Source organism: Pedobacter sp. GQ55, from assembly GCF_059758925.1.
Map to the genome: position 1 here is coordinate 1 of NZ_JCAXEI010000005.1, position 115,343 is coordinate 115,343.

91 protein-coding genes (1 of these 91 running past the window's edge) are annotated in these 115,343 nt (G+C 39.1%); 76 read left to right on the forward strand and 15 right to left on the reverse strand.

The features are described from left to right. Positions 1-699, reverse strand: a 699-nt coding sequence (locus AC6CH7_RS14560) for an RNA polymerase sigma factor (protein ID WP_498263445.1), incomplete at its 3' end; no start/stop codon positions are given. Positions 700-1,157: 458 nt separating this feature from the next. Between AC6CH7_RS14560 and AC6CH7_RS14565 the strand changes: the two genes are divergently transcribed. The 14 genes from AC6CH7_RS14565 to AC6CH7_RS14630 all read left to right on the forward strand — a co-directional run bounded on the left by AC6CH7_RS14565 (position 1,158) and on the right by AC6CH7_RS14630 (position 16,190). Further along, positions 1,158-1,526 carry a helix-turn-helix domain-containing protein gene (locus tag AC6CH7_RS14565; protein WP_498263446.1) on the forward strand — a complete coding sequence of 123 codons (369 nt, stop codon included), beginning with the start codon at positions 1,158-1,160 and terminating at the stop codon, positions 1,524-1,526. 324 nt (positions 1,527-1,850) lie between these two features. Then, positions 1,851-2,678, forward strand: coding sequence for an ABC transporter ATP-binding protein (locus tag AC6CH7_RS14570; RefSeq protein WP_498263447.1), 828 nt, complete (start codon positions 1,851-1,853; stop codon positions 2,676-2,678). Positions 2,679-2,684: 6 nt separating this feature from the next. Further along, positions 2,685-3,533, forward strand: coding sequence for a hypothetical protein (locus tag AC6CH7_RS14575; protein ID WP_498263448.1), 849 nt, complete (start codon positions 2,685-2,687; stop codon positions 3,531-3,533). 16 nt (positions 3,534-3,549) lie between these two features. Then, positions 3,550-3,927, forward strand: a complete 378-nt coding sequence (locus AC6CH7_RS14580) for a GntR family transcriptional regulator (RefSeq protein WP_498263449.1) — start codon at positions 3,550-3,552, stop codon at positions 3,925-3,927. Between the two features lie 18 nt (positions 3,928-3,945). After that, complete coding sequence (locus tag AC6CH7_RS14585; protein WP_498263450.1) at positions 3,946-4,797, forward strand: hypothetical protein; 852 nt, start codon at positions 3,946-3,948, stop codon at positions 4,795-4,797. Positions 4,798-4,972: 175 nt separating this feature from the next. Further along, on the forward strand, positions 4,973-7,351 hold the full coding sequence (locus AC6CH7_RS14590; RefSeq protein ID WP_498263451.1) for a PDZ domain-containing protein: 2,379 nt from the start codon (positions 4,973-4,975) through the stop codon (positions 7,349-7,351). A 2-nt stretch (positions 7,352-7,353) separates the two neighbouring features. After that, on the forward strand, positions 7,354-9,492 hold the full coding sequence (locus tag AC6CH7_RS14595) for an alpha-L-fucosidase (RefSeq protein ID WP_498263452.1): 2,139 nt from the start codon (positions 7,354-7,356) through the stop codon (positions 9,490-9,492). 156 nt (positions 9,493-9,648) lie between these two features. Beyond that, positions 9,649-10,899 (forward strand): L-fucose:H+ symporter permease, encoded by a 1,251-nt coding sequence (fucP, locus tag AC6CH7_RS14600; RefSeq protein WP_498263453.1) that lies wholly within the window; start codon positions 9,649-9,651, stop codon positions 10,897-10,899. A 26-nt stretch (positions 10,900-10,925) separates the two neighbouring features. Beyond that, positions 10,926-11,261, forward strand: a complete 336-nt coding sequence (locus tag AC6CH7_RS14605; RefSeq protein ID WP_498263454.1) for an L-rhamnose mutarotase — start codon at positions 10,926-10,928, stop codon at positions 11,259-11,261. Further along, positions 11,261-12,919 carry a UxaA family hydrolase gene (locus AC6CH7_RS14610; protein ID WP_498263455.1) on the forward strand — a complete coding sequence of 553 codons (1,659 nt, stop codon included), beginning with the start codon at positions 11,261-11,263 and terminating at the stop codon, positions 12,917-12,919. Before AC6CH7_RS14605 ends, AC6CH7_RS14610 begins: the two co-directional genes overlap by 1 nt. A gap of 10 nt (positions 12,920-12,929) precedes the next feature. Continuing rightward, positions 12,930-13,694 carry an SDR family NAD(P)-dependent oxidoreductase gene (locus AC6CH7_RS14615; protein ID WP_498263456.1) on the forward strand — a complete coding sequence of 255 codons (765 nt, stop codon included), beginning with the start codon at positions 12,930-12,932 and terminating at the stop codon, positions 13,692-13,694. Positions 13,695-13,722: 28 nt separating this feature from the next. After that, positions 13,723-14,580: a fumarylacetoacetate hydrolase family protein gene (locus tag AC6CH7_RS14620; protein ID WP_498263457.1), complete on the forward strand. Its 858-nt coding sequence runs from the start codon at positions 13,723-13,725 to the stop codon at positions 14,578-14,580. Further along, a complete protein-coding gene (locus tag AC6CH7_RS14625; RefSeq protein ID WP_498263458.1) occupies positions 14,567-15,400 on the forward strand; it encodes an amidohydrolase family protein in 834 nt (277 codons plus the stop codon). The genes AC6CH7_RS14620 and AC6CH7_RS14625 overlap by 14 nt, the downstream gene beginning before the upstream one ends. 7 nt (positions 15,401-15,407) lie before the next feature. After that, positions 15,408-16,190 (forward strand): SDR family oxidoreductase, encoded by a 783-nt coding sequence (locus AC6CH7_RS14630; RefSeq protein WP_498263459.1) that lies wholly within the window; start codon positions 15,408-15,410, stop codon positions 16,188-16,190. An 88-nt stretch (positions 16,191-16,278) separates the two neighbouring features. On the opposite strand, the gene AC6CH7_RS14635 is transcribed toward AC6CH7_RS14630, so the two are convergent. Together AC6CH7_RS14635 and AC6CH7_RS14640 are read right to left on the reverse strand one after the other, a co-directional pair. Continuing rightward, positions 16,279-18,054 (reverse strand): aminopeptidase P family N-terminal domain-containing protein, encoded by a 1,776-nt coding sequence (locus AC6CH7_RS14635; RefSeq protein WP_498263460.1) that lies wholly within the window; start codon positions 18,052-18,054, stop codon positions 16,279-16,281. 37 nt (positions 18,055-18,091) lie between these two features. Then, on the reverse strand, positions 18,092-19,039 hold the full coding sequence (locus tag AC6CH7_RS14640) for a helix-turn-helix transcriptional regulator (RefSeq protein ID WP_498263461.1): 948 nt from the start codon (positions 19,037-19,039) through the stop codon (positions 18,092-18,094). A gap of 194 nt (positions 19,040-19,233) precedes the next feature. On the opposite strand from AC6CH7_RS14640, the gene AC6CH7_RS14645 reads away from it, so the two are divergent. From AC6CH7_RS14645 to AC6CH7_RS14745, 21 genes are all read left to right on the forward strand, one after another. Next, the gene (locus tag AC6CH7_RS14645; protein ID WP_498263462.1) at positions 19,234-21,501 is read left to right on the forward strand and encodes an ATP-binding cassette domain-containing protein; all 2,268 of its coding nucleotides are present in this window, start codon (positions 19,234-19,236) and stop codon (positions 21,499-21,501) included. A 12-nt stretch (positions 21,502-21,513) separates the two neighbouring features. Continuing rightward, positions 21,514-22,860: a TolC family protein gene (locus AC6CH7_RS14650; RefSeq protein WP_498263463.1), complete on the forward strand. Its 1,347-nt coding sequence runs from the start codon at positions 21,514-21,516 to the stop codon at positions 22,858-22,860. 17 nt (positions 22,861-22,877) lie between these two features. After that, on the forward strand, positions 22,878-23,978 hold the full coding sequence (locus AC6CH7_RS14655; RefSeq protein ID WP_498263464.1) for an efflux RND transporter periplasmic adaptor subunit: 1,101 nt from the start codon (positions 22,878-22,880) through the stop codon (positions 23,976-23,978). 29 nt (positions 23,979-24,007) lie between these two features. Beyond that, positions 24,008-27,382 carry an efflux RND transporter permease subunit gene (locus AC6CH7_RS14660; RefSeq protein WP_498263465.1) on the forward strand — a complete coding sequence of 1,125 codons (3,375 nt, stop codon included), beginning with the start codon at positions 24,008-24,010 and terminating at the stop codon, positions 27,380-27,382. A 583-nt stretch (positions 27,383-27,965) separates the two neighbouring features. Then, entirely contained in the window at positions 27,966-28,586 is a 621-nt protein-coding gene (locus AC6CH7_RS14665) for a hypothetical protein (RefSeq protein ID WP_498263466.1), read from the forward strand. 164 nt (positions 28,587-28,750) lie between these two features. Then, on the forward strand, positions 28,751-29,404 hold the full coding sequence (locus AC6CH7_RS14670; RefSeq protein WP_498263467.1) for a hypothetical protein: 654 nt from the start codon (positions 28,751-28,753) through the stop codon (positions 29,402-29,404). A gap of 55 nt (positions 29,405-29,459) precedes the next feature. Further along, a complete protein-coding gene (gmd, locus tag AC6CH7_RS14675; protein ID WP_498263468.1) occupies positions 29,460-30,596 on the forward strand; it encodes a GDP-mannose 4,6-dehydratase in 1,137 nt (378 codons plus the stop codon). Between the two features lie 26 nt (positions 30,597-30,622). After that, positions 30,623-33,100 carry an SLBB domain-containing protein gene (locus AC6CH7_RS14680; RefSeq protein WP_498263469.1) on the forward strand — a complete coding sequence of 826 codons (2,478 nt, stop codon included), beginning with the start codon at positions 30,623-30,625 and terminating at the stop codon, positions 33,098-33,100. 15 nt (positions 33,101-33,115) lie between these two features. Further along, positions 33,116-34,159 carry a Wzz/FepE/Etk N-terminal domain-containing protein gene (locus AC6CH7_RS14685; protein ID WP_498263470.1) on the forward strand — a complete coding sequence of 348 codons (1,044 nt, stop codon included), beginning with the start codon at positions 33,116-33,118 and terminating at the stop codon, positions 34,157-34,159. A gap of 15 nt (positions 34,160-34,174) precedes the next feature. Further along, positions 34,175-35,686 carry a lipid II flippase MurJ gene (locus tag AC6CH7_RS14690; protein WP_498263471.1) on the forward strand — a complete coding sequence of 504 codons (1,512 nt, stop codon included), beginning with the start codon at positions 34,175-34,177 and terminating at the stop codon, positions 35,684-35,686. After that, positions 35,683-36,786: a glycosyltransferase family 4 protein gene (locus tag AC6CH7_RS14695; protein ID WP_498263472.1), complete on the forward strand. Its 1,104-nt coding sequence runs from the start codon at positions 35,683-35,685 to the stop codon at positions 36,784-36,786. Before AC6CH7_RS14690 ends, AC6CH7_RS14695 begins: the two co-directional genes overlap by 4 nt. Positions 36,787-36,792: 6 nt before the next feature. Continuing rightward, the gene (locus AC6CH7_RS14700) at positions 36,793-37,689 is read left to right on the forward strand and encodes a glycosyltransferase family 2 protein (protein ID WP_498263473.1); all 897 of its coding nucleotides are present in this window, start codon (positions 36,793-36,795) and stop codon (positions 37,687-37,689) included. Next, on the forward strand, positions 37,686-38,807 hold the full coding sequence (gene wecB / locus AC6CH7_RS14705) for a non-hydrolyzing UDP-N-acetylglucosamine 2-epimerase (protein WP_498263474.1): 1,122 nt from the start codon (positions 37,686-37,688) through the stop codon (positions 38,805-38,807). Before AC6CH7_RS14700 ends, wecB begins: the two co-directional genes overlap by 4 nt. Further along, positions 38,797-39,813 carry a glycosyltransferase family protein gene (locus AC6CH7_RS14710; RefSeq protein WP_498263475.1) on the forward strand — a complete coding sequence of 339 codons (1,017 nt, stop codon included), beginning with the start codon at positions 38,797-38,799 and terminating at the stop codon, positions 39,811-39,813. Before wecB ends, AC6CH7_RS14710 begins: the two co-directional genes overlap by 11 nt. After that, positions 39,807-40,868 carry an EpsG family protein gene (locus AC6CH7_RS14715; RefSeq protein ID WP_498263476.1) on the forward strand — a complete coding sequence of 354 codons (1,062 nt, stop codon included), beginning with the start codon at positions 39,807-39,809 and terminating at the stop codon, positions 40,866-40,868. Before AC6CH7_RS14710 ends, AC6CH7_RS14715 begins: the two co-directional genes overlap by 7 nt. 2 nt (positions 40,869-40,870) lie before the next feature. Next, on the forward strand, positions 40,871-41,911 hold the full coding sequence (locus tag AC6CH7_RS14720) for a glycosyltransferase family 4 protein (protein WP_498263477.1): 1,041 nt from the start codon (positions 40,871-40,873) through the stop codon (positions 41,909-41,911). Positions 41,912-41,914: 3 nt separating this feature from the next. Continuing rightward, complete coding sequence (locus tag AC6CH7_RS14725; RefSeq protein ID WP_498263478.1) at positions 41,915-42,745, forward strand: glycosyltransferase; 831 nt, start codon at positions 41,915-41,917, stop codon at positions 42,743-42,745. A gap of 71 nt (positions 42,746-42,816) precedes the next feature. Further along, complete coding sequence (locus AC6CH7_RS14730; protein WP_498263479.1) at positions 42,817-43,947, forward strand: MraY family glycosyltransferase; 1,131 nt, start codon at positions 42,817-42,819, stop codon at positions 43,945-43,947. Positions 43,948-43,955: 8 nt separating this feature from the next. Further along, on the forward strand, positions 43,956-45,566 hold the full coding sequence (locus tag AC6CH7_RS14735; protein ID WP_498263480.1) for a gliding motility protein RemB: 1,611 nt from the start codon (positions 43,956-43,958) through the stop codon (positions 45,564-45,566). A gap of 30 nt (positions 45,567-45,596) precedes the next feature. Then, positions 45,597-47,240 (forward strand): capsule assembly Wzi family protein, encoded by a 1,644-nt coding sequence (locus AC6CH7_RS14740; RefSeq protein WP_498263481.1) that lies wholly within the window; start codon positions 45,597-45,599, stop codon positions 47,238-47,240. Between the two features lie 12 nt (positions 47,241-47,252). Beyond that, positions 47,253-48,866 (forward strand): capsule assembly Wzi family protein, encoded by a 1,614-nt coding sequence (locus AC6CH7_RS14745; protein ID WP_498263482.1) that lies wholly within the window; start codon positions 47,253-47,255, stop codon positions 48,864-48,866. Here the strand turns inward: AC6CH7_RS14745 and AC6CH7_RS14750 are convergent, their stop codons facing one another. After that, positions 48,867-49,592 (reverse strand): tyrosine-protein phosphatase, encoded by a 726-nt coding sequence (locus AC6CH7_RS14750; RefSeq protein ID WP_498263483.1) that lies wholly within the window; start codon positions 49,590-49,592, stop codon positions 48,867-48,869. Between the two features lie 172 nt (positions 49,593-49,764). Here AC6CH7_RS14750 and AC6CH7_RS14755 point away from each other — a divergent pair, with 172 nt between their 5' ends. The 16 genes from AC6CH7_RS14755 (at position 49,765) to AC6CH7_RS14830 (ending at position 68,845) form a co-directional block, all read left to right on the forward strand. Further along, positions 49,765-50,577, forward strand: a complete 813-nt coding sequence (locus AC6CH7_RS14755; protein ID WP_498263484.1) for a polysaccharide biosynthesis/export family protein — start codon at positions 49,765-49,767, stop codon at positions 50,575-50,577. An 11-nt stretch (positions 50,578-50,588) separates the two neighbouring features. Then, positions 50,589-52,991 (forward strand): GumC family protein, encoded by a 2,403-nt coding sequence (locus tag AC6CH7_RS14760; RefSeq protein ID WP_498263485.1) that lies wholly within the window; start codon positions 50,589-50,591, stop codon positions 52,989-52,991. Positions 52,992-53,010: 19 nt separating this feature from the next. Beyond that, entirely contained in the window at positions 53,011-53,991 is a 981-nt protein-coding gene (locus AC6CH7_RS14765; protein WP_498263486.1) for an SDR family oxidoreductase, read from the forward strand. 71 nt (positions 53,992-54,062) lie between these two features. Then, the gene (locus AC6CH7_RS14770; RefSeq protein WP_498263487.1) at positions 54,063-55,355 is read left to right on the forward strand and encodes a nucleotide sugar dehydrogenase; all 1,293 of its coding nucleotides are present in this window, start codon (positions 54,063-54,065) and stop codon (positions 55,353-55,355) included. A 47-nt stretch (positions 55,356-55,402) separates the two neighbouring features. Then, the gene (locus AC6CH7_RS14775; RefSeq protein WP_498263488.1) at positions 55,403-56,818 is read left to right on the forward strand and encodes a lipopolysaccharide biosynthesis protein; all 1,416 of its coding nucleotides are present in this window, start codon (positions 55,403-55,405) and stop codon (positions 56,816-56,818) included. Beyond that, complete coding sequence (locus AC6CH7_RS14780) at positions 56,808-57,800, forward strand: polysaccharide pyruvyl transferase family protein (RefSeq protein ID WP_498263489.1); 993 nt, start codon at positions 56,808-56,810, stop codon at positions 57,798-57,800. The genes AC6CH7_RS14775 and AC6CH7_RS14780 overlap by 11 nt, the downstream gene beginning before the upstream one ends. After that, positions 57,800-58,927, forward strand: coding sequence for a glycosyltransferase (locus AC6CH7_RS14785; RefSeq protein WP_498263490.1), 1,128 nt, complete (start codon positions 57,800-57,802; stop codon positions 58,925-58,927). The genes AC6CH7_RS14780 and AC6CH7_RS14785 overlap by 1 nt, the downstream gene beginning before the upstream one ends. 262 nt (positions 58,928-59,189) lie before the next feature. After that, positions 59,190-60,344, forward strand: coding sequence for a glycosyltransferase family protein (locus tag AC6CH7_RS14790; protein WP_498263491.1), 1,155 nt, complete (start codon positions 59,190-59,192; stop codon positions 60,342-60,344). A 6-nt stretch (positions 60,345-60,350) separates the two neighbouring features. Beyond that, complete coding sequence (locus AC6CH7_RS14795; protein ID WP_498263492.1) at positions 60,351-61,532, forward strand: right-handed parallel beta-helix repeat-containing protein; 1,182 nt, start codon at positions 60,351-60,353, stop codon at positions 61,530-61,532. Further along, the gene (locus tag AC6CH7_RS14800; RefSeq protein ID WP_498263493.1) at positions 61,532-62,710 is read left to right on the forward strand and encodes a glycosyltransferase; all 1,179 of its coding nucleotides are present in this window, start codon (positions 61,532-61,534) and stop codon (positions 62,708-62,710) included. The genes AC6CH7_RS14795 and AC6CH7_RS14800 overlap by 1 nt, the downstream gene beginning before the upstream one ends. Then, positions 62,707-63,273: an acyltransferase gene (locus AC6CH7_RS14805; protein ID WP_498263494.1), complete on the forward strand. Its 567-nt coding sequence runs from the start codon at positions 62,707-62,709 to the stop codon at positions 63,271-63,273. The genes AC6CH7_RS14800 and AC6CH7_RS14805 overlap by 4 nt, the downstream gene beginning before the upstream one ends. After that, positions 63,270-64,415, forward strand: coding sequence for a glycosyltransferase family 4 protein (locus AC6CH7_RS14810; RefSeq protein ID WP_498263495.1), 1,146 nt, complete (start codon positions 63,270-63,272; stop codon positions 64,413-64,415). Before AC6CH7_RS14805 ends, AC6CH7_RS14810 begins: the two co-directional genes overlap by 4 nt. Continuing rightward, positions 64,408-65,313: an NAD-dependent epimerase/dehydratase family protein gene (locus tag AC6CH7_RS14815; protein ID WP_498263496.1), complete on the forward strand. Its 906-nt coding sequence runs from the start codon at positions 64,408-64,410 to the stop codon at positions 65,311-65,313. Before AC6CH7_RS14810 ends, AC6CH7_RS14815 begins: the two co-directional genes overlap by 8 nt. Before the next feature lie 4 nt (positions 65,314-65,317). After that, entirely contained in the window at positions 65,318-66,265 is a 948-nt protein-coding gene (locus AC6CH7_RS14820) for an MraY family glycosyltransferase (RefSeq protein ID WP_498263497.1), read from the forward strand. Then, a complete protein-coding gene (locus AC6CH7_RS14825) occupies positions 66,262-66,804 on the forward strand; it encodes a PglD-related sugar-binding protein (protein ID WP_498263498.1) in 543 nt (180 codons plus the stop codon). The genes AC6CH7_RS14820 and AC6CH7_RS14825 overlap by 4 nt, the downstream gene beginning before the upstream one ends. Before the next feature lie 109 nt (positions 66,805-66,913). Continuing rightward, positions 66,914-68,845 carry a polysaccharide biosynthesis protein gene (locus tag AC6CH7_RS14830; protein ID WP_498263499.1) on the forward strand — a complete coding sequence of 644 codons (1,932 nt, stop codon included), beginning with the start codon at positions 66,914-66,916 and terminating at the stop codon, positions 68,843-68,845. A 139-nt stretch (positions 68,846-68,984) separates the two neighbouring features. Here AC6CH7_RS14830 and AC6CH7_RS14835 read toward each other — a convergent pair whose 3' ends face one another. The 5 genes from AC6CH7_RS14835 to AC6CH7_RS14855 all read right to left on the reverse strand — a co-directional run bounded on the left by AC6CH7_RS14835 (position 68,985) and on the right by AC6CH7_RS14855 (position 74,403). Beyond that, positions 68,985-70,256: a Kelch repeat-containing protein gene (locus tag AC6CH7_RS14835; RefSeq protein ID WP_498263500.1), complete on the reverse strand. Its 1,272-nt coding sequence runs from the start codon at positions 70,254-70,256 to the stop codon at positions 68,985-68,987. A 325-nt stretch (positions 70,257-70,581) separates the two neighbouring features. Beyond that, entirely contained in the window at positions 70,582-72,408 is a 1,827-nt protein-coding gene (locus AC6CH7_RS14840) for an acyltransferase family protein (protein ID WP_498263501.1), read from the reverse strand. Between the two features lie 181 nt (positions 72,409-72,589). Next, on the reverse strand, positions 72,590-73,153 hold the full coding sequence (locus tag AC6CH7_RS14845) for a hypothetical protein (RefSeq protein ID WP_498263502.1): 564 nt from the start codon (positions 73,151-73,153) through the stop codon (positions 72,590-72,592). 7 nt (positions 73,154-73,160) lie between these two features. Beyond that, positions 73,161-73,493, reverse strand: coding sequence for a hypothetical protein (locus tag AC6CH7_RS14850; protein WP_498263503.1), 333 nt, complete (start codon positions 73,491-73,493; stop codon positions 73,161-73,163). Positions 73,494-73,761: 268 nt separating this feature from the next. Further along, a complete protein-coding gene (locus AC6CH7_RS14855; RefSeq protein WP_498263504.1) occupies positions 73,762-74,403 on the reverse strand; it encodes an acyltransferase in 642 nt (213 codons plus the stop codon). Between the two features lie 299 nt (positions 74,404-74,702). Here AC6CH7_RS14855 and AC6CH7_RS14860 point away from each other — a divergent pair, with 299 nt between their 5' ends. From AC6CH7_RS14860 to AC6CH7_RS14920, 13 genes are all read left to right on the forward strand, one after another. Then, positions 74,703-74,888 (forward strand): hypothetical protein, encoded by a 186-nt coding sequence (locus tag AC6CH7_RS14860; RefSeq protein WP_498263505.1) that lies wholly within the window; start codon positions 74,703-74,705, stop codon positions 74,886-74,888. A 385-nt stretch (positions 74,889-75,273) separates the two neighbouring features. Next, positions 75,274-77,112, forward strand: a complete 1,839-nt coding sequence (gene glmS / locus AC6CH7_RS14865) for a glutamine--fructose-6-phosphate transaminase (isomerizing) (protein ID WP_498263506.1) — start codon at positions 75,274-75,276, stop codon at positions 77,110-77,112. Between the two features lie 433 nt (positions 77,113-77,545). Then, positions 77,546-78,349, forward strand: coding sequence for a polysaccharide biosynthesis/export family protein (locus tag AC6CH7_RS14870; protein WP_498263507.1), 804 nt, complete (start codon positions 77,546-77,548; stop codon positions 78,347-78,349). A 27-nt stretch (positions 78,350-78,376) separates the two neighbouring features. Next, entirely contained in the window at positions 78,377-80,728 is a 2,352-nt protein-coding gene (locus AC6CH7_RS14875) for a GumC family protein (RefSeq protein ID WP_498263508.1), read from the forward strand. Between the two features lies 1 nt (position 80,729). Continuing rightward, complete coding sequence (locus tag AC6CH7_RS14880; protein ID WP_498263509.1) at positions 80,730-82,283, forward strand: lipopolysaccharide biosynthesis protein; 1,554 nt, start codon at positions 80,730-80,732, stop codon at positions 82,281-82,283. A gap of 23 nt (positions 82,284-82,306) precedes the next feature. Further along, positions 82,307-83,290: a nitroreductase family protein gene (locus AC6CH7_RS14885; protein WP_498263510.1), complete on the forward strand. Its 984-nt coding sequence runs from the start codon at positions 82,307-82,309 to the stop codon at positions 83,288-83,290. Between the two features lie 4 nt (positions 83,291-83,294). Beyond that, positions 83,295-84,410 carry a polysaccharide pyruvyl transferase family protein gene (locus AC6CH7_RS14890; protein WP_498263511.1) on the forward strand — a complete coding sequence of 372 codons (1,116 nt, stop codon included), beginning with the start codon at positions 83,295-83,297 and terminating at the stop codon, positions 84,408-84,410. A gap of 10 nt (positions 84,411-84,420) precedes the next feature. Further along, positions 84,421-85,671 (forward strand): hypothetical protein, encoded by a 1,251-nt coding sequence (locus AC6CH7_RS14895; protein ID WP_498263512.1) that lies wholly within the window; start codon positions 84,421-84,423, stop codon positions 85,669-85,671. A 30-nt stretch (positions 85,672-85,701) separates the two neighbouring features. Then, the gene (locus AC6CH7_RS14900) at positions 85,702-86,817 is read left to right on the forward strand and encodes a glycosyltransferase family 4 protein (RefSeq protein WP_498263513.1); all 1,116 of its coding nucleotides are present in this window, start codon (positions 85,702-85,704) and stop codon (positions 86,815-86,817) included. A gap of 2 nt (positions 86,818-86,819) precedes the next feature. After that, a complete protein-coding gene (locus AC6CH7_RS14905; protein ID WP_498263514.1) occupies positions 86,820-87,956 on the forward strand; it encodes a polysaccharide pyruvyl transferase family protein in 1,137 nt (378 codons plus the stop codon). A gap of 57 nt (positions 87,957-88,013) precedes the next feature. Further along, positions 88,014-89,996, forward strand: a complete 1,983-nt coding sequence (locus AC6CH7_RS14910; protein WP_498263515.1) for a right-handed parallel beta-helix repeat-containing protein — start codon at positions 88,014-88,016, stop codon at positions 89,994-89,996. 43 nt (positions 89,997-90,039) lie between these two features. Then, positions 90,040-90,948 carry a glycosyltransferase family protein gene (locus tag AC6CH7_RS14915; protein WP_498263516.1) on the forward strand — a complete coding sequence of 303 codons (909 nt, stop codon included), beginning with the start codon at positions 90,040-90,042 and terminating at the stop codon, positions 90,946-90,948. Next, positions 90,945-91,487: a CatB-related O-acetyltransferase gene (locus AC6CH7_RS14920; protein WP_498263517.1), complete on the forward strand. Its 543-nt coding sequence runs from the start codon at positions 90,945-90,947 to the stop codon at positions 91,485-91,487. The genes AC6CH7_RS14915 and AC6CH7_RS14920 overlap by 4 nt, the downstream gene beginning before the upstream one ends. A gap of 272 nt (positions 91,488-91,759) precedes the next feature. On the opposite strand, the gene AC6CH7_RS14925 is transcribed toward AC6CH7_RS14920, so the two are convergent. Genes AC6CH7_RS14925 through gmd (AC6CH7_RS14935) form a run of 3 tightly spaced genes read right to left on the reverse strand, consistent with a single transcriptional unit; the run spans position 91,760 to position 94,562 of the window. Beyond that, positions 91,760-92,692 carry a GDP-L-fucose synthase family protein gene (locus tag AC6CH7_RS14925; protein WP_498263518.1) on the reverse strand — a complete coding sequence of 311 codons (933 nt, stop codon included), beginning with the start codon at positions 92,690-92,692 and terminating at the stop codon, positions 91,760-91,762. Continuing rightward, positions 92,689-93,438: a WecB/TagA/CpsF family glycosyltransferase gene (locus tag AC6CH7_RS14930; RefSeq protein ID WP_498263519.1), complete on the reverse strand. Its 750-nt coding sequence runs from the start codon at positions 93,436-93,438 to the stop codon at positions 92,689-92,691. Before AC6CH7_RS14930 ends, AC6CH7_RS14925 begins: the two co-directional genes overlap by 4 nt. A gap of 11 nt (positions 93,439-93,449) precedes the next feature. Further along, the gene (gmd, locus tag AC6CH7_RS14935; RefSeq protein ID WP_498263520.1) at positions 93,450-94,562 is read right to left on the reverse strand and encodes a GDP-mannose 4,6-dehydratase; all 1,113 of its coding nucleotides are present in this window, start codon (positions 94,560-94,562) and stop codon (positions 93,450-93,452) included. A gap of 423 nt (positions 94,563-94,985) precedes the next feature. Between gmd (AC6CH7_RS14935) and AC6CH7_RS14940 the strand changes: the two genes are divergently transcribed. Together AC6CH7_RS14940 and AC6CH7_RS14945 are read left to right on the forward strand one after the other, a co-directional pair. Then, positions 94,986-96,407, forward strand: a complete 1,422-nt coding sequence (locus AC6CH7_RS14940) for a UDP-glucose 6-dehydrogenase (protein WP_498263521.1) — start codon at positions 94,986-94,988, stop codon at positions 96,405-96,407. 40 nt (positions 96,408-96,447) lie between these two features. Next, positions 96,448-97,389 carry a nucleotidyltransferase family protein gene (locus tag AC6CH7_RS14945; protein WP_498263522.1) on the forward strand — a complete coding sequence of 314 codons (942 nt, stop codon included), beginning with the start codon at positions 96,448-96,450 and terminating at the stop codon, positions 97,387-97,389. Here AC6CH7_RS14945 and AC6CH7_RS14950 read toward each other — a convergent pair. Further along, a complete protein-coding gene (locus AC6CH7_RS14950; RefSeq protein ID WP_498263523.1) occupies positions 97,386-98,894 on the reverse strand; it encodes a capsule assembly Wzi family protein in 1,509 nt (502 codons plus the stop codon). The two genes, AC6CH7_RS14945 and AC6CH7_RS14950, sit on opposite strands and share 4 nt — an antisense overlap. 538 nt (positions 98,895-99,432) lie before the next feature. Here AC6CH7_RS14950 and AC6CH7_RS14955 point away from each other — a divergent pair. The 6 genes from AC6CH7_RS14955 (at position 99,433) to AC6CH7_RS14980 (ending at position 109,685) form a co-directional block, all read left to right on the forward strand. Beyond that, the gene (locus AC6CH7_RS14955) at positions 99,433-100,824 is read left to right on the forward strand and encodes an undecaprenyl-phosphate glucose phosphotransferase (RefSeq protein WP_498263524.1); all 1,392 of its coding nucleotides are present in this window, start codon (positions 99,433-99,435) and stop codon (positions 100,822-100,824) included. A gap of 19 nt (positions 100,825-100,843) precedes the next feature. After that, positions 100,844-101,920: a mannose-1-phosphate guanylyltransferase gene (locus AC6CH7_RS14960; RefSeq protein ID WP_498263525.1), complete on the forward strand. Its 1,077-nt coding sequence runs from the start codon at positions 100,844-100,846 to the stop codon at positions 101,918-101,920. 217 nt (positions 101,921-102,137) lie between these two features. Further along, complete coding sequence (locus tag AC6CH7_RS14965) at positions 102,138-105,371, forward strand: SusC/RagA family TonB-linked outer membrane protein (protein ID WP_498263526.1); 3,234 nt, start codon at positions 102,138-102,140, stop codon at positions 105,369-105,371. A gap of 18 nt (positions 105,372-105,389) precedes the next feature. Then, positions 105,390-107,102, forward strand: a complete 1,713-nt coding sequence (locus AC6CH7_RS14970; protein WP_498263527.1) for a RagB/SusD family nutrient uptake outer membrane protein — start codon at positions 105,390-105,392, stop codon at positions 107,100-107,102. A 202-nt stretch (positions 107,103-107,304) separates the two neighbouring features. Continuing rightward, positions 107,305-108,723, forward strand: coding sequence for an MBOAT family O-acyltransferase (locus tag AC6CH7_RS14975; RefSeq protein ID WP_498263528.1), 1,419 nt, complete (start codon positions 107,305-107,307; stop codon positions 108,721-108,723). A 2-nt stretch (positions 108,724-108,725) separates the two neighbouring features. Then, positions 108,726-109,685 carry a hypothetical protein gene (locus AC6CH7_RS14980; RefSeq protein ID WP_498263529.1) on the forward strand — a complete coding sequence of 320 codons (960 nt, stop codon included), beginning with the start codon at positions 108,726-108,728 and terminating at the stop codon, positions 109,683-109,685. Here AC6CH7_RS14980 and AC6CH7_RS14985 read toward each other — a convergent pair. Then, positions 109,682-110,398, reverse strand: coding sequence for a GntR family transcriptional regulator (locus tag AC6CH7_RS14985; RefSeq protein WP_498263530.1), 717 nt, complete (start codon positions 110,396-110,398; stop codon positions 109,682-109,684). The two genes, AC6CH7_RS14980 and AC6CH7_RS14985, sit on opposite strands and share 4 nt — an antisense overlap. Before the next feature lie 83 nt (positions 110,399-110,481). Here AC6CH7_RS14985 and AC6CH7_RS14990 point away from each other — a divergent pair, with 83 nt between their 5' ends. Genes AC6CH7_RS14990 through AC6CH7_RS15005 form a run of 4 tightly spaced genes read left to right on the forward strand, consistent with a single transcriptional unit; the run spans position 110,482 to position 114,058 of the window. Beyond that, complete coding sequence (locus tag AC6CH7_RS14990) at positions 110,482-111,321, forward strand: class I fructose-bisphosphate aldolase (RefSeq protein WP_498263531.1); 840 nt, start codon at positions 110,482-110,484, stop codon at positions 111,319-111,321. Positions 111,322-111,326: 5 nt separating this feature from the next. Continuing rightward, entirely contained in the window at positions 111,327-112,475 is a 1,149-nt protein-coding gene (locus tag AC6CH7_RS14995; RefSeq protein ID WP_498263532.1) for a Gfo/Idh/MocA family protein, read from the forward strand. Beyond that, entirely contained in the window at positions 112,472-113,044 is a 573-nt protein-coding gene (locus AC6CH7_RS15000) for a D-lyxose/D-mannose family sugar isomerase (RefSeq protein WP_498263533.1), read from the forward strand. The genes AC6CH7_RS14995 and AC6CH7_RS15000 overlap by 4 nt, the downstream gene beginning before the upstream one ends. A 3-nt stretch (positions 113,045-113,047) precedes the next feature. Then, entirely contained in the window at positions 113,048-114,058 is a 1,011-nt protein-coding gene (locus tag AC6CH7_RS15005) for a carbohydrate kinase family protein (RefSeq protein WP_498263534.1), read from the forward strand. Between the two features lie 122 nt (positions 114,059-114,180). Here AC6CH7_RS15005 and AC6CH7_RS15010 read toward each other — a convergent pair whose 3' ends face one another. Further along, positions 114,181-115,343, reverse strand: partial view of an AAA family ATPase gene (locus tag AC6CH7_RS15010; protein WP_498263535.1) — the 3' portion only. 280 nt of this gene lie beyond the right edge of the window; the window shows 1,163 of its 1,443 coding nt (coding positions 281-1,443); its start codon lies beyond the right edge, outside the window — the gene reads right to left on this strand; the stop codon is at positions 114,181-114,183.

The window sequence follows — 115,343 nt, forward strand, 5'->3', positions numbered from 1 at the left end:
TCGCATGTGCAGGATCTTGGATTGTTCTTCGCATAAGTCGCCTTCGAATTTGAATTTGTTGGTTTTTCCTGTTGCCTCTAGTTTTTGTGAGCTGGTCAGAATGGACTTTAAGGTTTCCAGTGTTTTTTCAACCGTGCTGGCGACCTGATAGTCGGAGATGCCACCAATGTGCCAGGCGATGCGCTCATAGTTGAAAGCGTATTTCAGGCAGAGCTTGATAAACAGTTGCTGATTTTCGGTAAGATTGGGAATGACTGCCTCAACTTGCTGCCACTGCAGTTTTAAACGTTCATCAAGTTCTTCCTGATAGAAGATGTCATCGGGATCCAATTCCTCCTCAGGATCATAGCCTCCCATGAATTCCTGGTAGTTTTCGATTTCATCTAGCCGGAGCATATTCCGCTGGAAATTGTGACTTGAAGTTTTGTAATAGGATTTGCAGGCCTCGATCGTGGTGTCACTCAGGAAGGTTTCAATCTGATTGGGGTCGGTGATACTATTCCTGATTAGCCAGAGACGTAGAAATGCCTCGCTCACAATACAGGCCGCATTGGTGTCATCTTTAATGTACCGCATTCTTTTATAAAATAGTGATGGGTAGAGGCGGTTGTAAAAGTATTCAAGGCCTTTTTCATCACCCTGGCTGAATTTGAGGAAATTACGGTGTTTGTCGTCAATCTTGCAACTGGTAAAGTTCATATTAATAAAAGTTAGTTAGCAATTAATATGAGTCATAAAATGGAGTTAACGCAAAATGACGTGAAGCTCAATTCATCGAACTGGAGGTACTGGTATACCTGGGAACGACAAAAAGAGCCCACGCCATTTAGCGTGAGCATCTTCACTGTCACCTTGTTCCCTTTAAATTACCAGTTTTCCAGTTCAAGACTCTAGTGTAATGCTTCAAATTTTTTAAGAAGAATTACAAAAATAACATTACATAATAATTATAGTTAAATAATGATATTAAAACCTTCTATTATTTGTCACAAGGTCTTTAGTAATTAGTTCAATCCAATTAGAGGATTGTATTTTTTTATCACTGTTTTTACTATAATTATAATTTGGTGTTTCACTTAAGCTAAGATAATACAATTATTTCAAATCCACAAGTGGAGTTGATGTGTATTTTTAAATTATGTCAATTGCCACTGCAAATGGCAGAGAAAACCGAAGAAATTTTATACGTCGAGATATCCGAAATGGACTACCTCTTGATATGCAATGTAAAAGATCTTAGAAAAGAAATTGGTTTGACTCAATTGCAACTTTCTCAGAAGATGAAATTAGCAGATGGCTTTGTGTCAAAAGTTGAAACCTTTACCGAGAGGGCAAAATACAACATAAGGCATTTGCCATTGCTAGCTAAAGCGCTCGATTGTGAGATTAACGATTTGTTTCCAAAGCAAATCCCTAAAAATGACCAGGTGAAACTGACGCTACTTAGAACTAATAGAATCAACCACGACGGTTCTGTTTCTACTAAGAAAGAAACCGAGGTGATTAAAATCGATCCTATTCGTTAGACTGAATCCATTTTGAGTGGAAATACTCCTAACACACGCAAGAAATCCACTTTATGGGCTTGTTAATTTCAACTAGTTTGTTCCTATTTTTGTAATGGTACCGGAAGTTAATGGATGGGGAGATTGTCGATCTTTGATTGTTTATCAATTAACGTCCAAGAACATATCTTCTAATTGTTAAGAAGCGAGTAAGCGAAAACAAAGTGATCTACTTTGCTAGGTTAACACACCTTGAAATTTTATTTCTGAGTTTATTTTCCTAATTATTAGGATATTATAAAATTACATTATACATTAGTGTATTATTTAACTAATACAGTAGTAATGATAACAATTAACAATCTTAATTTTGGTTACAGTAAGCATAATTTGCTTTTTAAAGACATGAGTATGCAGCTTAGTGCTGGTCACATCTATGGCTTACTGGGAAAAAATGGTGCGGGTAAATCCAGTCTGTTGAAAAATATAGCTGGCTTGGTATATGCGCAAAGCGGCTCTCTAAATGTAATGGGATTTAATCCTGCAAAAAGAGAACCTGATCTATTGGCCGATATTTGTTTTATTCCGGAGGAGTTTCACCTTCCGTCAATCAAAATCGATGCTTATATAAAAGCAAATGCGCCATTCTATAAAAAATTTGACCATGCTTATTTGAATGTGTTGCTGGAGGAATTTAATATTCCCATTAGCAATAAGCTGGTTAATATGTCTTACGGACAAAAGAAGAAATTTATTATTGCCTTTGGTTTGGCTACTCAGGCCAGGTTAGTTGTGATGGATGAGCCAACTAATGGCTTAGATATCCCTTCTAAGGCTCAATTTCGTAAAGTCATGGCCTCTGCTTTAACTGACGATCGCTGCATTGTAATATCAACCCATCAGGTGCGTGATCTTGATAATTTGATTGATACTGTTATCCTGTTAGACGAAAGCACAATCGCTTTAAAGGCATCAATTGAAGAAATCACTCAAAAATTAACCTTTAAAAAGATGAAGGAATTAGATGAAACTGTGATCTATGCTGAGTCGGCACTATCGGGATATAACGCAGTAGTTCCAAACTTTCATCAAGAAGACAGCAAGATGGATATTGAGCTTTTATTCAATGCTGTGATTGCAGAAAAGGAAAAACTAAAACCGATTTTTAATTAACGCGCTATGAATAATACATTTAATCTCAACCGTTTCGGGTTATTGGTAAAAAGGCAATGGCTCGAATTTGGCAAAATATATCTGATTAGCTTGCTGGTGGTAACTGGTGCAATCATTGCATTTTATTTTTATGGTCTGCCAGAGCCGGATACAAGCACAAGCGATCCAATGTCAATTTATCCCATCAACAGTGACGGGCATGTAAATCTGAGGTTTAGAGTCCCTTTATTCCTTGTTCTAGGTTTCATCTTTATCAGTATCATCGCGAGTGGTTATTTTTCACTGTTAGGACAAAAGCCTAAGGCAATAATTGAATTGATGACCCCGGCCTCAACATTCGAGAAGTGGCTTTGTGGAGTAGTATATACAGGTATCCTTAGTATCCTTAGCTTTTTATTGGTTTTTTATCTAACCGATATGTTTTTTGTCGGCTACCTGAACAATATTGTCGGCAATATCAGTTACACGGTATCATCAGGGGTTGACCAAATCCCTATAACTACTGTGCTCAGTGTACAACCTTTTTATGCGGAGTTTTTTGAGCACGATGAAATAAAGGCATTAGCGCTATTCCCATTTGTGATCACCAGTGTTTTTCTATTGGGCTCAGTTTATTTTAACCGGTTTCACTATATAAAGACAACAGTTGCCATCATGCTTTTTTGCACTGTTGTTATATGCCTGATGATAAAAATAGCCGATTGGATGACCAGAGGCAAAGTGCAGGACTCAATTGGTTTTGGTTTTAGTGCCACTCACATGGAATTTCTAATCTATTCCCTAATAGGGATGGCAACTATAACAGTATTTCTCTGGATCATCACCTTTTTCAGGATAAAGGAGAAAGAGGTTTAATTTTAATTACACAAACATGGAATTTAGAGAGAATAAGGCAATTTACCTTCAAATAGGAGATTACGTTTGTGAACATATTTTGCTGGGGAAATGGAAAAGCGACGATAAGGTGCCTTCTGTTAGGGAACTTGCGGTGTCACTAGAGGTCAATCCGAATACGGTAATGAGAACTTATGAGCTTCTACAGAATAAAAATATCCTAAGCAATAAGCGGGGAATTGGTTTTTTTATTGAAGATGATGCCATTAAGCAGATAAAACTTTACCGTAAGGTCCAGTTCATGGAGGAGGAGCTTCCTGTGTTCTTCAGAAACCTTTACCTCCTTGATATTGGTTTCGAAGATCTGGAAACGCGCTACCAAAAATTTGTAAAAGAAACATTTACTAACCCTTAAAAACCAAAATTTATTCAGATGAAAACAAGTAATAAATTACTAATCATATTTGCGTTGTTAATGTTTATCATACCATTAACGATCATGGCGTACACCATAAATAGGGACTATAAAGATGCAAGTGATATCAAAGTCCAGGAAAATGCCAATTTACATTTTAATTTACCCTCTGCTGGTTTTACAAGCATAGGATTAAAGAAAAGTTTTAAATCTATAAATATTACCGGTGGGAAAGAGAAATCTTGGCACCTAAATCTTGTCAACAATGCTGTCTATGGGGTGAAAGTCGCTGAGGTATATAAAGATTTTGTTTCGATTAGTGTAGATGAAAATGAGCAGCTTCACGTGACCATTAAGGATGATCAGAAAAAAGTAACGTATCCTATCGCAATTTATATTTATGCACCCAAGATAGAGGAATTAAATCTATCGAATTTAGATGTTATTTCAGTGAAATTTAAAAACAGTAAAGCACCACTACGGTTAAATGCCAAGAACGTATTTTTACTAAATTTAGAGAAAGATTTTAATGTCAGTCACTTAGATCTTTTTGAAGAAAAAGTTAATGATTTAGTGTTGGGTGGAGAAGGAGTAAAAACCCTGAACCTGGATTTAAAATCCTCACGTTTTAAATCTGAAAGGAAATCTTTCAATTCCCTAAATGTATCGGCATCAGATGGATCAGCATTGAGCATCTTCGGCGATGAGCAAGGTAAAAATCAGTTTGGTATAAAACAATTGACGCTGAATACCACTGGTAAAGTAGATGTGGATTTAACGGACATCAAATTAAATGCGGTTTCTGGAACCTTATCAGATGAGACCATGATAAATGTACCTGTTGTCTACTTGAAACAAATGATTAAATAGGCGCGTTCTTTAAACTTGTATTTTAACTATTATTTAAGCCAGCCTGTAATAGGGCTGGCTTTATCATTATTACTTCATTTTGGCGTATAATTATCATGTTATGCCAAAATCGCTTAATGTTTAGACAATTTTAGAAAACTTTGTAGATTGTAATTCGCTTTCTTTGAGAAACCAAATGAACCTAATAAGAAAGCTGATGAAGTCTTTGTCCACATTCCTGTTTGCCTTATTGCTGATTGCTGGTCATGCCTTCGGCAAGGATATTTATGTATCTCCAAAAGGCAGCGATAAGAATTCAGGATCCATAGACAAGCCTTTTGCCAGTATTAAAAAAGCTCAGCTAACTGCACGAAATACACCCGGAAAAGTTATCATCTACCTTAGAAGCGGAACATACTACTTATCTGAGACCGTTGTATTCAGCCCTGAAGATTCAAGAAAAGCAAATGCCGGTCTAACCATAAAGCCATATGCAAATGAGAAAGTAACCATTAGTGGCGGCATCTTCTTAACCTTAAAATGGGAGCCTTATAAAGGAAACATAATGAAAGCCAAAGTCAGTGGAGATCATGTTTTCGACCAGCTTTTCATTGACAGCCATCAGCAGCGCATGGCAAGATACCCGAACTATAACCCAGCGGTAAGGTTTTATGGTGGATCTTCGGCGGATGCCTTAAGTCCTCAGCGTATTGCAAGCTGGAAAAATCCAACAGGAGGATTTATTCATGCTTTGCACAAAGCAGAGTGGGGTGGGTATCAATACCAAATCACTGGAAAAGACGCCGACGGCAAATTAAAAATTGAGGGCGGTTACCAGAATAATAGACAAATGGGTATGCACGATAAGTACCGCTTTGTAGAAAACATATTTGAGGAACTGGATACAGTAGGAGAATGGTACTACAACAAGGGTGAAAAGCTGCTTTATTATTATCCCGAAAAATCAGATGTCAACCTTACCACGGCTAAAGTAGAAATCCCACGACTAAAACATCTTTTTGAATTCAAAGGCTCAGAAGAAAGTCCGGTTACCAATATAAGCATCGAAGGTCTTGAGCTTACGCATACGCTTAGAACGTTTATGGAAACCAAAGAACCTTTATTGCGCAGCGACTGGACCATATACAGGGGCGGGGCAGTTTTAATGGAAGGTGCGGAGTCTTGCCAGATCAGATCTTGCTTCTTTAACCATGTTGGTGGCAATGCCGTATTTTTAAGCAACTACAATAGAAATAATAAAATCTCCGGTTGCCACATAGCCTTCGCAGGCGCAAGTGGGGTTTGTTTTGTAGGCGATCCAAAAGCAGTCCGGTCCCCAAGTTTTGAGTATGCCCAGTTTGTTCCGGTAAATGAAATTGATACCATTCGCGGGCCAAAAACAAACAACTACCCCGCAAATTGCACGGTCGAAAATACATTGATGTACGGATTGGGGCAAATTGAAAAACAGGTTGCCGGAGTACAAATTTCCATGTCTATGAGTATTACTGCTACGCACAATACCATTTACGACGTTCCAAGAGCAGGCATAAACATCAGCGAAGGAACATGGGGTGGCCACGAAATTTCCTTTAACGATGTGTTTAATACTGTTTTGGAATCTGGCGATCATGGTGCATTTAATTCATGGGGCAGAGATCGGTATTGGAATGCTAATGTCCCGGTAATGAATAAGATCGCTAAAGACAATCCTGCATTAATTACTGCGGATGTCATTAAAACCATTACATTACATGACAACAGGTTTCATTGTGAGCATGGATGGGATATTGATTTAGACGATGGATCGAGCAATTACCATATATACAATAATGTTTGCTTAAATGGAGGTTTAAAACTTCGCGAAGGCTTTTATAGAACGGTAGAAAATAACATCGTTTTAAACAATTCTTTCCACCCGCATGTATGGTTTGAAAACAGTGGCGATGTATTTAAGCATAACATCATCACCAGAAACTATTACCCAATCGGAATTAATTTTTGGGGTAAGGAAATCGACTATAATTTCTTTGCAGATAAAGCCTCATTAGAGAAATCGCAAAAGGCGGGTACCGACCAGCATTCAACCTTTGGTAATCCTGAATTCTTAAACCCGGCTATTGGTGATTATAGCGTTAAAAGCACTTCTAAAGCGCTTGCTGTGGGTTTTAAAAGCTTCCCTACAGATCAATTTGGGGTAACCTCTCCTGCTTTACGTAAGCTAGCGAAAAAAGCCCCAATTCCAGTACTTAAAGGAATTGAGGGGGTAAATACGAGTGAATCAACTGAATGGTTCGGTTTACAGATTAAAAATCTCGAAACATTAGGAGAGCGCTCCGCAACAGGAATGCCCGAAGAAGTAGGGATTCTGGTGCTTAGCGTTCATGCCAATAGCCCTTTTGCGGGAGTGTTAAAAGCCAATGATGTTATTCTTTCCTTTAAGCAGAAAACCACAAATAAAGTTGCAGATCTGATTGCCCTGCAGCAGCAAAATAAGTCAGATAAAACTGTCGAAATAACTATTTTTAGAAATCAGAATACACAAAAGATCACCCTGGATAAACCACTTAAATAAACATGAAACACACAACAACCATTTTATTTGCATTATTACTTTTCTGTAAAACCCTTGCTTTTGGACAGCACGATCCTAAAGCATTAAGGGAATGGCAGGATCAAAAATATTCCATGTTCATTCACTATGGAATCTACTCTGTATTGGGTGGCGTTTGGGAAGGTAAGCCGGTAACCAAAGGATTAAGTGAACAGATTCAGGCGCATGCAGGTATTTATAGTGATACGTACGCAGATGTTGCTAAAAGGTTTAATCCCCAAAACTGGAATGCCGATTCTATTGTTGCTCTGGCAAAAAAAGCCGGTATGCGCTCTCTGGTAATCACTTCAAAGCATCATGATGGGTTTTGTATGTTTAAAACAAATACAACAGATTTTAATGTGGTTGATGCCACACCATTCAAAGGGGATATTGTAAAGGAACTTTCCGATGCCTGTAAACGTGGTGGGTTAAGGTTTGGTTTATACTTCTCGTTAATCGACTGGCACTTCCCTCAGGCATCTCCAATCTCGAGCAGCAATTCAGATTATATTACTCCTGAGCATGTGGAATACAATAAAAAACAGATTACAGAATTGCTAAGTAATTATGGCCCTGTTTCTGAACTATGGTTTGATATGGGTTCCCAAAATGCTAATGAAAGCAAAGACCTTAGAGACTTGGTTCATAAACTTCAGCCAAATTGTATGATCGGCAGCAGAATCGGGAATGATATGGGCGACTTTAACGTAATGGGCGACAACCAGGAACCTGATTATGCCATCGGAGTGCCTTGGCAATCACCTGCATCTTTCTTCGACGAAACATGGAGCTATCGTTCATGGCAGGTGAGAGGAAGCGAAGAAGAAAAAATGCGCGAGAAACTAACCAGTTTAATCAGGGTGGCAAGCCGTGGCGGAAACTTCCTTTTAAACATCGGCCCAAAGGGAGATGGTTCAGTAGTTGATTTCGAAAAGGATGTTTTATTAAGCATCGGTAAGTGGCTCGATAAAAATAAAGAAGCCATTTATGGAACAGATCCAGATCCTTTTCACATCTCATTCAAATGGGGAAGCTTAACCAGCAGACGGGATAAAATCTATCTGCACCTGCTTTCAGCTCCTGAAAACGGGGTGATCATACTTCCCGGCCTTAGGGGAAAAATTAAAGATGCATTTGTTCTTGGAGAGGATAAAAAAGCGAAATTTTCCCAAAATGCCTTAGGTGTAAAAATTAATGTACCAGAAGGTTTGGATATCAGCAAAGAGTTTAAAGTAATTGCAATAGAATTTGTCAATGGTTATTCGCTACCTCCTGCAAATGTCATCGCTTTCACTAAAGCGCCTTTAATTCTTGACCCGTACAATGCTTTTAAACACTACAGCAGCTCAGGGGTAGATTACAACAACCGTTATCAGAGTACGGTAAAGGAATCGTGGACAATTAGTCCTTCAAAAACGGGGAACCTTGTTCCTGCAATCTATTATACAGATGAAGAAAAAGGAAAGGTTATAGATGTTGAGATGAATGGTAAAGCAACTGCAATAACCTTAAACGGAACTGGTGCAGAAAAGTTAAAGAACGATCCTTCTGCAATTAAATGGGGAGATATTTACCAAACCGGACCGCTTTATTCTGGTGTAGGTGGCGTACATGGCAACCTGATTAATGTAGATGTAAGCAAACCATGGCCAGATTCAAATGGCGGAACATGGGAGAAAAGGGGCGACATAAAAAATAATGTTACCTACGAAATAGAAGCCGACAGAAATTCGGCAACCTACCTATTACAGGAAATAACTTCAGCTAAAGACCAAACGTATCTGGTTGGCATAACCAGTGGAGATGGAGTAACGGTAACACTGAATGGAAAAGTGCTGGCAGAGCATAATAATCCTTTTAAAGATAAGCAGTTGAAAGATGTGATTTTATTACCGCTTAAAAAGGGAACAAACCAGCTTATCGTTAAGTATTACAATGGATTTAAAAAGGTTAATGTAATGAGCATTGATAACAATGTAAATCAAACCATTTACCGTCAGCAGCTGAAACCGCTGGCTGTAGAAAAGGGCAAGTATTATCCCCTTAGCTGGCAGTTGCATAAACCGCTTTCTCCGCATACTACTATCGGGTTATTTAACGCACGAATCGAAATCAAATAATAAATCAGAATCTTTAATTATGGAATTTTGCAAATTAAACTACCTAACAAAGATAATAGACGCTTTATTTGCCAAAATAGCTTAATAATAAGATAAAATGGTAAAATAAATCACTTCAAAAAACGCGTTCTTTGATTAACCAAAAAATTAAACCTGATGACTAAAAACAAGTACCTTTTTCCGTTTATTATGATTACCTCACTGTTTTTTATGTGGGGTTTTGTACATAATCTAGATCCAATACTTATTCCCCATTTAAAAAGGTCTTTTAGTTTAAGTACTTTAGAAGCATCTCTGGTTGATTCTGCAGTGTTCATCGCTTATTTTGTAATGGCACTGCCGGCAGGATTCATTATGAAAAAGTATGGTTATAAAACGGGGATCATTCTGGGACTTGCATTGTTTGCCATAGGATCATTTTTATTTATACCAGCTGCAAATACGCAGGCTTACGTATTCTTTTTGGGGGCACTATTTATCATCGCATGTGGACTAACCATTCTGGAAACAGCGGCTAATCCTTATGCATCCTTGCTTGGCCCTCCAGAAACGGCAACTTTTCGACTGAATTTTGCGCAGTCATTCAATGGGCTTGCAGCAACGGCTGCTCCTATAATCGGTGCTAAAATTATTTTAATAGAAGGGATATCTGATGAGAAGCTAAATACAATGACTGCTGCTGCAAGGGAATTTGCTTTGGCATCAGAAGCTTCATCAGTAAAAACACCATACCTGGTGCTGGGGAGCATTATTCTGGTCATAGCAATCATCTTTGTCTTTTTGAAATTACCCGAAATTGTGGAGACCGAAGAACCGGGAGACAAAGCAACTGACCATACCATATGGGACGCCCTTAAACACAAACACTTAAGATGGGCTGTTCTTGCACAATTCTTTTACGTAGGCGCTCAGGTTTGTGTGTTTAGTTTTTTTATTCTGTACGCTACCAAAGTCGCAGAAATAGATCAGCAAAAGGCAGCCGGCTATGCCGGTATTGGCATGGGCTTAGCCTTTTTAATTGGAAGGGTGCTTGGCACTTTCCTCATGAAATTTATAAAGGCAGAGCGGTTACTGGCTATTTACTCAGTAGCCAGCATAGTGCTGTGCGTTGTCGCAATAATCTCTCATGGCACTGTAGCATTGTTTGCAGTTATAGGTATTGCATTCTTCATGTCCATCATGTTCCCTACTATCTTCTCTCTGGGGATAAAGGATCTTGGGAAAGACACCAAATTTGGAAGCAGTCTGATCATCATGTCCATCGTTGGAGGGGCTGTATTGCCTCCGGCAATGGGTTACATTACTGATATAGCCGATATTCAAGTGGGTTATATTGTGCCATTAATATGCTTCGCAGTTGTATTTCTATTTGGTATAACCGGACACAAGGTTGTTAAAAGAACATAGTATTGAAACCTTAGAAAATATATAAAATGAAAAGATATTGTTTAGCGCTTGACCTGGTGGACGATCCTGATCTGATCAAAGAATACGAAGTAATGCATCAACAGGTATGGCCCGAAATTCAGGAGAGTATCACCTCTGCCGGAATCGATGCAATGGAAATTTACAGATATGGCAATAGGCTGTTTATGATTATGGAAGTAAATGGTAAATTTAGCTTTGAAAAGAAGGGAGCCATGGATGCCTCAAATGAGAAGGTACAGGAGTGGGAAAAATTAATGTGGAAATATCAACAGGCAATCCCGGGTGCTAAACCTGGTGAGAAATGGGTGATGATGGATAAAATATTTGAATTAAAAGCATAATGTCAATAATAACTAATAAGAGTTTTTTGCAAATACATCCAGACGATAATGTTCTGGTGGCCTTGCAGGATTTATCAAAAGGACAAAAAATTGAATGGAATAACTTAACATTCGATTTACAGGATGATGTACACGCCAAGCATAAGTTTTTCATAACCGATAGGGCAATTGGTGAGGATGTGTTAATGTATGGGGTATTGGTTGGCAAAGCAACTGCTCTTATTCCTCAGGGAGGATTAATGACGACCGAAAATGTTCATCATGCCTCTCAGGATTATGCTTACAGAGATGTAAATTATCAATGGCAGGCACCCGAGGTATCAAAGTTTCAAAACAGAACATTCAATGGATACCACCGTCAGGATGGTAAAGTCGGAACAGCAAATTATTGGTTGTTTATACCTACAGTTTTCTGCGAAAACAGAAATATGGACGTCATAAAAGAATCATTATACAATACCCTGGGTTATAATGTAACCGATAAATACAAACAGTTTACAGATCAGTTGCTCACTGCATATCAGGACGGGGAATCAATAGATTCCTTCAATATAGATAGTCTTGCATCTGCTCAGGCAACTAAAAAAAGAGTATTCAAAAATGTTGATGGTATAAAATTCCTTAATCATCAGGGTGGTTGTGGCGGCACGCGCCAGGATGCAGATCTGTTAAGTAATCTATTAGCGGCTTATGCTGATCATCCAAACGTAGCAGGGATAACCGTGCTTAGCCTTGGTTGTCAGCACCTGCAAACTCAAAGCTTGTTAGATGATATCAAAGCGCGCAATCCTACATTCAATAAAAAGGTATTAATTTTTGAACAGCAGCAAAGCCAGAGCGAAGAACAACTGATTAAAGATGCCATCCTTAAAACGTTTGAGGGTTTAACTGAGATCAATAAAATAGAGAGAAGCCCTGCTCCACTTAATAAATTATGTGTTGGGGTTAAATGTGGTGGTAGCGATGGGTTCAGCGGGATTTCTGCTAACCCTTCAGTTGGCTATACCTCTGATCTTTTGGTTGCACTAGGAGCTAAGGTGCTGTTGGCAGAGTTTCCTGAACTATGCGGTGCAGAACAAAATATAATCGACAGGTGTGTAGATAAACCAACAGCCGAGAAATTTATCAGGCTAATGCAGGAGTATGATGCCCAGGCCCATGCAGTAGGTTCCGGATTTCACATGAACCCATCGCCCGGGAATATTAAGGATGGTTTAATTACCGATGCCATCAAAAGTACCGGAGCGGCTAAAAAAGCAGGTACTTCTCCTGTAGTGGATGTTTTGGATTACACAGAGCCTGCAACCAAACAAGGGTTAAGCCTGGTATGTACTCCTGGAAATGATGTCGAGGCCACAACAGGAAAAGCTGCCAGTGGTGCTACACTAATCTTGTTTACCACAGGTTTAGGTACGCCAACAGGAAACCCTGTTTGCCCGGTAATTAAAATAGCAACAAACACGGCCCTTACCAAGAGAATGGGCGATATCATTGATATAGACACTGGTGCAATTATTCGTGGCGAAAAAACCATCGAAGAAATGGGCGAAGAGATTCTTGAATATTGCATCAAAGCTGCAAGTGGTGAAATCACACCTAAAGCAGTATTGTTAAATCAGGATGACTTCATCCCATGGAAAAGAGGCGTTTCATTATAATAAGTTAAGCATGTTCAGTTTAAAAGGAAAATCAGCAATTATTACAGGCGGAGGAAGCGGAATAGGCAGAGCGATATCTGTTCTTTTTGCAAAACAAGGGGCTCTGGTTCATATCATGGAACTCAACTCAGAAGCGGCCTCACAAACAATAGATGAGATCAGTAAGGCAGGCGGAAACGCCATAGGCTATAGCTGTGATGTAAGCAACCAGGCTCAGGTAATTGATATCTTTAACAAAATTGGAAATATAGATATCCTGGTCAACAACGCTGGCATTGCCCATGTAGGAAAGCTGGAAACCACAAGTGAAGATGATTTCACTAAGATCTTTAATGTAAATGTTAAAGGGGCTTACAATTGCTTATATGCGGCAATCCCGGCATTGAAAAAAAGCAGTTCAGCAGTAATCCTTAATATGGCTTCTATCGCTGCGTTGGTTGGCATTACCGACAGGTTTGCTTATTCTATGAGTAAAGGCGCAATTTATGCCATGACACTCTCTGTAGCGCGCGATTATATGGCCGATGGAATCAGATGTAACAGCGTTTCACCTGCAAGGGTACATACACCCTTTGTGGATGGCTTTATTGCCAAAAACTATGCAGGTCAGGAAGAAGCTATTTTTGAAAAACTATCCAAAAGTCAGCCAATAGGCCGCATGGGTAAACCAGAGGAAGTAGCCTCTCTGGCATTATACTTATGTTCAGACGAAGCTGGTTTTGTAACCGGAAACGACTATCCTTTAGATGGAGGATTTGTTAAATTAAATAACTAATTTGAGTTTTTAAAATAAATACATTTCAATGAAATTAATCAGATGGGGAGCAGCCGATCAGGAAAAAACCGGCGTTATTATAAACGATATTTGGTATGATACCTCGGCCTTTGGCGAAGACTACAATGAAAAATTTTTTAACGATAACGGATTAGCCAGACTGGATGCATTTGTTAAAGCAAATGAGGGTAAACTGGCCCAAATACCTGCAGATACACGTTTGGGTTCACCGGTAGCACGTCCTTCAAAAATAGTTTGTATAGGATTAAACTATGCAGACCATGCAAAGGAAACCAACGCACCACTACCACCTGAACCTGTTATTTTTATGAAGTCCTCTACTGCTATGGTAGGGCCTTTTGATGATATTGTGATCCCTAAAAATTCTGTAAAAACAGATTGGGAAGTTGAGCTGGCAGTGGTAATCGGGAAAAAAGCATCTTATGTTGACCAGGCTGATGCGCTTGATTATGTAGCAGGTTACGTTTTGCATAACGATGTATCAGAGCGTGAATTCCAGATCGAAAGAAACGGAACATGGGACAAGGGAAAAGGGTGTGATACTTTTGCGCCTTTAGGCCCATTCCTTGCCACACAGGATGAAATTGCTGATGTAGATAACCTTAGACTCTGGCTTAGCGTAAACGGCAAAATAATGCAGGATGGAAATACTGCCAACTTTATATTCAACGTGCCTTTTGTAATTTCATATGTAAGTCAGTTCATGACTTTGCTACCTGGTGATGTAATCTCTACCGGAACACCGGCAGGTGTGGGGTTAGGGTTTAATCCTCCTGTTTATCTTAAAGAAGGCGATGTTGTAGAACTTGGCATAGATGGCCTTGGCAGCTCAAAACAACAGGTTAAAAATTATGTTAAGAATTGATTCTCATCAGCATTTCTGGAAATATAATGCGGTAAGGGATAGCTGGATAACAGATGATATGGCGGTGCTGCAGGATGATTTTCTTCCAATGCACCTTCAGCCCGTTCTTCAGCACTTTAATTTCGATGGTTGTGTGGTTGTTCAGGCAGATCAATCTGCTGCGGAGAATGCCTTTCAACTTCAAAATGCCGAAGACCATTCTTTTATAAAGGGGGTGGTCGGCTGGGTCGATTTAAGGGCTGCAAACATCACTGAGCAGCTTGCCGATTTAAGCGAACATCCTCAGATGAAAGGATTCAGGCATATTTTGCAAGGCGAAACAGACCGGGCACTAATGCTCAAGCCTGATTTTGTTAATGGAATAAGCAAGTTAAAGGATTACGGATTTACTTATGATATATTGGTCTTTCCGGATCAGTTACAATATGCTGCTGAACTGGTAGCTAAATTTCCGGATCAGCCCTTTGTACTGGATCATATTGCTAAACCGGATGTTAAAAATAAAAACATTGATGATTGGGCGCTTGATGTACAAAAACTGGCAGCTCATGAAAATGTATACTGTAAAGTCTCTGGTCTGGTAACGGAAGCAGATTGGAAGTACTGGAAAAATGACGACTTTACCCCATATCTTGATGTGGTTTTTGAAGCCTTTGGAGCAAGTAGATTGATGTACGGGTCCGACTGGCCGGTAAGCCTGGTTGCAGCTGCTTACGGGCAGGTTGTAGATCTGGCTAAAGGCTATGTTTCCAGACTCTCAGAAAACGAACAAGGGTTATTTTGGGGAGGTAATGCAACTAAATTTTACAATTTGAAATAAGCAATCTATGGATCTGCAATTAAAAGATAAAATAATTATCGTAACTGGTGGTGCTAAAGGCATTGGCGAAGGCATAGTAAGGGTATTGGCCAAAGAAGGGGCCATTCCTGTTATCATTGGAAGAAACCAGGCCGACAATTTGAAAGTGGCTGATGATATAGCCGCAAACGGGGATAAAGTATTTCAGATCGTTGCTGAGTTAACTAATCCCGACGACAATGCCAAGGCTATAGCCCAGGTGTTGGAAAAGTTCGGCCGAATAGACGGATTGGTAAACAATGCAGGCGTAAATGATGGGGTTAGCTTAGCCAGCGGCAGCTATGAAAAGTTTGTAGAAAGCTTGCATAAAAACATTGTCCATTACTATTTAATGGCACATCATGCTTTACCATCACTCATCAAATCAAAAGGGTCTATTGTTAATATAGGCTCAAAAGTTGCTGATACTGGTCAGGGTGGTACATCCGCATACGCAGCCGCTAATGGGGGCAGAAATGCACTTACAAGAGAATGGGCGGTTGAATTACTACCTCATGGCATCCGTGTAAATTCTGTGATCGTATCAGAGTGTTACACCCCTTTGTATCAAACATGGATCAGCTCAATCCCTAATTCTGAAGAGAAACTGGCTGCTATTAAAGCTAAAATCCCATTGGGAAACAGAATGACAACTGCCGAAGAGATCGCAAATGCTACCGTATTTTTGTTGTCAGAAGTTTCCAGCCATACTACAGGGCAATTGGTATATGTTGATGGCGGATATGTTCATTTAGATCGTTCCGTTAGCTAAAAAGAGAACAACCGATGTGCCTTGAAAGCACGTCGGTTGTTTTACACCCCACTCTGCTAATCGGGTTAGAAATTTATTTTTTTGCAAACTAAATTCCCCTTGTTTCTTCTTTCAACCATTCCGCCTCTTCTTTACTAAGGAAAGGACTAAGCTTCTCAAAAACCAGCGCATTATAACCATTAAGCCAGTCAATCTGATTTTGTTCCAGTAAATCCTTTTTAACAATGTTAGTGCTTATCGGCGCAACAGTTAAACACTCAAAAGCATAAAATTCATTAAACTCATTGCTTACATCCTTAATGGTGTTTACCAGGTTTTCAATTCTGATACCATGTTTCCCCGGACGGTAAATTCCAGGTTCAACAGAGGTGATCATTCCCAGTTCAATGGCAACAGGTGTTGCAGTTGGGTTAAATACCTGCGGGCCTTCATGTACATTTAAAAAATAACCTACACCATGCCCGGTTCCATGCCCATAGTTAAGGGCATAATCCCATAGCGGTTTACGCGTTATCGCATCAATCTGATAGCCACAGGTGCCTTTTGGAAAGCGAGATTTACATCCGTCAATCATTCCTTTTAATACCAGCGTATAATCAGTTTTTTCTTCTTCTGTATTGTTTCCCATTGGGATGGTACGGGTAATATCCGTTGTTCCATAAAAATACTGGCCGCCAGAATCTACCAGAAATAACCCCTCAGCTTTTACTTCCGAATTGCTCTGCTCAGATGCGCCATAATGCGGCAGGGCACCATGCGCTTTATAAGCACTAATCGTATTAAAACTATCCCCAACAAATCCTTCTTGGGCTGCTCTGAACTTACGTAATTCAGCAGCTGCAGAAAGTTCCGTAATTAAAGTTTTCCCAATGTTTTCCGAAAGCCATTTCAGGAAACGGGTAATCGCAACACCGTCTTTAACCATTGCCCTTCGCGTATTGGCCAGTTCTGTTTCGTTTTTTATGGCTTTAAGCTGGGTAGAGGGATTGGTGTCTTTCACAACCCTAACCGTCTTGGGAATTAACTTTGCATACGCAAAGCAATTGCGTTTGGGATCAATGAATATGGAACTGTTCTCCGGAATCCTTTTTAAAGCATCCTCTATTTCCTGGTAATCAAATACCTCTACACCTTCTTTTAATAGCTGCGCCTTATCACCCGCACTGAGTTTATCAGGGTTAATGAATATTTTAGCATGATCCTGGTTAATTAATGCAAAGCTTAAAACCACAGGGTTGTAGCTCACATCATTGCCGCGGATATTAAATAACCAGGCCATATCATCTAACGAGGATATTAAATGATAATCCGCACCTTGTCTGCTTAGTGCCGCACGAACTTCCGAAAGCTTACTGCTTACCGATTGTCCGATATGCTTTTCTGCTATCAAAAATGCGTTTTGATTGGGCAGTTCAGGTCTGTTTTTCCAAATAGGGCTTAAATAATCTTTATTGGCCAAACTGATGTTCTTAACCGAAAACTGTTGTGTAAACAGGTCTCCTAAAAGCAGCGACAGCAATTTCTCATTGCTGGCCACTATAGCACCATTATCCAGCTTGTCAATAAGCCATTGAATATATTCAGGTGCATGCTGAACTTTTTGTTTTACCAGTTCAAAACCACTGTTTTCCAATTGTTCAGCAGCCTGCTCAAAATAACGGAAGTCGGCCCATAAGCCTGCAAAATCAGCTGTTATTACCAATGTGCCTGCCGATCCGGTAAAGCCCGAAGCAAAAGGAATGCATTTATAATGGTCTGGCAGGTATTCGCTAATGTGTGGATCTGCAGATGGAATAATATAAGCCTGTACATTGTCGGCTTGCATTTGTTTACGTATCGCGCTCAGTTTTTCCGGATAAGTCATATCTAGCTTTTTTATGTTATCCGACAAATCTATGGAATTATCTTTTTAACTCACCGGGCGAATATCCAAAATGCTTTTTAAAGGCTTTAGAGAAGTTATAAGGTTCATTATATCCTATGGTATAAGCAGCTTCATATACGGTACAATTCGAATCTAGCAGCATCTGCCGGGCATAATTCATTTTCAGTTCATTTAAATACCCAAATACAGTTAGTCCGAACAGCTCTTTAAAGCCTTTTTTAAGCATAAACTCATTTAGTCCCGCCTCACGTGCAATTCCGTTTAAGGTTAACGGATCAAACATTCTTTGCTGCACAAACTGTTTTGCAGCATGAAGCTTGTCTACATTATGGCGTTCTATTTTAATGGGTTTCTGCCCATCTAAACTGTCCGCCTGTTCCGCCTGAAGCAGAAAAAGCTCAATAATTTTAGATTCAAAGAACAGCTGCTTCATGTGCCCTGTATAAATACATTGCTGCATTTCATTAATCAGGACCTGCTGTTTAGAGGTTACCGGCAGGGCATGTTTTGATATTTCCGCCATTCGTCCGGCATCCACTTTATCCCAGAATCGCTTTAAACAATCCATATCCGTTGCAAATAGCCTGCGAAAGAAGGGCTCATACAACGAAATACCAAAACTCTTGATCTCCGGACTGCTTAAAGCGTAGTATCCATCAAAACTGGGCATAAAAGAAACCACATGCTCATTGTCATTCAGCACATACCTGTCTTTGCTTTGCGCCTCCCATGCCGCACTTTGTCCTTGTAACGAAAAATACATGTTTAGGGTAGGCGTTTGGGTTTGCTCGCGCATGGTAATTTCATGCTCCTGTTTGCAGCTCGCGGCAAAAATATCTGCGCCATCAATTTTTATTTCACTGATGTTCATGTAACCAGATGCACCTAATTCGTCAGTATAGTGCAACTCGCAGGTTTCTGAGAGATCTGTAAGAAGGGGTGCTTTTAATTCATTGTCGTTCATAGGGTTAGGAGATGATGTTAAAGGCGCTTCACTGGAACGAATTTAGTTAAATTTTACTTTTTAAAAGAAGGAGTCAGGAAATTATTCCTTTTCGCATGGTTTATTCTCCTTTCGGAAGGGGTAGGTAAACGGCATTTTAAACCAATTTTGATAAACCAAATAATTAACCCGTTTACCTATAATTCGAAATCCCGATGAAGCAAGAATTTATAGAGATCAAAGGTGGCCGCGAAAATAACCTCAAGAATATTTCACTGCGGATTCCAAAAAGAAAAATTACCGTATTTACCGGGGTATCTGGCTCTGGCAAATCCTCTATTGTTTTTGATACCATCGGGGCCGAGGCCCAAAGGCAGCTCAACGAAACCTTCTCCACTTTTATACGAAACCGCTTACCAAAACATAGTCAGCCTGATGCCGACTCCATAAGTAACCTTTCTACTGCAATTGTGATCGATCAGAAACGTTTAGGAGGTAATTCCAGATCTACTGTAGGTACCATAACGGATATTTATTCCATCCTGCGCCTCTTGTTTTCAAGAGTGGGCAAGCCTTTTATCGGCTATTCAAATGCTTTCTCTTTTAACGATCCTGCCGGAATGTGTCCCGAATGCAATGGTCTGGGAGAAACGGTAAAGCTGAACCTGGACAAATTTCTCGATAAATCTAAATCACTTAACCAAGGCGCAATTTTATTCCCTGTCTTCTCCGTAGGCAGCTGGTATTTTAACTCTTATGCATATTCCGGGTTTTTTGATAACGATAAGAAGCTTCAAGATTATACTGAAGGGGAGTGGCAAACACTGCTGCACGGGAAAAGTAAGAAGTTTCAGGTTAAAAAGGACAATGTGCCGCTCAATGTCAATTTCGAAGGACTGGTCGATAAGTTTAACCGCATGTACATCAAGCGCGATACCAGCATTCTGTCCGAATCCATGCGGGGCACCCTGGAACGGTTTATTCTTTTTGCCCCATGCCCCTTATGTAAAGGAACGCGGTTAAGTCAGGCCGCATTAAGCTGCAGAATAAACGGATACAATATCGCTCAGCTTACCAATCTTGAGGTCAATGAGCTCATTAAGATCATTGCCAAAATAGATGATCCCATAGCCGAAACCATGACTTCCACATTAATGATGCGTTTGCAGCATTTAATAGATATCGGTCTGGAGTACCTGAGTCTTGACAGGGAAACGGCAAGCCTTTCAGGCGGAGAATCCCAGCGCATTAAAATGGTAAGGCACCTTGGCAGCAGCCTTACCGATATGATCTATATTTTCGATGAGCCCAGTGTAGGACTGCATCAGCATGATGTGCACCGCTTAAATGAACTCTTAGTGCAGCTTCGCGATAAAGGCAACACCATTCTTGTGGTAGAGCACGATCCGGAAGTGATCCGGATTGCCGACCATGTGGTAGATGTTGGCCCTCATGCTGGAAGCCATGGAGGTGAAATCGTGTATCAGGGAGCAGTTGAAGGGCTGCTAAAATCAGATACCTTAACAGGTAACTATATCAACCGGCAGCACTATGCAAAATCATCATATCGTAGTGCAAAAGGGGCTCTTACCGTACATAACGCAAAATTGCATAACCTTAAAAACTTAACTGTAGCCATTCCAATAGGGGTTTTTACCGTGGTAACCGGGGTAGCCGGATCTGGTAAAAGCTCACTCATTAACCATGAGTTTATAAAGCAATATCCCGAAGCAATCATTATTGATCAGACTGCTGTAAGTACCTCAATCAGGTCTAATCCTGCTACTTACACTGGGATTATGGACGAGATCCGCCGGCTCTTTGCCCAGCAAAATGGAGTAAGCGCCTCCCTGTTTAGTTTTAATTCAAAAGGTGCCTGCCCCAACTGTCAGGGCCTTGGCTTTATCTATACAGACCTTGCTTTTCTGGAACCGGTAAAAACCGAATGTGAAATATGCAATGGCAAACGCTTTAAAGAAGAGGTACTGGCCTATAAATTAAATGGCAAATCGATTAGCCAGGTGCTGGCCATGACCGTGCAGGAAGCGGTAGACTTTTTTGATAAGAAGGAACTGAAACGCAAAATAGAGGCCATACTGGATGTAGGGCTCGATTATTTAACCCTCGGGCAGCCCCTTAGTACGCTTTCTGGTGGCGAGTGCCAGCGGATAAAACTAGCCAGTAACCTGCACAAAAGAGGAAGCATTTACGTACTGGATGAGCCAACCACCGGATTACACATGTCTGATGTAGCGCATTTGCTGCAAATCATGAATCACCTGGTTGATATCGGGAATTCCGTGATCGTAATTGAACATAACCTGGACGTAATCAAAAATGCCGACTGGATCATTGATATGGGCCCGGAAGGTGGCAGAAAAGGAGGGGAGATCATATTTACAGGAACCCCTGCCGAATTAATGGAATACCCCGGCTCATTAACCGGACATTACCTAAGTAAAGAAAAGCAATTAATCCTATAAGCGACAACACCTATGAAAACCAAAATCCATCTCATAATCCTACTCCTGGTTTTTGCCGGCGGAATGGTTCAGGCTCAGGTAACTGATTCTCTGAATTATAAGTTCAGCCTAAAGGAGGCCATCGATTATGCGCTAAACCATCAATCGGCCGTACTCAACGCACAGATTGATGAAGAAATAGCTAAAAATGATGTTAAAAAAACCGTGGGTACCGGCTTGCCGCAAGTATCCACTACTTTTAACTTTCAGGATTACCTTAAGGTGCCAACAAGTTTGCTTCCGGGTGAATTCTTTGGTCAGCCAGGCACACAAATTCCGGTTAAGTTCGGTGTAAAGTATAATTCTTCGGCAGGAATAGAGCTAAATCAGCTCCTTTTCGATGGAACTTATATTGTAGGTCTGCAGGCTTCAAAAACTTATAAGGAGCTGTCTGTCAGAACCAGCACAAGAACTAAAATTGAAACTGTAGTTGCCGTTACAAAAGCCTACTATTCGGTATTGGTCAATAAGGAACAGTTAAAGCTTATAGATGCCAATCTGGTACAGCTTACAAAATCCTTTAACGATACTGAGGCGATGTTTAAAAACGGTTTTGCGGAAAAAATTGATGCCGACCGGCTGCTGGTGTTAAAAAATAACCTCGAAACAGAACGCGAAAATGCTACACGCTTGCTATCTGTAAATATTGATCTGCTTAAGTTTCAGATGGGCATGTCGGTTACGGCTACACTTGAGCCTGTCGATAAGATCAGCGAGGTGCGTGCACAACCTGTTTCGGTTGTCGTAGCCGATACTTCTGCTTACAAGGCAAGAATTGAGTACTCCCTTTTAGAAACGCAGAAAAAGTTAAACCTGCTGGATGTGAAAAGGTACAAAAGTACTTTCCTGCCTACCTTAAAAGGTTTTGCAAGCGCCAGCAAAAGTTTTCAATCCGATAACTTCTCAAACCTGTACGACCAGAACTATCCTACCTCTGTAATTGGCGTTACGCTTTCATGGAACCTGATCAACGGTGGTCAACGGATCTATCAGCTGCGAAATGCCAAGCTGGTGGTAAAGCAGACCGAAAATCAGATGCAGGACCTCAAGAACGGAATCGTGAATGAAATCTCTACCAATCAAAAGCTATACACCAATAGTCAACGGTCATTGGAAAATCAGGAAAGGAATCTAAAGCTTGCCGATGAGATCCTTAGGGTTACCCGAATCAAATATGAACAGGGAATAGGCTCCAGTCTGGAAGTTACCACTGCCGAGACCTCATTAAAGGAAGCGCAAAACAACTACATCACCGCTTTATATAACCTGCTCATCAATAAAGTGGATCTGGATAAAGCCACAGGAAAAATTAACTATTAACCAAGCAACATAAACTCATGAAAACAATATATAGCATCGCATTAGTTCTCTTTCTCGCTTCCTGCGGATCATCAGAAAAACCTAAGGATAAAAAGGCAGAGCTTGAACAACTCAAAAAAGACCGTACCGCACTTAACGGGAAAATTGAACAGATCGAGAAAGAACTTGGTCAGAATAAAAGTCAGGCAGACATTAAGGATGTAACCGCAACAGAACTTAAGGAAACCGAATTCCGGAACTTTGTTGAAGTACAGGGTAAGGTGGATGCGGAAGACAATGTCGAGATCACTCCTGAATCTCCGGGTGCCGTTACTGCAATTTATGTTAAAGTCGGACAAAACGTGAGCCGCGGTCAGGTACTCGCACAGATTGATGATAAAGTGCTGCGCCAAAATATCGCACAATTACAAACACAGCTGGATCTGGCAACTACCGTTTTTAATCGTCAGAAAAACCTTTGGGATCAAAAAATTGGCACCGAGGTTCAATACCTGACAGAAAAAAGCAAGAAGGAAGGACTTCAAAAGCAATTGTCGGGTTTACAATCTCAGGCCGGAATGAATAAAATCAAAAGCCCTGTTTCGGGTACTGTGGATGCCATGGAGCTTAAGCTGGGGCAATCCGTTGCGCCGGGAACACCTACAGGCATCCGGGTTGTGAATGCAAGCCGCCTAAAAGTGAAAGCGCTTGTTTCAGAAAACTATGCAGCCAGGGTAAATCAGGGAGATGAGGTTGAGGTATCCTTGCCCGATGTGCCGGAGAACCTGCATACTAAAATCTCATTTGCCGCCAAAGTGATTGATCCGATATCAAGGGGCTTTAATGTAGAAGTTAAGCTTCCTTCCAGTAAAAAATACAGACCAAATATGCTGGCCATTCTTAAAATTATAGATTATAGAAATGATAAGGCGCTAACGGTACCTGTCAATGCCATCCAAAAATCTGAAGCAGGCGAGTATGTTTTTGTAGCTGTAAACGGCAAGGCCAAAAAAACAGATATCAAAACAGGAAAAATATCCAATAGCCAGGCAGAGGTACTATCAGGATTAAAATCTGGCGATAAAGTGATCACCACAGGATTCCAGGATCTGAATGATGGCGATTCAGTAAAACTATAAATAAAGATTCATGATAATCTTACGATCATATGAAAGACGTCAATAAAGAATTCGGCCCATCCAGTTGGGCTATAGATAACCGCACAGCGATATATGTGTTTACATGTATCCTGATTCTGGCGGGGTATTTTTCCTACAACAGTTTGCCAAAAGAGAATTTTCCGGAAGTTGTAATTCCTAAAATATTCGTGCAAACCATATATCCGGGAACCTCGCCTGCAAATATGGAGAACCTGATTACAAAGCAGCTTGAAAAGGAAATAAGGGGTACACTAGGGTTAAAAAAGATCACCTCAAACTCCTTTCAGGACTTCTCATTTATCACTGCAGAGTTTAATACCGGGGTTGATATAAAAGATGCAAAACAGCGGGTTAAGGATGCCGTTGATAAGGCTAAAACAGACCTGCCCTCAGATTTACCGGATGATCCTGTAATTATGGACATCAACCTCTCAGACCTTCCTATTATGTACATCAACATCTCCGGAGATTATGACCTGAAAAAGCTAAAGGAGTACGCCGATGATATTGAAGACAGGGTAGAGGGACTTAAAGAAATTGCCGGAGTAGATATTGTGGGTGCTCTTGAACCGGAAATCCAGATCAACGTAGATCTCCGTAAAATGGAATCAGCGCAAATCTCATTTGACGATATCGGAAATTCAGTAAAAGCCGAAAACCTGACCATATCAGGAGGTTCAGTAAAAATGGACGGGATGCAGCGCACCTTAAATGTGAAAAAGGAATTCGTAAATGCCGAGGAATTAGGCAATATGATTGTCAAATCGCAGGCAGGAGGTTCCGTTTACTTAAAGGATATTGCTGAAGTAAAAGACTCATTTAAAGAGCAAAACAGCTACGCGCGCCTATACGGAAAAAATGTAATTACTTTAAATGTACGCAAGCGTAGCGGCGAAAACCTGATCGAGGCATCCGATAAAATCAATGCAATGTTAAAGGAAATGAAAGGCACTTTGCTGCCTTCTAAACTGGATATTACCATTACCGGCGACCAATCTGATCAGACCAGAATTACCCTGCATGATCTGATCAATACCATCATCATCGGCTTTATCCTAGTTACATTGATCCTGATGTTCTTTATGGGTGTCACCAATGCGCTGTTTGTCGCTTTGTCCGTCCCGCTTTCCATGTTCATCGCCTTCCTCTCCATGCCCGTCCTGGGAGGAGTGTTCGACTTCAATTTCACCATGAACATGATGGTGCTGTTCTCCTTCCTGCTCGGATTGGGTATTGTGGTGGATGATGCCATTGTGGTGGTTGAGAATACGCACCGGATTTTTGATAACGGAAAGGTTCCTGTTGTACAGGCAGCTAAAACAGCTACTGGTGAGGTTTTTATGCCCGTGTTTTCCGGAACTCTAACCACCCTTGCACCATTCTTTCCGCTGCTATTCTGGCCCGGAATCATTGGTGAATTCATGTATTTCCTGCCGGTAACACTTATTGTAACGCTTTCGGCTTCATTGGTAGTCGCGTACATTATTAATCCGGTTTTTGCGGTCGACTTTATGAAACCACACGATGATCATGAAGACCAGAAGCCAAGGTTCGATAGAAAAGTAAAACGGACACTCCTTGTATTTGCCGGAATGGCCTTGTTGGGTTACCTCATCAATGTCGGATTCGGTAACTTTATCATATTACTTGCGCTATTGTATCTGCTAAATCACTTCTTCTTAACAGGAGTAATCAAGAAATTCCAGACGGTAGTATGGCCAAAAGCAATAAATAAGTATCATAGTTTACTTACCTGGGCGCTTAAACGTCCGCGTACCATGATCTGGAGCACTGTAGCTTTGTTTTTCTTTACCATGATTCTGGTAAATATCGTACCTCCAAGAGTAGTGTTTTTCCCTACTGCCGATCCAAACTTTGTCTACGTCTATATTGAATTGCCGGTAGGTACAGATCAGGCTTATACCAACAAGATAGTCGAAAAGGTTGAGCAGCGGGTGGAAAAGGTAGTCGGCCAAAAGAATCCAGATGTATCCTCAATTATCTCCAATGTAACCGTAGGCGTTACCGACCCGCAAGGCGAAGATCAGGGCGAGTATACCAACAAGGGCAAAGTGACGGTAGCCTTTGTGGCCTATGGTAAAAGAACAGGAGAGCGCACTGTAAATTACCTCGGCAAGATCCGTGAGGCCGTAAAAGGGATCCCAGGTGCACAAATCTCGGTAGCTCAGGAACAGGGAGGGCCGCCAACCGCAAAACCAATCAGTATAGAGATTACGGGTGATGACCTGGATTCTATTGCTGTTACTTCCGATCGCTTAAAAAAATACCTGGATAGCAGGCAAATTGCCGGGGTGGAGGAGCTTAAATCTGATTTTCAAAATAATAAGCCCGAGATCATTTTTGATATAGATCGGGAGCGGGCTAACCGTGAAGGGATCTCAACCGGTCAGGTTGGTATGGCATTGCGTACCGCACTTTATGGTAAGGAAGTTTCAAAATATAGGGACATCAATGAAGATTATGAGATCAATGTCCGGGCAAGGGAAGATCAAAGGAACAACCTCGAAGCCTTACGAAACATGAAAGTTACCTACCGTGATATGGCAATGAATGGCATTATCAGGCAAGTACCTATATCATCTTTTGCAAATATAGATTATATCAATACTTACGGCGGGATCAAACGTAAGCAGCAAAAAAGGATCATAATTCTTTCCTCAAACGTGCTTTCAGAGTATAATGCGAATGAGGTTGTGGCCAATATTCAGCGGGATATAAATGAATTTAAAGCACCTGCCGGAATTGAAATAAAAATGGCCGGTGAACAGGAAGAACAAATGGAAACAGCTGCATTTTTAGGCACAGCCTTAGTCAGTGCTTTGTTTATTATTCTCATTATCCTGGTACTGCAGTTTAATTCCATTAGTAAGCCGATTGTTATTCTAAGTGAGATCCTGTTTAGTATTATCGGGGTATTACTGGGCGTTACCATCTTCGGAATGGAGTTGTCTATTGTAATGACGGGACTGGGAATTGTCGCCCTGGCGGGAATCGTAGTCCGGAATGGGATTCTGCTGGTCGAATTTGCGGACCTGATGGTTAGTCAGGGGATGGAGGTAAGAGAGGCTGTTATCGAAGCAGGCCGTACCCGAATGACTCCGGTATTGCTTACTGCTACAGCAACTATGCTTGGACTTATTCCGCTGGCCGTAGGTTTGAACCTTGATTTCGTGACTTTATTTACTGAGTTTAACCCACACCTTTATTTTGGAGGTGATAACGTAGCGTTCTGGGGGCCACTATCATGGACCATTATCTTCGGTTTAAGTTTTGCCACTTTCTTAACCTTGGTATTGGTTCCATGTATGTATCTGGTTGCCGATAGAAACTCTAAGAAAATAAAGCAATGGTTTAAAAAGTAACAGTCGTTCTCTCTTAAAGCAGCCGCTTTATTACCCGCGCCTTACTTACTTTTCCATATCCCCAAAGAAAGATTATTAACTATATGTTCTATCGACTAATTGATTATTGCCCTAAAACACAACTATTTGGGGAATTTTTCCCCAAATTAGAAGCTTATGTTTCCTTTAATGCACATTAATTGCATTATGGCAAAGTTTTTGTCTTTTCTAAGTAACAAATCGGTGAACCGATTTGTTTATAACGGATTTTGGCCTAGATTTGTCGCCCAAGAAAAAAATTAAATTAATTCTCTACTGAATGAGTTATCAAGATCATCAATGCAAGAAGTGTAACACCGATTTTCATTACCAGGTGCCACGCGGATTTATTTTAAGACACCTATTGGGGTTTCTACCCATTAGGATTTACTGGTGCCCAAAATGCACCACGAATAGATATGTGTGGGTGAGTGAAAAAGCTACTGCAAAGTAGAAATTCTATAAATACCTAATTATGGGTATTGCAAGTTTAGGTGCTTTATTTTTCCTTTGAGTAAATCTTCCGGATTTTCGATTCAGTTAAGGTGCCTAAATTTGATTGCTCATGAAAACGCTCAGTAAATTAATATTACTTGTTCTACTCCCGGTAAGCTTTATTGCCTGCGAAAGAGATAGTAATGACCCTTCAGATGATGACAGGGAACCTGGAAAAGGCATTGTAATCGGTAGTAATGGTGCTGTAGTTGATAACACTTTACATCTGGCATTTAAAACGCCCGATTGGGAAAGCAAGATTGATTGTACACATCTTGATCTTGACCCAATCGGGTTAAATGATTCCACTTCATATGTATCAGCTACATCTGCTTCAACAAATGAGACATTCTATTTTTCATTTCCCCGGGATAGTTCTGTAATGGTAAGAGCTTCCAATATTAAAAAGCATGGGATCACAAGAGCAGGAGCTAATACAAAACCCTTTGAGTTCTCACAAACTCTTCCAATAATCGCAAGCTCAACAACAAAATTAGTGAGTCTTGCAGAGTCCGGTTCCGATTCTTATAATGAAGTTTTGGAGATCAAGTATATTGGGGTTAATGATAATTATGCTCAATTTCAGATAAAATGCCGTTACAGTATGAATACATCTGAGTCAAATAACGAAAGCAATAAAAAATTGGTAACCGGAACTTTCCATTTTAAAGTTAAAACAAAGCGAATGTAGCGCGCTGTGATTTAGGGGTAATAATCGTAAAACAGCTTTGGTATACCAGGGCTGTTTTTGTTGTGTTCCCGTACAGGCCCATCAAGTATTCATCCGCTATAATTTTATTTAATGTAAATGATATTATTGTTTTACCTTTGATAAGGAATAATCTAATTGTATATATGAAAAAAGCTTTACTACTAGTTCTATTCTTGCTGACCACCGTTACTGCATTTTCGCAAATGAATGGCGATTATAATTATAGTATTGCCATTCGCGGATACACAATGATGCAAATGCCGCGAATATTAAATGAAACTAGTTCTGATAATTTTACAGATGCCCCGTTGAACGGGATAATGGTTAAATTTAACGATAACCAGATTAGTTACCGGATAAACGGGTCTTTTTATAACAAATCGAAACGCTTCTTTAACAACTGCGAAACCTGCGGTGAGGTCAACGGTAAACTCACAGATTATTCTTTTAAGATTGGGTTCGAAAAAAGCTTCAACTATTCGAGGATCCAACCGTATTTTGCCTTAGACTTAGGGTACCGTTCCAACAAATTTGATGGCGACCTGACTGATCAAAAAATAGAAGCAACAAAAAAGGGTGCAGTAATTTCTCCGGTTCTTGGTTTAAAGATTAATGTTGCCAGGCAACTTTCCTTTTTTGCCGAAGGAAACCTTGATTTCTTTTATTCTTATGAACGTCAGGAGTTTATTTCAAACAGCATAGGAAATGAGCGGACACTGAATAAATTCAATAAAACAGAATTTTTGCTTAATCCTGTTTCTGTAGGGGTTCAGTTTTATCTGGGTAACATCAGATAGCACAAAGCAAATAATTCAGTATGTTTGCAACCATATTTTTTTAAAGTATATTCTAATGAAAGTTGCGTTAATTACAGGAGTTACAGGACAGGATGGAGCCTATCTAGCAGAATTTCTGCTAAAAAAAGGATACTTTGTGCATGGATTAAAAAGACGCTCATCATCATTTAATACAGAGCGTATAGATCATCTTTATCAGGATCAACACGAAAATAATGTAAATTTCAAATTACACTATGGTGATTTGACCGATTCAACCAATTTAATTCGCATCGTTCAGGAAGTTCAGCCCGATGAGATTTATAACCTCGCGGCAATGAGCCATGTTAAAGTGAGCTTTGAAACACCTGAATATACAGCGAATGCCGATGGAATCGGAACACTTAGGTTATTAGAAGCCGTTCGGATATTAGGTCTTACCAAAAAAACTAAGATTTATCAGGCCTCTACTTCCGAATTATACGGATTGGTTCAGGCAGTTCCACAAAGTGAAACCACTCCTTTTTATCCAAGATCACCTTATGCGGCAGCAAAAATGTATGCTTACTGGATTACTGTTAACTACAGAGAGGCCTATGATATGTTTGCCTGCAATGGCATTTTGTTTAATCATGAAAGCCCGGTAAGGGGCGAAACCTTTGTAACCCGTAAAATTACACGTGCCACTTGTAAAATAGCCCTTGGTCTTCAGAATTGTTTATATTTAGGAAACCTTTCAGCACAGAGAGACTGGGGACATGCCAAAGATTATATTGAGGCGATGTGGTTAATCCTTCAGCAGGAGAAACCGGAGGATTTTGTTATCGCCACAGGAAAAACAACAACGGTAAGGGATTTTGTGAAAATGAGCTTTGCTGAACTTGGTATTGAAGTAGAATTTAGCGGTAAAGATCAGTATGAGCGAGGTGTGATTATAGATGTAGATGAAGAACTGGTAGCTAAATTAGGATTGAATGATAAATACCTGAAACCGGGAACAGTTGTTGTACAGGTGGATGAGAAATATTTCAGACCAACGGAAGTTGATCTGTTGCTTGGTGATCCAACAAAGGCAAATACTAAATTAGGGTGGATCCCAAAATACGATCTGCCGGCATTGGTTAACGACATGGTCCATTCAGATTTACATTTAATGAAAAAGGATGAATATTTAAAACAGGGTGGATATAAAACCCTAAATTATTTCGAATAATATTATTTCATACTCTACCACTACCTATGAAGTTTAAAAAAATATTTACGGCATTTTTATTTTTCTTTGCCACGCTCATTTCCATATCTGCGTTCTCTCAGGAGATAGACTATGCTAGTATTAAGGTCGATGACCTTACCGATGCGCAAATCAAAGAGTTGATGAAACGTGCAGAATCCATCGGATATGATGATGCGCAGCTTGAGCAGCTCGCTGCAGCTCAGGGGATGAAGGATGAGGAAATTAAAAAGCTGAAAATCAGGGTTGAGAATATCAGGAATCAGGGTGCAACTAGTCAGGAAGCCGCACCTCCGCCTGTCGATCCGTCCACCAAAAGAGAATACACTCCGGTTGATACCGCCAGGACAAAGAAACCGGATCCCGGAAAAATCATGGCAAATAGTAGCGTTAAGCCCGAAATATTCGGAAGTAAGCTGTTCAGTAATAGTGGCCTTACATTTGAACCGAATTTAAGAATGGCAACTCCAAAGGGATACGTAATAGGCCCTGATGATGAATTGATAATCGACATCACCGGAGATAATGAAGCTTCTTACAAGTTAAGTGTAAGTCCTGATGGAAATATAAGGATGCAATATGTCGGATTAATTGCTGTCGGTGGGCTTTCAATTGAACAGGCTACAGCTAAAATAAGATCTTCCTTATCACGCACTTATCCTGCAATAAAGAGCGGCAGAACCAATGTCTCAATTAATCTGGGTAATATAAAAAGTATAAGAGTTTCCGTATTAGGCGAAGTTGTAAAGCCTGGAACTTATACCTTATCATCTTTATCATCGGTATTCAATCTGCTTTATGCTTCTGGCGGGCCTAATGAGAATGGATCGTTTCGTAAAATACAGGTCATCAGAAATAATAAAGTAATATCAACTATAGATATCTATAGCTTCCTGTTAAAAGGTATTCAAACAGGCAACATTCGCCTGCAAGATCAGGATGTGATCAATGTTCCGGTATACCAGAGCAGGGTTGAAATTGCAGGTGAAGTAAAAAGACCGGCACTCTTTGAGGTATTAAACACAGAGCCATTACAGGAGGTAATTAATTTTGCCGGAGGCTTCTCTGATCAGGCTTATACCGCAAAAATTCAGGTATTCCAGAACACCAATAAGGAACGTAAGATTGTAGACGTTAAAGCGAATGATTTTAGTACTTATTATCCATTAAATGGAGACAGATATGTTGTGGAAAGGATTCTTAATCGTTTTGAGAATCGTGTAGAAATAAGAGGTGCGGTGTTTCGCCCTGGTATTTATGAATTAGATAAAGGCCTGACCTTAAGTGGGCTAATCACCAAGGCCGACGGGATAAAAGAGGATGCTTTTTTAAACCGCGGCTACATATCAAGGCTAAATGCCGACAATTCCTTTGCTTTGCTATCGTTTGATGTAGCAAAAATATTGGATGGAACACAGCCTGATGTTCCCTTGTTAAGAGAAGATAAGATCACCATCTCTTCTATTTTTGATTTGAGAGAAGAGTATAAAGTAACCATTCAGGGCGAAGTTAGGGAACCGGGGACATTTGATTATGCAGACAACATGAGTTTGGAAGCATTGATCCAGATGGCAGGTGGTTTCAAAGAAGGAGCTACACCTAGTCGTGTTGAAATTTCCAGAAGAATAAAAAATAGCGATGCTACTTCTGTATCGGCACAAACAGCCGAAGTTTTTACCGTTAATGTTGATGGAAATCTGAAGATTCAGGACACGGGGTTTGTATTAAAACCTTTTGATATCGTATCTATTCGTAGCTCCGAAGGTTATCAGGTACAAAAACAAGTTCGTATTGAGGGCGAAGTACTTTATCCGGCAACCTATACCATTACTAAAAAAGACGAAAGGATTTCCGATCTGATCAAAAGAGCCGGAGGGTTAAGTCCACTAGCCTATGTTGAGGGTGCATCACTTAAGCGTACCGGGGGTAATTATCCTTCAGGCAACAGTGCTGATGTGCAGGAAGAGGAGAGAATAAAATTGTTAAACCTTCAGCGCCTGAAACAGGATGGGGCTAAAGATACCGGGCCCATTGATAGTGAATTGAAGGTTTTAAGAAGTGATCTTGTTGGAATAGACCTCGAGAGAATTCTAAAAAAACCACAATCAAGACATGACCTGATTCTTGAAGATGGCGATGTGATCCGTGTACCTAAGCAATTACAAACAGTAAGGGTAACCGGAGAGGTGTTAAAGCCTAACAGCATCATATACGTTCCGGGAAGAAGCTTTAGCAGCTATATTGATGGTTCGGGTGGTTTTAGTTACAGTGCATATAAAAAGGGGGCCTACGTAGTGTATTCCAACGGATCTGTTGCTGCAGCTAAAAAATTCCTGTTCTTTAACAACTATCCGGTGATTAAACCGGGAGCAGAGATTTTTGTTCCAAAAAGAGCAGAGCGCGAGAAAATGAACCTTCAAACCATAGTTGGTTTAACCACAGGGTTGGCTTCTCTTGCCGCAATTGTAATCTCACTTATCAAATAATAATTTTAAAAGCCAATGCAGGAGCAAACTTCTTTGAGAGAAATTATTGATACGCTGAATGCAATGTTTAGGTATATTTTCCAGAAATGGAAAGTGATTTTTATTGTTGGAATTATCGGTGCAGTTTTAGGATTAACTTATTCCATATATAAGAAACCTACCTATACCGCTACATTAACCTTTGTATTGGAAGATGGAGAAGGAATGGGAGGTGCATTAGGTCAGTATGCAGGGCTTGCATCCATGGTAGGTATAGATCTGGGTGGGGCTTCTGGCGGAGGGATCTTTAAAGGAGACAATATTATCGAGTTGTATAAATCAAGATCGATTATTGCAAAATCCCTTCTGGGAAGTTTTGACGATAAAGACCTCCTGATTGATAGATATATTGCTTTTAATAACCTTAGGGCAAACTGGACAAAGAACCCTAAATTAAAAAACATCAATTTTCATGTGCCTGCCGATCAATTCACTGTTCAGCATGATTCCATTTTAACCGATGCAGTTAAAACCATCAACAAAAAGATGCTTGAGGTTACCAAACCTGATAAAAAGCTTAACATCATTAAAGTTGAAGTAGAGGCGAAAGACGAGGGTTTTGCAAAGAAATTTACAGAAACACTGGTTAAAGAAGTTAACGGTTTTTATACCGATACCAAAACCAAAAAATCAACCGAAAACCTAAGGATTTTACAGAAACAAACAGATTCAGTAAAGGCGGAGTTAAGAAAGGCAATTTCAGGAGTAGCTAGCTCTAACGACGCCATTCCGAATGCAAACCCTGCCAGGCAAATCCTTAAAGTTCCCGGTCAAAATAAACAAATAGATGTAAAAGCAAATACTGCAATATTGGAAGAATTGGTTAAAAATCTGGAGATCTCAAAAGTAAGTTCCCGAAACAACCGCCCATTAATTCAGATCATCGATGCTCCGGTTTTACCCTTAACCAAAAATGCGATGGGTAAAGTACTTGGGGTAATTATAGGCGGGCTGCTGGCAGGATTTTTAGCGGTATTTGTTTATTGTGCAAAGTTTGTTTTTAAATCATTACTAGAGTAAATCGCTAAAGGCAAATTGAAAAGAAAAGCATCAGTACTGTTCATACTCCGATTGCTAAAAGTGGGTATTTCCATTTTGACCTTATCACTTTCTGCCAAATATTTTGGGGTATCTCTCCAGAGAGACATCTGGCTGCTTACCTTAAATTGTATCCTGGTTTTGGATATGGCCATCTGGGGGCCACTCAATGAAACCTTTCGGGCCAGATTTATATTTTTTAAAGAAGAAGAAGGAGAAGTCGCAGCCTTAAGTAAAACAAGGTCTCTTCTCTTGTTTATTAACCTGGTTACCATTTTTCTGGTAATGGCAATAGTGATCTTTCCTGAACCCCTGGCCAAAATAATAGCCCCATCTTATAAAGGAGAACAATTGGTGTCATTACTTTTTATGATCAGGATTGTTGCCCCAACATTTTTATTTAATCAGCTCACACAAATATTTATAAGTGTTTTAAATGCTTATGACTCTATTTACATACCCGAAATCGCGAACTTTTTTTCCGGATTGATCAGCCTGTTTATGATCATTTTTCTGGCACCCGTGGTGGGGATACTTTCTTTGGTTTATGCCTATTATTTAAGCCTTATTCTATTGTTGATTTTGCTGCTTATCCAGCTCAATAAATTCAAGCTGAGGCTGTATAAGAAAATGAGCAAATTTAAATGGGCCGATATAAAACCCTTTTTACTGTTTGCACTCCCTTTCTTTTTTCCTTATTTTATCGGGCAGATCGGGTTAGTCATCGAAAAATCTATTACCAGCTCTATTGGTATAGGCCTTGTTTCGGTAATAGATTATGCACGCAAGTTTACTGATATGCCAATGCAAATACTCTCCAGTGTGTTTACTACCATGCTGGTTCCGGGGCTTTCCCTGGCGTTTGTTAAAAAAAATACAGACGGTTTTTTCTTTGAATTCAAGCAGATCTACCAGCTTGGGTTTTTGATCGTGATGGCGCTCGTAGCAATGTGTACAGCATGTCCACATGCATTTGTCGCTATCCTTTACCAAAAGGGAAACATTGGTGCCGATGTGCTCAATCAGATCAGTTTGCTTACTATGTTTTATAGCTGGGCAGCAATCGCTGTATTCCTTTACCTGATCCTCGGCATTGCACTCATCTCTTCAAAAAGAGGTAAAACCTATGCTTTTTATGGTATTATTGCCCAGGTGATCATGATTTTGGCGAATGTGTTTTTTAATAAGATCCTGGGGATATATATATTCCCGTTATCATTATTCCTGTCGCACATTATTGCAGCATTTTTTATGTTTGGCAAATTCCCCTACAAAAGAAGGGCGCTTGCGGGCATCACTTTAAAGTATATGGCTATACTGGTGTTTATCGCCTCGTCTATGTACCTGTTCAACCGGTTTGTTTTTGTTTTTGAATTGCCGGTAAGTACAGTGCTGTTAAACCTTACACTGCTGGTTACTTTAACCATAATGTTAATGTTTGTACTGAAACTGGACGAGCGTTCCATCATTTCCCGTTCCTTTCATAAAATTATGGGGCTGCTGAAATGAAAAGATTTTTAACCATTTTTCCGCTGGCACAGAACGTTCATCTGATCAAAGATGTAGGTATGATTCCCTTTATCCTGCACAAGGAGCTTGGCTTTGATGCTACTTTAGCCAGTTACCAAAATGGAGATTACGCTTACTTGCAGAACGAAGTACAGGGGCTCAAACATTTAGTCATCAAACGGATTTTTAATAACCGGTTATTTGATGTTTCCCTTTTTCTGTTGTTTAACTTCAGGAAATACGATGTGTTGCAGGTATACCACCTAAAAATCACATCGATGATCTGGTTGTGGTTATTCAAACTGTTAAAAACCAATAGTGGGAAAACCTATTTGAAACTTGATGCAGATAGCTCTGTGCTTAGTTTTAGTCCTTCGGGAATTAAGAAGAAGATTGCCCTATCCATTTTGAAAAATACAGACCTGATTACTGTCGAAACAAAAGCGTACCAGCAAATACTAAATGATCATAATACGCTTGGCAGAAAGGTAGAATACTGCCCAAATGGGTTTTATGATAATGGTTTAAAAGCGTATATCGGAACAGAAGAAAAAGAGAATCTCATGATTACCGTGGGCAGGATTGGTACTACCCAAAAAGCAACTGAGGTTTTATGCGAAGGATTTCGTTTATTCGCTTTATCTGATAAGAATTGGAAACTCGAAATCATTGGCCCAATCGAGCCTGCTTTTCATACTTTCATTGATGATTATTTTAATAAATATCCCTGGCTAAAAGCACAAGTGACTTTTTTAGGGGAAATAAATGATCGCGAGGTATTGCAGTCTAAATATAGAAAGGCCAGGATCTTTGTGCTTACTTCCCGGTGGGAGGGTTTCCCCCTTGTGTTTCCCGAAGCGCTTAAGGGGGGCTGCTTCATTGTTTCCACTGATTTACCCGCAAGTAAAGATGTTGTAGATGAAGACTGTAATGGTCTGTTGTTCCCGATTGATGATGCAAGTGGGTTGGCAAAATCTTTAACATCGGCTGTAGCCAATGATGAAAAAATGAGCCAGGCATGTTTACAGATTCAAGACAACGCTTATAGGAACTTTTACTGGCCTGAAATATGTAAAAGAATAGCACATTACCTATTTTAGTTTATTATGGACGTATCGATAATTATCATAAACTATAATACAACAGAGATGATGAGGCAATGTCTTCAATCTGTAATCGACCATACAAAACAAAACAGTTATGAGCTTATTATAATAGATAATGCCTCATCAGACAGATCAATAGAAAGTTTGCAGTCCGAATTTGAGCAGGCAACCTTTATATTTAATGAACAGAATGAGGGCTTCGGTCGCGCTAATAATAAAGGCATCAACATTGCGAAGGGCAAATATTTGTTCCTCTTAAACTCTGATACCTGGTTGTTAAATGATGCCGTATCTATTTTTTGGGAATTTATGGAAGGCCCAATGGGGCAAAATGTAGGATGTTGTGGCGGAGATTTGCTCAAACCCAATGGGGAAAAGCAAGTTTCTTACGGAAATTTCCCTTCATTAGCTGAGGCCTTTTCTGTTTTGGGCTTTTACCACCTTTATAAATCTTATTTTGACCGCCATATTAGCAGCGGTGTTGTGAATACAGATGATCTGGTGAAAGCCGTTGATTATATTTCAGGGGCAGATATGTTCATTAGAAAATCAGTTCTTGACCGGACTGGTGTATTTGATCCCGATTTTTTTCTTTATTTTGAAGAAACTGAACTTTCTTACCGCATAAAAAAGGCAGGATTTAAGTGCTTCCTGCTTCCTTTGGCAAGAATTGTGCATCTCGAAGGTGCATCACAAACAAATCAGCTTAATTTTGATAAAATTAAAATTTATACAAGGAGCCGCAGTTTGTATTTTAGAAAATGCTATGGCAGATTTCATGAGTTTTCGATGAATGTAATCTACTATCTAAAAGCAATGGCGCAATACTTGGTAAGTTTTGGCAAAATGGAATATTTAAAAACAGCCAGAATTGTCAGAACGCAGGATAAATTATGAAGAGAATATTAATTGTATTTGGCACACGCCCCGAGGCTATTAAAATGGCGCCCCTAATTCAGGAATTTCTAAAATATCCTCAATTATATGATACTAAGGTTTGTGTTACTGCCCAACATAGGGAAATGCTTGATCAGGTGCTTTCGTTTTTTGAAATTGCACCCGATTACGATCTTGATCTGATGAAACCGGGACAGAGCCTTTCTCAGCTTACAGCGGATGTGCTGCTCGGATTAAAGCCAATTCTGGAAGCTTTTCGTCCGGATTATGTTTTTGTTCATGGCGATACCACAACTTCTATGGCAGCAGCCATGGCTGCTTTTTATGCGGGTACTAAGGTTTGTCATGTAGAGGCCGGGTTACGAACTTTTAATAAACATTCTCCTTTTCCTGAAGAAATGAACAGGCAGATCACCGGGCGGATCACTGATCTTCATTTTGCACCAACATCAAAAGCCAGAGAGAATCTTTTAAAAGAAGGAGTTAAGGCCGATCAGATTTTTGTAACCGGAAATACCGTAATTGATGCGTTACTTTTTGCTAAAGAACGGGTAGACCAGATAAAGGATAAAGAAATAGAAGCGCTAAAAGGTATTTTAGATGGCAACAGGGAACTGATCCTGGTTACCGGGCATAGAAGAGAGAATTTTGGAGATGGCTTTGTTCAAATCTGCAATGCACTTAAGGCAATTGCCTTAAAACACAATGTTCAGATTATCTATCCGGTACACTTAAATCCTAATGTTCAGGATACCGTTTATAAAATTTTAGGTGATGTAGAAAATATTAAACTCATTAATCCTTTGGCATATCCCGCATTTGTATGGCTGATGAAGCAGTCTAAACTGATCATTACCGATAGTGGAGGGGTACAGGAAGAAGCGCCCTCGTTAGGAAAACCGGTATTGGTAATGAGAAAAACTACAGAGCGACCAGAGGCTGTTGAAGCAGGTACAGTTGTTTTAGTAGGTACAGATGAACAGCATATTCTAGATCAAACTACTGCATTGCTTACCGATCAAATGAAATATGAAGAGATGACCAGGGCGCATAATCCTTATGGAGACGGCCTTACCTCAAAACTGATATTGAAAATTATAGGAGCTCATGAAGTTTAAGTTTTTTCTTACAGAAAGATCTGTTAACGAGGCTACAGATTTCTATATCGGTTTAATAGAAAGGGCAATTCACACAGCCGGATACCAGAGTGAGCGAATCTTTAGTGTAAAGCAGATCCTGGGCAATGATGTTGTTGTTACTATAGAAGCTAAGGATTTTCTGAAGGTAAAGCTGTTAAAGCCTGGGCATAAACAAATCAATTGGTTTCAGGGGATTGTTCCCGAAGAGGCAATGATGATGTTTAACTCAAGCTGGAGAAAAGTGCTTTGGGAGTTTCTTGAGCGCCATACACTTTCAAAAGCCAACCTAAACCTCTTTGTTTCTGAAGCAATGAGGCAACATTACATCAGTAAGTATGGATATAATGGAAAGTATGATCTGGTCATTCCATGCTACAATAAGCAGCTCAATAAAGAAACTTTTTTTATCCATAAAAAATATAGCACTCCATCTTTTGTCTATGCCGGGAGTCTTGCTGCCTGGCAATGTATCGATGAAACATTGCAGATTTATAAAGGTGTTGAAGCCGCGATTCCGGAGGCTAGCCTTACACTGCTTACCGCAGATCAGGAAAAGGCAATGAAGCTGTTAAAGAAATATGAGATCAGAAATTGCGAAGTGCGTTTTTGTGCATTGGCTCAGCTTGACGCGGAACTCAGTAAATATAAATATGGATTTCTGATCCGTGAGCCACATATCGTAAACAAGGTTGCTACACCAACAAAGATGAATTCTTATCTTGCACTTGGTGTAATTCCGGTTTTTTCAAATGTAATTGAAGCCTTTAAGGCGCATCTTCCTTTCACAGACAATGGAGCGATTAAGATTAATCCTGAGCTTTCATTGGAAGAAAAAGTGCAGCAGATCATTAATTTTGAGAGCGGTGTTCAGGTCTTACCGCAACCGCTTTATGAAGAATATGCGAAGCTATCCGACAGCTATTATAATGACGAGGTTTATATCACTTCATTAAGCAAAAAGCTAAAAGAATTAATTGTATGCTAATCCTGTCCATTGTTTTTGTTTTTTTAATAGCCGTTTCCTTTTTGGATCTGGTTAAAAATACATTAACAATAAGGGTTGTTATCCTCATATTTATTGGTATTTTGCTGGCAACCATTGCTGGACTCAGGTATGGCGACAGGGATTATTACAATTATGTAGACACCTACGAGTCATCAAGTAAGCTCTTTACTGAATTTGATACTACTGATATACATGGAGAGCCAGGCTACCTGTTAATTAACAGGATCTGTAAAACAGTTGGGATAGGAACTGTAGGCCTATTTCTGATCATGTCTTTTTCAAGTGTCTTTCTGAGTCTCAATTTTTTCAGAAAATACTCGCCATATTTTCTGGTGGCCGTTTTAATTTACTTCTCTCATGTCTTTTTGTTAAGAGATATGATGCAGATCAGGGCGGGGTTGGCGGCTTCTATGTCACTTTATGCGCTCCCTTATATTGAAAGGCGACGATTTTTGCCGTTTTTGCTGATCCTGGTTTCTGCTGCTTTAATACATGCCGGGGTATTAATCCTTATTCCACTATACATCGCTTACCCTTACTATCTAAAGCATAAGTCGTCCGTTAAATATCTTGTGGCCTTTGGGTTTGTTCTCGGAATAATACTTAATGCAGGCGTAATACAATATCTGATCACAAGATTTCTCAATATACCTGCGGTAACAATCTACCTAGAGGATCCTGAATATTTTGCTTCTCTGGGATTATTGAATATCGTTTTAGTCAAGAACCTGATTTTATTTTGTTTTCTGATTTATTATAGGAAAGAAATTGAAGAAAGAGTAGCTCATTTTGATGTTTTTCTGCTTTGTTTTGTTTTTGGTGTTTTCTGGCTAAGTGCTTTTAACCACTTTGCTATCGTTGCGGCAAGGTTGGCAACTTACTTCTCTAATACGGAGCACATCCTTTTACCGGCGCTGTTTTTTACGCGGATTAATAGGTTTGTACTTTGGGCCGTAATTGTAGCTTATTGCATTGTGATGTTTGTAAGTAAGTTTGAGATTTTTGAGGAAATGACTTATATATTCTTAAGATAGAGATGAAAATTGCTTTTATACTACCTTCTCTTGCAAATACAGGCCCTATTCTTGTCATTCAAGATCTGGTGAGCGAGCTTGTTAAGTATGGGCATGAATGTCATGTCTATTACTTTGACAACCTTGTGCAGCTGGATATGGCCTGTGCTACCTATAAGATTTCATTCTTTAAGAAGATCAACTTCAACGCTTATGATGTGGTACATACAAATATGTTCAGGCCGGATGTCTATTGTGCTTTAAACCGCTCCAGTATTGGGAAAAACACAAAACTTATTGTAACTGTGCATACTGATATAAATCGTGACCTTAAGGCAGGTTATGGATTGCTCAAGAGTATGATCGGGCCGCCTATCTGGCGCTGGGCATGGCGTAAGATGGATAAGATAGTCGTGTTAAGTCACTTTGCAAAAAGTATGCTTGCTACTAATGGTTTAATCAACAAAATTGTGGTAGTCAATAACGGCCGTGATATTATACCGGGGTTTCCGGAGATTCCAACAGCCGATCGCAAAATTATTGACGATTTAAAATCCAAATACACCCTGTTGGGTACTGTAGCGGGATTCGACAAAAGAAAGGGGCTTGAGCAGGTTGTCGAACTACTCAAATTAGAACCCGATTATGCGTTTGTGATTGTTGGAGATGGCAGTGAACGTGAAAATTTAGAAAGAATGGCCGCTCAGAATAAGCTAACAGACAGATTTAAGGTCTTAGGAGCCAGGCCTCAGGGCTTTCGTTACTCCGGTGAATTTGATCTTTATATGATGCCATCCCGGTCCGAAGGTTTACCCCTTGCATTACTTGAAGCTGTGGCACTAAAAACAGCTGTTATATGTTCGGCCATTCCGGTGTTCAGAGAATTTTTTTCGGATAATGAAGTTACTTTTTTTACGCTTGATGATATAGCGTCTTTAAAAATTGCTTGCGAAACAGCATTGAAAAATAGAGAAACGTTAAGAGAAAATGCCTACAAACGGTATAAGAGAGATTATATCGTGGAGGTAATGGCCAATAATTACATTAAAGAATATACAAACTAATTTATGGTAAAACAGCTAAGTGTATCGATAGTCCTGTATCAAAATTCAAGCGATGTTGAGCTTGCAGTTGCTTCGGTATTAAATACCTCTCTGGATATCATACTTTACCTGATCGATAATTCCCCTACAGACAGGCTTAAATATCTTGCTTCAAATGATCGGGTTCTTTACCTGTTTAATAATGCCAATCTTGGTTATGGAACAGCTCATAACATAGCCATGCAGAAAAGCATGGCACAAAATATAAAGTATCACCTGGTTATGAATCCCGATATAACCTTTCAGCGGGGTACGCTAGAGTGCATATATGACTTTATGAACCATCATGAGGATGTTGGTAGCTTAATGCCTAAGGTTTTTGGTTTAGATGGGTCGGTACAAAAACTCTGTAAGTTACTTCCAACACCTTTGAACTTGCTGGGAAGAAGGTTTCTTGGCAAAATAGCATGGGCAGCGCGCATGAATGACAGATACGAATTAAGTGAGTTTAACTATAACGATATTTTAAACGTTCCTTCATTGTCAGGTTGTTTTATGTTTATCCGTACCTCAATATTATCTAAAGCAGGGCTGTTTGATCCAAGATATTTTATGTATCTCGAAGACTATGACCTTGGCCGAAGAATTCATAAGGTTTCAAAAACCGTTTTTTATCCTGAGGCGTCAGTAATCCACACCCATGCTAAAGAATCCTATAAAAATAAGACCTTGTTAAAAATACATATGAGATCAGCCATTAGTTATTTCAATAAATGGGGGTGGGTTCTTGATAAGGAAAGAAGTCGCTTTAACAAAGCTGTTCTTTTAGAACTACAACATAAGAAGGAAAAGTAAAATTTTTATTAGCTTTGGCTCTATTTTTGTTTGCGTCAGAGAACAAGTCGAACCTATGATAAAATAATTACATGCTACTTACACTAATTTTTCTGACCAGTTTATTAATGGTCTGCTTTTCGATACCTGCAATTATAAATCTGGCATTTAGAAAGCGATTATTTGATAAACCAAGCGAGTTGCGTAAGGTACATAAGAGAATCGTGCCGAATTTTGGTGGGATCGCTATTTTTACAGCATTTTTGTTCTCTTGTTCCCTTTTTATTAAATCAGAATTATTGCCCGAAGTAAATATACTGATGGCGGGAGGACTGATTCTTTTTATGATCGGACTTAACGATGATATTGTAGGTCTTGGCCCTTTAAAAAAGTTTGTCGTTCAGTTTGCCAGTGCTTTAATCATAGCTTTAGCAGCAGATATTAGGATAACCAGTCTTCATGGCTTATTAGGGTACGAGGAGCTTAATTATTACACTAGCATATTCTTAACTGTTTTATTTATTGTAGGGATTGTTAATGCATTTAATCTGATTGATGGTATTGATAGTTTGGCCGCTTCACTTGGAACCTTTGTTAGTTTGATTTATGCATACCTGTTTTGGAATGCCGGATATCTGGGTTGGAGTTACCTTTCCATTGCACTTACAGGAGCTCTGGTAGGCTTCCTGTTTTTTAATGTTAGTCCTGCACGTATATTTATGGGCGATTCGGGCTCTTTATTGCTGGGTTTTGTTTGTGTGGTCTTAAGCATTAAGTTTATAGATGTGGCCGCAAGTACACCTGTTAAGTTTGGTACTACTAACATCGAAGCCGGCTTTGGATTGGTTTTAGCAGTTTTGATTATTCCAATATTTGATACACTACGGGTATTTGCTTTAAGAGTGATTAGAAATAGATCCCCCTTTAAAGCAGATAATAACCATTTACACCATCGCTTGTTGTTTTTGGGACTAAGTCATATGCAATCCACTCTTGTGTTGGTTGTAGTAAATATTTTATTTGTAATCATGGCGGTGTCTTTTCAGAATATTGGTAATACACAGTTAGTTAGTCTTATTGTTTTAACAGTCCTTGCAACTAATGGAATGTTGTCGCTTTATATTGAAAGATTCAAAAAAGGACTATTGAGCAGGGCAAAATCGGAGCCTGTTGTTATTAAGAGTTTCGGTGAAGAGATTCTGGAAAAGATTACTGAAAATTAGGGAACTTAATGAAGCACATTTTTATCAGTTTAGTTGTTTGTCTGATATTTACTACAACTTTAGAAAATGCATACGGACAGGCAGAATTACTGCCCATAAGTCATGATCTTAACATTAAGGCAGGTAAAAAGATCTACTTCGGAGACTCTGCGAAGAACCATTCTGCCTTGCAATCCTATTTTGTAGACGATCTTACCGGTACATCTGATAGGGATAGCTTATTTCAAAGCCTGTTTCCCGAAGCAGAGGAATGGCAGTCAAAAAACTGGCTTTATCGCAAATTGTTTACAGAGCATTTAATTGAGGTAAAGAATGATGAATATTCATTTTATGCTGATTTCTTACCAGACCTTCAAATTGGGAAACAAGGAGATAAGAACCTTTGGTTAAATACAAGAGGCGTGCAGCTCGGAGGAAAGATAGGCAAGAAGTTTGCTTTTTATAGCTATTTCTTTGAGAACCAGGGTAAGTTTGCTAAATATTATTCTGATTACGCATTCAATAACAAGGTTGTGCCCGGCCAAGGTTTCACCCGGACTTCCGGTAGTGGCGGGGTAAACGGAGCGCTTGATTATAATTATTCAGGCGGGAGCCTTTCTTATACGCCGGTAAAATATATAAACTTTCAGGTGGGCTATGATAAGAATTTCATTGGAGATGGATATCGTTCATTGCTATTGTCAGATAACGCATTCAATTATCCATTTTTTAAGATCACTGCCACTTTGGGCCGCGTGCGTTATATGGCCATGTGGGCTCAGTTTATTGATTTTTCTGAACAAGAATTTGGCCTGGTAGATAAACCCTTCCCTAAAAAATATGGTGTATTTCATTATTTAAGCTGGAATGCAACAGACCGGTTAAGCCTGGGGTTATTTGAAAATATAATGTGGGCCAATAGAGGATTCGAGGCTGGATATCTAAACCCCATTATCTTTTTAAGACCGGTTGAGTTTGCCAATGGATCTCCGGATAAGGCCATACTAGGATTTAATGCCAGCTATAAAATAGCTGATCGTTACGTTGCTTACGGACAACTGATGATCAATGAGTTTAGGGCTAAAGATGTTTTTTCAGGAAAAGGACACTGGGCCAATAAGCAGGGCGGACAATTGGGTATTAAGGGATATGACATCTTCAAAGTAGGCAATCTGTATGCTCAGGTAGAGATGAACAGGGTAAGGCCATATTCTTATTCCGCAAACGATCATTTTAAAAACTACGGACATTACAATCAGCCACTTGCACATCCATATGGCGCAAATTTTGCGGAGTGGTTGGGAATAGTGAATTACAGGTATAAAAGATTTGATGCCCGTTTACAGCTTACCACTGCTACTTATGGTTTAGACCCAGATGGAATGAATTACGGTAAAGATATTTACAAAAGTTATGATACCAGGCCTGCTGATGAAGGATTCTTCATTGGAAATGGAATTAAGACAAAATTGCTTTATACAAATGCAACGCTCGCTTATGTTCTTAACCCTAAAAATAACCTGCGTTTAGAGATTGGTTATAGCTATAGAAAAGAATCAAATAGCCTGATTAATGATAAGCAGCAGATTTTTAATATAGGATTAAGATCTTCATTTAGAAATCTTTATAGTGATTTTTAAATTAACTTTTACTAGAACGTTGATGAGCGTATGAGATATATTTTATTATTTATTGGGATTTTTATATGCACTTTAAGCAATAGGGCAATTGCTCAGACCATTCCTGTTGGGATGCTCGAAAACCTTGAGGATGTTTATCGCAGAGATCAATTATTGGGGAAAGACTCTCTAAACAAGTCTTTTATGATCCGTCCGCTCTTTATTAATTCTGAAAAAGAGCAGCTATTTAGAAAATTAATATATACTTCTGATGAATTAAAAGCTAATATTTATGCTTTGCCCGTTGTATTGCAACAACAGTATGGCAACCTTCCTTATGGCGGAAATGACGGCACCATGATTCCTGCAAAAGGGTATCAGGGGCTTTTTAGTGCCGGTGTTTTTGCCTCAATCGGTCCTGTGTCTATACAGCTGCGCCCGGAGATTTTATACGCACAAAATTCAAAATTCAGGAGTATTTTATCCACTACAAATGCGGCAGATTTCGTCTCTTCTTATAAAGAATTGATGAAAAGTATTGATATGCCCGAGCGTTTTGGCGAAGGCCCGTATAAGAAGATTTATTTAGGGCAAAGTAGTATCAGGGTAACAAAGGGGCCTGTTTCAGTGGGTGTTTCTAATGAAAACCTTTGGTGGGGGCCCGGTATGCGAAATTCATTGCTGATGAGTAATAATGCCCCTGGATTTTTGCATTTTACAATTAACACTGTAGAGCCTGTTCAAACAGATGTGGGTAGTTTCGAAGGGCAGTTTATTGCCGGAGGTCTAAAATCTTCAGGAATACCTTTGCCAGAGAAATTAAACCTGCAAGACAAACCGGATGTATCACGATCTATTGTCGGTATAGCCTTAACTTATCAACCTAAATGGGCCCCGGGGTTATTTATAGGTTTTGATCATACTTCTATTAAAAACAGCGATACAATTGCAAGAGCCAATGTTCCGGCTGCAGAGTTTAGCTCTAACCTTAATAAAGGTCAGAATTCAGATAATTACAGCTCTTTTTTTGCGAGATGGGTGATGCCCGAGGCTCATGCAGAGTTTTATATCCAATATGGAACTAAAAAGTATACTTATGAGGTTCCCGGGGTTGTGCCCACCAAATCAGGTATACCCAATTCAGATCACATCAGAGCTTATGTGGCTGGATTTTCCAAATTGATTAGCTTAAACCGGGCTTCAGATGAGTTTATTAAAGTTGGTTTGGAGCTTACTGAAATGGGGAATAAAAACCAGAGGAAATTATACCCATGGCCAAGCTGGTACAATAGCTATGCTGTACCCGGAGGATATACCAATAGAGGGCAATTGATCGGAGCAGCGGTTGGTCCTGGTGGAAATATGCAAAGTCTGGATGTTGCCTGGGTTAAAGGCTTTAAGCGGATCGGTTTCCAGGTTGAAAGGATGGTACATAACAATGATATGTTCTATACAATGAATCCTTATACTGCAGACATAAGAAGGCACTGGGTAGATCTTGTGTTTGGAGGTAAGATCGATTGGGATTTTGGGCATTTTATTTTAAATAGCCAATTGACTTATATCCGATCTTTAAATTACCAATGGACATTTCAACGTCCACCAAATATTTATGGGAATAAGGATTGGTGGGAATGGGATAAGCAAGATAGGAGTATTGTACAGGCAAAATTGGGAATTATGTACCGATTTTAAGATTAGTTGATTATGAAATTAAAAATATCAGTTTTAGTTCTTTATTCTGTTCTTTACGCAGCGACAACTATTGCTCAAACTTTGCCTGTCGGCTTATTGGACAATACAGATGACTACTTAAGAAGACAGCAACTTCTTGGTAAAGATTCATCCAATTCGTCTTTTATGATCAGGCCGATACACATACCATTAGGATTGGATTTGAATAAAACCTTGTGGAATAATCCAAACGAAAATATAACCTTGTACGCGCTTCCGGTGGTTTGGCAGCAGCAATATAATACTGATCATCCTTACGGGATGAATGATGGTGCAATGATTCCTGCCAAGGGATATCAGACTTTGTTTTCAGCTGGTGTCGCTGCGAAAATTGGTCCGCTGACTATACAGTTGAGGCCGGAATTTGTATTTGCGGAGAATGCTGCTTTTAAAGGAATACTGAATGCCGATAACTCGAAATCGGTAAAGAACATATACATTACAAGAATCTTGAATGGAATAGATCTTCCAGAAAGATTTGGAAATAATTCTTATTCGAAGTTGAATTGGGGGCAAAGTAGTATCCGTTTAAATGCTGGTCCTGTTTCACTTGGGCTATCCAATGAGAATTTATGGTGGGGCCCAGGTACAAGGAGTTCATTGCTAATGACAAATAATGCTGCCGGATTTAAACATTTGACATTAAATACATTGAGGCCGATCAAAACACCGATTGGAGCTTTTGAAACGCAGATAATAGGGGGAAAGCTTGAAGCTTCTGGTGTAATTCCAAGCGTTGAGGGATATAGACCTAAGCCCAATGACTGGCGTTATCTTTCTGGAATCGCCCTTACCTATCAGCCAAAATGGATACCAGGTCTTCATTTGGGTTTTGATCGTAGTTTTATACTCTATAGAAAACAGATGGGCAGTGGCTTTAGCGATTATTTTCCAATATTTTCCGGGGTTACAAAAAATAATTTTGCCCCTACAGAAACGGGCAAAGATGAAGAGGACCTGAAGATTAGGGACCAGCGAATTTCCTTATTCGCGCGATGGGTTTTGCCTGAAGCTCATGCGGAAATCTATTTCCAATATGGGCGTGAAGACCATTCTAAAGATTTAAGAGATGTATTTTCTGAGCCCGAGCATTCAAAAGCTTACGTTGCCGGATTTAGAAAACTTATTGGATTAAGCGATTCGGAAGCTTTTGTTCAGATTGGATTTGAGGTGGCTAAATATGAAAGTTCAGCAACAAGTAGTATAAGAAATCCTGCATATTGGTATACTCATAGTCAAGTCAGAGATGGATATACACAACAAGGTCAAATCTTAGGTGCCGGGCTAGATCCAGCAAGTAATCTTCAAACTTTAGATGTAAACTGGGTTAATGGATGGAACAGAATTGGTTTAAAATTGGAGCGATATGTGCATAATAATAATTTGTACGATATGGACCTAGCTATAGAAAAGGGAAAAAGAAGTCCATGGGTTGATTTTGGTTTAACCGCAAACTATGATAAAGAATATAAGCGATTTATTTTTAATTCTCAATTAAGCTATATCAATTCAAATAACTATCAGTGGGCTGTTGATGAATCATCAGGAAATCTTCAACTTAGAATTGGATTAATGTATCGCTGGTAGCTATATCAATTCTTGATTTTTAAGTAATCCACTTTTTACCAGTCGTTCGAAGTGTTTAGTTAGTGGAACTTTTTTCAAAGTTTCTAAATGCCTAACATGATGAATATCGGTGCCAATAAAATCAATCATATCTTTTTCAATAAGTTTTTCTGCTATTGATTTGATACGTTTGCCATAGTGTTCAGTCAGCGAAAGTGCATTTATTTGTAATTCAACCCCCATTTCTTTTATTCGGTTATAATAATCGAAATTTTTATGGAAGAATAAATAACGTTCGGGGTGTGCTAGGATTATCTGATATCCCTTAATTCCTATGTCAAAAAACACTTCTTCTAAATCATGGGGTCTAGATATTTGACTAAATTCTACCAGCAGCCTGTTCCCTTTTAATGGCATTAGATTGCCTTCTCCAAGCTGACTCTGAAACTGTTCGTCCAGGTAATATTCAGACGAAAGATCCAAAGTAATGCCTTCTGGTAATTTCCCCTCAAGCAGTAAATGCCCTTTTTTTAAGGTCTCAGTAGAATTCGGGTGGATGTCTTGTAAAGTGTGCGGTGTAGTAATAAGATGGTGAAATCCTAAGTCTCTAAGACCTGTAATTAATTGAAGACTATCATCAACATCTTTCGCCCCGTCATCAACTCCCGGAATTAAGTGTGAGTGCATGTCTAGACCAATGATACTGAAATCATTATATGCAGATTTTGATCTGTTAAAAAAAAACATTTTTAAAAATTAAGTTTAAACCAATGCGAAGCTAATAAATAAAAATGAATACTTTATGGTATGGAATTTGTTGATGGGGCGATGAACTGCAGGGATGGATAATTCGTACGGTTTTATTAAACGGTGAATTAATGATGTTTTATCATGCAGGAGTAAATCTTAAGTATTATCTTTGGGAAATTTAAAAAAAAACGTGCTTACGCAGCCTATGAGAAAATCCGTTTATTTAATTGCTGTTGTACTCTTTATGAGTTCGTGTGGCGTAAAATATAAATCTGTTCCGTATTTCACTGATTTGCCAGCAGATTCGCTGCTTCAAGAAGAAATTAAGAATCAGACGGTTTTAAAAATTCAAAAAAATGATATACTAGCCATTACGGTCAGTAGCTTAAATCCGGAAGCCTCAGCTATTTTTAATATGGGAACAACTAGTTCTCTCCAAGGAAATACTAGTGCGAATGTGAACCCGACAAATACTGCTAACGGTTTTATGGTAGATGATAAGGGGGCTATTCAATTGCCAATGATTGATGCAGTACAAGTTGAAGGTTTAACAACTAGTGCCGCGAGAAGATTGATTCAAAGTAAATTGATGACTTACCTTAAGGAACCAGTGGTCAGCATTAGAATTGTTAATTTTAGAATTTCTGTCTTAGGTGATGTGGTGCGGCCCGGAGTTTATCCTGTTAACAATGAACGTGTCAATGTCTCAGAAGCTTTAAGTATGGCAGGAGACCTAACTATTACTGCTGTTCGGAATAATGTATTGTTGATTCGTGAACAAGATGGAAAAAGGCAATATGTTAGGTTGGATATGCAACGAAAAGACTTATTCAATTCTCCTTACTACTACCTTCAAAATAATGATGTCTTATACATTCAACCTGGAACTGCCAAATATGCAAGCGTAGATTCCAGCTACCGGAACGTAAGTATTGTTTTGTCTGCTTTGTCTGTAATCGCCTTAATTATTTCCCGTTTCTAATTAATTTATCAATGACTAATAACGAAAACTATAAGTCCGACTTGGAAAATAAAAGGGAAGACCAAACTATAAATTTCAGAGACCTTTTAGCAAGATATACTTATCACTGGCCAGTGTTTGTATTGGGGATTACTATTTGTTTAGTTGGTGCTTTCTTTTATTTAAGATATGCCCAGGAAGAGTACTCTGTTACTAGTACCTTGCTAATAAAGGATGATAAAAAAGGCGGAATGGCTGATGCAAGTGATTTGCTAAGTGATCTTGATCTTTTTAATTCGTCTAAAGTAGTTGAAAACGAAATAGAGATCCTGAAATCTAAGACTTTAATGCGAAAAGTGGTGGAACGTTTGAATTTAATGATCTCATATAAGGCGGAAGGTCGAGTGGTTAATTCAGATGTTTATTTGTCCAAACCGGTTAATATTGGTGTCGTGCAAATAGATAGTTCTTTCTATGGAGAAACGTTCATTTTAACTTTCCCATCAAAGAATACATATCAACTGGAGGAAAAGAAGACTGGAAAAAAAATCAAAGGAATTCTAAATCAATTACAAAGAAACAAACTTGGTGTCTATAAAATTGACCGAAATGCAAATATTAATAAATGGAATGAAAAGGATCAGAAGGAACTAAGTATCATCATTAATGATCCTCAAACGGTTGTGTCAGCAAATTTAAGTAATCTAACTGTTAATTTATCAGGCAAACAATCTGCGGTTTTGAGTTTGGGCTTCCAAACCACAGTCCCACAACGTGGAATAGATATTTTAAACACATTAGTTCAAGTTTATAATGAAGCGGCCTTGGCTGACAAGAATAGAACCACCCAAAGCACGATTGACTTTATTGATGAACGTTTGAAACTTATAAGTGGAGAATTAACTGAAGTTGAAAAGGATGTTGAGGGATTTAAAAGTAAGTTAGGCCTGACAGATATTAGTAACGAGGCTAATCTGTTTTTAGAAAATGTAAAGGCAAATGATGCCAAATTGAATGAAATTAATTTGCAGATTAGTGTAATTAAGGATATTCAGAGGTATGTTAATTCTTCCTCTCTTCAGGAGAAATTGCCAAGTATATTAGGGATAAATGATCCTATACTGTTAAGCCAGATTAACCAATTAAGTGAGTTGCAACTGAAAAGGGACGGGTTACTAGCCACAACAACTAAGGACAACCCATTAGTTGAGCCTTTAACAAAACAGATTGAAACTACAAGAGCTGGAATTAGAGCGAATATAAATAATATATCAGCATCTTTAGAAAATACCAAAAAAGGGTTGCAAGGGAATCTTTCTCAATTTGAAGGATCAATAAAGAAGATCCCTGGACAGGAACGTCAGTTAATCAGTATTAAACGACAACAATCAATTAAAGAGACACTCTACCTTTATTTACTTCAGAAAAAGGAACAGGCCGCCCTATCATATGCCTCAGCTGTCGCAGATAGTAGAATTGTGGATCCTGCATTTTCTTCGAAAGAGCCCATCAAGCCTAAGAGAGCATTTGTATTTTTAATGGGATTAGTCCTTGGTTTAGTTCTTCCTATCGCATACATTTATCTAAAGGAATTATTAAATAATAAAATTGAAAGCTCATCTGATATCTCTAAACTTACCAGTGCTCCTATTCTCGGCGAGATTTTTTACAATGATAGTTCCGAGTTGGTTGTTGTTAATGTAAATAGCCGAAAAGCTATTGCTGAACAGTTCCGTGCTATTCGAACCAATATGCAATTTTTGCATGGTAAACAAATTCCAGGAAAAGGTCGCGTTACACTCTTAACTTCCAGTATGTCCGGCGAGGGGAAAAGCTTTGTCTCTAGTAATATTAGTGCTGCTCTTGCAATTAGTGGAAAAAAAACTATTTTATTAGAGTTAGACTTGCGCAAGCCCAAGGTCAGTAAATATTTGGATCTCAATAATAAAACGGGACTAAGTAACTATCTGATAGGTAAAGCCGAAATTCATGATATCATTCAGCCATCTGGTATAACCCCCAATCTTTTTGTGATTGGATCGGGACCAATTCCACCCAATCCTTCTGAGCTTTTAATTCAACCTGAGATTGAAGTTTTGTTAGAATATCTAAAAGAGAATTTTGATGAAATTTTTATTGATACTCCACCTATTGGTTTGGTAACTGATGCTCAGATTATAGGGCGATTAGCTGATGCAACGATATATCTGGTTCGTCAAAATGTTACTTTTAAGCGACAAATAAAGGATTTAGATAAATTATTTCAGAATAAAAAATTTCCTAAACTTAATGTAATCCTCAATGGTATAGAATTAGGAGGTAGTTATGGTTATGGATATGGTTATGGATATGGTTATGGATATTATTCAGACGATGTAAAACATGAAAATAAAGGATTATCCGGAGCTTTGAAAGATTTATTCAAGAGGTTTTAATTTTAAAAGGTATAAATAAATGAGTGAAAACGTTAAAACAATTTTAATCACGGGGGGCGCAGGATTTATTGGTTCTAATTTGTGTGAGCATTTTTTGAATAGAGGATATAAGGTACGAGTACTGGATAACTTTTCAACAGGTCATCAACATAATATTAGCACTTTTCTGAAGAATGAAGATTTTCAATTAATTGAAGGAGATATTCGAAATATAGATGACTGTAAAAAAGGAGTAATTAATGCTGATTATGTTTTGCATCAGGCTGCTTTAGGTTCTGTACCTAGATCAATTAATGATCCTATTACTACTAATGATGTAAATGTATCTGGCTTTTTAAACATGCTTGTGGCATCGAGAGATGCAAAAATTAAAAGATTTGTATATGCAGCAAGCTCATCGACGTATGGTGATTCAGAAAGCTTACCAAAAGTAGAGGATAAAATAGGAGCGCCACTTTCTCCCTACGCAATTACTAAATATGTAAACGAATTGTATGCTGATATTTTTAGTAAAACATATGGCCTGGAGACTATCGGTTTGAGATACTTCAATGTGTTTGGCCGTAGACAAGATCCAAACGGTGCCTATGCGGCAGTAATTCCTAAGTTTGTAATCCAATTAATGCAGCACGAAAGCCCATTGATTAATGGTTCAGGTGATTATTCACGTGACTTTACCTATATAGATAATGTCATTCAAATGAATGAACTGGCTATGACGACAAATAAGCGTGAGGCCATTAATACTGTTTATAATACAGCAGTTGGCGACAGAACGAATCTAAACGAGTTAGTGAGCTATCTAAAAGAGTCCTTAGCGAAGTACGATCCAGTAATTGCCAAGATTGAAATAAAGCATGGTCCCAACCGAGCGGGCGATATTCCCCATTCTTTGGCCAGTATTGAAAAAGCGAAGAGTAAATTAGGGTATGACCCAACTCATAAAATTAAAGAGGGCTTAAAAGAAGCTGTTTCGTGGTACTGGAATAATTTAAAATGATTCTCAGAATAAAAGCCTTCATAAGAAAGGTATAATGATAATAATCTATCTCTAATTAATTTAATATTCAAATGTTAAAAAACGAATTAAGAAAAGTCGCTGTTATTGGTTTAGGATATGTTGGACTACCTTTGGCAAGATTATTTGCCACAAAGTATCCAGTGGTTGGTTTCGATATTAACCAAGGTCGGATTAATGAGTTAAATGCAGGTAAAGATAATACATTAGAGGTTGAAGATGCTATTTTACAAGCTGTTCTTGTTAATGAGCCATCAGATACTAATGGATTATTCTGCAGTGCTAATATAAAAGATATCGAGAAATGTAATGTCTATATAGTTACCGTTCCAACCCCAGTCGATAAAAATAACAGGCCGGATTTGACTCCATTATATAAATCAAGTGAGACTGTTGCGAAAGTTCTTAAGAAAGGAGATATTGTAATTTATGAATCTACTGTTTATCCAGGGGTCACTGAAGAAGAGTGCATACCTGTTTTAGAAAAGGTATCAGGATTGAAATTTAATGTAGACTTTTTTGCTGGGTATTCTCCTGAAAGGATCAATCCTGGTGATAAGGAGCACACTGTGGATAAAATATTGAAAGTTACTTCTGGTTCTACACCGGCAATAGGCCAAGTAGTAGATTCATTGTATAAATCGATTATCACTGCCGGCACCCATTTAGCACCATCTATTAAAGTTGCAGAGGCTGCGAAGGTGATTGAAAATTCACAGAGAGATATCAATATAGCTTTTGTAAATGAACTAGCTAAAATTTTTAATAAATTGGAAATTAATACGAATGCAGTATTAGAAGCTGCAGGAACTAAGTGGAATTTTTTACCTTTTAGACCTGGGTTAGTCGGCGGACATTGTATAGGTGTAGATCCATACTATTTGGCGCAAAAGGCGCAAGAACACGGATACCATCCTGAGATAATCCTCGCTGGACGCCGATTAAATGATGGTATGGGGGAATACGTAGCACACGAAGTAGTGAAATTGATGATTAAGAGGGATATTACAGTTAAAAATGCTAATATTTTAGTATTGGGGATTACATTTAAGGAAAATTGTCCTGATGTACGAAATACTAAGGTGGTAGATATTTTACATACCCTTAAAGATTACCAAGCTAATATTACAATTTATGATCCTTGGGCTAATCCTATAGAAGTGAAGCATGAGTATGGTTGGGATTCGGTTGATGAGTTAGGGAATATAAAAGATTTTGATGCAATTATTTTAGCAGTTTCTCATAATGAGTTTAAATCACTGAACTTAGACTCCTTATGCAAAGAGAAAAAAGTGATTTACGACGTAAAGGGAATATTAGGAAATCTAGCAGATGGATGTTTATAAAGGTTCAATTTTTGAGAAAAAGAATTTAATTCGGTATAAATTGTTGTATGGGGGATAGTAAAGCCTTATTAAGAAATACTTTTGTTTATACTGTTGGCAATCTAGGATCTAAGATAATTATATTTTCTTTATTACCGCTATTCTCATTCTACTTATCAAAGGAGGAGCTAGGTGAATATGATATTATTTTAACTACAATAAGTTTATTCGTTCCTTTGGTTTCTCTTCAAATTTCTGATGCAACATATAGGTGGTTATTAAAGGAAGATGACAAATCTGATATTGCCTTTAAAACGAGAGTTATATCTAGTGGGTTTATACTACTGATAGTCACTTCAATCATTTTTGTTGCTTTGTATCTCATTATATCATTGCTTTATAATATACAGTACAGATTTTATTTTATTTTATTATTATTAGTCTCGATTTTTTTGCCATTTTTTCAGCAATTGGTAAGAGGACTTAAAAGGAATAAATTATATGCATTAATTGGTTTGATCAATGCGGTTCTAGTTTTAATTTTCAATTTATTCTTTTTGATTGGACTAAATTTGAAGTTGGAGTCTTTATTTATTGCCTTAATCCTTTCAAATTTTGCAACTATAGTATTTGTCCTTTATTCAATCGAGTTTGCCAAATTAATTAAAATAGAATTATTTGACTTTACTTTAGTAAAAAAAATGCTGAAGTATTCAGCGCCACTAATACCTAATAATTTAAGTTGGTGGTTAATAAGTGCTGCTGATAAATATATTATTCTGCATTACATGGGAGTTGAGTCAAATGGGATTTTCGCCATATCTTCCAGATTTCCAACAATCATAACGATATTGAATTCAATATTTATACTTGCGTGGCAAGACCATTCAATTACTAGTAAGGATAATAAAATTGATAGTAAGACTTTTGAGAGACTTTATACGTTTCAACTTACAGTTGTCTTGGTTTTAATATCCTGTTCTATTATGCTTGTAAAAGCATTAGTGAGTCCGGTGTTTTTAGACTCATACAAGTATATGCCATTGTTATACTTGGGAGCTGCCTTTTCTGCTTTTTCAGCATATTTCGGTGCGTATTATTTAAGATTTGAGAGAACTAAGAATATTTTCTATACTAGCGTATTTGGAGGTATTTGTAATATTTCAATTGTATTGTTATTGATAAAAGAGATAGGATTATATGCTTCAGCATTTGGTACATTTTTTAGCTTTTTACTAATGTTTTTGATTAGATTTTATGATCTTAAAAAAGACATAAAGCTTGAGGTGAACTTTACTAAGCTTTTTGTATTGACAGGAATTTGTATTCTTTTTAATTTTTTGATACTGATTGAAAATATATATGTAGGTTATTTATTAGTATTTAGCGCATTTGGTATATTTCTATTGATGAATAAAGAGGTGATTTCAAAGATTGGGAAGGTAATATTTAATAAAATTCAAATAATGAGAAATGGAAAATAATTCGAAAAAAAAATTCGGGCTAATGGTTTACCCAGCCACTCCAACGTATAACGTAGGTGATTACGTTCAAAGTTTAGCAGCGAAGCAGTATTTGCCGACAGTTGATGTATTGGTAGAGCGAGAACGTTTAAAAAGCTATGATGGAAATGATATTAATATGATTATGAACGGTTGGTATATCCGTAATCCGACTCAATTTCCACCCTCGAAGAAAATTAAACCTTTATTTCTTTCTTTCCATTTAAATTCTAAAGTTAAAGACGAAGTTTTAACAAGTGATACAATCAAATACCTTCAAGAACAAGGCCCAATAGGGTGTAGAGACATGTATACCCTCGGTGTTCTCCAAGAAAAGGGGATCAGTTCTTATTTTAGCGGTTGCTTAACAACTACACTGGATTTGAAATATAAAAATGAAAATAGAACAGATGACATCTATATGGCAGATCCCCTTTTTTTGCTTCCACATTGGGGGAAGCTGATGTATGGTAAGAAAGAATTTGTAAAAGGAATTTTAAAAGGCGATATTTTTAAGTTTAGTAAGAGACGGGCCGTTCTAAAAAGATTGTTCTCGGATGAACTTCTTAAGTCATCAAAATCTATTAAGCATAAACTTTCTGGGAGCCATAGTGAGGAACGAAGGTTTCAAGAAGCTGAAGATTTACTAAACAAATTTGCAACAGCAAAATTTGTAATAACCTCAAGGATTCATTGTGCTCTTCCATGTTTGGCTCTTGGTACCCCTGTAATTTTTATAAATTATGGTTTTAATGATAAATCTGATTTAAGTAGATTTGACGGAATAACTGATTTATTCAATACGATTAATATAAATAAAGACGGTGAGATAAGTGCAAATTTTGAATTACCAAAAGGAAAAATTGGCGTCAATAATAATTTTAAAAACCCAGAAAGACACCTCGAATTTGCTGCAAAATTAAAAAATGATTGTTTTGATTTTGTGAATCGATTAACTCAATAATGAAGATAGTACAAATTGTTAATTCTTTGGCAGCTGGGGGAGCGGAGGTATTTGTAAGCCAACTTTCGGTTGCTCAAGCGAAATTGGGTAATGATGTCACATTGATTACCTATCAAGGAGCTATTGACAAAAAAGGTGAAATACTAGAAGAATATTTAATAGATAATGGCATAAAAGTTATAAATAAGAAGAGAGGAGGGAAAGGCTATTCTCGATATTTTAGGCCATTATTTGAGATTTGGAGTGAAATAAATGAAATAAAACCTGATGTAATTCACGCCCACCTCCAGTGGAGTGATATCTATATTGCTGTGATTAATTTATTTTCCTTTAATAAGTACCATATCGTAAGGACTGTTCATAACAAAAGAAGAACCTCAAAACTACCTAAGTATCTTGATCGGTTATTTTATTGGTATTATCATTGGAATATAGCTTGTAGCGATTATGTTATGAATAACTATGTGGATTTAAAATTGAGAAGTAAATTAATATCAATACCAAATGGTATTGATATTAATTTACTAAAAGCTAAAGCTGTGGAGAAAACAAAGGAAGAATGGCGATCTTTTTTAAACCTTCCAAAAGATAAAACTATTTTTATTAATATTGGATCAATGTACTTGTCTGACAATAAAATCTCAAAAAAGAATCAAGAAATGATTATTGATTCCATAAAAGATCTTAAGAAAAAAGAAGAAGTACTAGTTGTCTTTTTGGGTGATGGTCCAATGCGAAGCGGATTTGAGAAAAAATGTAGTAAATATAATATTGCTTCTTTCATGAGATTTGAAGGCAATGTTTCAAATCCTTACGACTTTATTTTGGCATCTGATTTCTGTTTAATGCCTTCGATTGATGAAGGCCTTCCAATTGCATTAATTGAGATGGTATGCAGTGGTAAACCCGCAATTGTCTCAAATATTGATGCCTTTCTCCCTTTCAAAAGTAACTCAGTCTTGTCCTTGGAGACTTTTCGCCCTGCAGAACTTACGAGTAAATTAGAAATAGTTTTAAAAGAAAAAGACACTTATATTGCTCTTGGGCAGTATAATAAAAATTATTACGAATCCTTATTTAACATTGACAACGTTGCATTAAAATATCTTGAATTTTATAAAATCTAGCGTACATTGTTGAAATAGTATGAATGAATTAATTAAGAAATATTCCATTATTAAAATAGTATTATTGGGATTAGCCATTAGTAGTACTATTTTGTACACTGCCTATGAAGGTTGGTATTCATACTTGATATTATGGTTTTTAGCTTTTTTTTTTGCAGCCCAATACTTTAGGTTTAAGCATAGTAATTCTAGTAGAGCATTATTTTTTCTATTTACATTTTCCTTTAGCTTTTATTCCATTTACATGTATATAACCAACTTTATGTACGTTAAAGATCCCAGCAATGATTTTTTTATGATTGTTGATTCTATGAAGTTTTGGGATAATTCTAACTTTAAAATGGAAGCGTTGGAAGATGTAAGAGTTAAGTTTAATCAAATGGCAGATACAACCGCAAGATATCGGTTGTTTAATTTGCAATCTATCTTATTAGCGTTTTATGCACAACTAATCGATCAAAATAATATATTAATACATAAACTTCCGAGTGTTTTTCTAGGAGCATTTTCTATTCCGTTTATATATCTAATGTTTTTAAAGTATATAAATGAAAAAGCGGCTTTCTTATACAGCTTATTCTTTTCTGTTTTTTCTTTCGTTTGTATTTACTCTGTTGTATTTAATAGGGATCCACATGTATACTTTCTATATACTCTTGGTGCCTATCTAATCGTGTATTATAAAGAAAAAAGATTTGTTTTAATTAAGTTGTTAGTTCTAATGGTTGTTACGATGGGCTTCCGATTAGAACATGGTTTATTTTTTTCCTTATTTATAGTGATTTATCTATATCTAATTAGCGAAAAACAATTAATGGGGCGAATAGTGCTCTTCTCTGTAGTTTTACTAATATCACTATTTGCTCTGCCCTATTTAAGCTCCAAGTTGTTGGGAACAACGGATGCTTATGAATTAAAAAGAGAGACAGTTGAGAGGAAAGATATATCATTTGGCGCGGAATTTGGTAGGTTACCTTCAGGAATAAAACAAGGAGTATTAATGATTAATGGTCAACTTGCACCAGCTATACCTTTTTGGAGAGGTTGGTTTAAAGAAGAATCTAATCTTGCAAATATGAGATTTGATCAACCCGGTTATTTTACACCTTGGAGATTTATGGAAAGCATTGCAGCAGTTGTTTGGATTTATATATGGGGGTTCATTCTATTTGGGATTAGAAGCTCTTATTCCTTATTTACTATTGAACTTAAGCTGTTATTCCTTTTCTCAATAATATTGCTTCTTGCAACATCATCCTCGATTGACGTTAGAAGAACTTATTGTGTATATCCAATAATATTTATTGTTTCTATGGTAATTCACCGAAGTATGGACAAAACCGAACGTAAAAGAATACTGGTAAGAATGAGCGTAATATTATGCTCAATTTATGTTGTTTATTTCTTAATTAAATAAAATGTTATGAGCTATAATTTGTTAATATTAAACTTAATTGTTAGTCTATTTTTGAATTTACAGTCAGTAAATGGACAAAAGGGGTATAGGAATGTACCAGAATCACTTATACCTGGAAAGTATGTTGATAATAATAAAACAAAAGAACAGTTGCTTGTTAATGCTTATGATTTGACTAAAGTATTGCCGAAAGGTTATGTTAAAGACGGTAGTGTTGATTACACAGTTTATATACAAAGTGGGCTAAGCCAGTATAGAAATGTAGTTTTCCCTAATTTTCCTGTTCTTGTTAATGATAATGGTTTAACAGTCCGTAGTAATACGAACCTAATCTTTGCGAAAGATTCGAAAATAGTCCTAAAAAGAAGTGGTAAAGAATATTATGAAATTCTTAGACTTCATGGAATTTCGAATGTAAATATTTTTGACGCCAATATACAGGGAGATAAACATGACCATTTAGGGAATAAAGGTGAATGGGGTATGGGTATTGCTATAAGGAGTTCAGATAATATTAATATATATAATGCTAAAATAACACAATGCTGGGGAGACGGAGTTTATATAGGCGCCCTTTTGAAAAGCGGGAGTGGCAAAAATCAATTCCTCAAACCTAGTAATAATATTGAAATTCATAATTCCTTTATTGATGACAATCGGAGAAACGGAATATCAATTGTTTCGGCTACTGGAATAAAAATTAATAATTCAGTTATATCAAATACTGATGGCACAGCACCTAAGTCTGGAATTGATATTGAACCTTCTGATTATGCGGACAGTATTCAAATTAGTAATGTGACTACTTTTAATAATGGTTCTAAAGGAATAGATATTATGCTAAGACATTTATCTAAAACGAAGAATGGTAAAGTTGGTATCATCATCAAAAACCATCAGGATTTTTATTCTTCTATTGGGGTTAGGATTGCAGGTTACAGCAATCAAACTAAAGCTAAAGGATTTTATGCTATTGCTGGCGAAATAAAAATCACAGGATCAAATTGGAATCAAAATTCTTATAGTCCTCTTGTGATTGAATCAAATCAAACATTAGCCCCTATTATCAGTTTTAGTGATGTTCACGCGCATTTGTCAAATGGAAAGAGAATATCAAATCACGAATTTAAAAGTGTTGGACAAGTTAGAAAGGGATTAACCAGTATGGTAAGAACTTCCTTTAGGTAATGAAAGCAGCGTTTATTCATGATCACAACTTTGTGATAAGCTCAGAAGACAATAAGGTGTTTGATGGATCTGGGGGTGCTTTTGATGAAAATTTGTGGAAAAGATATCTTAAACTTTTTGAGTCTTTGGTTGTAGTTGGCAGAAAGGTGAATAAATTACCAAATAAGCTGGTGCTGTCTTCAGCGGATAACGTTTGTTTTTCTCTCATAGATAATCTAAATACTCCTAAAGATAGACTTCTTAATATAGCCTCGATAAAAAAAAAGCTTACAACTGTCATCGAAAGTGTAGACTTCGTAATTATCCGATTGCCAAGTACCTTGGGTTATTGGGCTTTTTCTATTTGTATAAGCCTCAAAAAAAAGTATGTATTAGAGATTGTAGGAGATCCTTTTGAGGCTTATTGGAATTACGGAAGTTTGGTTGGGAAGATTATTGCCCCAATTGAAGCAATGAAACTTAAACGGACAACCAGGAAATCACATGCAACTATCTACGTAACAAAAGAGTATTTACAAAATAAGTATCCGACAGATGGACTACAGGAATCAATATCAAATGTTAGATTAGAAGAAGTTCTTGATCTGTCTTATGCTAGTCAGTTTTATGAAAGCCCTAGCAAAATGCTAAGGATAGGATTGATTGGTTCTTTTCATGTGAAATATAAGGGACATTACGAAGCATTGAAAGCGATAAAACATATTAAAGAAAAGCAAGGGAATATTAACTTTAAACTATTGTTAGTAGGAACGGGAGATTCAGCATGGATTGAGTCTCTAGCTAAAGAATTTGATGTTTTCGATCATGTTGAAATTGTTGGAGCTTTAAAGGTGGGTAGCGAGGGAATATTTCCCTTTCTGGATTCTATTCATTTGTACATCCATCCGTCCAAAACAGAAGGCTTGCCTAGGGTGGTAATAGAGGCGATGAGTCGTGGTAGAATTTGTTTAGCCTCTTCAGTTGGCGGCACGCCTGAATTATTAAATAATGAATTTATACATAAACCTGGTGATTGGAAAAGATTAAGCGACCAAATCTTGGAAATACATAATATGGAAGCTTCGCGTAAGATAGAAATTTCGTTGAGTAATTTAAGAAATGCAAGTTCTTATTTAGAAGATACATTACAGAAAAAGCGGTCAAAAATTATTAGTTCAGTCTTAAATAATAAAATATGAATGGTATCTGGATTCAATTAAGATATGTTCTGCCACTCTGGTTTGTACAATTAATCACAGGGTGGATGCCTGATAACAGATTTGTTATTAAGTTTAGAGGTGCGTTAGCTAGGTGTTTTATGAAATCATGCGGCAGAAATTTTGAATTGGGACGAGATGTAACTATTCTAAATTCATTTAATCTTGTTATCGGAAATAATGTTTATATCGCGAAGGGCACATGGCTCAATGCTATGGGGGGATTAGAGATCGAAGATGAAGTTGTTATTGCTCCATATGTTGTGATAAGTACATTACAGCATGTTTTTAAGAATAATTCAGTTAGATTCGGAGGTAGCGTTGCAGGGGCAGTGAGCATAGGTAAAGGAACTTGGATTGCTGCTCATTCCTCTGTTAAATGTGGGGTAAGAATAGGGAAAGGAAATTTAATTGCAGCTAATGCTTTTGTTGTTAATGATACAGATGATAACCTTATATTAGGAGGAGTTCCCGCCAAAATTATTAAAGTGAACATTGATGGCGAAGCCTCTTTCTATAACCGAGCAGAATTTGAGAAAAAATGAAAATAGTTATCGCTATTTCGCATTCCTTTTGCGCTAATTTTATACGCGGACAAGCAGCTTTTCTAAAGAGAAAAGGCTTCGAGGTTATTATTGTTTCTGCCGCCGGTCCAGAAGTTAGCAAATTGGCTATCGATGAAAATGTCCGATTGGTAGAAATTCCTTTTAGCCGAGAAATTTCTCTAATTAAAGACATTAAAGGCTTAGCTCAAGTTATAAGGTTTTTAAAAAAGGAAAGACCCAATTTAGTTAACGCAGGTAACCCTAAAACTGGATTCTTGTTCACATTAGCAAGTATTTTTTTTCCTAAAGTATCTACAATCTTTACTCTGCGAGGGTTGCGCTCAGATACTTTGACCGGCATAAAGAAAAGAGTTGTTTTTTTTACAGAGTGGTTGTCCTGTTTTCTTGCAAAAAGGGTGATTGTTATTAGTCCTTCTCTCCTTGAACATGCTGTGCAAATAGGTGTTCTTAACCCCAACAAGGCAGTTGTTATAGGCAAGGGGAGCAGTAATGGGGTAGATGTCAATAGATTTCAAAGTTCTTCAGAAAGCAACATAAGAGGTGAAGCACTCAGAAGCAGATTCGGCGTTTCGGAGAATGATCTTGTAATTGGTCATGTTGGTAGAATAACAAAGGATAAAGGAATAGAAGAATTATACAATGCTTTCAAGATTTGTAGAGAGAAGAATACAAATGTAAAACTGTTTCTCACCGGTCCTATTGAAGAAGACGATCCGATCTCGCCAGAGATTATGTCCGAAATGAAAATTAATATGGATGTGTTTTTTTTAGGAAAGCAAAGTGACGTAACGGGGGTTTACTCAGCTTATGATATTTTGATTTTATATTCCTATAGAGAAGGTTTTGGAAATGTAGCATTGGAAGCGTCATCTATGGGGAAGCCAGTTATCGTTGCAGATATTCCGGGAGCGCGGGACACAACGGAGCATATGAGATCGGGATTGCATGTTGAACCAAAAAATGCCAATGAATTGGCAATGTCTATTCAATTTTATATTGATAACCCACATTTGTGTATTCAGCATGGAGAATATGGAGCACAAAGAGCAAGAGATTTTTTTTCATCTGAAGTTATTTGGAATGGTCAATTTGAATTATATAATCAACTTGTAAATGAATAAACTATTAATTACTGGGGGCACTGGCTTTGTTGGGCAAAATCTTGTACACCATATATCTGAAAATCATTTAGGGACCATTGAGAATATAAATATTCGTAATAAATTGCCAGAAGAACTACCTTCAGCTAAGGTGTTTATTCATCTGGCGGGAAAAGCACACGATTTAAAAAATGCCTCTAATCCTCAGGAATATTTTGATGTGAATTCTATACTTACCCAAAAACTTTTTGATCTTTTTCTGAATTCTGATATTAAAGATTTTATTTATTTCAGCAGTGTTAAAGCTGTTGCTGATACAGTTAATGGTGAATTAATAGAAGATGTGCATGCCGACCCGAAAACACCTTATGGCAAGTCAAAATTACAGGCAGAAAGATATCTTCTAAGTAAGAGCCTTCCTGGAGGTAAACGCCTTTTTATTCTTCGCCCTTGTATGATTCATGGACCAGGAAATAGGGGTAATCTGAATTTACTTTATCAAGTCGTAAAAAAAGGGATGCCATATCCCTTAGCCGGATTCGAGAATCAACGGTCTTTTTTATCTATTCAAAATCTTAATTATATTATTGAAAAAATAATTTCAGATCAAAATATAGCGGGGGGTGTTTACAATCTTGCAGATGATGACGCTTTATCCACTAATGCAGTGATTAAGGTAATTGGTGAGGCAGATGGAAAAGAAGCTAGACTTTGGAAGATAAATTCTGGAATTATTAGAACGATTGCTTCTATTGGGGATAAATTACATCTACCATTGAATTCCGAAAGATTAAAAAAGCTAACAGAAAGCTATGTTGTGTCAAATGAAAAGATAAAGCATGCATTGAAAATTGAAAAATTACCAATCTCTTCGAAGGAAGGGCTTTTAACAACTATAAAGAGTTTCCGTTCAAGTTAAAATTATGCTTTACATATTTATTTTTATCCTTTTATTTCTATCTATGTTGATTTACTTCAGGATTGCTGATAAATTCAACATCATAGACAAGCCTAATGAACGAAGCTCACACACTAAAATTACAATCCGCGGTGGTGGCATAATTTTTCTTGTATCCATAATAGCATCAGGAATCATAGAACAAGAATACTTTGTTCCAATAATTGGAGCTACTATTATTGGGACAATAAGCTTTCTCGATGATCGCATTACGCTTTCAAGCAGAGTTAGGGTTTTGTTTCATTTGGGTGCGGTAACTTTAATGTTCTATTTCCTGCCAGTGTTTGGTATTATATCCTGGTGGGAAGTTGCAATACTTTATATACTTGTTATAGGTGTAATTAACGCTTATAATTTTATGGATGGTATAAACGGAATAACCGGATTGTATAGCTTAGTTGTTTTAGGTGGATTGCAGTATGTGAATTTATATAAAATCTCTTTTGCACAACCTGATGTAATATGGCTTCCAATGATTTCTTGTTTAGTCTTCCTTTATTTCAATTTCAGAAAAAAAGCAAAATGTTTTGCTGGAGATGTTGGGAGCATAACAATGGCTTTTTGGATTATAATGCTGATAATTCAACTTATAATTAAAACAAATGACTATTCGTATATTTTATTTTTATCGATATATGGTGTAGACGCTGTCTTGACAATTATTCATAGACTAATTTTAAAACAGAATATTTTTGAAGCCCATCGGTTGCACTTTTACCAGATACTAGCTAATGAGCAAAAGGTTCCGCACTTAGTCGTTTCCTCTTTATATGGGGTATTGCAATTATTGATAATTGTTTTAATAACTTTAGGAGGAATTGATTTTTATGTTTTAAGTGGAATGATTTTAGTACCGTTCATTTTAATTTATGGGATAATGAAACCAAGATTAATGCTTAAAAGTACACAATGATGGAGAAATCTTTTGTAATATATGGCGCAGGTGGACATGCGAAGGTTATTGTTGATTTGATACTGGAGCTTAATGGCAAAATTGAATGTGTTTTTGATGATAATATAGAAGAGGAAAATGCAACATTCATGGGTATTCCCATTCTGAAGTATAATGAAGAAGTTTATAAAACGTCAAAATTGATCATTGCTATTGGCGATAACAAGACCCGTAGCTGTCTTGTTTATAAAATAAAGCATAATTTTGCCTCGCTAATTCATCCCAAAGCATCGGTTTCTGAATTTGCGCTAATTGGAAAAGGCACGGTTGTTTTGGCTAATGCAGTAATACAAGCGGAAGTAAGCATTGGTGACCACACAATAGTAAACATTGGTGCTTGCGTTGACCATGAGGTTAGTATTTCAGACTTTGTACATATTGGACCAATGGTTTATGTTGGAGGGGCTGCGGTTATAAAAAAGGGAGTAAAAATCGACCCTGGTGTAATTGTGTTGAGAAACACCGAAGTAGCAGAAAATAGCCATATTACCGCACTTTAATTGGTAAGTTAATTATCATTTGCTTGCAAACAACAATATACCTATTTTTGGGTATATTAAACTTGGTTTAATTATTGTTAGTTTGCTCTTGAATAAAATCACCCAATTAATGTTCACTAAACTGGAAATCGTACCCCGCTGGATCATATTCACAATAGATATATGTTTGAGTGTCTTTGCGCTCGTCCTTGCAGAGGTTCTCAAAAACAATTTTATAATCGCTAATATAAAGCTATTAGCCTTATATAAATCGATATTACTGGTTGTTGGTGTAAATACGGTTGTTTTTTTTAATATAAAAACTTTTGCAGGTATTGTTCGCTACACAAGTGCACAGGATTCATTTAGGATTTTATTTGCAGTTGTCTTAAGTTCTTTCGCCATTTTCTTCTCCAACGCAATTATAATAGTATTGGGGGGCTCCGGAATTTTAAGCAATGTTGCCATAATCATCTATTCGTTATTTAGTTTTTTGTTCTTAATAACCTACAGAGTTATTGTAAAGTACTTTTTTATGTACATTAAGAACGCTAAACTAGACAAAATCAGAGTTATTATTTATGGCGCTGGTGAAGCCGGAGTTGCTACCAAAAGAACTTTTGATCATGATGCTAAAGTAAATAAAACTATTATCGCCTATGTAGATGATGATCTGCGCAAAGTAGGAAAGACTATAGATGGTGTAAAGATTCTAGATGCAGGGTCACTCGAAACATTGATCATTAAGCATGAAGTTGATGAAATTATATTCGCGTCCTACACTATACCCGCTGATAGAAAAGAGCAGATTGTAGATGCTTGTTTGGAGAATGATGTTAAAGTATTAAATATTCCTCCCCCTGATGTTTGGTCACGTAGTGACAGGAGTACGGCTCAAATTCAGAATCTGAATATTGAGGATTTATTAAACAGGAAACCGATCCATATCGATACGGAGGGAATACAAAATCAATTAAATGGCAAAAGAATTCTAATTACCGGAGCTGCAGGATCTATTGGAAGTGAAATAGTAAGGCAGGTATTGAAATTTGAATCGGGCTTAATCATTCTATGTGATCATAGTGAAACTGCTTTGCATCATTTATATCTGGAACTTGAAGAAACACACAAGGATATAAACTTTCATGCGTTTATTGGTGATGTAAAAGATGAGAAGCGAATGAACTTCTTATTTGACACCTTTAAGCCCCATTACGTGTATCATGCAGCAGCATATAAACATGTGCCTATGATGGAAGATAATCCGGCAGAGGCCATTAAAACGAATGTATTGGGTACAAAAACAATTGCCGACTTATCGGTAAAGCATGGTGTGCAAAAATTTGTAATGATCTCTACCGATAAAGCAGTTAATCCAACAAACATAATGGGCGCTTCTAAACGTATTGCTGAGATTTATGTGCAATCCTTAAACAATTCATTAAATGCCAGCAACTTCATATTCTCTAATGGTCTAAGCTATATTAATGATTTAAACGTAAAACCAATCACTCGTTTTATTACAACCCGTTTTGGGAATGTTTTAGGATCTAACGGCTCAGTAATTCCAAGGTTTAAACAACAAATAGAAAAAGGTGGGCCAGTAACAGTAACTCATCCCGAAATTACTCGCTATTTTATGACGATCCCTGAAGCATGTAGGTTAGTGCTTGAAGCAGGTTGTATGGGTAAAGGAGGTGAAATCTTCGTTTTTGATATGGGTAAATCTGTAAAGATTGTTGAACTCGCAAAGAAGATGATTCGCCTTGCTGGTTTAGTGCCTAATGAAGACATTAAGATTACCTATTCTGGTTTAAGGCCGGGTGAAAAGCTATATGAGGAGCTTTTGAATGATAATGAAAATACTATGCCTACACATCATGAAAAGATCATGATTGGCAGGGTGCGTGAGTACATTTTCAATGAAATAGAAGCTCAAATCTATAAATTAATAGAGCATGCTGTTATTAACGACAATAGAAAGGTTGTGATACTGATGAAAACAATAGTTCCTGAATTCAAAAGTAAAAATTCTAAATTCGAAGAATTTGATGTTGCGTAATGCTATGCATACAATTTGCATTTCTGTCGAGTCCTACTTTTTATTTCATTTGCTGAATAGTAAATTTATGGTATTACTCCCTCTGGTCTAAGGTGTGCCGTGAATTATGAATGGTGAATAACAAATGACAGCTTGTCCGTTACTGATTCACCGTAAAAATATCAATTTTGTTTGACCTTCCGCCCGAAGAGTTTGTCGTGCCCCCAGCGAAAATAACTGTATTACCGTTAGATGCAACACCTATATTACTCCGCCCTTCAGCGAGATGAATAATGCTCCATTTATTTGTGTTCAACGTATATACGTCAACTGTATTTGAATATGTGTTATCTACCAGAACACCTCCGGCAAAAAAAACCTTGTTGCCAGCCGCGCCAATTGCTAAACGCTCTCTTGGGGAGCTTAAATGACCACTTGTAAGCTGGTTGGTATTCATATCATAAATATCGACAACGTCACTTCGGCTGTATGAACCGTATCCACCGGCAAAAAAAACTTTGCTCCCTACGGCATAGGCAGTTATGCCATTTCTTACCTCACTAAGTGATATAGTTGACCAGGTTCCAGTAACTGTCTCATAAATGTCAACAATTTTTGTAAACGCGAAGGAAGAATGGTCCAATGCGTTACTTCCGTTAAAAAAGAACAGCTTTGTACCAGCGCTAAAAACTGAAAATTCAGATCGACGTAAACTAAATTTATCTGTTCCTGATAGTATATAATCGCCAAATGTATTTGTCATTCCATCATAAATTTGCACAGGATTCTCTGCGCCCCGCGGGCCATAATCGCCAGCAAATAACGCTTTATGCCCAGCGCCCGCACCATTAAAATAACCAAAATAAGTATCAACACTGTGAGAAAGCTCGGTCCAGGAATTTGCATTTAAATCGTAAATGTCAACGCTCGTTGAAAGTTTAAATGTTACAGAGTCAGTACCTCCGGCGAATAGCACTTTGTTGCCGGTCACTGCTGGCACAATATCAAAGCGGGCCGAACTCAGATGTCTTACTGACCATGAATTAGTAACTCCATCATATACGTCAACATTGCGTGTCCCTTTACCACCCGACATCCAGCCACCGGCAAAAAAAGCCTTATTGCCTGCAACTGCTGTTGCAATATCTCCCCTTGGTAAACTTAACTTTGAATTTGACCAGGTGTGTAAAAAAACGTCATAGATTTTTATACCATCTGTTTCGCCTGCCGAAGTAAATCCTCCTGCAATGATAATTTTACTGCCGACCGCTGCCATCGCCATGTTAATTAAGCCAGCGTCAAGTTCAATAGAGTCGCGCTTATACCCAATATTATCTGTTATCACTTCTGGTTTAACTGCTCCCTGGCGTTTGCAAGAGTTAAATACAGTAATCATTAGTGTCGCAAGTAATAAAAAATGAAGATTTTTCATATTCATAAGGTATTAGATTCAAGAGCGGTGACCATAAATGCAATTTAAAAAATATTGATAATTTATCAAAATTTTAAGCAATGGCGCTGCTATGACTACCTTAAAATCTATATCACCACCACTAGTTGCGGCCCTGTCCGGCAGATCTCCCAAGGGTAAGAATCAAACTTTCTCCCCATAACTGTCGAATGTACAGCAGGATGTTTCGGATACTTGAGAGCTTGTTTTGTTGCGCAAACTCACCCACATGCAACTACCTGATTGTGTAAATAATTGACGCTGGCACAGAAGGTTAAAAATTTAAACATGATTGGAGGTGCCCCAATTAGTTTTTCCTTATTAAGACATTAAAGGTCTTCATAAATTCTTCTTCAGTATTCTCAGCATAAACTTTAGATCCATACGTGTTTAAATGACCTTTGTCGTAGTACATAAGTGTATCTTTATAAAAAGGGGCATTTTCAAATACGCTATTCTTGCTTAGATTTACATAATAGCAGTTTAAATTCGAGTTAATGATTTCTAAAATTTTTGGTGACATTGGTTTGAAGCTAATGTCATAATTCTGATTTCTTTTCGAATTTCTTACTATATCCCTGTTTGCTCTCACGGGATTTTTATTTATTGAAGGGTAGTCAGAAAGAATAATTAAACTTTGATTTGATTTTAAATCATTAATCAAAGTTTTTATGGCGGGAATCCATAATTCTCCACTTCCAGAGAATTGTAAAATAATGATATCTGTTGATGAAATGATCTTGTCTACTTCATTAATCAAGCCCTTATACTGATTGTAATATATTGGTTCTTTAATTATTTTCTGTGTAAGTCCGGGTATTGTAGGATATCTATCATTTGTTATGGTTTTAAAAGAGAATGAATTCTTCTTTCCTAGAATATCTAGATAATTCTTCATGGCTAAAGCATGACTATCACCGATCAATAGTATTTTTTTTTGGGTATAGGAAGTATCCCCATATGTTTCAACTGATTTAAATCCCCTTCCATGTGAATTTAATCCAACCGTTGGAGCTATATATTCAATTGGAAGATTTATAAATTTTTTATTCATCCCAGGGAAAACGTATATTAAAGTAACTATAGCAAATGAAGTAAATGCAAAAGGGATATAAAATTTTGCTCCTTTGGAGTTTCTAAAAGTTCTCTCAACAAGAAAATAGGATAATAGTGAGAATATAATTGTCAGTAAAATAACTGAGAATATTTGAACAATGTTAAAAGCATTAATCTCATAGTAGTATCTAATAAAAGCCATGATAGGCCAGTGCCACAAATAAACTGAGTATGAAATCTCACCTAGAAAAACCAATGATTTATTTGTTAGCGTGTCGTTAATTCTATTATTGGACGATATTAAAACTAATGCAGTTCCAATGCAGGGAACAGCAGCTAGATAACCTGGGAAATATGATGTTTCATTAATCAAGAAGGCACTCGCAATAATTATTAGTAATCCAAGTAAGCTTAACCATAAAGAGTTAATTTTTACAAAATTACTAGTTCTCAGAGGGAGTAAAGTTGCCAGTACTCCGATGAAAAATTCAGGGCTTCTGGCAAGTAAAGAATAATACATAGAACCCTTGTTATTTGACAATACTTCAAAGGTTCCATACCCAAAAAACAATAAACTGATTATTGTTAAAGTTATAATTAAGAGCCTTTTGTTTTTGATGAACAGTAAAATAATAGGCAGGAATAAGTAAAATTGCATTTCCACAGCAAGTGTCCAAGTATGTAAAATTGGATTTTCAATACTTGAAGCACCAAAATAATTGTCTAGTGTTGCAAAATAATTATTTGAATTAAATAAGGCTGACCATAAAAGCCCTTTTCGTAAACTTACTATATCACTTGGAACAAGTATAAACGCTGCAGTTAATACAACCGCAATCAATAAAAACAAGTAAGCAGGTGCAATTCTTTTTATTCGACCATAATAGAAATCCAGCAAAGAAAATTTATTATTACCTATCTTGTATAGAACAATTGATGAAATCAGATATCCCGAAATGACAAAAAAGATGTCTACTCCAATAAACCCACCTGGTAAAATACTTGGAGAAATATGAAAAATAAAAACTAGTAAAACAGCAATTGCTCTTAAACCTTGAATATCATTTCTAAATTCCATATTAATGAGATGTTTTTTGACTGGCAAATATATAATAATAGTAGTATAAAAAAATTTTCTCTCGTGTATGGCTAGCTCGCCAATTAATTATCTGTAAACAATGAAAACAATTGTTCCGGAGTTTAAAAGTAAGAACTCTAAGTTTGAAGAGTTTGATACTGTTTCTTAGTAGAACGTTTTATCATTGGCATATCACCATGCCGCTGTCACCACCATGCCGCCATCTCCGATAACAGGCCAGGGGTTTGTAGAAAGCGGATCCATAATAGAATTCATGGTCTTCATCTTCCTCTAAAATGCATGTTTTATATTTCTTAGCCAGTTCTATCAGCTGGATGCACTGCGCTTCGGTTAAGGTCCGGCGCTCAGGAAAACTGCACTGAGGCCTCACATAGATGGCGCGGACTTTTGTTTGTTTGAGCAGTTCTTCTATTTTCTCCAAAAAATGCTGATCCTGAATGCTGAGGGTATGTGTAATGGCGCTGCATTCCCTTAATACATTGGTTAGGATCAAATCGAAAGTGCTTGTATTGATGACCACTTCATCAGGCTTGTTCAATAATATTTTAAATACCCTTTCCAGGCAAGGTTTCCTGTCCTTTATGATTTCGAGCATTTCCGGTTTTATTCCGAAACCACGTTTTTGGTTCAGGTCTGTAAGCACAGCCTGTTTAATTCGCTCTCCTTTGTAGGAGGTAAGCATTTCGGCCTGACTTAAATTCGCATTCCTGTTATGATGGGCCACACAGTACTTATTGAAAACTTCGTGCGGAAACAGGGTTTGAGAGGGTACGTAAGTTCCAACCGCCACAAAAGGCTGCGGTATAGTGAGCTGGTGGCTGAGGGGCTTTTTTAAGCGGTTCTAAGCCGGCCGGAAGCCTGTCAGTAAAACCTAAAGCCCTATGTGGTGTTTCGGTACCCGGAATTCTTTCGGCGATAAAAGTGCCGCCACCCGGTTTTGTAGAAAGCCAGTCTTGAACGGTCAGGTTTGAATAAGTCCTTTTAATGGTACCCTCGCTAGGCCATTGAGTGCGGCAAATTGCCGGTAGGATGGAAGCAACTCTCCGGGGATAAGATCCCTGCATTTAATGTGCGCGACAATGAATTCTTCTACTTCTAATCGCGGCTGTTGCTTACTCAGCTCAGGAATAATCCAATTAAATAGGTTTATATTCATAAGATGCGCTATTTGGTTTTACTGTATCTTAAAGTCGTTAACTCGAAGTTAATGGAAAGGTTTTATACAGTGGTAATTGGAATGTGAGATAAAATAAAAAAGCCTCTCATTTCTGAAAGGCTATTAAAATATTTTTGATTGTCTATAAAGCTACAGGCTTCGATTTCTTTTGAAATTTAAGGTGTCCATTCAACGTTTGTTTTTAATACTTTGGCTGGCACACCTCCTGCTAAACAGTTTGGTGGAATACTTTTATTAACGACTGATCCTGCTGCAATTACGCACCCATCCCCAATTTCTACACCCTTTAATATAATAGAATTAGTTCCAATCCACACCTTATTGCCTATTTTAACAGGAATAGTCTTCTTATGGGTACCGCTTTCGATGTTATGAACATCACTATCCCATATAGTTACGTTTTCCGATATCGCAACGTTGTTTCCTATCTCGATTTTCTCATAACATTTAATCTTCACGTTTCTATTAATGTATCCACTGCCTAATTGTAGGCAGGCCCCTTCAGTCACTATAATATGCGCACCAGACTTTATTGTAAACGTATTTAGTAATTTAACGCTTGAATCTTTGTGCATCTCTAGCATACCGTAGAATGGCTCGCGATATCGACCACTATGATTAAATTTAAATCGCCCATTTGTTATATCGATTCTTGCAGAAGGATCTTTCTTCACTGAAACATTTCCATAAAATATCAAGAAATTTTTCAATGTTCTATCTCCCTTAAACATAATATTATGCCAAATTGTCTTTAACAAATTGGCTTTGTAAATAATGTTAAGTATTTCGCTTTTCATTTTTTTAAAAATTTGCGTTAAGCAATTACATAAATGCTATCTAAATTTACTTTTTCAAAAGTAGCAAACTATTTGAGATTCTTCCATTAACGTTTGATCATTCCTCCGGATTAATTAACCTTGAATTTTCATTTCACGCGCAATTTCCCTTAGGTAACAGACATTCTTCGCTTCCCATAAGTAACTGGAAATTGGGTACAGTAAAAAATATGGGATTGGGTGCATTTTAAATTATTAATAGTCAGGATTTTAGTCATAGATAAAAACTAAAATAAATACTTATTGATAATTAAAGTTGAATGAAACAGCAAAAAATTTATATCGTATTGGTTATAGGGACAAACGATGCGGACCCAATAGTAGACATTTTTTACTGTCATGAAGACGCAGTAATGTTCTCTGCCGAACTAAACAAAAAATATCAGATCATCGAAAAGACCTTACCCCTGCATCAGCTGTTTTGCCCTCTTTTCACATTTTTTTAAATCAGGCAGCTTTAGGGCATAGCTTAAGATTCTATATAATGGTAAATCTAAATCATTTAGGAAATAACCTTTTCTGGACGGTGTTAGTTAAAATAGGCTTCACACCGATAATCAGCGAGAAAGGAAGAAGTATGAATAGCGTTTTATTACATACCCATTTACCCGGAGTATGGCTTTCGAAGAGGAGGGGTAACATAGTTCAAGAGATCTTTCCTGCCGTTGAGACGAGCAGTGGGAATGACTAGGTGCGGAAAAACATGCAAACGTTTGATTTTGCCATTAGACCCCGATAAATGAAAAAAAGCATTATTAAATTCGAGTTTAAAGCCTTAAGTTTGACAAATTTTTATTAACGTTTTTTTATTTATTTACCTATTGAAAAAATATGTGTGGAATAGTTGGTTACATTGGGCATAGAGAAGCCTGGCCTTTAGTGATTAAAGGGTTAAAGCGGTTAGAATATCGCGGATACGATAGCGCTGGTATAGCACTAATCAATAATGACGGTTTGAATATATACAAGAAAGCCGGAAAAGTACAGGAACTTGAAAATTTTGCTGAAGGCAAAAACCTTTCAGGAACCATTGGCATTGGTCATACCAGATGGGCAACACATGGTGCTCCATCTGACAGAAACTCGCACCCACACACTTCCCATAGTGGCGACTTATCCATCATCCATAACGGGATCATTGAAAATTATGCTACCCTTAAAGAAATGCTGATCAGCAAAGGGCATGAATTTAACAGTGATACGGATACTGAAGTATTGATTCACCTGATCGAAGAAATCTATAAAGAAGAAAACATTGACCTGCTGGAGGCAGTAAGACTTGCACTTCATGAAGTGAGCGGAGCGTACGCCATCGTTGTAATGGACGAAGCAAAGCCTGATCAGCTGATTGCAGCAAGAAAAGGTAGTCCGATGGTTATCGGTGTTGGCCAGGGCGAATATTTTATCGCTTCTGATGCTACGCCAATTGTAGAATATACTAAAAACGTGATCTACCTGAACGATAACGAAATCGCATTTTTAAAACGTGATGAGTTATTGATCAAAAGATTGGATAACGTGGTGCAGACTCCTTATATCCAGGAGCTGAATTTGAAATTGGAAATGCTTGAAAAAGGTGGTTACGACCACTTCATGCTTAAAGAAATTTATGAGCAGCCACGTTCTGTTAGAGATTGTCTAAGAGGTCGTATCTATCCTAACGAAGGTAGGGTACAGCTTGGCGGAATCAGTGAGTTTGCGCATAAACTGAAAAATGTAGACCGCATTATCATTGTGGCCTGCGGTACTTCGTGGCATGCCGGATTAGTTGGCGAATACTTAATTGAAGAATACTCAAGAATTCCTGTTGAAGTAGAATATGCTTCGGAATTCAGATATAGAAACCCAATCATTACGGAAAAAGATGTAGTAATAGCCATCTCTCAATCAGGGGAAACTGCTGATACTATGGCCGCTATTGAAATGGCCAAAGAAAAAGGAGCAACTATTTTCGGGGTATGTAATGTGGTTGGTGCTTCTATTCCGCGTCTTACACATGCCGGTGCGTATACCCATGCGGGCCCTGAAATTGGGGTAGCTTCAACTAAAGCCTTTACTGCTCAGGTTACCGTGTTAACTTTGATTGCTTTCCACCTTGCACAGCAAAGGGGAACGTTAACAAGCTCAAAATTAACAGAGTTGTTAACCGAACTGGATAACATCCCTCAGAAAATTGAAAAAGCATTGCAATCAGAAAGCCTGATCAAAGAAATCGCTGCTAAATTTAAGGATTCAAGGAACTGCTTGTTCCTAGGTAGAGGAAGTGGTTTCCCCGTAGCACTGGAAGGTGCATTAAAACTTAAGGAGATCTCCTACATCCATGCCGAAGGTTATCCTGCTGCAGAAATGAAACACGGCCCTATTGCCTTAATTGACGAAGAGATGCCGGTGGTAGTTATTGCAACCAAAAACTCATCTTACGAAAAAGTAATCAGCAACATTCAGGAAGTTAAAGCCAGAAAGGGAATTGTTTTGGCAATCGTTACCGAAGGTGATACTGAAGTTAGAAAAATGGCAGATTACTGCATCGAAATTCCTGATGCCAGTGAGGCTTTCTTGCCGTTATTGGCTACCATACCATTGCAATTATTATCTTATCACATTGCGGTACTGAGAGGTTGCAATGTAGATCAACCAAGAAATCTGGCCAAATCGGTTACAGTAGAATAACATGATTTATACTAAAACAAGAAAAGCCTCAACGAGGCTTTTCTTGTTTTAGTATATTTTTCATATGGTTTATTTTAAGTTTTTAGTGTTAATTTATGGTTGTTTCAAGGTTAATTGTAACATTTATTGCAGCTTTTTATTAATAATTTGTAATAATCTCAGTATATTCGCTCGATCATTCCTTTTTTTATTACAATTATTGTGCTTTTTGGGATGATTACGTAGTAATTACTTATGGCTGCATGTAAAATGAAGATAAACTATGTATTAAGTTTCTGTATCGATTGGATTTTTATAATATTCACTCTCCTTTTCTTCTTTATTTTCATTTTTCTCCAAGACTTTGTAGTTGTTTACTTAAATAAATTACGCCCCTCTTTTTGTCGGAACATTTTTTTAGAATCTACCTATTATAGACTATTGCCACTTACCTATGAGAAAAAGAAAACCCAGTATCCCTTTAAAGAATTTAGCAGGATTGCTAATTACTTTGTTTATTACTTCCTGCGTCAGCACCAAGAACGTCCCGTACTTTCAGGACATTTCCCTCGCAGATAAATCTGCAATGGAAAAGACGGCTGCATTTACAGATCCTGTAATTCAGCCTGACGATATTCTTGCTGTATCTATTTTTACAATAGATCCCTTAAGCTCAGCAGTGGTTAATCAGACTACCACGGGACAGGCCTTAGGATCAAGCTCCGCATCTACCATTGGTCAGCAGCAGGTTAGCGGCTACCTGGTTGATAAAAACGGAGAGATTGAGCTGGCGGTTATTGGAAAAATTAAGCTGGTTGGACTTACAACTTACCAGGCAAGAGACCTGATCAGGACAAAAGCTACGGAACTTTATAACAATCCCAGTGTCCAGGTACGCTTCGCAAATTTCAAAATTACCATATTAGGAGAGGTGGTAAGGCCTGCAGCCTATACGTTGCCTAATGAGAAGGTGAGCATTTTAGATGCGATTGGCCTTGCCGGCGACCTCACTATTTATGGCAAACGAGAGAACGTATTGCTTATCCGCGACAACAACGGTAAGAAAGAATTCGCCCGATTTAGCCTGAATTCCTCAGCATTATTTACCAGCCCATATTTTTATTTGAAACAGAACGATGTGATTTACGTAGAGCCAAATAAGGCACGTATAGCTGCGAACAACGCATCAAGAACTCAAACTTTTGCAATACTCGGATCAGCGCTTTCCGTTTTAGTCGTTTTAATTACAAGGCTTTAATCATTTTTTCATTAGTAATCATCCTCTATGAGTACAAGATCAAATCAACTTCCAAAAGATGAAGGCCTGGATATTAGTAAGCTACTGCCCAAGATTATCAGAAAATGGCCTTTAATATTGTTGTCGGTAATAGTTTGTTTAGGCATGGCCTATTTATACCTCCGATACACCACCCCTATGTTCCGGATTTCGGCAAGGGTTTTAGTAAATGACGAAAAAAAGGGAGGCAATGTGCTTGGCGCCGCTGCCGATGCCCTTGGTGATCTTGGTGGCCTGCTTGGAACCAAAAGCACCGTAGATAATGAAGCAGAAATACTGCAGACCAGATACCTGATGGAACAGGTGGTCCAGGACATGCACCTTAACATTGCTTACTTTAAAAAGGGACGTATTAACGATATCGAGATCTACAAAAGTCCTTTTACAGTACAATTTGTTGCTGCAGAGGATACTGTTAAGGCAACAGGCTTTGAACTGGCACTGCTAAAGAACAACAAACTCTCCCTGAAATCGGGCTTATTAGATACCGTTGTCGATTTTAACGGGAAAGTCACTTTTCCTAAGGTGGGAACATTCATTATTACCAAAACACCGGGGCAGCTTTTTGCTGAAGATGAACGTTACAAGTTTTCTATTGTTTCTGTTGATGAGAAGGTGGCTGCATTAATGAACGACCTGAATGTATCGGTTGGAAATAAGCTGATCACGGTAATAGACCTGAGCATTAACCACCCGATTCCTAAAAAGGGGGAGGACATTTTAAACGAGCTCATAAATAAGTACGTTCAGGGAAATATTGACGACAAAAATGAGGTTGCCGATAGTACCATTAAATTTATAAGAAACAGGCTGGCCTTTATCAGTTCGGAACTTGGTGATCTGGAAGGGAACATCCAGGGTTTTAAACAGAAAAACAACCTTGCCGATATGACCGAGCAATCTAAACTGCTGGTGCAAAATACCAGCTCGTTTATGAATGAGCTATCGAAGGTAGAAACGCAGCTGAGTATCTTATCAAATCTGCAGGATTATTTAAAAGATGAGAGTGGAAATCGCGTATTACCCAGTTCAATTTTGCCGGGAGATATGGTTTTTACCGGATTAATAGATAAGTATAATGCCTTACTTTTGGACCGCGACAGAAGACTCCTTGGGGTAACAGAAACGAACCCGGTGATTACGAACCTGGATAAGCAGATCAAAAATATGCGTACGGATATGCTGGCCAATCTGATTTCTACCAAAAATGGGCTGGAGATTACCAAGGCGCAGTTACAAGGGCAGATGAAATCGGCTGAAGGACAGGTTCAGCAGATACCTGCTACCGAAAGGAACTATTTAAACCTGGCCAGGCAACAACAGATTAAGCAGGAGCTGTATATCTACCTGATGCAGAAGAGTGAGGAAACGGCGATTTCCAAAACCTCAAATATTGCGAATTCCAGGACTATTGATCCGCCAAAATCTGAATTTAAGCCCTTTAGTCCGAAGAAATCTGTAGTGGCACTTATTGGTTTGTTTATGGGTTTGGCTATACCAATTGGGATCATCTATCTCCTTGAGGTGTTGAATGATAAAATTAATACCAAAGAGGACATCACCGAAGCGACAGATGTTCCGATTCTGGGAGAAATTAGCCATAGTGATGATTCGGCTAATCTTGCTGTTTCTGACAATTCCAGATCTGCTATTTCAGAACAATTCAGGGCATTAAGAACCAATTTGTCTTTTTATCATAACGATAGCGAAAAAACCAAGGTCATTTTGCTTACCTCCAGCATGTCTGGAGAGGGCAAGTCCTTTGTGGCGATTAACCTGGGCAATGTGTTGGCCATTACCGGAAAGCGCGTGCTGCTGATGGAACTGGATTTAAGAAAACCGGGTATGTCCGGTAAATTAAATACATCCAATGGTGTAGGTTTTACCAATTACATTGTAGACAAAAGCCTTACCGCTAAGGATATTATAAAACCCCTGGATATCCATGAAGACCTGTTTATTGTAAGTTCGGGTCCTATCCCGCCTAACCCTGCAGAAACGTTGTTAAGTTCGCGTACCAAAGAGTTAATTGATGAGCTTAGAACGCAGTTTGACTATATTATTATTGATGCCCCGCCAATAGGTATAATTACCGATGCCCAGTTGCTTGAGACCCATGCGGATGTTTGCTTGTATTTAGTGAGACATAAGTTTACGCGTAAGAACCAGCTAAATATAGTGGATGACCTGTTCCGTACCAAGAAAATGAAAAAAGTAGGAATAGTGATAAACGATATCGTGCTGACTGATTCCTATGCTTATGGCTATGGTTATGGCTATGGCAGTTATGGAGAGGAAATAGCGAAAAAAGGTTTCTGGAAACGAATTTTTAAAGGGTAATATGAAAGCCGCTAAAAAAGTTTTTTACAATACCGGTTTCCTTTACGGAAAAGTAGTGATTACGATGTTTATTGCATTGTTTTCGACCCGTTTGATATTGAAATCTCTGGGAACAGAGGACTTTGGTATCTTTAATTTGCTGGCCGGGGTTATTCTGATGCTTTCTTTTTTGAATGGCGCGATGACGATAACCACCCAGCGCTACCTCTCTTTTTTCCTTGGAAAGGGGGAGGTAGAAAAAAACAAAGAGGTATTTAAAACAAGCATCACTTTACATTTAATTATTGGCTTGCTGATTGTTGCCCTGCTCGAAGGTGCCGGACTGTTTCTTTTTGATGGCGTGCTGAATATACCGGCTGGCCGGATTGAAACGGCAAGGTATGTTTTTCATTTTATGGTGGTGAGCACATTTTTCACCATAAATGCGGTGCCCTACGATGCGGCAATTAATGCAAATGAGGATCTTTTATTTGATTCGTTAAGTGGTATTCTGGAGGCGGTATTGAAATTGGGCATTGCCTATTACCTGATGTATACGCATTTTGATAAGCTGATTACCTACGGGGTTCTGATTGCTGCGGTAACCATCCTGATCAGGCTGATCAAGACGGTTTGGTGTTCGATGAAATATGCAGAATGTAAGTTTAATTTCGGTTTTTCGGCCAATTATGCGCTGCTGAAAGAAATGGCCGCTTATGCAGGATGGAATTTGTTTGGTGCCTTGTGTTATGTGGCCAGCTCCCAGGGGTTGAGCATCATATTGAACAGGTTCTATGGCGCTAAGATCAATGCATCTTATGCGGTTGCAAATCAGGTTAACTCGCAAATGCAGTCCTTTTCGGTGATGATGGTAAGGGCCTTTAATCCGCAGATCGTTAAAAGTGAAGGCGGGGGCGACAGAGAAAGGATGATCAGGCTGGCTACTCAATCCAGTAAGTTCTCTGTTTTTCTGCTGTTGTTTATGGTTATTCCAATGCTCATTGAAATGCCCTTTATATTGAAGTTCTGGCTATCTAATGTACCTCAGTATACTGGTGTCTTTTGTACAATTGTGCTGATGACCAGTGTGATTAGTCAGATGTCGACCGGATTAAAAATAGCAGTTCAGGCTACCGGGAAGATAAAGCTATACCAGTCCGTTGTAGGGTCTATCGTTTTACTCACTTTGCCGCTTTCGTATTTTCTGCTTAGGTCCGGTTATCCGGCCTACTCGGTTTTGATTGGTGGTTTGTGCCTGGAAGCGATTTCGCTGGTGATCAGGCTAAAGATTGTTCACACCCTGACCGGCTTGTCTATAAATGCTTTTTTCAAGAATATAATTTTAAAGGTAGCAGTGATTACTGCAGTTGGAATAGGGGTGTCATTTTTACCTGGACTTTTTATGCCCGAGGGCTTTATTAGGTTAGGCGTGGTACTGTTACTGAGCTTCTGCTCTACCTCGTTATTGATATGGAACTACGGCTTTGTGCAAGCTGAACGTGATATGGTTGCCGGAATTGCAAAAGGCCTGACAAAAAAGTTATCCGGAATTCAGGTGAAATTCGCCGGAAAATAAATAAGATAATAAAATTTAATTATATGTCTTTCATAAAAAAAATCGTCCCGAAAAAAGTTAAAATTATAGCCAAGTTGTCGAAACTTTATGCGTATGATTTTAATCGATTTATTAAGAATTCGAATGTTTATCAAACCTTCGATACTGAAAACAAACTTAAAGGCAAGTTAACCATCTACTACCATGTTTTGGAGAAGGGGCTGACCATGCCCGATACCAGACTTGGATTTGGGGAGCCTGTGGTGCTCGAACTGATAGATATGATGAATATGTATTTGGATAAAAAATACAATTTATCTAGTCTGGAGTTTGTTCATTCCATGAATGTGCTGGAAGAATATGTGGAGTTCCACGATAAAAGAAGCTTTACTTTAAAGCAGGCCATTACCGATCAGGTAGCCAAATTAAGGCTGAGAATTACTGCCTACCAGACGCCAAAGCAATTTGAATTTGACAGAGATGTTTATTTTGCCCACAAGGAATCATCGTTCGATAAGTTCTGTCTTTCCAGATACAGTTCCAGAAATTACAGTGATGTAGTGATCCCCGAAGAGGTGTTGATGACGTGCGTAAGATTGGCGCTAAAATCGCCTACTTCCTGCAACAGGCAGGTGAACCGGATTTACATGGTCAGATCTGCTGAGATGAAGCAACAGGTGCTGAAACTGCAATATGGCAACAGGGGATTTGGACATTTGGCCGATACCCTTTTTGTAATCACAGCTGATATTTCAGTTTTTCAGGGTCCGAATGATAGAAATGAATCCTTTGTGAATTCAGGAATGTTTGCGATGTCGCTATTGTATGCGCTTCACAGATATGACATCGGGGCCTGCCCTTTGAACTGGAGCGTGGAGGTGCACAGGGATTTAAAATTAAGAGAGCTGTTGGGCATCCCGAACAATGAAAGAGTGGGTTTGGTGGTTTCCTGTGGATACCTGCCTGAGAAAATTAAAATAGCATCCTCACCAAGGTTGGATGCAGGAGAAGTGGTTAAAATTTTATAAGTATATGCAAGACCAACAAACAAAGAATATTGGATTAGTTACTTTCCATAATGTGTATAATTACGGAGGCGTTTTACAGGCTTATGGCTTATGCAGGGCGCTGGAAACACATAATATAGAGTGTATCGACTATCAGCAACAGGACCTTGATCTGAAATACAATCATAAACTGTACGACGGCAGAAGATCTCTAAAGCAGAATGCGAAGCATTTTGTGAAGCACTTTATTTTAAAAAAAGGTGTTAAAAAAGAAAACAAGATCAAGGAGTTTATTACCGAATATATCCCATTAAGTAAAGGTTCTTATAAGAGCATTACCGAGGTGGATGTGAACAGTCAGGAATATGACGTGCTGATCAGCGGGAGCGACCAGATCTGGAATCCGCAGTTTACCGGAGGCAAGCTGGATCCTGTGTACTTGCTGGCTTTTGGAAACGACAGGGTAAAGAGATTGTCGTACGCCTCCAGTGCGGGTGCGCATAAGTTCGCCAATGGCGACAGGAAGACTTTAACTGCATCTTTAGGCGCTTATAAGAACATCTCGGTAAGGGAACAGTTTTTAAAGGATCAGATTGCAACCTTTATGGATAAAGATGTGAAGGTGGTGGTGGATCCGACCTTATTGCTGACCGGTGAGCAGTGGAGGACGATTGCCAAGCCGCTGTCGCGCGAAATGCCGAAGGATTATGTGCTGATCTATACTTTTGACAACAACAGTGTTTGCATTAACCTGGCGAAAGACATTGCTAAGAAATTAGGCTGCAAGGTGGTGTTCATCAGCAGCAAAAAGCAGAAAGCAGACCTGGTTGATGTGTGCTTAGAGGATGTTGGGCCTAATGAATTCATCTGGTTGTTTGATAATGCCAGGTTTGTGGTAACCAATTCTTTTCACGGAACTACTTTCTCCCTTATTTTCAAAAAGAACTTTTATAGCATTTATAAGAATTCTAACCCTTACAGGGTATTGAACTTATTGGATGTATTGGAGCTGAAGGATCGGTTGATCAAAAATGCGGATGATCTGGCTGATGTAACAGCGCCTATTGATTATACCATTCCATCGAAATTATTAAGTGAACGTAGGGAAGACTCAATTAAATTTCTATTTGACTCCTTGTAAAAAATAATAAATGACAGCTACTGAAGAACTTTTACCCGAGCAGCAGATAGAAAACCAGGAGCAGATAGAGAAAAAGGCAAAACTGATCTCATTCATTCTGATCTTTAATCTTTCTTACTTCTTTTTTTTCAGGCCATTAAATTTAAATGATGACCTGTTAAAGGCATTCTATTATGTGCTGTTAGCCGGGATGATCTTCTATTCGAGAAATTATATATTCGGTTCGTACAGGGACAGGTTCTCTTATATCATAAGGACGATGTCGCTGTTTACTTTCATCTCCATATTTTGTGCAACGCTGTTCTGGAAACAAGGGTGGCTGGATACATTCATTTCGACCATACCTAATTTTTCGTTCCTGTTTTACTTCTATTTAGCAAAGACCCAACCCAAAATGCATGAGGTGGAGCGGTTTATATGGGTGTTTGTAGCCATTTACCTGTTCTGTTTTTATGTAGGCTTGGCGGTATCTCCGTTCAGGCTGTTTAAGGGCTATGGGGAGTTGGATAAGGAGATTGATACCAGTAGGGGGATTTCAAGAATAAGGCTTACCTTGATTGGAGCAGGGCCGCTTTATCTTGCCTATTTCCTGTCTATTTCGAAAATAAAGTATGCTTTTAATAAGAAATGGGTGGTGGTATGTGTGGTATTGTTTGTGACCATTGTGCTTCACCTGGGCAGACAGGCGATTATTTTCAGTTTCATTTTAGGCTTGCTGTATTTTCTGGATAACCTGAGCCTGATGAAAAGGCTTTTGGTTGTTTTCGGCTTTGTTGCAGCCTTTTGGGTGCTTTTGATCGTGAGTCCGGTGATCTCTGCTTTAATTGAAAAAAGTGAGACGGAGTATTCAGGTCAGAAAGAAGGGGATGAGAACCCAAGGGTCGGGGCTTATCGGTTTTATTTTACAGAGGTGTCTCCAAATGTGATTACCGACCTGCTTGGCAGTGGCAGGTATTCGCTTGGTAAATCAAAATATGGACAATTTGTAGATAAGTACGGCCGATCTCAGGGTTATGTGGCTGCGGATGTGGGCTACGCCTCTATATTTTTATATTTTGGTTTTGTAGGCCTGTTCCTGTTTTTCAGACTCCTGATCTCTACTTTGAGAACCAGGGTCCCCAATGAATTTGCCTACGCCAAATATTACATTTTTTTCCTGTTCCTGGGTAATATTGCAGGGAGCACATTATTAGGAACGGTACCTGTTTTATGCGTCGCTTTATATGTAATCAATATTTCACGAGAGCTGGTTTATAAATAATAAGTTTTAAACAATAAAATATTAACGTATATGTGTAAAGTTAAAGTTGTCCACGTTGTTCATGATTTCCTTTTTGGCGGAATTGAAGCCTTTCTCTTTTATTTAACCCAGGCGCAGGCAAAAAATCCGGACCTTGATGTGAGTATACTTTGCTGTCAGGATAAAGACGCGGTTGCCAATAAGCGGATCGTTAATTCCGGGATCCCGATCTTTTATGTGAAGCTAAATCCTTTTGATTACAACATAGGGACGTATAGAAAGATCCTGAAGATCACAAATACACACGACATTGTTCACCTGCATATTTTTAAGCCGTTAATGGCCGAGGCGTTGCGCTTTTCAAAAGCGAAGATCATCTATACCAATCATAGTGCGGGGGTAGACGGCAGGCCGGATACCATTTCCTTTAAAGCCAAAACCAGATTGCTGGTGCGTTTTCTGAATTCTATTTGTGATTCGGTAACCAATAACTCGCTCTACACAAAAGATTTTTGGATTAAGATGGGTGTTAAAAACCCGTATAATTCGGTGATCTATAACGGGGTTTTGTTTAAGGACAGCTGGAATGAAAAACGGGCGCTGGAGGAATTTCCATCGTTAAATGAAAAGTTCATTATAGGCACCACCTCCAGGTTTATCAGCTGGAAGCGGGTGGAGTATTTGATCGAAGCTTTTTTTGAGATGCAAAAAAATAACGACGATGTGATGTTATTGCTGGTAGGTGATGGAGAGACCAGGGAAAAGCTGGAGGCTTATGTAGAAGAGCTGGGGATAACCAAAAAAGTAATATTTGCCGGATTTCAAACCAATGTGATCGATTACCAGGCGGTAATGAATTTATGCGTGTTCGCATCGAGCTCTGAGCCTTTTGGTTTGGTTGCGGTTGAATGTTTGCATCTGGGCAAGCCAACAATTGTGTTTAAAGATGGTGGTGGGATAACAGAAATCATTGAAGGCATTGAAAAGGATTTTATTGTAGATGATATTCCGCAGCTTACCAATCTATTGCGCATAAAATATTCGGAGTTTGTGGAGGGTGAGGCTGATGATTCGGCCCAAAAAAGGATTGAATATGCAGAAAGGTTTAATGTTGTGGAGATCGAAAAGGAGTTTTATGATTTATACAAACAAACCGTAAATTTTTAGTTATGAAGAGCTTTATATATCCTTCGAGAATAAAGGATTCTAATCTGGGTGATGTTTTGATCAATGCTTTGCTGATACGCGAAATATCAAAATTCGGAAAGGTTTTTATAGATGGTAAAGTGCCCTCATTGTATGACCTGGTGACCTTAAATAATCCCTTTGCTAAAAACATCGTTATTGTTGAGGGGATTAAGGCTTTTGAGGGTAAACCGGTACTGAGGTGGGTAAATTTAGCTTCAGTTATTGGTAAGGTTGATTTTGTTTTTGACCCTCCGGGCGCCTATTTTGAAGGCAAGGATGCGGCTAAGGCAAAGTTTAAGTTTTACAAGTATTTTTTGAGGGCTGTAGTATTGAAGACGGCCAAAATAGGCGTGCTGAGATGGGGGGTGAGTTTAGGCCCGTACTCTGACGGGGGTTATGTGGATCAAAGGAAACTCTCGAACGTTTATGCTGATATAGCGGTTAGGGATTCTAATAATTATGATCATTTGAAAGAGAAGGGTTTTAAGAACCTTTCTTTGATTGATGACCTGGCGTTTTTATATGATATAGGCAATTTTCAATCTGTGATTGACAGTGTTGAGCTGGATTATAAGGGCGATAATTATGTGGTGGTCTCTATAAGAGGTGATATTGAGGGTAAGGAGTTAAACAAGGCTTACCTTGATCAGATTGCGGTGAACCTGATGCGGGTGTTCACAGATACGATCATAAAAAATGAAGAGATCGTTCTGGCTTATCAGGTGGTAGAAGACCTGGAGTCTTTACAGTACCTGAAAGACATTCTGGAAAGGAACAATTACAAGTGTAAACTGCTTGATAAGCAATTGAGCTTTGCGCAGGCTATCGGCCTTTATGCGGGTGCAAGATTTCTATATACAAACCGTTTGCACGTAGCTTTGTTGTCTATATTAAACAATACGGTGCCTGTTATTCTTACGGATCTGAAATTACACCATAAGCTGGTGAACGTGTTTAAGGACCTGGACCTTGAAGAGCTGTTGATTGATACAAAGCCGGATACGGAAATCAGGTTTAACATAGATGCTGAGCGCTCATATTTAGAAAAATTCAGCCATTCTAAAAAGCAAAAAGCCAAGACGATTACCGATCATTTTGGCAGACTTTTCCTAAACTAACGCTGCTCTACAGTTTACGTTAATAGGATGCAATTTGAAATATTAATTATGAAAAGTATGAGGTTATTGATTTTTTTTCTTCTCTGTTCATTCAATATTTTCGCTCAAAATAATGACAAGATTTTTTATGTTTCCCCTGGTGGAAGCGATCAGTCGGCCGGAAGCATAGATCAGCCTTTGCGCAGCTTAAATGGCGCATTGCAAAAGGCTGCTTTAGTAAAAGGGGGAACCGTTTCCATCCTGATCAGAGGTGGTACCTATTTTACGGATAAAACAATAAGCATTGGCGGTAACGACAATGTGAAGCACCTGACCATTGCCAATTATAAAGGCGAAAAAGTGCTGCTTAGCGGAGGGGTTAAAATTGATAAATCTGCAGTGAAGAAAACTGCTGCAAGCATTTATCAGATTGACCTGAAGAAAGCGGGGGTTACCGATTATGGGGAATTGCAGCAGCATGGCCACAGAAATGCCGTGACCGCCCCGCTGGAGCTGTTTTATAAAGGCCGGGCTATGGAGCTGGCAAGGTGGCCAAATAAGGGCTTTTTGCCTATTGGAAAGGTTAGTAATCCGGGAATAAAGGATAAGACGAATAAAGGCGCTCAGGATGGAGCGGTGTTTGGGTACAGTGCCGACCGCCCTGCGAAATGGAAGAAATCGGACCGGGTATGGATCAGTGGTTTTCTAGCCAATGGGTTTGCTAACGATAATGTGCCGGTTAAATCTATCGATGCAAATGAAATTACCTTAAACGCGACTACGAGCTATGGGGTAAAAAGTACGGATGCTGCATCGCCTTTCAGGAGGTTTTTCTTTTACAATATTCCGGAAGAACTGGACAGTTCAGGCGAGTATTATTTAGACAGGACAACCGGAATCCTTTCTTTTTACAATTCGGGTGATCTGGCAGATGAGCTCTTTGTTTCTGTCTGCAGCACACCAATTATTTCCTTGATCAATTCGGACAATGTAACATTGAGCGGATTGGAAATTGGTTATGGCAGGGATATGGGTATTTATGCGCAGGGCACCAAAAACATTAACATCAAGAACTGTACGGTGATGAACCTGGGCACGGTGGGTATCGGGATTGGAAAGAACACTGCAGATAAATCTTTGTATAAGAGCTATGAAGAACTGATCTCTTTTGATAAGACTTCGGCTTTTGTCATAAAATCGTGCAAGATCTACAATACCGGAACCGGAGGTGTTTTCATGACCGGAGGTGATAGACAAAATCTATTGCCGGCAGGAAACATAATTGATAATACCGAGATCTATAATTATGCCAGAAGGAATTGGGTAAGTTCTCCCGCTATATTTTTGGGCGGGGTAGGCAATACAATAAAGAACTGCTTTATTCATGATAACCAGGGGCAGGCGATTATGTACTGGGGAAACAATCATGACATCTCTTACAACAAGATCAAGGATGTTGTGACGGAAATAAATGACCAGGGCGCGGTATATACGGGCCGTGACCGCTCATCAACCGGGACACGGATCCATAATAACCTTTTTGAGAATTTGGTAAGCCCCAGAGGATATATGGTTGCCGCGGTATACATAGATGATGGCAGCGGGGGGATTAAAGTGGACAGTAATGTCTTTAAAAACTGTGGATCCCTGCAGGGTAAGCTGAAGTTTGGTGCGGTGCATATAAATGGTGGTGGAGACAATACGTTTGCCGGCAATAACTTTGTGAACTGCGGGCTGGCGGTTTCTATGACTTCCTGGACTGACGAGAAATGGAAGACCCTGATGGGTACAAAAGAGATGAGCAAGAAGCTCAAGAGTGATGTGAACGCTAATTCGGCAGTATTTTTAAAACGGTATCCATATTTAAGGAAGCTGGCTTCAAATGATTACAGGCCGGGACCAAATAAATTTAAGAATAGTTTATGTATAAATGTTGGCCGGTTCTCGTCAAATAAATCAGTGTTAGACAGCAATACGGTTTCTCTTGGTAGGGATCCGGGAGTTGCCGGTTTAAAAGGATTAAAACAAATTAATGTTTCGAACATCGGATTGAGAAAATGAAAACTCATATCCGCAAAAAAATGAATCAAACCCATCTAAAAAAATGAATATAGCTCCAATTTTATTATTTACTTATAAGCGGCTGGATACCCTGAAAACTACGGTTGAAGCGCTTGCAAAAAACGAACTCGCATCCGATAGCGAGCTCTTTATATTCTCTGATGCTGCCAAATTTGAAAAGGATGAAGTGATTGTAAAACAGGTCAGAGATTTTATAAAAACGATAACCGGATTTAAGGCAATTACAGTAGTGGAGGCAGAGAAAAACAAAGGTCTGGCAAGGTCGATCATTGACGGCGTTACTTCTGTTTTTCAAAAATTTGATACCGTTATTGTACTGGAAGATGACCTGAGCACTACCAGTAATTTTCTGACGTTCATGAACACTTGTCTGGAGAAATACAAATCAGATGAGGCAGCATTTTCTATTTCGGGTTATGCTTTTAACCTGGGAGAATCTAAAGATAATCATGATGATGCTTATTTCCTGAAGCGTGGATGGTCGTGGGGCTGGGCTACATGGAAAGATCGCTGGGCGGATGTGGATTGGGCGGTTAAAGACTATGCGCTTTTCAAAAAGGATTCCAGAGCGCAAAGGGAATTTGCTGTTGGCGGATCGGACTTGAATAAGATGCTGGCCGAGCAAATGGAAGGTCGACTGGATTCCTGGGCAATACGTTGGTTCTATCATCAGTTCAGGAAGGGTGGACTAACCATTTACCCGGTGTTTTCTAAGGTATTTAACAATGGTTTTGATCAGTTCGCTACGCACACTAATGGATCGGGCAGAAGGTATTTGCCTGCATTGGATAAGGAAGAACGGATGAGTTTTTCGTTGCCGGATAAAGCTCAGATAAATCAGTTTTATCAAAATAAGTTTATCCTTAAAATGGGATTGGTATCGAGGGTTATCTCGAAAGTTGAAACGATTTTTCAGAGGGTATTCAAATGAGTGTAGTTGGCTTAATAAAGGATTTGAGGGATTTGTATCTGGCTAAAGTTAAGTGGGCGAAATACGATATCGCAGAGGGCTTCCATGCGGGTGTAAGGGTAAGGCTGTGGGCGAAAAATCAGATTAAGATCGGTAAGCATTTTTACATTGGGAGAGATTCGTTAATAGAGACAGATTGTGTAATTGGTGATTATGTGATCTTTGGAAATAGAGTGGGCATTGTTGGGCGTTATGATCACCATTTTCAGCAAGTAGGCACGCCGATAAGGATTGCTTCATCTATTCGTGAAGAAAGCTATGATTGGAAGGGGAAGGGCTTGGTGACAAGGATTGGCAGTGATGTTTGGGTGGGCTATGGTGCAACGATAATGCAGGGAGTAGTGATAAATGATGGAGCAATTATAGCTGCAGGATCTGTAGTGACAAAGGATGTGGAACCGTATAGTATTTATGGTGGGAATCCGGCCAGGAAGATTAAGGACAGGTTTGATTCGCAGGAGGATTTGGAGAGACATTTGAAGGGAGTGGGGAAGTTGTGATTGGTTGTTTATGAGCGGTCGTTATCCTGAATTTATTTCAGGGTCCAGGAATAGAAAGGTGGAATTGCGCTTGCGAGATCCTGATCTCGAAGAAGCTGCGAAGCAAAATAAATTACCAATGACAAGTTATTGTCATTACTACTTTTTTGTATTTTTTCCCAATGCTAGGCTCTCAGGATGATGGCCTGTGTCTTACCGGACGAGCAAAAAAAAGAGGACGACCACTTTTGTGGTCATCCTCATGGTTTAGGGAGGTAGGTATTAATAGGGACTTAATTCCAATTCATTTCTTTTACTTCGTTATATACTTTTTTGATTCCTTCTTCGAGGGATACTTTTGCTTTCCAGCCTTGTGCGTTTAATTTGCTTACATCCATTAATTTTCTGGGTGTGCCGTCGGGTTTGGAAAGGTCTTTGATCACTTCGCCCTGGTAGCCCACAACCTTTACTACAAGGTCGGCCAGATCTTTAATAGAGATGTCTTCTCCAACGCCAATATTAACCAGGCCTGGTTCATTGTACGTTTCCATAAGGTGTATACAGGCATCCGCAAGATCATCTACATATAGAAACTCTCTTTTTGGTGTTCCTGTTCCCCAGATGGTTACTGAAGGCTCTGCATTGTTTTTTGCGGCAATTACCTTTCTGATCAATGCGGGTAAAACATGTGAGTTATTCAGATCGTAATTATCGTTAGGGCCATATAGATTGGTAGGCATAACAGAGATGTAATTACAGCCATATTGTGATCTGTAGGCGTCACACATTTTAATTCCGGCGATCTTTGCGATGGCGTATGGTTCGTTGGTTTGCTCCAGCTCACCTGTAAGCAGGTACTCTTCTTTTAATGGCTGCGGTGCCATTCTTGGATAGATGCAGGACGAACCCAGGAACATTAGTTTGGTAACTTCATTTAAGTAAGAGGCATGGATCACATTGTTCTGGATCATCAAATTCTCGTATAGAAATTCGCCCCTGAAGATGTTGTTAGCCATAATGCCGCCCACTTTAGCTGCGGCCAGGAATACGTATTCTGGTTTTTCGGTTGCGAAAAAGTCATTTACTTCCTGTTGATTCCTTAAATCTAATTCTTTTGAACTGCGTGTGATGATTTGGGTATAGCCTTGTTGCTGCAACTTTCTTGCTATCGCAGATCCGACCATACCGTTGTGACCGGCTATATAGATTTTTGAAGTGTGTTTCATGGTTTGGTTTTCAGTTTTTCTTTGGCAAGTAAGTATAGAAACTTACTGTTGGTTGTTAAATACCTCTTAAATAGTCTCCTTGGTTCCTGTATTAAGCGATAAAGCCATTCCAGACTATTGTCCTGCATCCATTTTGGTGCCCGCTTCTGTGCTCCTGTGAATACAGGCAGTGCACCGCCGATACCAATCATTAATGCAGGTACTTTACCTTTCATTTCGGCCATCCACATTTCTTGTTTAGGGCAACCCAGGGCGACAAAAATCAAGTGGGCCCCTGAATCCTTTATTCTTTGTTCGTCTTCCAGCTTTTCTGCATCGGTAAGCTTACGAAAGGGTGGGGAATACAGTCCTGCTATCTTTAAGGTTGGATAGGCCTTACGGATATAAGTTTCTGCAGTATCGAGTGTTTTTTGATCGCCACCATAGAAATAGATGGACAAATCGTTTTTTTCGCACTCGGAAAGGAGTGCCGGCAGCAGACTCATTCCGTCTACCCGGTCCTGTTTCAGGTTGTATTCATACTTGAAGCCCTGCGCCAGAGGCATGCCGTCCGGAGTTACTATGTCAGCTTGATTTACCACATCTGCAAATTTTGGAGTGTTGTGCGCTTCAATAAGCATATGTACATTAGCGACACAAACGTAAGAAGAAATCCTTTCGGTGGCGTATTTAAGAATAGCGGCTATAAATTCATTATACGATCCACATGATACATCAATGGAAAGAAGTCTTTTTTTCAATAACATAATGATGCATTTTATTCAAATTGATTTTTAACTGCATAGCCCGATTCTTTCAGCATTCTTTCCTTTTGGAAGTGCTGTAAATCTGAGTTCATCATATCGTTGACCAATCCTGCCAGGTCATATTTTGGCTTCCAGTTTAGTTTTTCTTTGCATTTTGTAGGGTCACCGATCAACAGGTCTACCTCTGTAGGACGGAAGTAACGCTTGTCGACCGCTACAACTTCTTTTCCGATTTCTACCAGGTAATCCGGATTGCTGCAGGAAACGACAGTGCCTACTTCCTCTACACCTTCGCCGGTAAACTCCAGGGTGATGCCTACTTCATCAAATGCCATTTTGATAAAATCACGTACTGTAGTGGTGATTCCTGTTGCGATAACGAAATCTTCAGGTGTGTCGTGCTGGAGAATTAACCACATGGCTTCAACATAATCTTTGGCATGTCCCCAGTCTCTTCGTGCATCAAGATTTCCCAGGTATAATTTATCCTGCAATCCCAGCGCAATTTTAGCTGTTCCGCGGGTGATTTTCCTGGTTACAAAGGTTTCTCCGCGTAATGGGCTTTCGTGGTTGAAAAGTATCCCGTTGCAGGCAAACATGCCATAAGCTTCGCGATAGTTGACCGTGATCCAGTAAGCGTACATTTTTGCGACCGCATAAGGCGAGCGCGGATAGAAAGGAGTAGTTTCTGATTGTGGTACTGCCTGTACAAGACCATATAGTTCGGAAGTTGATGCCTGGTATACTTTGGTTTTCTTTACCAGCCCCAGAATTCTGATGGCTTCCAGGATCCTAAGTGTTCCTATGCCATCGGCATTGGCAGTGTATTCAGGAGTTTCGAAACTCACCTGAACGTGGCTCATGGCCCCTAAGTTATAAATCTCATCAGGTTGTACTTGCTGAATGATCCTTATTAAGTTCGTTGAGTCGCTTAAATCTCCGTAGTGTAATACGAAGCGAATGTCGCTTTCGTGTGGGTCCTGATAAAGGTGATCAATACGGTCTGTATTGAATAGTGAGCTACGGCGTTTAACGCCATGAACTTCGTAACCTTTTTTTAATAGCAAATCTGCCAGATATGCTCCGTCTTGTCCTGTAATACCTGTGATAAGTGCTTTCTTCATAAATAGGAATGATTTAATTGGGAATGAGTAACTTATTTTCTAAAACTTAAGACAAAAACAACAATTTGGTGGTGTCGTTTATATATGCTTGCCTTATTTGTTTGTAAAAATAAGGTTATATGATGAGAAATGGTAATTATTTCTGATAAAACAGTAAAATTATTTGTCTTTTATGCTTTATGTAAAGTGAAAATAAGTGTTATTGTTATGATAGCGATATATTATTGTGATTGTTTCGTTATTTTAATATTATTTTTTGGTTAAAAATATGAAGTCTTATTCTTTTTAATGCTTAAGTTATATATTTGTAAGGTGTTGTGGCATCTCGTTAGAGAAAAATAGCCAACAATGTTATCTTTTTGTTAAGTTTTATTAAAAACCATCTAAATCCTTATTGTTTTACTTAAATAATGTTAACTTATTATGCAAATTACAAACATATGTTGTATCGGAGCCGGTTATGTGGGTGGTCCTACAATGGCGATTATTGCGAAGCAATGCCCTGAAATAAAGGTAACGGTGGTGGATCTGAATGTGGCCAGAATAGCTGCCTGGAATGACGAGAATATGGACAACATGCCCGTATATGAACCGGGGCTTAGCGAGGTGGTTGCCCAGGCCAGGGGAAGAAACCTTTTTTTCTCTACTGATGTAGACAAAGCCATAGACGAGGCGCAAATGATTTTCATTTCTGTGAATACGCCGACCAAAACTTACGGTTCGGGTAAAGGAATGGGAGCTGATTTGAAGTGGATTGAGTTGTGTGCCAGACAGATTGCAAGAGTTTCGAAATCGAATAAAATTATTGTAGAGAAATCGACCCTGCCGGTAAGGACCGCGGAGGCGATAAAGGATATTTTGCAATATTCTGGCAATGATATAGAATTCCAGGTATTATCAAATCCTGAATTCCTTGCTGAAGGTACTGCTGTGGAAGACCTGCTGAACCCTGATCGGGTACTGATTGGCGGTGATTCTTCGCCGGAAGGCAAACAGGCTATTGAGGCGCTGGTTGAAATTTATAACAACTGGATTCCCAGAGAACGTATTTTAACGACTAATGTATGGTCTTCTGAGCTTTCTAAATTGGTTGCGAATGCATTTTTAGCGCAGCGGATATCCTCGATCAATGCGATATCTGAGTTGTGTGAGAAAACTGAAGCGGATGTAAATGAAGTTGCCAGGGCGATAGGAATGGATAGTCGTATAGGTCCAAAGTTCCTGAAAGCATCTGTAGGCTTTGGCGGTTCGTGTTTTCAAAAAGATATTTTAAATCTGGTTTACATCTCCAGATCTTTCGGGCTGACTGAGGTGGCGGATTATTGGGAGCAGGTGATCATTATGAATGATCATCAGAAAAAAAGGTTTGCGTTAAATATTGTTCGTAAACTTTATAATACTGTTTCGGGTAAAAAGATTGCGTTTTTGGGCTGGGCCTTTAAAAAGGATACCAATGATACCCGCGAATCTGCAGCGATTTATGTGGCAGATTATTTATTGAATGAGCAGGCCGAGATACGGGTGTATGATCCAAAGGTGGTTGAAAGGCAGGTTTATGCTGATCTGGATTATTTAGGCTCCAGAACTGCTGAAGATAACAGGGCAAGTATAGGAGTTGGCGTTGATCCATATGAGGTGTGTAAAGGTGCACATGCGATCGCTGTGCTTACCGAGTGGGATGAGTTTAAGGATTACGATTGGGAAAGAATTTATGAGGGTATGTTGAAACCGGCGAAGATTTTTGACGGACGAAATTTGCTGGACGCAGAAAAACTAAGGTCGATTGGCTTTATTGTTCAGTCTATTGGAACCAAGTCTTTAAAGAAGCAGCTCGTTGCTGTTTAAAATCTAAATATTCATTAATTAACATCCCCTAAAGTTTATTATGTTTAAGTCGAAACCTTCTTTGGTAATTCTGGCTGCCGGTATGGCGAGCCGTTATGGTGGTAACAAGCAAATTGAATCATTTGGCCCTTCGGGCGAAACTATTATGGAGTATTCCATATACGACGCCATTAAGGCGGGGTATGGAAAGGTAATTTTTATTATCCGGGAGGAATTTTCGGATTCTTTTAAAGCGGCCATTGAGCCTAAGTTGAAGGGTAAGATTGAACTGGAATATGTTTATCAGAGCTTGGATAAATATAGTGGCGGGAGGACAATTCCCCAGGCGCGTGTAAAGCCTTTTGGTACGCAGCATGCCTTGTTGTGCTGCAAGGACGTTTTGGATGCTCCTTTTTCGGTAATCAATGCAGATGATTTTTATGGGTTTGATGCCTTCAAGCAATCGTTCGATTTTTTGAGTAATGGTATTGAAGATGGCAAGTATGCTTGTGTTGGTTATGAACTGAAAAATACATTAAGTGATAACGGGTCGGTTACCAGGGGCGAGATCAACGTGAACGAGGAAGGTAATATCGTTGGGATTACAGAGCGAAAAGAAATTTATAAAAAGGACGCAAAGGCATTTACTAAAATTGCTGAGGCTGATCTGGAACTTCCTTTAGATACAAAGGTGAGTATGAATTTCTTCTGTTTTACTCCGGCTTTTGTAAATTGGAGTGAGCTGGAGTACTATAAATTTCTGGATGCAAATCTGGATGACCTGAAAGCAGAATTCCTGATTCCTGAGGTGACCGATACGCTGATTAATTCTGGAAAGGGTGCTGTGAAAATGATCCCTACCGCGGCCAGATGGTTTGGTGTTACGTTTAAAGAAGATGCACCTATTGTAAAGGCGCAACTTCAGAAGCTTAGTGATCAGGGGGTTTACCCTGTAAATTTATGGGAGCGGGAAGTGCTTTCGGTGGTTGACCAGGAGGCTTAAAAGCCTTTAATTAACCTAAGCGACGCTCCGAAGGAATTATTTAAAAGTTTGCCCTGGTCCAACGCTGTAGCAAAACCAATCCTGTAGTTATTTTTTAGCGCCTTTAATCCTTCAAGGTAGATTGAAAATTGCTGAACCGGGATAAATATATTGTTGGATTCAGGGCTACTGTTGTTTCCTGTTGTATTTCCGTAAATGCTTGTCCCGAAAGTTCCGTAGTTCCAGGAATGGGTGATTTTCGTAGCAAATGTCCAGGTATCAATTTCGCCTTCAAAACCCAGGTGTACGGCTACGACCCTGTTGTTGATAAAATAGTCTGCCTTTTTTGATGCCTGACCTTCCTTTGCATCGCTTGCCGGTGTGATTAAAGGGTTTCCAATTCCCGGACCGAAGTAAGACCAGCCATTTCTGTAAAAGGAGTTATTATAGTAATTTTCGTCGCCGGACTTGGTTTTTTTGGACCATGGATAGCCTGCCTGATCTTTGGAGTAAAAGAATTCCAGTAACACTTTTTTCCATTTGAACCCGCTGCTTTTGGTGGTTTGGGCTGTGTTCTCGATGCTGACTCCATTTAGGCCGTCGGCAATGTTGGCGAGTTTTGCTAATGCGCCGACATCATAGAAGTTTTGGCGATAGATCATGATTTTGAATTTCTCAAAATTGTATTCTGCACCCAGGTCCAGTGAGCCGATCTGATTGCCGATCTTGGAGCGTCCAACGCCTTTACCCTTATAGGTTTTTCCCAGGAAGACATAATAGAGCGTTTCGAACTTGGATAGGTCGAAATCCGGGCCGTAAAGGTCTTTTTCGTTGCCCCAGAAGGTCTGGTGGTTGAAGCCTCCGTAGAGTTTTAATTTCCAGTCGGGCTTACCAAGTCGAATGTAAAGGGACTTTTGATGTAAATAACTGCTTTCTGTGGAGCCTTTTATTTTTCCAAGCAAGCCGTGTGCGAAATTTCCTTTTATGGAAAAAAGGCCCTGGAATACCGGGATGGAATAGTAATTGGGGATTGAAATTTCTAATTTAGGTATTCCCAACGCGTTTCCTGACATGGTAAAGTTGCCGGAGCTTAATGAGGTGTCGCCGTTTAGGCCCATGACATCTTTGCTTCTGCCTGCTTTTAGCTGGAATACACCAACTCTTAATTTTGCGTAGGCTTCAATTAGGGTGAGGTTGGATTTATTGCCTGCATTTCCTCTTCCTTCGAAACCCATGCCCCAGTCGACTAGTTTCTTTCTGTTGCCATTGCTGTCGGTTTGCAGGTATTCACTATAGGGTTTGTATGCTCTAAGGATAAGACTGCCGGATACGCCCTCGAGCGGTACGGATCCATATTGATTTGAGCGCATCCAAAAAGGTACTACATCTCCGGTGGTACCGGTGGCTTGCAGTTCGGCTTCTGCCTTAATTTTATCGAAAATCTGGGCGTTTGTTTTGACGACAAACACAAAGAATATAAATAGAAAAAGTGTTAATGGTCTGATAATGGGGTAAATGAAATTCATAGGGTTTTTCTAGATTAAACAATAGGGATGATTATTTGATAGGTTTTTCAGGTAGTTTTTATGGCTTTGAAGGTAAATATGGGTTACTATAAATGATAAAACGAATGTTTTTTTGGTTTTCTTACATTTTCGGTGTTGTTTTTTGATTAAACGGCTGTTTTAACAGTTGATTTACATTTAGTTGTTGATTTTTTAATGTTAAAAATTGGGTTTTATTGTTTTCTGGTTTGAATTTTGTTGTGTTGTTGCCCGGAAATAAGTTGTTTATTGAAAGTTATATCAAATATATTCTTTTTTCTGCTTAAAAATTTTAAATTTGTGTATGTTTTACACTAAGCCCCTGTAATATGAATTAAACGACGAAATAGCATAAATAATACAAACAGACGTATAAATAAAAATCACTCCCTATGATAATAAAAAAAGTCTTAACAGCAGGAGGTATCCGAGTGATCGGTACCTGTATAGTGCATGGGTTTGCATCAAATCGAATGTACTACGAAATTATAATTGCGGATAATACTAATCCTAAATCCCTATGTTAACACGTTATATCTACCTCCTCAGATATGTTTTGCTGATTACCGATGTAATTATGCTAAACATCATCTATTTTAGCGCATATTACCTCTCTCTTAGTCTCGGAAAGTCAATTTCAGATGAATTGCACCAGCATTATCTTGTGGTTTGTAATTTAATCTGGCTATTTAATACAGCTGTATTTGGCTTATATACACTTTATGGAGCCAGAAAGCTCACCAGGATCTATCGTGGAACCTGGAGAAGTGTTGCTTTACATATTGTCCTGTTTACAGGATACCTGATGTTGTCGAGGGATCATGACTTTTCGAAAACCTTCCTGCTGACCTTTTATGGGATGCTTTGCTTTTCTTTCTTATTGAACCGGTTTTTGGGTACTGCTATACAGTACTACTTCTTAAGCAAATTTAACGGAGCGAAAAAAGTTGCCGTAATGGGCTCAAACAGGACTGCTGTCCGGATTTCGAATTACTTCCAAAAACAAAGAAACGTGCAGTTCTGTGGTTTCGTTGGTGGTGATGAGCACATGTTTTCGGTCAGTGGAAATGAACTTTCTGAAGATACCCGTACAAAGCTTGCAGAGGCTGCGGGTAATGGTGTGGTGGATCTTTACGTTGCCGTGGCGCCTGAAAGAATGACTGATGTGAGGCCACTTATGCTTGAGGCCGAAAAACATTGTATCCGGCTTAAATTTATCCCCGACTTTGGCGGGTCTTTAGGAACTCCTTATACCGTAAGTTATCTGGGGGGCGAGTTTCCTATTATCACACTGCGTAAAGAGCCACTTGAAGAAATGAGCAGCAGGTTTAAGAAACGCTTGTTTGATGTGGTATTCAGTTCATTGGTTATCATTTTTATTTTGAGCTGGCTTTATCCTTTAATTGCTTTACTGATAAAGATGCAAAGCAAAGGTCCTGTTATGTTTAAGCAATTGAGAAGCGGCAGAAATGACGAGCCTTTCTGGTGTTATAAGTTCAGAAGCATGAAGGTGAATGATGCAAGCGATAAGAAGCAGGCGACTAAGGATGATGACCGGATTACACCTATTGGTAAATTTCTGAGAAAATCCAGTCTTGATGAAATGCCACAGTTCTTTAATGTATTTATGGGTAGTATGAGTGTAGTTGGCCCAAGGCCTCATATGCTGAAACATACCGAGCAGTACAAAGCGATAATTAACCAATACATGGTAAGGCAGTTTTTGAAGCCAGGAATAACCGGCTGGGCGCAGGTTAATGGATTTAGAGGAGAGACAAAGGCGACAGAGGATATGGAGAATCGTGTGAAATGCGATATCCACTACCTGGAAAACTGGGACTCTATGTTTGATGTGAAAATTATTTTTATGACCGTATTAAATGTGATGCACGGTGAGGATAATGCTTTCTAATTTTTAACCTATAAAATTAATGAAAAACACCTACGTTTTAATTTTGGCAGGAGGCATCGGAAGCCGTTTCTGGCCAAAAAGCAGGAATAACTTTCCTAAGCAGTTTATTGATATTTTAGGTACTGGAAAATCATTGTTGCAACTCACCTTTGAGCGATTTTCTGAACTTTGTCCGCCCGAGAATATTTATATTTTAAGTAATGATCAGTATGCCGGTTTGATTGCCAAACAATTGCCAGATCTGCCGGTCTCAAATATTATTGCTGAACCTACAAGAAACAATACCGCACCCTGCATCGCCTATGCGTCCTTTAAAATAGCCGATCTGAATCCGGATGCAAATATTATAGTTGCGCCTTCAGATCAGTTGATATTGAAAGAAGATATATTCCTGGAGAAGATTCGGATAGCGCTTGATGGTGCAGATAAGCTGGACAGGTTATTTACTTTAGGCATTTCACCAAGCAGACCGGATACCGGCTACGGGTATATCAAATATAACCCTACCACCTCAGGAGAAATACATCAGGTGATTCAGTTTCTGGAAAAACCAAACCTGGAAAAGGCTAAAGAATTTGTTGACAGTGGTGATTACCTTTGGAATGCCGGTATTTTTGTATGGAATGTAAAATCGATATTGAAAGCACTGGAACTACATGCCCCAGAGATCTATGATCTTTTTAATAAAGGATCTGTTTTTTACAATACGGCAGGCGAAAAAGATTTTATAAGGGAATATTACCCATTGTCGCCTAATATTTCTATTGATTATGCCATCATGGAAAAGGCCGACAATGTGTATACTGTGCCGGGCGATTTTGGGTGGTCGGACCTTGGTACCTGGGCTTCGCTTTATGAGGTGCTGGACAAGGACCAGTACAATAATGTTTTTTCCGGTCACCGGGTAAACCTTTCCGAGACAGAGAATTGCATGGTTCAGATTCCGAAGGATAAAGTAGCGGTAATTAAAGGACTGAACGATTATATTGTTGTTGACGACGGAAAGATTTTGTTGATCTATCCAAAGGCCCTGGAACAAGAGATAAAGGCTGTTTCCAATAACGTAATTGAAGTATGTGGAAATGATTTTTCTTAAGGATTTCTAATAAGATAAGATTAAGCATGTTTTGAGAACCGGTTGTCCCAGCCGGTTCTTTTGTGTTTTGCCCTATTATTTCTATATTACATTTAAGTAACACTTATATTACTTTATACTAACCAGATTGTTCACCCGTTAAAACTGACGCCTATGTAGCATCCCCAGATTATTTTGAAAATAAACTATTAACTAATCATTCCTAACCAAATATTTTATGTTTAAAACAGTATCTTTTCTCAAAAGGAAGGCTTTCCTTTTGCTGACCGGTCTGCTATTATCTATAGCTGCCAGTGCTCAAACCAAAATCACCGGTAAAGTAACCGGAAGCGATGATAATCTGCCAATCATTGGAGCATCCATAAAAATCAAAAACACAAATGTGGGAACAACAACCGATCCATCAGGAGCTTTTGCTATCATGGCAAAACCAACCGATGTGCTGATTGTATCTTTTGTTGGCTACCAGGCCAAAGAAATGCCGGTAAGTACGCAAACCACACTTAACATAGTTCTTTCCCAGGACAATACCAGTTTGAGCGAAGTAGTCGTAACCGGTTATACCGCCCAGCGTAAAAAGGATTTAACAGGTGCTGTATCTGTTGTAGATGTGGGCCAGTTAAAATCCCAGCCCGCTGCCAGTGCTGTTGAGGCATTACAGGGCAAGGCGCCGGGTGTGCAGATCGTAAATGACGGGGCACCGGGTGCTACCCCTCAGATCCGGGTACGTGGGGTGACTACCATCAATAACAATGATCCTTTATATGTAATTGATGGGGTGCCTTATGAAGGAAAACTGAGCTGGCTAAATCAAAACGATATCGAGAGCATGCAGGTGCTTAAGGATGCCTCGTCGGCATCAATCTATGGTGCCAGGGCAAATAATGGTGTCGTGATCATTACCACAAAGAAAGGACTTTTGGGCGCACCTAAGATCACCTTTGATACTTATTATGGAACCCAAACGCCACGAAAAGGATCATTCCCGAAAATGATGGATCCGATGCAGTATGCAGAATATTTATTTAGCGCTTACCGTAATGCCGGAGAGACTCCTGCAACCGGGGATAACTATGGCAGCGGGGCTACACCAACATTGCCGGAGTACCTGATTGCCGGCGGTGCATCAGGACAGGCCGTGACTCCGGGGGATGCCGATCCTTCTAAATACAATTACAGCAGGGACCCGGCCACTTTTTATCAGATTACAAAAGCAAACCAGCAGGGAACGAACTGGTTTGATGAAATTACCAAGAATGCACCGGTACAAAATTACCAACTGGCGGCTTCTGGTGGTGGTGAAAACTCTACCTATAGTTTCTCTGCAGGCCATTTGAACCAAAAAGGAACCATTCAATACACAGGGTTTAAACGCTATAACGTAAGGACCAATACCACTTTTAGTGCCTTGAACAAGAGGCTTCGCTTTGGTGAGAATGCACAATACAGCTACTCTGAAGGTTTCGGTATTGGTGTAAACCCGAATGTTTCGGGAGAATATCAGGATGAAGGCAGTCCGGTTAGCTGGGCTTACCGGATCCCGACCATCATTCCTGTTTACGACATTAGAGGAAACTTTGCGGGTAGCCGTGGTAGTCAGCTCGGTAACGCTGAAAACCCTTTGGCTACGCTTTTCCGTGCTAAAGACAATAAAAACAAAAGCAATTTCTTTTTTGGGAATGTGTTTGGAGAACTGGACCTGGTTGATGGACTGGTTGCCAAAACAAGTTTCGGTATCCGTTATGAAAACTATAATGGGATGTCGATGCGTTACCCTAACCTGGAGTTCTCTGAAGGAAATAACTCGAACAATTTAAATGAAAGCCAGGGTTACAATACAGAATGGACCTGGACCAATACATTGACCTATTCTAAAGTTTTTGCCGAGAAACACCGGTTGAACATTTTAGCGGGTACTGAGGCGATACGCTCGCGTAGTCGTTTGCTGGAGGGTGGCCGTAATGATTTCTTTGTACTCGGTAATCCGGATTACTATTATCTTGGTGCAGGTTCATCGAACATCAGCAACAACAGCAGCGGTGGAGTAGGCTCTTTGTTCTCTGTATTTGGACGTGTTGATTATTCATTTAACGACCGTTATCTGGTGAGTGCCACGATTCGTCGTGATGGTTCTTCTAACTTCGGACCTGAAAACAAGTATGGGAACTTCCCGGCAGCCAGTGTTGCCTGGAGATTGTCGGAAGAGAATTTCATTAAAGACAATATAAAATGGGTAACCGACTTAAAGCTTCGTGCGGGTTATGGAGAGACAGGTAATCAGCGGATTCCGGGATTTCAATACCTGAACAGGTTTCAGTCTTCACTGATCAATTCATCTTACGGTTTAGGTGGCGGAAACAATGTGATTCCGGGTGTTTGGCAGAACAACTATCAAAATCCGGCCATCAAATGGGAATCACTAAGCTCAGTAAACCTGGGGCTGGACTTTACCTTGTTTGATGCGGTGCTTGATGGATCGGTAGACTGGTACAACAAAAAAACCAGTGATATGCTTTATCCGGTTCCGTTGCCTGCCACGGCAGTAGGTATGGGTACTTCACCTTATGTTAACGTTGGTGACATGAGCAACAAAGGGTTTGAAATATCATTAGGCTATCATTATGGTAAAAAGGACAATAAGCCTTTTACCTTTGATCTGGGAGTTAACTTTTCACGAAATGTAAACCAGGTGGTTAAACTTGCTCCGGGCGTGACCGAGCAACCGTACGGTTCATTTAGAACCTTACAGACCAGTATCCTTAAAGTAGGTGCACCTTTTGGTTCATTCTATGGTTATGATGTGGTTGGCATTTATCAGGACCAGAACCAGGTAACTGCAGGGCCTTCTTATACTGGTGCCCGTATTGGTGGCTTTAAGTTCAGAGATGTAAACGGCGACAATAAGATTGATCCATCAGACAGGACCATTATTGGTAATCCGAATCCTGATTTTCTTTATTCATTTAGTGTGAATGCATCTTACAAAAACTTTGATGTGGCCATGTTCTTTAATGGCGTGCAAGGGAATGAGCTGTATGAGGCCACCCGCTATTTTACGGACTTTTCTACATTTAACGGGGCCAGAAGTACCAGGCTGCTGGATGCCTGGAGCCCAACTAACACAGGAAGTTTAACGCCATCTCCAAACATCCGTGCTTCGGACTTTGAATACGCTTCTTCGAGCTATTACGTTCAGGACGGAAGTTTCTTCAGGATGAAAAATTTGCAGATCGGTTATTCTTTGCCAACAGATAAGATTTTTGGGGCTAAACTGGGTATAAACAAATTAAGGATTTATGCCAGTGCCACTAATCTTTTCACGATCACCGACTATACGGGTCTGGATCCGGAGGTTAGTCAGGAAACAGAAACCTTTTCTGCACCTGGTGTAGATCGCGGTATTTACCCTAGCCCACGTCAGTTTCTGCTGGGTTTAAGTGTTGGTTTTTAATTTTAAAAAAAAGAAGTCATGAAAAAGATTAATTATATCGTATTTATAGCATTGCTGTTTACGGCAATGGGGTGTGGCAAAGATTTTCTTGAAAAAAATCCACAGGCTGAATTGAGCCCGGAGCAATTGACCACGCAGGAAGGTGTTGAAGGGATGCTTACCGGAGCATATGCTTTATTAAATGGAAACCTGAATGGTACTTTTGGTAATTATGGTGCTGCACCAAGCCAGTGGCTTTTAGGTGAGGTAACCTCTGATAATGCACATAAAGGGAGTGATAACGGTGACCAGCCCAACATGAATTTATTGGAGCGCCACTCGCCAACCAGTACTAACGATAACCTGTCGAATTTATGGGTACGTTGTTTTGAGGGCATCCAGAGGTGTAACAATACCTTACGTTTCCTGGCCGCATTGCAAAGTGGAAGCGGAATTAAATTTCCGGAAGCAAGGGCTATCGAGATTCAGGGTGAAGCCCGTTTATTAAGAGGACATTTTTATTTTTACCTGGCAAGGGTGTTTAAGAATGTACCGCTGATCACTGAGGCGACAACCGAGAAAGCAGTGGATAATATGGCAGACATTTATCCGCAAATTGTAGCTGATTTTAAATTTTCGGTTGACAATTTAGCTGCCGTAAACTCAAAACAGCAGGTTGGCCGTGTGAATAAGGTGATTGCCCAGGCCTATTTAGGCAAGGTGTATCTATATCAAAAGAAATATGCTGAAGCTTTGCCTTTGTTTAACAGCGTAATTGCCAGCAGGGCAAACATCGAGACTTTACCCTATACAGATAATTTTGACATTACTAAAGAAAATGGCCCTGAATCGATATTCGCGGTGCAGCATTCTGTAGGAAGTGATGGTTCGGGTGGTGACAATGGAAATGTTGGGGATATCTTAAACTTTCCGTATGGTACGGGACTACCTATTACCTGCTGTGGATTTTTTCAGCCCTCGATTGATCTGGCCAATTCCTATAAGGTAACTGCAGCGGGATTGCCTTATCTGGATGGTAAGTATCGTCTGGATCCTTATAAGTCGGATTTTGGACTAGCAGGGGCGGATAAGACCAATTACAAAGTTAACCGTACGCTGGCGGTAGATCCGCGGATGGATTATACGATGGGCAGAAGGGGAGTTCCTTTTCGCGATTGGGGAATTATGCAGGGCGATTCGTGGATCCGTGAGCCCTCTAACGGAGGCCCGTTTGTAGCCTATAAGAATGTAATTGAAGCGGCACAGGTTTCCAGTGGTACCGGCCCGGGAAATACCAATGTGACGGGATTGAATGTAAATATCATCCGTCTGGCCGATGTGTATCTGATGGCCGCGGAGTGTGAAGTGGAAGCAGGTAGCCTTGGACGCGCGCTTACACTGGTAAATAACATACGGACCAGGGCGGCTAAACTTCCCGGTAAATCAGCAGATGGCAATCCTGTTGCCAGTTATAAAGTGAGCGTGTATCCATCTTTCCCCACTCAGGAATATGCACGTTCGGCGGTTCGTTTTGAGCGCAGGCTGGAGTTGTCTCTTGAAGGACATCGCTTTTATGATCTGGTACGATGGGGTATCGTTAAGCAAACGCTGGAAAGCTATTTTGGCTTTGAAGGCGGATATTTTGCTTACCTGAAACCGGTTGTGATTGAACCAAGGGATGAGTATTTCCCGATTCCGCAGGATCAGATAGATAGAAGCGGGGGAGTGCTGAAACAGAACGAAGGGTATTAATGCTTTAAGCACCTGAGTGATTAAAACTCAGGTGCTTAATTAAAATTGTGTAGTCGGTTGTTACCTGCTTTTCTTGATTATACAAAAATTAAATACTATATTTTCACTTGAATCCAAACCGACCAGATCTCATCAAGCGCTATACCCCATAATAGAAGAATAAAGAAAAGGGTTCAATTTCGAATTTTTAAAAATTACGATTATGCTCTTTAACTCTCTCCACTTCTTTTTCTTTTTTATAGTGGTTACTCCAGCCTTTTTTTTATTGCCACATCAGCATAGATGGAAACTACTGCTGGCCGCAAGCTGCTATTTCTACATGACTTTTGTTCCGGTGTATATCCTGATTCTGGGCTTCACAATCATTATAGATTATTTTGCAGGGATACTCATCGAAAATTCTAAAGGGAACAGGAGAAGGAACTTCCTTATTTTGAGTCTGGTGGCAAACATTGGCGTACTGGCCGTTTTTAAGTATTATAACTTCCTTAATGATAACCTCTCCTTTTTGCTGGGAAATATCGGTTATCAGAACCACGTACCCTATTTAGAAATTCTATTGCCTATTGGGCTTTCTTTTCATACGTTCCAGGCGATGAGTTATACCATTGAAGTTTACCGGGGAAATCAAAAGGCCGAGAAACACTTTGGGATATACTCCTTGTATGTAATGTTTTATCCTCAGCTGGTAGCAGGACCGATAGAGCGGCCACAAAATATCCTTCATCAGTTTCATACCAAGCAGTATTTCAATTACACCAATGTGGTGGAAGGTTTGAAGCTCATTACATGGGGTTTATTTAAAAAGGTGGTAATTGCCGACAGGTTATCCATCTACGTTGACGCCGTGTATAATAATGCGGACCAGCATAGCGGGCTGACCCTTATTGTGGCGACTGTGTTTTTTGCATTTCAGATTTACTGCGATTTTTCGGGCTATTCTGATATCGCCATAGGCTGTGCAAGGGTAATGGGGTATAACCTGATGATCAATTTTAGACGGCCTTATCTGGCAGGCAGCATAAAAGAATTCTGGTCGAGATGGCACATTTCCCTATCCACCTGGTTCAGGGATTACTTGTATTTTCCTTTGGGTGGCAGCAAGGTGGCGATACCGCGGTGGTACCTTAACCTCTTTATTGTGTTTATGGTAAGTGGCCTATGGCATGGTGCAAACTGGACTTTTATCATCTGGGGGGCATTGCATGGGATCTATCAGATTTTTAGTGTTTCATTTAAAAAATTCAATGAAAAGAATATTCTTGGTTATCGCCCTTTGACTAATGCTTTTCATGTTTTGCTCACCTTCGTGCTGGTCTGCTTTGCCTGGATATTTTTCAGGGCAAATAATGTAACAGAAGCCTTTAATATCTGTAAGAGCATATTTACATTAAAAGGGGGAGGTTTATTTATAGGAACACCAGAAGGGTTTGTATATGCGCTCATCTGGATTTTGTTCTTGCTGGTTGTGGAATACATTACTGAATACCACTCGGATATCATTAAGGTATTTTATAGCCCAAACAGAGTGGTCAGGTATGCGGGTTATACGGTTATTGTATTGTTTATCATTCTGTTTGGCGTGTTTAACGGGGGGCAGTTTATCTATTTTCAATTCTGATTATGAAACCATTTTATAAACTATTGAGGAACGGGCTGATTATACTGGTTTTGTTATTTGCTACAGACAGGGCCCTTGGCGCATTAATTGAGCACTTTTTCTTTAATGAAAAACAAGGTGATTCGGCAGTCACCACGCATGGGATTCTGGATGCTAACGAAGACATTCTTATTTTTGGGAATTCCAGGGCCAGCCATCATTATATTCCGGAGCTGATCACTGAAAAAACCGGGTTATCTTGCTATAACCTTGGCCGGGATGGCATGAAGATGCTTTATTATGAAACGCTGTTGAAGTCTGTTTTAAGTTATCATACGCCAAAAGTGGTGATACTGGATTTGAACCTGAACGATTTTGAGTATCAGCACCAGGAGGAACAGAAGCTAACGGCCGTTTTAATGCCTTATATTAACAAGAATAAAGAGGTTAGTGAATTGATTTATGCGCAGAGTAAAATGGAGTTCTCCCTGGCACATATTTCAACCCTTTATAGGGTTAATTCTTTACCTATGTCAATCATGCAGCATCATTTGGAAATAGGTCAGAAGCACTTTAGTGGATACGAACCGCTTTCGGGAAATATGCCCCAAGGAGCTAAAGTAAGACACATTGACAACGCGAATTATAAGGAATCGAAAGATCAGTTAACCGCGTTTGAAAATTTTGTTAAAGCAACAAAATCAAAAAATATAAAATTACATATTTTGGTATCGCCCGGAATGAAGATCCATATGCACAATGCATTGAAAACTGCTGACCGCATTTTAAGTAAATATGATTTGAAGTGTTACAACTACTCGGAGCTATTTAATGCAGATGCCAATAAGCTGTTTTACGATGTCGGCCATTTAAATGAGATAGGGGCAAAAGCGTTTACAGATAGTGTGATTGTTGACCATTTAGCTGAAATACGCCCAGGCAGAAGTCCATTAGCCGGCTCAAGCGCGATCAGCAGAAACTAAAAATAATCTTGCAGGAAGTGTTCTTCGGTATTGCAATACAGAGAAGAATAGATGTTAAGGTCCTGAATATTGGTTTTAAGCTTCCTTTTCATGTGCAGGATGGGATGGCTTTTTTTAATGTCGAGCAACTCGCTGATGTTTTTGTCGCCAAGTATGGCCCAGATCTTCTGCTCTCCCTCTTTTACTTCTATGTTGTAACTTTCCCTTAAGATTTTAAAGAGCGAGCGGTTTTCTAATTTTTTGGAAATAAACCCGGGCAGATTGATGCTGCTGATGTATGTTTCTTCGTAGAGTACCGGAATGCCATTGATGTGGCGGAGCCTTGTAAAGTAGATACAATGGTGTTTGAGCTCTTGGGCATTTAATGGAAAGAAGAAATCCAGGGGCCAGTCTTGTTCTACCTGCTTTTGCAAAATAGAAGTGCTGAGGCTCTGGCCGCCTACACCCGCGGTAACCCCGCTTAAGGAAAGAATGCCTAAGCCTGCTTTAGGTTCGATGACGATGCTGCCCTTGCCATGACGGCGGGTAATATAGCCTAAGTTGGTTAGCCCTGATAATGCCTGCCTAACGGTAACCCTTGTGGTGTTGTAGGTTTTGCAGAGGTCGTTCTCCGAGGGCAGCAGTTGGCCTTTTTGGTATACGCCTTTTTCGATCTGAGCTCTCAAATCATCAGTTACTTTTTTATATAGGGGGCTTAATTTATCTGGCCTCATCTTGTATATACAAGTTGTTTTTTATATGTTTGATTAGCCCATCATTAATATGGAGGGCAGACCAAATATAAAGGTATGAAATTATGAAGACATACAAACTAAACCGGTTGTTTAACAGCAATTCAGGAAATTGTTTTGATGTAGCGGTTGATCACGGGTTTTTTAATGAACACTCCTTTCTGAGCGGTATTGAGGACATCCAGAAAGCTGTCTCTGTATTAGTTGATGCGGGACCTGATGCCATACAGCTTACCGTTGGACAGGCACAATATTTACAAGCTATCCCCGGCAGGGAAAAGCCTTCTTTGGTTTTACGAACAGATGTCGCCAATGTCTATGGAAAAGAATTGCCACGGACATTGTTTAGCAGAATGATAGCCGACCCTGTGGAACAAGCTGTTCGACTGGATGCGGCATGTGTTGTGGTAAACCTGTTTAGTATACCCGGTGAACCTGAAGTGACCGATCAGTGCATTCAGAATATACTTAAAATTAAACCTTTATGTGAGCGATATGCCATGCCTTTAATGGTTGAACCATTGGTGTTCAAACCCAATACCCAGGCAGGAGGCTATATGGTAGATGGTGACCCGCAGAAAATTATACCTTTAGTGAGGCAGGGTGTTGAACTGGGCGCGGACATTATCAAAGCCGATCCGACGGATAATGTTAACGATTATCATCGCATTATAGAGATAGCGGGCAATATACCCGTGCTGGTAAGAGGAGGGGGTAAAGCAAGCGACCGTGAAATTCTGGAGCGGACATATGGTTTGATGAAGCAGGGTGCCAGAGGGATTGTATATGGCCGGAATGTCATACAACACGATGATCCCGCGGGGATGACCAAAGCATTAATGGCGATAGTGCATCAGGGTGCAAGCGCCGCGGAGGCGGCTACTTTAATAGCAATAAAGCATTAGCTGCGATGAAAAAAGTTAATATAGGGATTATTGGGGGCGGGCTGATGGGTAAGGAGGCAGCAAGTTCCTTTGCACGCTGGTTTGCGATAAGTGACTTACCGGTGCGCGTTGAGCTAACCGCGGTTTGTGACCTTAACCAAGACGTATTATCCTGGTATAAGAATGTGCCTACGGTTAAGTTGCTGACAACCGACCACAAAGAATTATTGGCCGATGAGGAAATTGATGTGGTGTATGTTGCCCTGCCTCATCATTTACACAAACAGTATTACCTGGAGGTACTGGCGGCGGGAAAAGATTTACTGGCCGAAAAGCCATTTGGAATTGATCTGGAAGCAGCTTTAGCGATAAAAAACGAGGCTGACAGGCTGGGGCGTTTTGTGCGCTGCAGCTCGGAGATGCCTTTTTTGCCGGGGCCTCAGCGGGTTTTTAAAGAAGTGGAGTCGGGCAGGTTAGGACAAATTATAGAAATTAAAGCCGGCTTTCTGCACTCAAGTGACCTGGATCCGACCAAACCCATTAACTGGAAAAGGCAAGTGCCATTTTGTGGTGAAATAGGTGTTATGGGTGATCTGGGGATGCATGTACTGCATATTCCATTAAGATTGGGCTGGAAACCTGAACGGATATATGCGCAGCTTCAAAAGATCATTACCAGGCGGCCTGATGGAAAAGGAGGAATGGCTGAATGTGATACCTGGAACAATGCAACCCTGAACACCGAGGTAAGCATAGCGGGTAATCCTGTTCCGATGACCCTGGAGATGAAGCGCATTGCACCCGGAGAGACCAACACCTGGTATATAAAAATATTGGGAACCGAAGGTGGTGTGAAATACAGTACCAAGGATATCAAAACACTATGGACTTTTAAACGTAATACGGAACAGTGGTGGCAGCGGACTGATCTTGGGTTTAAGGGAATGCCATTTACAACAATTACAGGGGGTATTTTTGAACCCGGATTTCCGGATTGTTTTATGCAAATGCTGGCCGCATATATTGCCGAAAGAGCAGGGGTGTTAAATGGTCGGTTTGGTTGTGTAACCCCGGAAGAAGCATTAAATAGTCACTATATATTTGACGCGGCATTAAGATCGTTTAACAACCAAATATTAGAAAAAATAACGTACTTTAAAACCGAAACAGCATGAAAAGATCAGCAATAAATAAAGCAATAATTGATGCAGGGGAATGCTTTACACGCAATGGCTGGTCGTTGCCCCCGAACCCTAAATGGGACATTACTGATTTTGGCCTGGACTCTTTTTTAACTACAGGACTGGTATTGGTGAACTTAGCCGAAGAGAAGGAGTACTGTGAAAAAATAATGTATGCGGTAAGGGGTCAGGTAACTCCTTGCCATACACATAAAAAAAAGAAAGAGGATATCATTTGCAGATCGGGGCTTCTGGTTGTTCAGCTATGGAGCGCAGACCCGGCTGTTGAGGAAAATACAGATACCTTTAGTGTGAAAATGAATGGCAGTTACCGCAGGATTACCTCCGGAGATAAAATACCGATACCTCCCGGTCAGCGGATTACAATAGAACCCGGTGTTTGGCATGAGTTCTATCCTGAATCTGGTGAATGTATTATAGGGGAGGTATCTACAGCCAATGATGATGTAAATGATAACTTCTTTTCGGATAGAAATATTGGCAGATTTAGCGATATTGAGGAGGATGAAGCCTTAATTGTCAAATTAGTAAGTGAATACTAACTCATGAAAAATGGAATATTAGTTGGCGGTAACTGGATCATTGATCAGGTGAAGGTAGTAGATGCTTTTCCTGAAGAAGAAAAGCTGGTTAATATTCTTACCGAGTACAGTAGTAATGGCGGATCTGCATATAATATCTTAAAGGGAATGGCTAAATTAAAAGCCGATTTCCCTTTATATGGCCTTGGTTTGGTTGGTGATGACGACAGGGGAGACCATATCATTAAAGAGTGTTTGGACCTTGGAATTGATGCCTCTGGGATTCAGAAAGCGTCAAATATGGCCACTTCGTATACTGACGTGATGACCGTAAAATGTACCGGGAAAAGAACCTTTTTTCATCAGCGTGGCGCCAATGCCCTGCTTGATGTGGGGCATTTTGACTTTAGCTCATCTACTGCAAAGATCTTTCATCTTGGTTACCTGTTGTTATTGGATAAGCTTGATTTAATGGAGAATGACGGAGAAACCCGGGCTGCAAAGGTTTTAAAAAGTGCGAAAGAAAATGGATTGATTACTTCGGCTGATATTGTTAGTGAGAAATCGGACCGGTTTAACCAGCTGATCCCTTCTTCCTTAAAATACATTGATTACCTCTTTGTGAATGAATTTGAAGCCAGCATGATATCGGGCATACAGACGGTGGATGACAGCGGGCAAATTTTGCCAGATCACTGTTACAAGGCAGCAGCGGAAATGATCAGGATGGGGGTGAACAAATGGGTTATCCTGCACTTCCCCTCTGGCGTTATGGCTGTGGATCATCAGGGCAGTAGGTTGTTCCAGGCAAGTATTGACCTGCCTGAGGATAAGATTGAAGGAGCCGTAGGTGCCGGAGATGCTTTTGCTGCAGGTGTTTTAATGGGCGTTCATCAGAACAAAGCGATGGACACCTGTTTGGAATTAGGCGTTTGTGCGGCTGCATCCAGCCTTTTTGCCGCTACCTCTTCTGACGGCATCACCTCATCGGAAGAATGCCTGCTGCTAAAACAGCTTTACGGATTTCGTAAATAGCGGCGATCAATAGGATAGGGCACAATAAAGTAAGTGTCAATCTGAAAGTATACTCCTTCCAAAAAATCCCTGACTGTCGTTCCCCAAATCACTACATGTAGACATAGAAACTTTAATTCTCCTTACCTATATTGAGGTAAGAACAAATCGTGCATGGTGACCTGGTTCTGGACTAGGCCAATAGAATAAACATTGTTTTTAATGCCATAGGTTGTGACCATGGCTAGAAACAATGCTTTTTTAGTCTTGCTCTGGTGACGGAATATATCAAGTTTGTACTGTAATTCAGCAGCATAAGCTTTATCTATGACGAACTCCGTATTTGAGAACTTTATTTCACATATGCTGATGACATTATCCTGCCTGTCCAGCAACAGGTCGATCTGAGCACCATTTCCGGTTTTTGGGGCATGTCGCCAGGCTGAAATTTCTGTAAATACTCCGGAAATGCCCAAGGCCTGCTTAATATTATCTGAATGTTTCAGACAGATTCCTTCAAAGGCATAGCCACTCCAACTCCTCCATGAAGGTGTCAGTGATTTTTTTAGCCAGGTACCTGCCCCCGAGGCCCGGGAATGTTCGATAAATTTGAGGTAGAAAAGGCTGTATTGATCACTGAGTTTGTAGATACTCTGATTGGCATTTTTTTGGAAAGGTAGCTGGGGGGTAATGAAGCCAGACTCCACGAGTTCCTCGAGTAACAGCGTGGTAGTCCCCCCACTTTGTAGGTTACATGTGGCAATGATCTCGTTTCTTGTCAATCCCGATGGCTTGTCTGCGAGTGCTTTGACCACGGAAATGTGCCTGTCTGCGTTTTCGAATAGAGAGCGGTAAAGGTTTGCGAATTCTGTTGAAAGGAGACCGTCCTTAGTAAAGCAAAGCCTATCAATGGCCTGGGTAGCACTTTCTCCTTTTTTGAGTTCTTTTAGATAGTGTGGCACACCGCCCATTGCCATAAAAATGGTCAATATCTGGTAACGGTCAATATAGATGTTTTTGCTTTTCAGGTACTGTTCTGTTTCGTGCAGTGTGAAAGGTAAAAGGCGTATTTTCCGCGTTAGTCGGTTGTGCAGGCCTCCTTTGCTGTTGACAACTTTTTTGATCATCCAGGTGGCTGCAGATCCACAGATAGCGACGATCAGATTAGGCTGTTGTGATGCCCATTGGTTCCAGAAATATTCGAATGCCGAAAGAAAACCTGATTTATGCGAGCTTAGCCAAGGGAATTCGTCAAAGAAAATTACAGCTTTTCTTTTTTTAAGCACAGGGGTTGCAAATTCCCTGA

What these genes read in the sequence shown, in the direction of transcription:
- AC6CH7_RS14895 (WP_498263512.1), top strand. Translation starts at nt 84,421, where the DNA reads ATGACAGCTACTGAAGAACTTTTACCCGAGCAGCAGATAGAAAACCAG.
- AC6CH7_RS14740 (WP_498263481.1), top strand. Translation starts at nt 45,597, where the DNA reads ATGAGATATATTTTATTATTTATTGGGATTTTTATATGCACTTTAAGC.
- AC6CH7_RS14625 (WP_498263458.1), top strand. Translation starts at nt 14,567, where the DNA reads ATGTTAAGAATTGATTCTCATCAGCATTTCTGGAAATATAATGCGGTA.
- AC6CH7_RS14815 (WP_498263496.1), top strand. Translation starts at nt 64,408, where the DNA reads ATGAATAAACTATTAATTACTGGGGGCACTGGCTTTGTTGGGCAAAAT.
- AC6CH7_RS14695 (WP_498263472.1), top strand. Translation starts at nt 35,683, where the DNA reads ATGAAAAGATTTTTAACCATTTTTCCGCTGGCACAGAACGTTCATCTG.
- AC6CH7_RS14820 (WP_498263497.1), top strand. Translation starts at nt 65,318, where the DNA reads ATGCTTTACATATTTATTTTTATCCTTTTATTTCTATCTATGTTGATT.
- AC6CH7_RS14585 (WP_498263450.1), top strand. Translation starts at nt 3,946, where the DNA reads ATGAAAACAAGTAATAAATTACTAATCATATTTGCGTTGTTAATGTTT.
- AC6CH7_RS14765 (WP_498263486.1), top strand. Translation starts at nt 53,011, where the DNA reads ATGAGTGAAAACGTTAAAACAATTTTAATCACGGGGGGCGCAGGATTT.
- AC6CH7_RS14885 (WP_498263510.1), top strand. Translation starts at nt 82,307, where the DNA reads ATGTCTTTCATAAAAAAAATCGTCCCGAAAAAAGTTAAAATTATAGCC.
- AC6CH7_RS14970 (WP_498263527.1), top strand. Translation starts at nt 105,390, where the DNA reads ATGAAAAAGATTAATTATATCGTATTTATAGCATTGCTGTTTACGGCA.
- AC6CH7_RS14775 (WP_498263488.1), top strand. Translation starts at nt 55,403, where the DNA reads ATGGGGGATAGTAAAGCCTTATTAAGAAATACTTTTGTTTATACTGTT.
- AC6CH7_RS14975 (WP_498263528.1), top strand. Translation starts at nt 107,305, where the DNA reads ATGCTCTTTAACTCTCTCCACTTCTTTTTCTTTTTTATAGTGGTTACT.
- AC6CH7_RS14930 (WP_498263519.1), bottom strand. Translation starts at nt 93,438, where the DNA reads ATGTTATTGAAAAAAAGACTTCTTTCCATTGATGTATCATGTGGATCG.
- AC6CH7_RS14905 (WP_498263514.1), top strand. Translation starts at nt 86,820, where the DNA reads ATGAAGAGCTTTATATATCCTTCGAGAATAAAGGATTCTAATCTGGGT.
- AC6CH7_RS14830 (WP_498263499.1), top strand. Translation starts at nt 66,914, where the DNA reads ATGTTCACTAAACTGGAAATCGTACCCCGCTGGATCATATTCACAATA.
- AC6CH7_RS14640 (WP_498263461.1), bottom strand. Translation starts at nt 19,039, where the DNA reads ATGAACGACAATGAATTAAAAGCACCCCTTCTTACAGATCTCTCAGAA.
- AC6CH7_RS14950 (WP_498263523.1), bottom strand. Translation starts at nt 98,894, where the DNA reads ATGAATTTCATTTACCCCATTATCAGACCATTAACACTTTTTCTATTT.
- AC6CH7_RS14835 (WP_498263500.1), bottom strand. Translation starts at nt 70,256, where the DNA reads ATGAAAAATCTTCATTTTTTATTACTTGCGACACTAATGATTACTGTA.
- glmS (WP_498263506.1), top strand. Translation starts at nt 75,274, where the DNA reads ATGTGTGGAATAGTTGGTTACATTGGGCATAGAGAAGCCTGGCCTTTA.
- AC6CH7_RS14985 (WP_498263530.1), bottom strand. Translation starts at nt 110,398, where the DNA reads ATGAGGCCAGATAAATTAAGCCCCCTATATAAAAAAGTAACTGATGAT.
- AC6CH7_RS14780 (WP_498263489.1), top strand. Translation starts at nt 56,808, where the DNA reads ATGGAAAATAATTCGAAAAAAAAATTCGGGCTAATGGTTTACCCAGCC.
- AC6CH7_RS14920 (WP_498263517.1), top strand. Translation starts at nt 90,945, where the DNA reads ATGAGTGTAGTTGGCTTAATAAAGGATTTGAGGGATTTGTATCTGGCT.
- AC6CH7_RS14575 (WP_498263448.1), top strand. Translation starts at nt 2,685, where the DNA reads ATGAATAATACATTTAATCTCAACCGTTTCGGGTTATTGGTAAAAAGG.
- AC6CH7_RS14805 (WP_498263494.1), top strand. Translation starts at nt 62,707, where the DNA reads ATGAATGGTATCTGGATTCAATTAAGATATGTTCTGCCACTCTGGTTT.
- AC6CH7_RS14860 (WP_498263505.1), top strand. Translation starts at nt 74,703, where the DNA reads ATGAAACAGCAAAAAATTTATATCGTATTGGTTATAGGGACAAACGAT.
- AC6CH7_RS14900 (WP_498263513.1), top strand. Translation starts at nt 85,702, where the DNA reads ATGTGTAAAGTTAAAGTTGTCCACGTTGTTCATGATTTCCTTTTTGGC.
- AC6CH7_RS14670 (WP_498263467.1), top strand. Translation starts at nt 28,751, where the DNA reads ATGAAAAAAGCTTTACTACTAGTTCTATTCTTGCTGACCACCGTTACT.
- AC6CH7_RS14750 (WP_498263483.1), bottom strand. Translation starts at nt 49,592, where the DNA reads ATGTTTTTTTTTAACAGATCAAAATCTGCATATAATGATTTCAGTATC.
- AC6CH7_RS14850 (WP_498263503.1), bottom strand. Translation starts at nt 73,493, where the DNA reads ATGCAGGGATCTTATCCCCGGAGAGTTGCTTCCATCCTACCGGCAATT.
- AC6CH7_RS14800 (WP_498263493.1), top strand. Translation starts at nt 61,532, where the DNA reads ATGAAAGCAGCGTTTATTCATGATCACAACTTTGTGATAAGCTCAGAA.
- AC6CH7_RS14570 (WP_498263447.1), top strand. Translation starts at nt 1,851, where the DNA reads ATGATAACAATTAACAATCTTAATTTTGGTTACAGTAAGCATAATTTG.
- AC6CH7_RS14710 (WP_498263475.1), top strand. Translation starts at nt 38,797, where the DNA reads ATGAAGTTTAAGTTTTTTCTTACAGAAAGATCTGTTAACGAGGCTACA.
- AC6CH7_RS14940 (WP_498263521.1), top strand. Translation starts at nt 94,986, where the DNA reads ATGCAAATTACAAACATATGTTGTATCGGAGCCGGTTATGTGGGTGGT.
- AC6CH7_RS14810 (WP_498263495.1), top strand. Translation starts at nt 63,270, where the DNA reads ATGAAAATAGTTATCGCTATTTCGCATTCCTTTTGCGCTAATTTTATA.
- AC6CH7_RS14635 (WP_498263460.1), bottom strand. Translation starts at nt 18,054, where the DNA reads ATGACTTATCCGGAAAAACTGAGCGCGATACGTAAACAAATGCAAGCC.
- AC6CH7_RS14655 (WP_498263464.1), top strand. Translation starts at nt 22,878, where the DNA reads ATGAAAACAATATATAGCATCGCATTAGTTCTCTTTCTCGCTTCCTGC.
- AC6CH7_RS14725 (WP_498263478.1), top strand. Translation starts at nt 41,915, where the DNA reads ATGGTAAAACAGCTAAGTGTATCGATAGTCCTGTATCAAAATTCAAGC.
- AC6CH7_RS14730 (WP_498263479.1), top strand. Translation starts at nt 42,817, where the DNA reads ATGCTACTTACACTAATTTTTCTGACCAGTTTATTAATGGTCTGCTTT.
- AC6CH7_RS14770 (WP_498263487.1), top strand. Translation starts at nt 54,063, where the DNA reads ATGTTAAAAAACGAATTAAGAAAAGTCGCTGTTATTGGTTTAGGATAT.
- AC6CH7_RS14620 (WP_498263457.1), top strand. Translation starts at nt 13,723, where the DNA reads ATGAAATTAATCAGATGGGGAGCAGCCGATCAGGAAAAAACCGGCGTT.
- AC6CH7_RS14685 (WP_498263470.1), top strand. Translation starts at nt 33,116, where the DNA reads ATGCAGGAGCAAACTTCTTTGAGAGAAATTATTGATACGCTGAATGCA.
- AC6CH7_RS14840 (WP_498263501.1), bottom strand. Translation starts at nt 72,408, where the DNA reads ATGGAATTTAGAAATGATATTCAAGGTTTAAGAGCAATTGCTGTTTTA.
- AC6CH7_RS14855 (WP_498263504.1), bottom strand. Translation starts at nt 74,403, where the DNA reads ATGAAAAGCGAAATACTTAACATTATTTACAAAGCCAATTTGTTAAAG.
- AC6CH7_RS14785 (WP_498263490.1), top strand. Translation starts at nt 57,800, where the DNA reads ATGAAGATAGTACAAATTGTTAATTCTTTGGCAGCTGGGGGAGCGGAG.
- AC6CH7_RS14790 (WP_498263491.1), top strand. Translation starts at nt 59,190, where the DNA reads ATGTACGTTAAAGATCCCAGCAATGATTTTTTTATGATTGTTGATTCT.
- AC6CH7_RS14645 (WP_498263462.1), top strand. Translation starts at nt 19,234, where the DNA reads ATGAAGCAAGAATTTATAGAGATCAAAGGTGGCCGCGAAAATAACCTC.
- AC6CH7_RS14660 (WP_498263465.1), top strand. Translation starts at nt 24,008, where the DNA reads ATGAAAGACGTCAATAAAGAATTCGGCCCATCCAGTTGGGCTATAGAT.
- AC6CH7_RS14650 (WP_498263463.1), top strand. Translation starts at nt 21,514, where the DNA reads ATGAAAACCAAAATCCATCTCATAATCCTACTCCTGGTTTTTGCCGGC.
- AC6CH7_RS14610 (WP_498263455.1), top strand. Translation starts at nt 11,261, where the DNA reads ATGTCAATAATAACTAATAAGAGTTTTTTGCAAATACATCCAGACGAT.
- AC6CH7_RS14960 (WP_498263525.1), top strand. Translation starts at nt 100,844, where the DNA reads ATGAAAAACACCTACGTTTTAATTTTGGCAGGAGGCATCGGAAGCCGT.
- AC6CH7_RS14605 (WP_498263454.1), top strand. Translation starts at nt 10,926, where the DNA reads ATGAAAAGATATTGTTTAGCGCTTGACCTGGTGGACGATCCTGATCTG.
- AC6CH7_RS14590 (WP_498263451.1), top strand. Translation starts at nt 4,973, where the DNA reads ATGAACCTAATAAGAAAGCTGATGAAGTCTTTGTCCACATTCCTGTTT.
- AC6CH7_RS14565 (WP_498263446.1), top strand. Translation starts at nt 1,158, where the DNA reads ATGGCAGAGAAAACCGAAGAAATTTTATACGTCGAGATATCCGAAATG.
- AC6CH7_RS14965 (WP_498263526.1), top strand. Translation starts at nt 102,138, where the DNA reads ATGTTTAAAACAGTATCTTTTCTCAAAAGGAAGGCTTTCCTTTTGCTG.
- AC6CH7_RS15005 (WP_498263534.1), top strand. Translation starts at nt 113,048, where the DNA reads ATGAAAAATGGAATATTAGTTGGCGGTAACTGGATCATTGATCAGGTG.
- AC6CH7_RS14665 (WP_498263466.1), top strand. Translation starts at nt 27,966, where the DNA reads ATGAAAACGCTCAGTAAATTAATATTACTTGTTCTACTCCCGGTAAGC.
- AC6CH7_RS14795 (WP_498263492.1), top strand. Translation starts at nt 60,351, where the DNA reads ATGAGCTATAATTTGTTAATATTAAACTTAATTGTTAGTCTATTTTTG.
- AC6CH7_RS14580 (WP_498263449.1), top strand. Translation starts at nt 3,550, where the DNA reads ATGGAATTTAGAGAGAATAAGGCAATTTACCTTCAAATAGGAGATTAC.
- AC6CH7_RS14715 (WP_498263476.1), top strand. Translation starts at nt 39,807, where the DNA reads ATGCTAATCCTGTCCATTGTTTTTGTTTTTTTAATAGCCGTTTCCTTT.
- AC6CH7_RS14955 (WP_498263524.1), top strand. Translation starts at nt 99,433, where the DNA reads ATGTTAACACGTTATATCTACCTCCTCAGATATGTTTTGCTGATTACC.
- AC6CH7_RS15000 (WP_498263533.1), top strand. Translation starts at nt 112,472, where the DNA reads ATGAAAAGATCAGCAATAAATAAAGCAATAATTGATGCAGGGGAATGC.
- AC6CH7_RS14595 (WP_498263452.1), top strand. Translation starts at nt 7,354, where the DNA reads ATGAAACACACAACAACCATTTTATTTGCATTATTACTTTTCTGTAAA.
- AC6CH7_RS14700 (WP_498263473.1), top strand. Translation starts at nt 36,793, where the DNA reads ATGGACGTATCGATAATTATCATAAACTATAATACAACAGAGATGATG.
- AC6CH7_RS14925 (WP_498263518.1), bottom strand. Translation starts at nt 92,692, where the DNA reads ATGAAACACACTTCAAAAATCTATATAGCCGGTCACAACGGTATGGTC.
- AC6CH7_RS14990 (WP_498263531.1), top strand. Translation starts at nt 110,482, where the DNA reads ATGAAGACATACAAACTAAACCGGTTGTTTAACAGCAATTCAGGAAAT.
- AC6CH7_RS14760 (WP_498263485.1), top strand. Translation starts at nt 50,589, where the DNA reads ATGACTAATAACGAAAACTATAAGTCCGACTTGGAAAATAAAAGGGAA.
- AC6CH7_RS14915 (WP_498263516.1), top strand. Translation starts at nt 90,040, where the DNA reads ATGAATATAGCTCCAATTTTATTATTTACTTATAAGCGGCTGGATACC.
- AC6CH7_RS14870 (WP_498263507.1), top strand. Translation starts at nt 77,546, where the DNA reads ATGAGAAAAAGAAAACCCAGTATCCCTTTAAAGAATTTAGCAGGATTG.
- AC6CH7_RS14825 (WP_498263498.1), top strand. Translation starts at nt 66,262, where the DNA reads ATGATGGAGAAATCTTTTGTAATATATGGCGCAGGTGGACATGCGAAG.
- fucP (WP_498263453.1), top strand. Translation starts at nt 9,649, where the DNA reads ATGACTAAAAACAAGTACCTTTTTCCGTTTATTATGATTACCTCACTG.
- AC6CH7_RS14995 (WP_498263532.1), top strand. Translation starts at nt 111,327, where the DNA reads ATGAAAAAAGTTAATATAGGGATTATTGGGGGCGGGCTGATGGGTAAG.
- AC6CH7_RS14720 (WP_498263477.1), top strand. Translation starts at nt 40,871, where the DNA reads ATGAAAATTGCTTTTATACTACCTTCTCTTGCAAATACAGGCCCTATT.
- AC6CH7_RS14735 (WP_498263480.1), top strand. Translation starts at nt 43,956, where the DNA reads ATGAAGCACATTTTTATCAGTTTAGTTGTTTGTCTGATATTTACTACA.
- AC6CH7_RS14615 (WP_498263456.1), top strand. Translation starts at nt 12,930, where the DNA reads ATGTTCAGTTTAAAAGGAAAATCAGCAATTATTACAGGCGGAGGAAGC.
- AC6CH7_RS14875 (WP_498263508.1), top strand. Translation starts at nt 78,377, where the DNA reads ATGAGTACAAGATCAAATCAACTTCCAAAAGATGAAGGCCTGGATATT.
- AC6CH7_RS14880 (WP_498263509.1), top strand. Translation starts at nt 80,730, where the DNA reads ATGAAAGCCGCTAAAAAAGTTTTTTACAATACCGGTTTCCTTTACGGA.
- AC6CH7_RS14630 (WP_498263459.1), top strand. Translation starts at nt 15,408, where the DNA reads ATGGATCTGCAATTAAAAGATAAAATAATTATCGTAACTGGTGGTGCT.
- gmd (WP_498263468.1), top strand. Translation starts at nt 29,460, where the DNA reads ATGAAAGTTGCGTTAATTACAGGAGTTACAGGACAGGATGGAGCCTAT.
- AC6CH7_RS14890 (WP_498263511.1), top strand. Translation starts at nt 83,295, where the DNA reads ATGCAAGACCAACAAACAAAGAATATTGGATTAGTTACTTTCCATAAT.
- wecB (WP_498263474.1), top strand. Translation starts at nt 37,686, where the DNA reads ATGAAGAGAATATTAATTGTATTTGGCACACGCCCCGAGGCTATTAAA.
- AC6CH7_RS14980 (WP_498263529.1), top strand. Translation starts at nt 108,726, where the DNA reads ATGAAACCATTTTATAAACTATTGAGGAACGGGCTGATTATACTGGTT.
- AC6CH7_RS14745 (WP_498263482.1), top strand. Translation starts at nt 47,253, where the DNA reads ATGAAATTAAAAATATCAGTTTTAGTTCTTTATTCTGTTCTTTACGCA.
- AC6CH7_RS14680 (WP_498263469.1), top strand. Translation starts at nt 30,623, where the DNA reads ATGAAGTTTAAAAAAATATTTACGGCATTTTTATTTTTCTTTGCCACG.
- AC6CH7_RS14910 (WP_498263515.1), top strand. Translation starts at nt 88,014, where the DNA reads ATGAGGTTATTGATTTTTTTTCTTCTCTGTTCATTCAATATTTTCGCT.
- AC6CH7_RS14945 (WP_498263522.1), top strand. Translation starts at nt 96,448, where the DNA reads ATGTTTAAGTCGAAACCTTCTTTGGTAATTCTGGCTGCCGGTATGGCG.
- gmd (WP_498263520.1), bottom strand. Translation starts at nt 94,562, where the DNA reads ATGAAGAAAGCACTTATCACAGGTATTACAGGACAAGACGGAGCATAT.